Here is a 112,080-nt window from a genome sequence, read left to right as displayed (position 1 = left end):
GCGGCCCGCCGGTGACCTCCGTGCCGCGGACCGGGCCGCACCCCCAGCCTGGCGCCCCGCGCCCCCGCCCGGCAGAGTCGGACGGCCCGGGACGACCGGCCCTGCGCGGCGCATTCGCCTTCCGTGGCGCATTCGCCTTCCGTGGCGCATTCGCCTTCCGTGGCGCATTCGCCCTGCGTGGCGCATTCGCCCTGCGTGGCGTGCCCGTCCGGCGGCGTGGCGTGGTCAGGGTGCCCAGGCCGGGTCCGGGTCCGGCAACCCGGTCAGCCCCCGATTCCCCTGCCGGGATGACCCTGACCGTGCGGCCGGTGCCGATCCGGGTCACCCAACCGCTGGTAGGCACCGAGCCTTTCCGGCCGTACGGTGACGGCATGGCCGATTTTCGCGCCCTGCACCGGCCGGGCGATCCGCTGGTATTGCCGAATGCCTGGGACGTGGCCTCCGGGCTGGCCCTGGCCGCCGCCGGTTTCGCCGCGGTGGGCACCACCAGCCTCGGCGTCGCCGCCACCCACGGGCTGCCGGACGGGTTCGGCCGGACCCGGGCGGAGACGCTCGCCCTGGCCCGGCGGCTGGCCCGGCTGCCGGTGCCGCTCACCGTGGACGTCGAGGGCGGCTTCGGCGAGGGGCCGGACGGGGTCGCCGATCTCGCCGCCGAACTGGCCGAGGCCGGGGTGGCGGGCATCAACCTGGAGGACGGGCGTCCCGGCGGGACCCTGGCGCCGGCCGCGGTGCAGGCCGAGCTGATCGCCGCGGTCAAGGCCACGGTCCCGGACCTGTTCGTGAACGCGCGTACGGACACGCACTGGCTCACCGCCACCCCGCCGCCGCTGCACGTGACGCTGGCGCGGCTGGAGACGTACGTGGCCGCGGGCGCGGACGGGGTGTTCGTGCCGGGACTGCGGGACGCGGCGGCCGTGCGTACGGTGGCGGGAACGGTCGGGGTGCCGCTCAACGTGCTGGCGGCACCGGGGGTGACGGTCCCGCAGCTCGCCGCCCTGGGGGTGGCCCGGGTGAGCATGGGCTCCCTGCTGTTCCGGGCGGCGCTCGGCGCGGCCCTGACGACCGCCGCGGCCGTGGCGGCGGGGGAGCCGACACCGGAGAACGTCCCCACCTACGCCGACGTCGACGCCCTCTCGTCCGACGCCGCCCTTTCGTCCGACGCCGCCCGATACCCCCGCCGCGCCCCGCGCCCCGCCGCGCGCCCCCGCGCGCCGCCGCCGGGGAGCGTGCCGCAGGAAACGTGTCGCGGGGGTGCGCCGCCGGGTGCATGCGCGGGGAGCCCGTTGACGACGGCGATCTGGCGGGTGCGGGGCGCCGACCTAGACTGGGGTGCATGGCGAGCTGGTATGAGTCGCACATCGACCGCAAGATCCGTGAGGCACAGGAGCAGGGGCAGTTCGACGACCTGCCGGGCGCCGGGAAGCCGCTCAGCGACCACGGCCGGGAGTACGACGAGGACTGGTGGGTCAAGGACTGGCTGCGGCGTGAGGGTGCGACCGCCGGGGCGCTGCCGCCCACGCTCGCGCTGCGGCGGGAGGCCGAGGATCTGCGGGAGATGGTCGACCGGCGGACGTCGGAGGCCGATGTGCGCGCCTACGTGGCGGCGCTCAACGAGCAGTTGCGCAAGGCGCGGGCAGGGCTGCTCGACGGCCCGCCGGTGCTGCTCCCGCCGCTGGACCCGGACGCGGTCGTCCGCGGATGGCGCGAACGCCGCACCCCCTGACCCGCAGCGAGCCGGGCCGGCGGCGGGCTCACTGCGGCCGGGATCAGGCCTTCTCGGTCACCTTGAGCGGGTCTGCGGTGAGCTTGTCGCAGCGGACGAACGCCAGCTGGATCGACACGTCGGTGAACCACAGCTTCTTCAGGGTGAGCGGCGGCGGCTGTTCCGGGGTGAAGGTCACGGGGATCAGCCCGAACAGCTTGCCCTTGAACTTCGGGGTGTAGAAGCGGACGTTGCCCTCGGTGGTGAGGGCGTTGCTGTCGATGATCGTCCGGTGGCCGTTCTTCTCCGGGATGGTCAGCTTGAAGGGCTCCGTCACCGACTTGGTCATGCTGAACTTGAGCGCCTTCAGGGTGCCGGTCGCGGTCGGCAGGTCGATCACGCCGTCGTAGGTGGAGTTGTACATCGTCAGCTTCTTGCCCTCGAGGGTGCCGCCCTTGAGGGACACGGTGGGTACGTCGTCCGGGCCCGCCTCCTTGAAGACCCGGGGGCCGAGGCACGGGATGTCGTCCAGGCTCGGCGTCGCGGACGGGGACGCCGGGCCCGACGGGGTCGCGGTTCCGGGCGTGCCGCTGTCGCCGGGCTCCGGCTTGCCGGTCGGGCCGTCCTGCGGGCCGGAGCCGGGCGCGGTCGTGGCGGGCACGGACGGGGCAGGGCCGGGCGATTCCGGCGGGGTGGCGCTCGGGGAGGCGCTCGGCGTCTCGTCGTCGCCGATGCCGAGCAGGTCACCGACGCCGTCGACCAGGCCGTTCAGGCCGTCGACGATGGGGTTGCCGGATTTCCCGTCGCCCTCCTCGGCCTCGTCCGTCTTCGCCGGCGAGCTCTTGCCCGGTGAGGACGGCGAGGACGGCGAGGACGGAGGGGCGCTCTTGCGGGCCGCGGGCGGCGAGGTACGGGTGCGGGCCTTGGTCCTGGCCGCGGCGGCGGAGGCCGAGGCCGACGACTGGCGGGCGATCTCCCTCTTGGCGGCGGCGGCCGGGCGCGACGGCAGGCCTTCGGGGCACTGCTCCTCGGCGCGGGCGGGCGTGCGGCCGGCGGTGACCAGCGCGGCGCTCAGCACCAGCGGCACCAGCGTGATGACCAGCGCCTTGCGGTGCACCCCACCGGCCGGCGGCGAGGGCGGCTCGGCCGGCCCGGATCCCGACGCCCCAGGCCCGGCGGGACGAGGCCCACCGGCCCCGGACCCACCGGCCCCGGACCCACCGGCCCCGGACCCACCGGCCCCGGACCCACCGGCCCCGGCGCCCGAGCCCGGCCCGGGGCCCGGGCCGGGGCCTTGATCGTCCGCATGCGACCCGAATCCGGGCACGATGCCGGAGCGCAGCACCGCCGTGTCGTCCGGCGAAGGGCCTGCCAGGGACCGGGTGGCGGTGACGTCGGAGTCCGGCGGGGCGCCGTAGGGAAGCTCCGCCGGCTCCTCGGCCCCGGTGGAGGGCGGGGCCGGAGCTGGGGCGGCCGGCGCGGGCCGGGCCGGGGACCAGGCGAGCACCAGCGCGCCGCCGAAGATGCCGAGCACCATGCCGAGGCCGAAGCCGCCGAAGTTCAGGCCGATCAGCGAGTAGACCGCGGTGAGCAGGCCGAGGATGCCGTAGAAGAGCCGCTGGCCGGGCGTCACCCAGGTGAGGACGCCGCAGAGCAGGAGCAGCAGGGGCAGCAGGTAGGAGAGGAAGCCCTCCGGCCCGAAGTGGACCTGCAGGTCGCCGAGCGTCAGGTTGGCGCTGAGGAACAGCTCCAGCCCGGCGATGAGGAGCAGGAGCCCGCCCCAGAACGGCCGGGTGCGCCGCCAGTGGCGGAACCCGCCGCCGGTCGACGTACTTGGTGTTGCCACGTACTCCTCCAGTCAGGTGGTGCTGGGCCCCCGGCATAGGTGAGGCCCGCGGATGGTGCACTCCGCGGGCCTCGGATGGTGCGTCAGTAGCACTCCGCCGGCTTGCCGCCGCTCGGGTCGAAGTTGACCTTCAGGTTGAGCCCGTTGAGCGTGAACGTTCCCGCCGTGGTGGAGACGGCGGTCTGGCGCAGGCCGGTGATGGTGACGTGCTTGGCCTCCTGGCCGAACATGCCCTCCGCGCCCTTCGCGTCCTTGCCGCCCAGGCCCAGGGTGGAGGCGTCCTGACCGATGTTGATGTCGGTGAACTCGGCGTCGCCGCTGAGCTCGCTGACACCGATCAGCAGGTTGGTGGCCGCCGCCGGCTTGGCGTCGTCCCGCCCGGCCCGGATGGTGAGGCTGATGGGCAGGCCAGGAGTCTTCACCGACTGGCACAGGTTGTACAGCTTCGCCGACGTGATCCCGGACATGGCGACCGGGATCTTCGTCCCGTCCTTCTTCTCGACGAAGCTGCCGTACTGGGCGAACCCGGTGCCGTCGAGCTTGTCGGCCGAGATCTTGAACGTCTGGCCGGAGACGGCGAACGAGGCGGCGAACGCCCCGTTGGCCATTCCGAAGACCAAGGCACCGGCTGCCGCGGCGGGCACCACCGCCGCTACGGCGAAACGGCGCCAGTTGGTGCGACCGTATGCCGGATCGCCTTGCGCATCCTTCACGGATCCTCCTCGTACGTAATGGGGAACGGCCCGGCCGCACCGCCCCGCGGCACGCAGCGGAAATGAGACCCGTCGATGCGGCCGTCTTAACGTGCGGGAAATGTTGCCTCCACCGGGTGGCCGGTACAAGGGGCGCGGCTACCGGCCGGTAACGTCACCGAAACTCCATTGACTACGCACCGTGACGGGTTGGGGGGTCCGCATCCCGGAGATGCCTCCGTACCGGACACATCGGTCGACGTGCATCCTTGTGATCGTCACCACACGTACACAAGGGAGGCAGGTTACGGATAGGTAACAACTTTCAGGAAGCTCTCAGGTCTGTGCACGGCGCGTGCGCGCAGGCCCCGTTCAGATCGGTCCTTCAGGTGCCGAAATACCTCACGTCGGGTACGCGCGAGGGAGGGGCCACCACCGGTGAGCGGAGACGAACGCGCACGTCTCGCCGCGCTGCACGAGTACCGCCTGCTCGACGCGCCCGCCGACGACGAGCTCGAGGCGGTCGTCCGGGTGGCCGCGACGGTGGCCGGAGTGCCCACCGCCACGCTGAACCTGATCGACGAGCACCGGCAGTGCCAGCTCACCACCACCGGCTTCGAGGGCGGCGACTCGGACCGGGCCGACTCGATGTGCGCCGTACGGTTCGAGTCCGGCGAGTTCGTCCACGTCCCCGACGCCAGCCGCGACCCGGTCTACGCGGCGAACCCCTGGGTCACCGGGCTCCTCGCCGACGTGCGCTTCTACGCCTCCGCGCCGCTGGTCACGCCCCAGGGCCACGCACTCGGCACCCTGTGCGTCTTCGACTCCGTGCCGCGACGGCTCGACGACGGGCAGATCGCCCGCCTGTGCGACCTCGCCCGGGTGATCCTCGCGCTGTTCGAGCGGCGCCGCCAGGCGCGGGAGAACGCCCGGCTGCTGGCCGAGGCGGAGGAGCGGCGGCAGTTCACCGACGCGGTCCTGGAGACGATCGACGTGGCGGTGGTGGCGGCGGACGCCACCGGGCACCTCAGCCTCTTCAACGGCGCCGGCCGGGAGTGGCACGGCCTGGACGCCGACCCCGCCGTCGACCCGGGCGACCTGGCGGCCCGCTACCGGCTGTTCCGGCCGGACGGCACCACCCCGCTCCCGGCCGGCGAGGTGCCGCTGCTGCGCGCCCTGCACGGCGGCGCCGTCCGGGACGCCGAGATGATCATCAGGCCGGTCGGCGCGGAGCCCCGGCAGGTGGTGGCGAACGGGCGCGCGCTCACCGCCCCGGACGGCACCCGGCTCGGCGCGGTCGTCGCGATGACCGACGTGACCGCCGACCGGGCGCAGCGCCGGGCCCTGGAACGGGCACACGCCGACCTCGCCGCCACCATCGCGGAGCTGAAGCGCTCGAACGCCGATCTGGAGCAGTTCGCCGGGGTGGTCAGCCACGATCTGGCCGCCCCGCTCGCGGTGGTCAACGGCTACCTCGAGCTGATCGCCGACGAGTACGGCGACGTCCTGGACGAGCAGGCGGGCAAGTGGATCACCGCCGCGATCCGGGCGGTGGCCCGGATGCGGGACCTGATCCGGTCGCTGCTGGAGGACGCCGCCGTGCCGGGCGGTGGAGCCTGACATGGGCATGAGGCGCCGCGTCAACGCCGGCTTCCTGATCCTGGTGACGCTCTTCGTCGCGGTGGTCGTGACCCAGATCGTGGTCGACGACCGGCTGCGCGTGCAGCACGCCGCCCGGACCGAGCGGCTGGAACGCGCCCGCGACGCCAACATCGCCGTGCTCCAGCACCTGACCGATGCGGAGACCGGTGTCCGCGGCTTCCAGCTCACCGGCCGGCGGGCCTTCCTCGATCCGTACGACCAGGGCCGGGTGCGCGCCCTGGCGGCGTTCGACGAGGCCGAGGCGAACACCGCGGACCCGGGCGTACGGGACCTGCTGGCGCAGGAGCGGTCCGCGGCCCGGGAGTGGCTGACCGCGTACGCGACGCCCGTCCTGGCCGGCGGGGCGGATCCCGGCACGGCCCGCGGCAAGGAGCTGTTCGACCGGCTGAGGGGCGCCAACGCCGCCGTGGACGACGCGATCGGGGCGCAGCAGGAGGCGTACGCGGCCACCGCCCGCCGCCAGGCCGGACTGGCCCAGGCGGCCTTCGCCGGTCTCGGCGCCGTGCTGCTGGGCGTGGCGATCGCGCTCGGCGCCTGGGGCCGCCGGTTCCTGCTCGCCCCGCTGGAGCACATCCGGGTCACGCTGGACCGGCTCGCCGGCGGGGACCTCTCCGCCCGGGCCGTACCGTCGGGGCCGGCGGAGATGCGCGCCGTCATCGGGACGCTGAACCGGCTCGCCGCCGAGACCGAACGGCTGCTCGCCGCGGACCGGGCCCGGCTGGTACGCACGGAGCTGCGCCAGGCCGCCGGGGTCGAGCTGCGCGCCGGCCCGGCCGGGATCCACCGGGTGGTACGCCTGCTCGGCGAGGCCCTCGGCGCCGAAGCGGTGCACGGACGCGTCTGCACCGAACCCGGCACGACCCTCGGCGGGAGCTGGCCCGAGGACGCCGCGCCCCTGCCCCCGGCGGTGGTGGCGGAGATCCTCGGCGGCGAGCCGGGCACCGTCCTGGCCCTGACCGGGACCGCGGGCGCGCTGGCCGTGCCGCTCGGCGGGGACGCGGACTGCCCGCCGGGGCTGCTCTGCGTCCTGCCCCGCGACGGCCGGGAGTGGACCGGCGACGACCGGCGCCTGCTGGCCACCGTCGCCCGCGAGATCGAGCACTCCGTCGGCCAGCACCGCCTGCGCCACCGCCAGGAGCGGCTCATCACCGAGATGCGGGTGCTCGACGAGCGCAAGGACGCGTTCGTCGCCACCGTCACCCACGAACTGCGCACGCCGCTGACCAGCATCCTCGGCTACACGGAGATGCTGACCGAGGGCGACGGCGGCGACCTGACGGCGATCCAGCGCCGCGGCCTGACCGCGATCCAGCGCAACGCGCACCGCCTCCAGGACACGATCGCGGACCTGATGGTGCTCGACGGCACGCACCGTCCCGGGGCCGGCCAGGGGCCGGTCGACCTGGCCACCCTGGCCCGGTCGGTGCAGGCGGAGGTGGCGCCGGAGGCGGGGGCGCGGGGCGTCGGGCTGACCGGCGAGCTGCATCCGGCCGAGGTGGTCGGCGACGCCCGCCGGCTCGAACGGGTCCTGCGCAACCTGCTCGACAACGCGGTCAAGTTCACGGGTACGGGCGGCCACGTGACCTGCCGGGTGCACGCCGACGACGACGCGGCCGTGGTGGCGGTGAGCGACACCGGCATCGGGATCCCGGAGGCGGACCTGCCGGGGCTGTTCACGCCGTTCCACCGGGGCGCCAACGCGATGGACCGGGCCGTGCAGGGCACCGGCCTCGGGCTGGCCATCGTGCGCACGATCGTCACCGAGCACGGCGGCACGGTCGGCGTCGAATCGAAGCTGGACCGGGGGACGACCTTCACCGTACGGCTGCCGCTGCGCGCCTGACGCCGCCCGCTACCCGGGCGCACCGCCGCCGGCAACCGTTCCGCAACCGTCGGCCCGGAACGTGGACCTCCCCCGATACGAGGAGTTCGTCCTGATGCGTATGCGCCGTTCCGCCGTCGCCGCCCTGCTGGCGGCGGGCATCGTGGTCCCCGCCGTCTCGACCGCCGCCGTCGCCTTCGCGCAGCCGCCGTCGCCGGGGGCCGCCGCGGCCAAGGCCGGGCACAAGCCGACCCAGAAGCCCACCCCCCGGCCCAGCAAGACCACCAAGGCCCCGAAGCCGGTCCGGTTCGCCGCCTCCGGCAAGGTCACCGCGGTCGACGTCGCGGCCGGCACCGTCACGGTGGCAGTCAAGGGCGGCACCAAGGACGTCCGGAAGCGCACCGTCACCGTGGTCGTCCCGGCCAAGGCCTCCGTGCGGGTCAACGGCCGTAAGGCGACCGTGGCCGCGCTGGGCGCCGGCTTCCGGATCGAGCTGATCGGGCGCCGTACCGGCACCGTGTACACCGCCGACGTGGTGCGCGCGACCGGCAGGAAGGTCGTCAAGCCCACGCCGAGCCCGTCCGTGACCCCGAGCCCGTCCGTCCCGCCGACCACGGAGCCCACGGACGACCCGACCGTCGAGCCGACGGACGAGCCCACGGACGACCCGACCGGCGACCCGACGGACGAGCCCACCGTCGAGCCGACGGACGAGCCGACCGCGTAGGCGTCAGCCCCTCAGGGCCTCGGTGGGCGGCAGCCGGCCCGCCCTGAGGGCCGGATAGAGGCCGGCCACCGCCCCGATCACCACGGACGAGACGACTCCGGCGGCGATCCCGGTGGCCGGCAGCACCAGCGGCCAGCCCTGGTAGCGGGCGTAGCCGACTGTGGCGGCGAGTCCCAGCGCCGCCCCGGCGATCCCGCCGAGGGCGGACAGCGCCACCGCCTCGGTGAGGAACTGCAGCAGGATCTGGCGGCGGCGGGCGCCGAGGGCGCGGCGCAGGCCGATCTCCCGCCGGCGCTCGAGCACCGAGATGATCATCGTGTTCGCCACGCCGACGCCGCCGACCAGCAGCGACACTGCGCCCAGCCCGATCAGCAGGCCGCTGAAGGTGTTCTTCGCGGCCAGCTGCGCGGTGAGCGCGTCCGACGGGCGGCTCACGGTGACGGCGCCCGGGTCCTGCGGGTTGACCGTACGCGCGAGCACCTCGCGGACGGCCCCGACGGATTCGGTGACCGAGCGCGAGTAGAGCCGGGTCGGATGCCCGTCGAAGCCGAGGCGCTCCCGGGCGGTCTCCCAGCCGACCAGGGCCGACATGTCGATCTCCGGCGCCAGCTCGAGCGGGGCGAGGATGCCGGTGACGGCGAACCACTGCCCGGCGATGAACACCTGCCGCCCCGGCCCGTCGATGCCGAGCAGCCGTGCCGCGGACGCGCCGAGCACCACGGCCGGGTAGCGCGCGGTGGCGTCGTTGAGCCAGGTGCCGGCGACCGGCCGGCCGCCGAGGGTGCCGAGCAGGTCGAGGCGGGCGGCCACGACCTGGATCCCCTTGCTCTCGCGCGGGTCCACCCGGTCGGTGCGCCGCACCGTCGCGCCGGGAACGCCCCCGGTCGCGGTGGCCGACCGGACCGGGCCGATCCGCTTGACCATGTCGACGGACCGGTCGGGCAGCGGCACGTTCTCGCCGAACAGGTTCTGCCCGGGCGCCACCGTCAGCAGGTTGGTGCCGAGGGCGGCGATCCGGTCCAGCAGCCGGGCCTGACTCGCGGCGCCGATGCCGAGCACGGCCACCATGGCGGCGATGCCGATGGCGATGCCCAGCGCGGAGAGCACGGCGCGCAGCGGTCTTCCGCGCAGCCCGAGCAGCCCCGCCCCGACCACGTCGGCCGTCCGCAGACGCGCCGTGCGGGGCAGCGGCGGGAGGGTGACAGGCCCGGTCATGCGGCGCTCACCGCCCGCCGGTTGTCAGCGTGGATCTCGCCGTCGAGGATCTCCACCCGCCGGTCGAACGAGCGGGCGATGCCGTGGTCGTGGGTGATCACGGTGATCGCGGTCCCCCCGGCGTGCAGCTCGTGCAGCAGCGCGATGACGGTGTCGCCGGAGCGCGAGTCGAGCGCGCCGGTCGGCTCGTCCGCGAGCACGATGGCCGGCCTGCTGACCAGCGCCCGGGCGATCGCGACGCGCTGGCGCTCACCCCCGGACAGCTCCTGCGGGCGGTGCCCGGCCCGGTGCGCCAGGCCGACGCGGTCCAGCGCCGCCGCCGCCTCGCGCAGCCGCCGCCTGCGGGGCAGGCCGTGGTAGAACAGGCCGTCGGCGACGTTCTGCGCGGCCGTCAGGTGCGCCGTGAGGTGGAACTGCTGGAAGACGAAGCCGATCCAGCTCGCCCGTACGGCCGACAGCTGCCGGTCGCCGAGCCGGGCGACGTCGTGACCGAGGATCCGCACGGTGCCCCGGGTGGGCCGGTCCAGGGTGCCCATCAGCTGCAGCAGGGTGGACTTGCCCGACCCGGACGGCCCGACGATCGCGGTCAGCTCGTCCGGCCTGATCCGCAGCGAGACCTCCCGCAGCGCGTGCACCCCGCCGGGATACTCCTTCGTGACCCGGTCCAGGTCGATCACCGCCTCGCTCATGTCGCCGGAACCGTCACCCTCGTCCCGGCGGCCAGGCCGTCGCCGCGGATCTCGACCTTGCCGTTGGCGAAGGCGCCGAGGGTGACCGCGACGATCCGCTTGACGCCGTCGCCGCCGACGACCTGGACCCCGAAGCCGCCCTCGCCGAGCGCGAGCAGCGCGTCGACCGGCACGGCGAGCACCCCCTTGTGGACCGCGCCGCGGAAGTCGACGGTGACCGGGGCGCCGTCCAGCGCGCCGGTGGCGGCCGGGTCGTCGAGGGCGACGGTGACCGGCAGGGTCGGCGTGCCGTCCTGGCCGTCCTTGCCGGGCGGTGCCGTGGCGGTGGTGCCGACCGCGGTGATCCGCCCGCGGGCGGTCCGGCCGTCGGGCAGCCCCACCGTCACCCTGCTGCCCTTGACCGCCAGCGCGGACCTCGCCGCGGGCAGGTCGACGGTGACCTGCTTCCTGGTGCCGGTCGCGGTGAGGATCTTCCCGCCCGCGCGGGTCCCGGTCTCGGCGCTGACCGCGGACACCCGGATGGCGCCGGGCAGCACGACGACGTCGCCCAGGGCCACCCGGCCGGTGCGCTCGCGGTGGTGCGCCTTCTGCCATTTGCGGACGGCCGCGGCGGTCGCGTCGGTGTAGGTGGTGTCGACGGTCAGGCCGTCGGCGTACCCGAGCTTGCGCAGGTTCTGCTCGAGGATCCGCACGTCCGGGCCGGCCGGGACGCCGGCGTGCAGCTCGCGCCAGAACGGGCGCCGGCCGTAGAACAGGGTGACCGGCTCGTTGTCGACGTCGTAGACGTGCTCGCCGCGGCCGATGGTGTCGCCGGCCTGCGGCAGCCAGGTGACGGTGCCGCTCCTGAGGGCGGACACCGACGCGGTGCCGGCGTAGCCGAGGGTGCCGTCGACCTGCTGGGTCTGCACGAGATCGGTCCTGGTCACCGGCACGGTCGGCTCCTGGGCGGCGGGTGCGGCCGGCCCGTCGCCGTGGCCCTGGCCGGTGACCAGCACGACGCCGGCGGCGACCCCGGCGGAGACGGTCGCCGCCACCGCCGTCCAGGCCCTGGTGCGGGTCCTCACCGGCCGCCCTCCATCGGGAACTTCTGCGAGCAGGTCTCCATCGCGGCCAGCATCTGCGGCGACGGCTTGGTCATCTCCAGCGGCTTGCCCGGCACCGGGTCCGCCCAGTCGATGCCCTCGTCGCGCATGCACTTGGCGAACTGGCGGTTGCGCTCCTGCTGCTTCGGGTCGTTCGGGTCGAAGCCGGTGCTGCCGCGCGTGCCGGAGTCGTACTGCTTGCACTTGTCCAGGGCCGCCTCGACCGCGGGACCCGGATCCGGCAGTGTGATCTCGCCCGAGCCGGGGGCCGGGTCCTTCACGTCGAGACCCTGCTCGCGCAGGCACTTCGTGAACTTGGCCGGGTCGCCGGCGCCGGGCGGTGCGCTCTCCGGGGCCCCGGCCGGCGCGGTTCCCCCGGCACCGGCCACCTGCTCCGGCCGTGCGGATTCGCCGCACCCGGACAGGACGCCCCCGGCCAGAGCCAGTCCCAGCGTCGCCGCCGCTATCCATCGCCGCATGGTGCACTCCTGACGTTCAGGTCGCCGGGCGGCGGACGCCGTCCGGCGACCGCAAGTTCTACGCAGGCCGGTGTTTCACGGGCGTTTCACCCGCGGCGGCGGTGCCGGTGTTATGCCGGTGAAACGGCGGCGGCGCTACCTTCGACGCCATGCGTGTGCTGGTGGTGGAGGATGAACGGACCCTGGCCCGGTACCTCGCCGAGGGGCTGCGGGGCCGGGCGATGTCGGTCGACGTCGCCCACGACGGCACGACGGCCCTGGACATGCTGACGAGCGACACGTACGACCTGGTCGTGCTGGACCGGGACCTGCCCGGCACGCCGGGCGACGAGGTGTGCCGGCAGCTCATCGCCGCCGGCGGGCGTACCCGGGTGCTGATGCTCACCGCGATGGCCGAGGTCGGCGAGCGGGTCACCGGGCTGCGGCTGGGCGCCGACGACTACCTCGGCAAGCCGTTCGACTTCGAGGAGCTGGTCGCCCGGCTGGACGCGCTCGGCCGGCGTTCGCAGCCGGCCGTGCCGCCGGTGCTGCGCTACGGCGACGTCGCCCTCGACTGGTCGCAGCGCCAGGCGTCCCGCGACGGCCGGCCGGTGGTCCTGTCCAACAAGGAGCTCGGGGTGCTCGCCGCGCTGATGACCGCGAACGGCGCGGTGGTCAGCGCCGAGGAGCTGCTGCGGGGCGTCTGGGACGAGCACGCCGACCCGTTCACCAACGCCGTACGGATGACCATGCACCGGCTGCGCGCGAAGCTGGGCGAACCGTGGGTCATCGAGACCCTGCCCGGCGCCGGTTACCGGATGGCGGGCCTGCCGTGCTGAGCCGGCTCACCCTGCGCTGGCGGTTCACGCTGCTGCACACCGGCGTGTTCCTCGTCGCCGGCGCGCTGGTCGTCACGATGGTCTACCTGCAGAACCGGATCGTGATCGCGCGGGTGACCACCCTGGACGCCGCCGACCTGCGGGGCGTGGGCGGTCCCACGTCGCCGGCCGCGGCGACGCCGTCCGCCACGCGGCTGCTGGACGCGATCTCCATCCGGCGCAACGACGCGATCGGCACGATCCTCACCCAGTGGATCGTCGCCCTGGCGGTGATGACCCTCATCGTCGGCGTCCTGGCCTGGTGGTTCACCGGGCGCGTGCTGAACCGGGTGCACGTGATCACCTCGCAGGCGCGCCGGATCTCCACCGACAACCTGCACGAGCGGATCGCCGTGGACGGCCCCGCCGACGAGCTCAAGGAGCTCTCGGACACCCTCGACGACCTGCTGTCGCGGCTCGGCGACGCGTTCAGCACCCAGGCGCGGTTCATCGCCAACGCCTCCCACGAGCTGCGGACGCCGCTGGCCGTGGCCCGCACCACGCTGCAGGTCGGGCTCGCCACCACCGACCCGGAGCGGGTCCGCCGGGTCCGCGACGAGCTGCTGCGCAACAACGACCGCTGCATCGCCCTGATCAACGGCCTGCTCACCCTCGCCCGCGGCGAACAGGGCGGCCGGGGGCACGAACCGGTCTCCCTCGACGGCGTGGTGACCGACGTCGTCCGGGAGGTGTCCGGGGCGTGCCCGGCCGACGGGCCCAAGGTGCTGGTGGACGCCGCCGAGCCGTGCACGGTCGAGGGTGACCCGGTGCTGCTCGCCCAGCTCGTGCGCAACCTCGTCGACAATGCCGTGCGGTACAACGTGCCCGGCGGCGAGGTGCTGGTGCGGCTGCGGTCCGGCGGCCACCTCACCGTCAGCAACACCGGCCCGGTGGTCGGCGAGCGGGACACCGAGCGGCTGTTCGAGCCGTTCCACCGCGGCGCCGGCCGGACCGCGCACACCGGCGGCGCGGGGCTGGGACTGTCGATCGTGCGGGCGGTGGCCGTCTCGCACGGCGGCCGGGCGGGTGCCCGGCCGCTCAGCGGCGGCGGGCTCGAGGTGGACGTCCACCTGCCCGCCACGTGACGGTCACCGCACCTCGAGGGCGCGGGCGCCCAGGAGCCGCGCCCACCAGGGGCGCGGCCCGGCCGAGCGCAACGGTGGCGCGCCGGTGCGCCGCAGGCTCACCCAGCCGCCCGGGCCCATCGTCACCGAGCCGATCATCGGCCGGCGGCGCAGCGCGGCCGCGGTCCCGAGGGCGGCCACGGACACCGCCACGGTGCCCAGGGCCGCCATGCCGAGCCGGGTGACGTCGACCACCGGGCGGTAGCGCACCCCGTCCGGCCGTACGACGAACGCGCCGATGGTCCGTTCGCCGCACCGCACCGGAACGACCTGCGGGAGGGTCGCCGGCCGTTCCGCCGTGGTCAGCATCGTCCGCTCCTACCGGGAGTCCGAGGTGGCGGCGCCGGCGCAGGCCGCGCGCCCGGCCTCGAGCCGGGCGACCGGCACCCGGAACGGCGAGCAGGAGACGTAGTCGAGGCCGGCCGCGTGGAAGTAGCGGACCGACGCCGGATCCCCGCCGTGCTCGCCGCAGACGCCCACGGTCAGGTCCGGCCGGGCCGCCCGTCCGCGCTCGACGGCCGTACGCACCAGCTCGCCGACCCCGCCCGCGTCGATCGTCTCGAACGGCGACGCCGCGAAGATGCCCAGCTCCAGGTAGCGTCCGAAGAACGCGCCCTCGACGTCGTCGCGGGAGAAGCCCCAGGTCATCTGCGTGAGGTCGTTGGTGCCGAAGGAGAAGAACTCGGCGGCGTGGGCGATCTCGCCGGCGGTCAGCGCCGCCCGCGGCACCTCGATCATCGTGCCGATCCGGATCGGGGGAGCGCCCGGCACCGCGTGCAGCACCGACTCGGCCTCCAGGCGTACCGTCTCGAGCTCCTGGACCGTCGCGACCAGCGGGACCATGATCTCCGGGCGGGGGTCGCCGCCGGCGGCCACCCGCTGGGCCGCCGCCTCGGCGACCGCGCGGACCTGCATCGCGAAGAGCCCGGGCACGACCAGGCCCAGCCGTACGCCGCGCAGCCCGAGCATCGGGTTCGCCTCGTGCATGCGCCGCACCGCGGTCAGCAGTTCGCCGTCGCGGCCGGGATCGGTGCCCAGCGCCTCGGCCCGGGCCACCCGCGCGGTGAGGTCCTCCAGCGGGGGCAGGAACTCGTGCAGCGGCGGGTCGATGAGCCGTACGGTGACCGGCATCCCGTCCATGGCCTCGAACAACGCGGTGAAGTCGGCGCGTTGCAGGGGCAGCAGCGCGGCCAGCGCGGCGTCGCGCCCGGTCTCGTCCTCGGCCAGGATCAGCCGCTCGACCAGCTCCCGGCGCTCGCCGAGGAACTGGTGCTCGGTGCGGCACAGCCCGACGCCGGTGGCGCCGAAGCGGCGGGCCCGCGCGGCGTCGGCGGCGGTGTCGGCGTTCGCGTGCACGCCCAGCCGGCGGGTCGCGTCGGCGTGCGCCATCAGCCGGTCCACGGCCGCGACCAGCGGGTCCGCGCCGGCGGCCAGATCGCCCTCGAAGTAGCGCACCACGGGCGAGGGCCGCACCGGGACCGCGCCCGGGTAGACCTTGCCGGTGCTGCCGTCGAGCGAGATGACGTCGCCGGCGTGCAGCACGGTGCCGTTCACGGTGACCGTGCCGGCCTCCGGGTCGATGGCCAGCTGCTCGGCGCCGCACACGCAGGTCTTGCCCATGCCGCGTGCGACGACCGCCGCGTGCGACGTCTTGCCGCCGCGGCTGGTCAGGATGCCCTGGGCGGCGATCATGCCGGGCAGGTCGTCCGGGTTGGTCTCGCGGCGGACCAGGATGACCGGGCCGTCCGCCGCCGCGGCGTGGGCCGAGTCGAAGACGATCGCGCCGACGGCCGCGCCGGGGGAGGCGGCGACGCCCGTGGTCAGCGGCGCGGGCGCGGCATCGCGGTCGAAGGCGGGGAACATCAGCTTGGCGAGCTGCTCGCCGGTGACCCGCTGCAGCGCCTCGTCCGGCGTGATCAGGCCTTCCTCGATCAGCTGCGCGGCGATGACGAAGGCGGCCGCGGCCGTACGCTTGCCGACCCGGGTCTGCAGCATCCACAGCTTGCCGCGCTCGATGGTGAACTCGATGTCGCACAGGTCGCGGTAGTGCTCCTCCAGCCGGGCCATGATGGCGGTCAGCTCGGTGAAGCTCGCCGGGTCCAGCTTCTCCAGCTCCGCCAGGCCGACGGTGTTGCGGATGCCGGCGACGACGTCCTCGCCCTGCGCGTTCTGCAGGTAGTCGCCGTACACGCCGGGCAGGCCGGTGGCCGGGTCGCGGGTGAAGGCCACACCGGTGCCCGAGTCGGGGCCGCGGTTGCCGAACACCATCGCCATGACGTTGACGGCCGTGCCGAGGTCGTGCGGGATGCGTTCCTGCCGGCGGTACAGCACCGCGCGGTCGGCGTTCCACGACGAGAAGACCGACCGGATCGCCAGGAACAGCTGCTCGTGCGGGGACTGCGGGAAGTCGCGTCCGGTGTGGACGTGGAAGACCTTCTTGTACGCCTCCACGAGATCCTGCAGATGCCCGGTGTCGAGCTCCGCGTCCGTGGCGACCTTCGCGTCCCGGCGGGCCAGCGTCAGCTCCGCCTCGAACAGCTCGCCGGGCACGTCGCACACCGTACGGCCGAACATCTGGATCAGCCGCCGGTAGGAGTCCCACGCGAACCGGTCGTCGCCGCTCTGCACCGCCAGCCCCAGCACGCTGACGTCGGTCAGCCCGATGTCGAGGATCGTCTCCATCATGCCGGGCATGGAGAACTTGCCGCCGGAGCGGACGGACAGCAGCAGCGGGTCGGCGGGGTCGCCGAGCCGCTTGCCGGTGGCGCCCTCGATCCGGGTGAGGTGCTGGTCCACCTCCTCGGACAGCCCGGCCGGGAAGTCGCCGGTACGCAGGTACGCCCGGCAGGCCTCGGTGGAGATGGTGAACCCGGGCGGCACGGGCAGACCCATCCGGGTCATCTCGGCGAGGTTGGCACCCTTGCCGCCGAGCAGGTCCTTCATGTCCTTGTCGCCGTCGACGAAGTCGTACACGTACGCAGGCATTCTCCCGCCCCGCTCTCTGAAGAGTTTCCGTCTCCTCGTTGGTACCGCCGCGGCGGTCCCGCCCTGTAGGGCCGGACGTCCCCTCGCGAGGTCACGGGTGTCCTGTGTCCCGGTGCCGGCGGGACCTGCGGCCCTGCCCGCCCGGGCGGGCGGGCGGCAGCGTCGGCGGTACAGGCACGCTGGAGGAGGCGTCATGAAGGCGCTCGTGTACGGCGGACCGGGCAAGCGGTCGTGGACCGAGGTCCCGGACCCGAAGATCATGGAAGCGACGGATGCGGTCATCCGCGTGGACGCCGTCACCATCTGCGGCACGGACCTGCACATCCTGCGGGGTGACGTGCCCGCGGTGGAGCCCGGCCGGGTGCTGGGCCACGAGGCGGTCGGCACCGTGGTGGAGACCGGCGACGCGGTCCGCGGCCTGGCCGCCGGCGACCGGGTACTGGCCTCGTGCATCTCGGCGTGCGGCACCTGCCGGTTCTGCCGCGAGGGCAGCTACGGGCAGTGCCTGGGCGGCGGCGGCTGGATCCTGGGCCACACCACCGACGGGGTGCAGGCGGAGTACGCCCGGATCCCGTTCGCCGGCCTGTCCACTCACAAGCTCCCGGCCGGGGTCCCCGACGAGACCGCGGTGCTGCTCGCGGACATCCTGCCGACCTCGTACGAGGTCGGCGTGCGCAACGGCAGGGTCAGCCCCGGCGACACGGTCGTCGTGGTGGGCGCCGGACCCATCGGGCTGGCGGCGATCCGCACGGCACAGCTGTTCTCGCCGGCGCACATCGTCGCGGTCGACAAGGCGGAGAGCCGGCTCACCGCGGCCCGCGAGTTCGGCGCCGACATCACCCTGCTGCCCGACCGGCTCGCCGCCGACGCGGTGCGCGCGGTGACCGGCGGCCTCGGCGCGGACGTCGTCATCGAGGCGGTCGGCCTGCCGGAGACGTTCGAGCTGTGCACCCGGCTGGTCCGGCCCGGCGGCCACGTCGCCAACGTCGGCGTCCACGGCGCGCCGGCCACGCTGCACCTCGAGGACCTGTGGATCCGCAACGTCACCATCACCACCGGCCTGGTCGACACGTCGTCGACACCGCGGCTGCTGGCCATGGTGGCCGCCGGGAAGCTCGGCGTGGGCGACATGGTCCGGCACCGCTTCGCTCTGGCGGACATCATGCGAGCGTACGACGTCTTCGAGACCCCCGAGCAGTCCGGAGCCCTGAAAGTGGTGATGACCCGATGAGAACCCTGACCGTGGTCGGCGGCCTGGCGGCGGTCGCCGTCGCGTACTCCCCGCCGGTGCGCCGCTGGTACCTGAACTGGGGTGCCACGCCGGACGAGGTGGACGCCGTGCTGCCCGGCGACGGGCTGCTGCCGGACGCGGGACTGCGTTCCACGCGGGCGGTCACGATCGACTCGCCGCCCGCGCACGTGTGGCCGTGGCTGGTGCAGATGGGCAGCGGGCGCGGGGGCGCGTACACGTACGACTGGATCGAGAACCTGTTCGGGCTCGACATGCACAGCGCGTACGAGATCCTCCCGCAGTTCCAGCACCTCGCCGTGGGTGACGTCCTGCCGCTCGGGCCGGACGGCCCGGGCATGCGGGTGGAGGTCTGCGAGCCGGAGCGCACCCTGGTCTTCCGCTCGGAGGACCGGCGCTGGGTGTGGGGCTTCCACCTGGCCCAGCGCTGGGGCGGCACCCGCCTGGTCAGCCGCAACCTCATCGCCGGGCCGGACGCCTCGCTCGCCCGGCGGCTCACCGGCCGGCTCGTGATGGAGCCCGGCAGCCTGATCATGGAACGGCGGATGCTGCTGGGCCTGCGCGCCCGCGCCGAGGCCTACCTGCCCGACCGGGCGCCGGTCTTCGCGTGAGCCACGGGGACCTCCGGCCGTACCGGTACGGCCGGAGGTCCCTGGCCGGGCCGCGGTGCCGGGAGCGAGGCTGGGGACATGACCGGATCTGGACCCGCAGCTCGTGTGATCATCGGCTTCGACGGCTCGCCCGCGGCGACCGCGGCGATCGACGCCGCGGCCCGGCTCTTCCCCGGCGCCCACGCCGCCGTCGTGCACCTGTGGACCCCGCCCTTCGCCAGCGAGAGCCTGCGCCGGCGCCTGTGGACCGGGACCGCCGGCATCGACCGCTACGTCGAGGAGGTCGAGCGCGAGGGCGCCCGGGAGGCCGAGCGGGTCGCCGGGATCGGGGTCACCCTGGCCCGCGCCGCCGGCTGGAGCGCGGACCCGATCGTCGAGCGCTCGTACGGCGGCGACGGCGTCCAGTTCGCCCAGCTCGCGGAGAAGCTCGACGCCCAGGTGGTGGTCGTGGGCTCGCGCGGCCTCGGCGGCACCCGGGCCGTGCTGGGCAGCGTCTCCGACATGGTCGTGCACTACTCCCGCCTGCCGGTGCTGGTCGTGCCGCACCCGTTGCTGGCCGCCGAGCACGCCGCGCTGGCCGCCGGCCCGCTGGTGGCCGGCTGGGACGGCTCACCCGGCGCCCGTGCCGCGCTGATCGCCGCCGGCCGGGTGTTCCCGGGCCGCGACGTCGAGCCGGTCACGGTGGAGGACGGCGCCGGGTACGGGCCCGAGGTCAGCGGCCGCGCGGTGACCGTGCTGCGCGCCGAGGGGCTGCTGCCGCGCTCGGGGCGGGCGGTGGCGAGTGCGTTGTGCGCGTACGCCCGCACCCGCAAGGCCGCCGCCGTGGTCGTCGGCTCCCGGGGCCGCTCGGCGGTCGCGGAGATCCTGCTCGGCTCGGTCGCGATGGCCGCCCTGCACCACGCGCACCGCCCGGTGCTCGTCGTCCCACCCGTCCCGCCGGTCGCGCGGTAACACAGGTTTCATCTGCAAGTCGCGCCGCGCGTACCCGCCGCCGCAGATACTGGGGGGAACCGGAGTATCCGCGGGGGAGAGGCCTCATTTCCGTGACCCAAGTCAGCCACGTCCGTGCCACGCCCACGGAGATCGAGTTCGAGCTGCTCGGCAACCTGGCCCGGGCCCGGGGCACCACCGTCGAGTCGGCCAGCGCGCAGGACCTCTACCAGGCGCTGGCGCTGACCGTACGGGACCACCTGATCGACCGCTACATCCGCACCACGAAGGCGCACTACGAGGCGAATCCCCGCTTCGTCTACTACCTGTCGGCGGAGTACATGCTCGGCCGCCAGCTCGGGCAGAACCTGCTGTACTCGGGCACGGCCGACGTCGCCCGCTCCGCGCTGGAGGCGCTCGGCGTCGACCCGGCCGAGGTCGCGGCGCTCGACGTCGAGCCGGGGCTGGGCAACGGCGGCCTGGGCCGGCTGGCGGCGTGCCTGCTGGACGCGCTCGCCACCAGCGACATCCCGGCCGTGGGCTACGGGATCCGCTACGACTTCGGCATCTTCAAGCAGGAGTTCCGCGGGGGCGCGCAGGCCGAGCGGCCCGACGACTGGGCGTACTACGGCAACCCGTGGGAGTTCCGGGCGCCCGACGACCAGCAGCACATCGGCTTCTACGGCAGCACCGAGCCGGCCGGCGGCAACCGGGCCGTCTGGACGCCCGGCGAGACCGTCCTCGGCGAGCCGAGCCACATGCTGGTTCCCGGGTACGGCACCGGGACCGTGAACATCATCCGGCTGTGGCGCGCCCGGTCCGCCCCGGAATCGTTCGACCTGTCCCAGTTCGGCGCCGGCCGCTACGGCGAGGCGGTGGAGGCCATGGTCCGCTCCGGCACGATCAGCGCGGTCCTGTACCCGGACGACAGCACGGAGCTGGGCCGGGAGCTGCGGCTCAAGCAGCAGTACTTCCTCGTCGCGTGCTCGCTGCGGGACATCATCCGGCGCTACCGGCTGCGCAACGACGGCTGGGATGCGTTCGCCGACAAGGTGGTGATCCAGCTCAACGACACGCACCCGGTCATCGCGATCCCGGAGCTGATGCGGATCCTGGTGGACGAGGAGGGCCTGGCGTGGGAGCAGGCCTGGTCGATCACCCGGCGGGTGTTCGCGTACACGTGTCACACGCTGTTGCCGGAGGCCCTGGAGACCTGGCCGGTCGGGCTGCTGCGGCGGCTCCTGCCCCGGCACCTGGAGATCATCTACCTGATCAACCACGTGTTCCTGCAGGAGGTCGCGGCCCTGTACCCGGGCGATGCGGACCGCCTGCGCCGGCTGTCGATCATCGAGGAGGGCGGGGAACAGCGGGTCCGGATGGCGCACCTGGCCGTCGTGGGCAGCTTCGCGGTCAACGGGGTCGCCGCCCTGCACTCGCGCCTGCTGACCGAGACCACCCTGCGCGCCTTCGCCGAGATGATGCCCCGGCAGTTCCACAACGTCACCAACGGCATCTCGCCCCGGCGCTTCCTGCTGGTCGCCAACCCGGGCCTGACCCGGCTGATCAGCGCCCGGCTCGGCGGCACCGACTGGCTGCGCGACCTCGACCGGCTCGCCGAGCTCGAGGCCGCGGCCGGCGACCCGGACTTCCGGGCCCGGTGGCGGGCGGTGAAGCGGCGCAACCGGCAGGACCTGGCCGCGCACGCGCTGAGCGAGGCCGGCGTGAGCCTCGACCCGGACGCCCTCTGCGACGTGATGATCAAGCGGTTCCACGAGTACAAGCGGCAGCTGCTGCGGGTGCTGCACGTCATCGTGCTGTACCACCGGATCAAGCGCGGCGACCTGACCGGCGTCGTGCGCCGCTCGGTCGTGTTCGGCGGCAAGGCGGCGCCGGGCTACCACGCCGCCAAGCGCGTCATGCTGCTCGCCAACACCGTCGCCGAGGTGGTCAACGCGGACCCGGACGTCGCGCCGTACCTGAAGGTGGCTTTCCTGCCGGACTACAACGTGACCCGGGCGGAGCTGATCATCCCGGCCGCGGACCTGTCCGAGCAGATCTCGCTGGCCGGCAAGGAGGCCTCCGGCACCAGCAACATGAAGCTCGCGCTCAACGGCGCGCTGACCATCGGCACGCTGGACGGCGCGAACGTCGAGATCCGCGACCGGGTCGGCGCGGACAACTTCTTCCTCTTCGGCATGGACGCGACCGAGGCGGCGGCGCTGCGGGCCGGGCCGTACAACCCGCGGACGTACTACGAGCTGGACGAGGAGCTGCGTGCCGCGATCGACGCGGTGGTCGGCGGGCCGTTCGCGTGCGAGGGCGCGGACCTGCTGGTGGGCGAGCTGCTGACCCGCGACGAGTACCTGACGCTGGCCGACTTCCGGGCGTACGTCGACTGCCAGGACCGGGTCGCCGAGGCCTGGCGGGACCAGGAGGAATGGACCCGCCGGTCGATCCGCAACGTCGCGCGCAGCGGGTTCTTCTCCTCCGACCGCACGGTCCAGGACTACTGCCGCGACATCTGGCGCGTGGAGCCGGTGCCGCCCGGCCGGGACTGAGCCCGGGACCCAGGGCCCGGCGGCCGCGGTCCGCCGGCCCTGTGCCGCCCGTCCTGCCTCCGGAAGACTGGAGAGGCGATCGGGTACGGGAGGTGAGCGGCATGATCCGGGAGGGACACGGCAGCGAACCGCGGGACATCGTCGTGGGCGTGGACGGCTCCCCGGCGTCGCACGAGGCGCTGCGCTGGGCGCTGGGACAGGCCCGGCTGACGGGTACGGGCATCCACGCCGTCACGGCCTGGGAGTTCCCGCCGGTGTGGGGGTGGGGAGTGCCCGCGGTGCCGTACCAGAACTTCGACGTGGCGGCGCAGGAGATCCTGGAGAAGGCGGTCGCCGAGGCGCTGGGCCCGGAACCCGGCGTGCCGGTACGCACCAGCGTGGTCTCCGGCCACCCCGCCCAGGTGCTGCTGGACGCGGCACGGGAGGCGGACCTGCTGGTCGTGGGCAGCCGCGGCCACGGCGCGTTCGCCGGCACGCTGCTCGGCTCGGTGAGCCAGCGCTGCGCCGCCCACTCGCACTGCCCGGTCGTCGTCGTCCGCTGACGCCGCCCGGCGGTCCGCGGCCGCCCGGGGGACCGGGCGGCCGCGCGCCGTGCTCAGCCCTTGACGCTGCCCGCGAGCAGGCCGCGGACGAAGTAGCGCTGGAGCAGCAGGAAGATCGTGACCGGCACGATGATGGAGACGAAGGCGCCCGCCGACAACAGGTGCCAGGCCGTGCCCCGGGTGCCGCTCAGGTTGGCCAGCGCCACCGTGATCGGGGCGACCTTGTCGCCGCCACCCGCGAAGGTGAGCGCGACCAGCAGGTCGTTCCACACCCAGAGGAACTGGAAGATGCCGAACGCGGCCAGGGCCGGGCGCAGCAGCGGCAGCAGCACCCGGAAGAAGATCGCCACGTGGCCGGCGCCGTCCACCCGGGCGGCCTCCAGCAGCGTCGCCGGCACCTCCCGCATGAAGTTGTGCAGCAGGTAGATCGCCAGCGGCAGGCCGAAGATCGAGTGCGACAGCCAGATCGTCCAGAACGTGTTCGCCAGGCCCGCGTCGACGTACAGGGTCAGCAGCGGGATCAGCGTGACCTGCAGCGGCACGATCTGCAGGGCGAAGATCACCAGGAACAGGATGTTGCGGCCGGGGAACTTGATCCACGCGAACGCGTACGCCGCGATCGTCGCCAGCGTGAGCGGGATGATCACCGAGGGGATCGTGATCACCAGCGAGTTGACGAAGTACGAGCCCAGCCCCGCGCCGCTCTCCGAGTCGAGCACGTCGCGGTAGTTGTCCATGGTGAGCGTCGGGTTGGAGAAGAACGTCCACCAGCCCGTCGTCTTGATCGCCCGCTCGGGGCGGAACGAGGAGACGAGCAGGCCGAAGGTCGGCAGCGTCCACAGCACCGCGATGAGGATCGCGGCGAGCGAGGCCCAGGGCGAGCTGAGCTTGCGTTTCGCGACGGCCGCGGCGGACTGCTCCCCGCGGTCCGCCGGGAGCGCCGTGGCCGCGGGCGGGGTGGTGGTGGTCATAGCGCCTCCGAACGGCGGAGCTGCCGGATGTTGTAGACGACGATCGGGATGACCAGCAGGAACAGCAGTACGGCGAGCGCCGCGCCGAGCCCCTGGTTGTCGCTGCGGAAGCTCTGGCTGTAGAACTCGTTGGCGATGACGCTGGTGTTGAACTGGCCGCCGGTCATGGTCCGCACGATGTCGAAGACCTTCAGCGTGCCGATGCCGATGGTGGTCAGCACCACGACCACCGCCGGGCGGATGGCCGGCAGCGTGACGAAGCGGAACATGCCCCACGGCGTGACGCCGTCGAGCCGGGCCGCCTCGACGATGTCGTCCGGGATCGCCTTGATGGCCGCCGAGAGCACGGTCATCGCGAAGCCGGCCTGGATCCAGATCATGACCACGATCAGCAGGAACGTGTTCAGCGGCGAGTCCACCAGCCACTGCTGGGGGCTGCCGCCGAGCCACACGAGGACCTGGTTGAGCAGGCCGATCTGCTTCACGTTGCCCTGGTCGGGCCGGTACTCGTAGACGAACTTCCAGATGATCGAGGCGCCCACGAACGAGATCGCCATGGGCAGGAAGATGAGCGCCTTGGCGGCCGACTCGAACTTCGACTTGTCGACCAGGATGGCGTAGAGCAGGCCGACCGCGGTGGCCACGAACGGCGTGACGACGACCCAGAAGACGGTGTTGCGCAGCACGGTGAGCTGGTCGCCGTCGGTGAAGATCGTCTTGTAGTTGTCCAGGCCGATGAAGGCGTTGCCGGCCGCGTCGAAGAACGACTGGTAGATGGTGCGCACGCCCGGGTACACGAGGCCGACGGCCAGCATGAGCAGCGTCGGGGTGAGATAGGCGTACGCCACCCAGCGGTCGGCGCGGCGGCCGCGGAACAGGGTGGCGAGGAAGAGCATGATGCCCACGACCGCGGCGAAGAGCAGGATCGCGGCGAGCATCAGCCCGATCTTCGCGGTGTTGGTCTCGGCGGTTAACACGCGACCCGTACCTCCTTGTAGGTGCAAGGGGGCCGGTCACCTCTCGGCGACCGGCCCCGGGAACGAGCTATCTCACTTGGGCCACGCGTTCTCGATGTTGTTGACGGTGGTCCTGGTGTCCTGACCGGTCACCCAGCTCGTCGCCTGCTTCCAGAACGCGTTCGAGCCGACGGCGGCCGGCATCTGGTCCGAGCCGTCGAACCGGAAGACCGTGTTCGGGTCCTTCAGGATCGTGGCGGCCAGCTTGTCGATCGGGTTGCTCAGGTTGTTCGGGTCGATGCCCTTGTTGGCGCTGACCCAGCCCTGCGACGCCTTGGCCTTGATGTTGGCCCAGGTGTCCGTGGACAGGTACGTCTGGAACGCCTTGACCTCGGGCCGGTCGGCGAACGCCACGTTGAACTCGCCGCCGCCGAGCACCGGCTTGCTGGCGGCGTCCTTGCCCGGCAGGTAGAACGCGAAGACGTCGCCGTCCTCGGCCACCTTGACGTCCTTCGGGAAGTTCGCCGCGTAGAAGCTCGCCTGGCGGTGCAGCGAGCAGGTGTTGCCGTCGACGATCGGCAGGCCCGCGTCCTGGAACGTGGTGGTGGCGATGCTCTTGACGTCGCCGAGGCCGCCGTTGACGTACTTGTCGTTCTTCAGGTACTCACCGACCGCGTCCAGGGCCGCCGTGGACTCGGGGCCGTTGAACGGGATCTCGTGGTTGACCCACTTGTCGTACGTCTCCGGCCCGGAGAGCCGGAGCATGAAGTCCTCCATCCAGTCGGTGATCGGCCAGCCCGTGGCCTCACCGCTGGAGATGCCGGCGCACCACGGCTTGCGGCCGCCGTCCGCGGCGATCTTGTCCGACAGCTCCTTGAGCTGGTCGAGCGTCGTCGGGACCTGGTAGCCCTTGTCCTTGAACTCGCTGGGCGAGTACCAGACCAGGGACTTCACGCTGGCACCGGACGGCGCGCCGTAGAACTTGCCGTCGACGGTCGCGTAGCCCTTCCAGTCCTTGCCCCAGAACTTGTCCACGTTCGCCGCGACCTCGGCCGGCGCCTCGACGGCCTTGCCGGTGGCGACGAGCTGCTTGAGCAGACCCGGCTGCGGCACGATCGCGAGGTCCGGCGGGTTGCCGGCCTTGGCGCGCACCAGGATCTGGGTCTCGAAGGCCTTGTCGCCCTCGTACTTGATGGAAACGCCGGTGCAGTCCTCGAAGGGCTTGTACGAGTCCTTGTAGGCCTTGTCCTCCGGCGTCACGATGCCGGTGTAGACCGAGACCGACTTGCCCTTCAGATCACCGAACGAGCTGAACTGCGCGCAGTCGATGGACGACGTGGCCGTGGAATCGTCGTCCGAGTCGTCACTGCCGCCGCAGGCGGCCAGACCGAACACCAGGCCCACGCCCAGCGTGCCCGCGAGCGCGCCGCGCAGCCGCGGACTCCTGGATTGACCGAACATACCTCTCCCTATGTCACATCACGCCGGGGCGTGACAACACCGTCACCGTCTCCGGTTCCCCCGGCTGTCAGTCAAGAACGGGCAGCCGGGTTTCGCAATGTTTCCGCTTGATCAACCGAGTAACGATTCGGCACCGGACCAGCGCCGTTCTTAATCGTTTAAGAAAGCTAAGAGTGCTCCTGCGCTGACCGAGCGGTGATTTCCAACGGCATCCGTCGATGCACAGACGTTTCCGGGCTCGCAAGAAATTTCAGGCCGCGCCGGCGCCGGGCTCGCGGTGCGGCGGTCCCGAGGTCCCGCCCGGCCGGGACGATCGGCCCTGACCGCCGGCCGGCCGCGCGCCTAGCGTTCGAGGTGAGGCACGAAGGAGGCCCGTGATGAAGAACTGGCACGTGGACGACGTCATGACCACCGCGGTCATCGCGGTCGCCCCCACCGCCCCCTACCGGGAGGTCGTGGATCTGCTCGTGAAGAACCGGCTGAGCGCCGTACCCGTCGTCGACGAGTTCCACCGGGTCGTGGGCGTGGTGTCCGAGGCGGACCTGCTCCGCAAGATCGAGTACGCCGGCGCCGAGGAACCCCGGCTCTTCGAGGGCCGGCGCCGCCGCGGCGAACGGGGCAAGGCCGCCGCGCAGACCGCCGCCGACCTGATGAGCAGCCCCGCCGTGACCGTCGTCGGCGGCACCGCCATCGCGGCCGCCGCCCGGCTGCTGGACCGCGAGGAGGTCAAGCGCCTGCCCGTGGTCGACGACCTGGGCCGGCTCATCGGCATCGTCTCCCGCGGCGACCTGCTCAAGGTCCACCTGCGCCCGGACGAGGACATCCGCGCGGACGTCGAGCAGGGCATCCTGAAGATCTACCTGCCCGACGACGTCGCCCGCGTCGAGGTCACCGTGACCGACGGCGTCGTGACCCTGCGCGGGCACGTCGACCGCTGGAGCTCCGCGGACATCGCGAGCCGGCTCGCCCGCCAGATCGCCGGCGTGGTCCGGGTCGTGGACGAACTGGCGTTCGACTTCGACGACCGCAACATCCTGGGCACCGGGCTCGCGTACGGCATCGCCTGAAGCCCCGGACGCGCATGACGGCCCCGACCGGCCGTCATGCGCGTCCGTCGTTCTCACGGCTGGGCCGCGGGCTCCACGCGGGCCTCCGCGCCGGGGAAGATCAGCGTGGTACGCCCGTCGTCCAGCCACCGCACCCGGTACGGCGGCCTGCCGTCCTCGTGCGCGAGCGCCGTGACGATCCCGACCCGGCGAGCGTCGCCGAGGTGCGTACCCTCCACGACGATCCGGTCCCCGATGTGCGCGATCATGGTGTCCTCCCTCAGGTGGGGTGTCCTCAGCATCGCGCCCGGTGGTCGCAGGCGGCAGGGCCGGTGGTCACGTCCACGCCGCGGGGCTGCCGGCGGCGGGCGGGGGGCCGGAGGTCCCGTCGGGGCCCGGCCGTCCGACTCTGCCTCCCGGCCCGCCCCGGGCCCAGGATCGGTGCACGGGGGTTGCCGTGGCCGCCGATCATCTGGAGAAGGTGGGCACCATGCTGTGGCTCATTCTCGTCATCCTCGCCGTGTTCACGCTGCTGACGGTGGCCGGGCCGGTGCTGGAGGACCTCATGGACCGGGTGTTCCCGCCGAGCGGGCACAGGGCCGGCCGTAGCCGGCACTGACCCCGGGGGTGAACCGTGGCACCGCTGACCGTCTTCGATCAACTCGCCCTGCATCCCTTCCTCGCCGATCTGCCGGCCGGATGGCTGCACCGGCTCGCCGTCGCGGGCCGGCCGGTGCTGCGGCACCCCGGCCACCGGCTGTTCCGGCAGGGCGCGGCGGCGAACCGCTTCTGGCTGCTCAGCTCCGGCGCCGTCGCGCTGGAGTTCCCGGTCCAGGGCCGGGGTGACATCACCATCGAGGTCGTCCGGGCGGGCGGCGTCGTGGGCTGGTCGTGGCTGCTGGAGCCGTACCGGTGGACGCTCGGCGCGGTGGTGGCCGAGGAGTGCCGGGCGGTGGAGTTCGATGCCGCCCGGGTGCGCGAGCTGATGGCCGCGGACACCGACCTGGGTCGCGAGCTCGGGCAGCGGTTCCTCGCGGTGATGGCGGACCGGCTCGGCGCGGCCCGGGTGCGGCTGGTCGAGCTGTACGCCTACCCGGAGGGCCCCCGATGACCGGCGCCCTGCTGGAACCCGTGCGCCGCAGCCCGTACGGCCTGGCGACGGTGGTGGCCGGCGTCGACGGCACGGCGACCGGCGAACTCGTGCTGGAACGGGCGATGATCGAGGCGGACCTGCGCGGCTGGCATCTGCGACTGCTGCACGTCCAGCCCGAGCAGGACGCGCCCGGACGCGACGAGGTCCGCGACCGCGGCGCGCGGCTGCTGGAGCGGATGACCGATCAGGCCCATGCCGCGTCGGCCGTGGTCGCGGTGACCAGCCGGCTGCTGGTCGGCCCGGTGGCCGAGCGGCTGCTGTCCGCGGCGGGCGCCGCCGACCTGCTCGTCGTGGGCGGCCGGCCCGACGCGGAGGCGGCCGGGCCGGGAGTCGCGGTGCGCGTCGCCGCCCGGCACGGCGGCCCGGTGCTGGTGGTCCGCCCGCCCGAGGGCCGGCCCGGTCCCGCCCGGTCCGGCGGCGGGTCCCGCAAGCCGGTGGTGCTCGGCGTCGTGGACGGCGCCGGGGACGCCGCCGCGGTGACCGAATTCGCGCTCGGCGAGGCGCGCCTGCGCGGATGCGACGCCGTCCAGCTGCACACCGGCGCCGCCCGCGGCGAGTGGGACGAGGCCGCCGGCGACGTGGTCGTCCGGCACCGGCTGCTGGCCGGGGACCCGGCCGAGGCGCTGGTCCGCGCGTCCGCCGGCGCCTGCGCGGTGGTGCTGGGCCGCCGGGGCCCGAGCGGCCGCGGCCGGCTGCTCGGACCGGTCGGCGACGCCCTGGTCCGGCACGCCGCCTGCCCGGTCTTCCTGGTGGGCTGACCCGCGCGGCGGTGCCGCCGCGCGCGGGCCGGGCGTTGTGCCATTCATCGATAGATGGTGATATGGCTCATGCGCGTCCGTGCTCTGGTCACCCTGGTCCTGCTGGTCTCGGCCGCCGTCGTCGTCCCGGCCGGACCGGCCTCGGCCGGCGTCGCGGGCGACTATCCGGAGTTCCCGTACGCCCCCACGGCCTACACCGAGCCGCACCGCGGCCAGGTGCACTTCAGCGCGGCCGGCGGCTGGATGAACGACGTCAACGCGCCGCTCTACGCCGACGGCGTCTACCACCTGTTCTTCCAGCACAACCCGCACGGGCTGCAGTGGGACACCATGCACTGGGGACACGCCGTCAGCACCGACCTCGTGCACTGGACCCAGCGGCCCGTAGCCCTCGAGCCCGGCGTGCATCCGGGGAACCTGTGGTCGGGCGGCGGCGTGGTGGACACCGCGAACACCTCCGGGCTGCGCACCGGGAGCCGCGCGCCGATCGTCGTGTTCACCGGCACCGACGGGGTCAGCGTGGCGTACAGCAACGACGGCGGGGACACCTTCCAGCCGTACGACCATGGGCGCAAGGTGATCACGATGCCGGCGGAGAGCCGGGACCCCAAGGTGTTCTGGCACGAGCCGACCCGGCGCTGGGTGATGGTGTTCTGGTCGGCCGGCGGCGGCAACGCGGCACACTTCTACACCTCGCCCGACCTGCTCACCTGGACCTTCGCCAGCCGGTACGCGGCGGACTGGCTCTTCGAGTGCCCCGACATGTTCCCGCTGCGCCTCGACGGCACCGGCCCCGAGAAGTGGATCCTCAGCGACGCGAGCGGCGAGTACGTGGTGGGCGCCTTCGACGGCACGACCTTCACCGCCGACCGGAGCGGCGCCGCGCCCCTGCGAATGGACGAGGGCGACAACCGGGTCGACGGCAGCTACTACGCCGCGCTGACCTTCAGCAACCTGCCGGGGCGCCGGACCGTGCAGATGGCGTGGATGCCCGGCAACCGTGGCAGCGTGTGGACCGGCAGCGCCACCTTCCCGGTCGAGCTGGGGCTGCGCACGTACGCGGGCGTGCCGCGGGTGACGCGTACGCCGGTCCCGGAGATCGCCGGGCTGCGTACGGCGGGGACGACCTGGACCGGCCGCACGCTGACCGCCGACCCGGCCACCGACCCGCTGCGGGGCGCCTCCGCGGACGCGTACGAGCTGACCGCCGAGTTCGACACGGCCGGCGCCACCGCGAGCCGCTTCGGGTTCCGCCTCGGCGTCCGCCCGGACGGCACCTCCACCCGCGACGTCACCTACGACCGGGCGGCCGGCACCCTCGACGGCGGCGTCCTGCCCCCGGTGGGCGGCCGGGTCCGGGTGCGCCTGATCGTCGACCGGGGGCAGGTGGAGACCTTCGGCAACGACGGGCGGCTGTCGGTCACCCGTACCGCCGATTTCGAGCCCGGGGCCTACGGCGTCCGCGCGTACGCCGAGGGCGGCAGCGTCAAGCTGACCTCGCTGACCCTGACGCCGCTGCGGCCGGCCTGGGGCACCGGCGAATCCACCCTGCGCGGCGACGTCGCCGGCCCCTGGCGGGCCGCCGGCGGCACCTGGACCGACACGGCCGACGGCAAGCGCGGCGAGGCGTCCGGCGACGGCTTCTACCTCGGTACGGGCACCGGCACCGACTTCACCTACGAGGCGGACGTGCGGCTGGACACCGCGGCCGCCGCGGGCCTCACCTTCCGGGGCAACTACACGCTCAACGTCGACGCGGCGGCGGGCGTGATGAAGCTGTGGCGCCCGGGAAGGGAGATCGCCACGGCGGCGGCGACCGTCGCCCGGGGCCGGTTCCACCACCTGCGCGTCGTGGCCCGCGGCAACCGGTTCCAGGGCTATCTCGACCACGCCCTCGCACCGGTGATCGACGCCACCGACGACACGTACGCCGCCGGCGCCTTCGGCCTGAACGTCTTCCAGGGCGCCGCCGTGCTGCAGAACGCCCGGATCGGTGCGCCCGGCTGGCGGCAGAACCTGGGCGGCCCGTGGACCCCGGTGGCCGGGGCGTGGACCGCGCCCGGCGACGGCCTGGCGGGCCGGCGTACCGGGGACGGTTTCTCGCTGTCGCCGCGCACGGGCGGCGACTTCACCTACGAGGCCGCCCTGCGGGTGGTCGCCGGCCGGGCCACGGGCCTGACCTTCCGCGCGACGCCCGGCGCGACGGGCCACTACACCGCCAACATCGACACCGACGGGTACGTGAAACTGTGGCGCCCGGGCCGCGACCTCGCCACCCACCCCACGGCCATCGTCCCGGGCCGCACCTACCACCTGCGGGTGGTGGCGGCCGGCAACCGCTTCGAGGTCTACCTCGACGGCGGTGCCACCCCGGTGATCACCGCGACGGACGACGCGTACGCGAACGGGCTCTTCGGGGTGAACGTCTTCGACGGCAGCGCCCTGATCCAGGACGTCACCGTTCGCTGACCCCCGCCCGCAGTGCCGCCCTGCGCTCCTGCCAGCGCAGCATCATGGCCCGGGTCTCGGCGCGGAGGAACAGGATGAGCTCCAGCGTCTCGGCCAGCCGCCCGGCCGCGGGGGAGCCGCCGAGCGCGGCGATGCCGGCCCGGAGATCGGCCTCGCCCCGGTCGAGGAACGGGTTGCCGGTGACCGTGGCCTCGTACCAGGAGCCGTCGACCACGTACGCGTGCCGCCGCGTCCCGGGCTCCCGCTCGACCCGGATGAGCCGTACCTGGACGAGATAGCGGACGGCGCCGGAGACGCCGCCGGTGCTGGCGCGCAGCGCGCGGGCCAGCTCGGCCGCGGTCATCCGCCCCTCGTCGCTGACCAGGAGGGTCGCGAAGACGCGGGCGGCCAGCCGGGGAAAGCCGGCGTCGGCCAGCGTGGAGGCGAACCGCTCGACGAACCGGCCGACCTCGTGCGCACCCACCGGATCTCGGGACGGACGGCGACCCGGCCACCTCCACCCGCACGGCGCCCTCGCACCGGATCATCGACCTGTCCGCCTCGCGGCTCATCCTTCCGGTGGGGCCGCCGCCCTGACCCGGCGCCCGGCGAGCCACCCCAGAGCGCCCACCGCGAACACCGCGAGCCCGGCGACGACCGACGCGGGTGGCAGGGTGGCGGCGAGCAGCAGGCAGCCCGCCACCCCGGCGAGCGGGACGATCCGGCGCGGTGCGCCCTCGTCAGGACGCAGGGTCAGGGCCGACACGTTGGCGATCGCGTAGTAGACGAGGACGCCGAACGAGGAGAAGCCGATCGCGCCGCGCAGGTCCGCCACCAGGACCAGGGCCGCCACCGCCACGCCCACCGCGACCTCCGCGCGGTGCGGCACGCCGTGGCCAGGGCTCACCGCGTCGAGCACCCCGGGCAGGTGCCGGCCGCGGGCCATGGCGAAGGTCGTCCGCGACACCCCCAGGATCAGGGCGAGCAGCGCGCCGAGGGCGGCCAGGGCGGCGCCCGCGCGGACCACCCCGGTCAGCCAGGACGCGCCCGCCGCGGTGACCGTGTCCGCCAGCGGCGCGGCCGAGGACGCGAGCCGGGCCGGTCCCAGGGTGCCGAGGACGGCGACCGCGACCAGGGCGTACAGGATCAGGGTGATGCCGAGGGCGACCGGGATCGCGCGCGGGATGGTGCGCTCCGGGTCGCGGACCTCCTCGCCCAGCGTGGCGATGCGCGCGTAGCCGGCGAAGGCGAAGAAGAGCAGCCCCGCGCCCTGCAGCACGCCCCACGCGTCGACCGGCGCGGTGCCGCCGCCGGGGTGGGTGCCGCCGGCCAGCCCGGCCACCACGACGGCCAGCAGCACGGCGAGCACCGCGCCGACGATCACCCGGGCGGCCACCGCCGACTTCTGCACGCCCGCCAGGTTGAGGCCGGTGAGCGCGGCCACCGCGAGCACGGCGAGCGGCTTCTCGTGCCCCGGTGCCACGTACGCGCCGAAGGTCAGGGCCATCGCCGCGCACGAGGCCGTCTTGCCGGCCACGAAGCCCCAGCCGGCCAGGAAGCCCCACAGGTCGCCGAGGCGCTCGCGGCCGTACACGTAGGTGCCGCCGGAGGACGGGTAGCGCGCGGCGAGCCGGGCCGACGACACCGCGTTGCAGTACGCGACCCCGCCCGCGACGGCCAGCGCGAGCGGCAGCCACGCGCCGGCGACCGCCGCGGCGGGGGCGAAGGCGGCGAACACTCCGGCGCCGATCATCGCGCTCAGCCCCACGGTCACCGCGTCGGTCGTGCCCAGCCGTCGGGTCAGCCCGGACGTCATCGCGCCACTCCTCGCCTCGATCGCCTGCGGCACCGTGACCGTACCCGGTACTTCCGGCCCTGGCGGTCCCGGAGGAGCCGGCGCGACAGTCGGGGCATGAGCGCGAACACCGTGGTGCACCGGCTGCTCGGATCGCCGCTGGCGCCGCTGCTCGGCCGCAGCCTGACCGTGCTGCGCTACCGGGCGCGCAGCGGCGCCACGATCTCCCTGCCGGTCCAGTACGCCCGCGCCGGCGACACCCTGGTGGTGCTCGCCGGCGACGCGGGCCGCAAGACGTGGTGGCGGCACTTCACCGCACCGGCGCCGGTGGAGGTCCTGCTCGGCGGCGACTGGCTCGCCGCCACCGGCCGGCTCGATCCGTCCGCCGGGGACGTCTACCGGCGGGCGTTCCCCCGCCGGGCCGTGCCGCCCGCGCCCCGGTTCGTCCGCATCGACCTGCGATGACCCTCGCCGGCCCGGCCCCGGCCGCGGTGGACCCCGGGCAGCCCGTCGACGTGCTCTTCCGCGACCTGCGGACCGGGCCGGACGGGCTGGGGTCGCGGGAGGCCGCCCGCCGGCTCGGCGTGTACGGCCCCAACGAGCTGACCCGCCGCCAGGGCCGCCGCTGGCCCCGCGAGCTGCTGGCCCAGTTCACCCAGCCGCTGGCGCTGCTGCTGATGCTCGCCGCGGCGCTGGCGTGGATCGGTGGCACCCGGGCGCTCGCCGTCGCCGTGGTCGCGGTGATCCTGCTCAACGCCGCGTTCGCCTTCGCCCAGGAGATGCAGGCCGAGCGGGCCGTCGAGGCGCTCGCCGCCTTCCTGCCGGCCGGGGCGCGGGTGCTGCGCGACGGCCGGCCCGCCGAGCTCCCCGCCCGCGAGCTGGTGCCCGGGGACGTGGTCCTGATCGCCGAGGGGGACCGGATCAGCGCCGACGCCCGGCTGATCCGCGGCGAGGTGTCGGTCGACCTGTCGGCCCTCGACGGCGAGTCGGTGCCGGTGTCGCGCCACCCCGTCGCCGGGGTGGTCGCCGGGTCCCCGCTGGAGGCTCCGGAGCTCGTCTTCAGCGGCACGGTCTGCACGGCGGGGGAGGCGTACGGCGTCGTCACCGGGACCGGGATGCGGACCGAGATCGGGCGGATCGCCGCCCTGTCGCAGCGGGACCGGGCGGAGCCGAGCCCGCTGGAGACGCAGGTGCGCCGGCTCACCTGGCTCATCGCCGTCGTGGCGGTGGCCGCCGGCGCCGCGTTCCTGCCGATCGGCGTGGTGGCCGGGCTCGGCTGGGCGGCCGCGATCAGCTTCGCCATCGGCCTCATCGTCGCGAACGTGCCCGAGGGGCTGCTGCCGACCATCACGCTGGCGCTCGCCGCGGGCGTACGGGAACTGGCCCGCCGCGGCGCCGTGGTGAAGCGGCTGTCGGCCGTTGAGACGCTCGGCTCGACCACCGTCATCTGCACCGACAAGACCGGCACGCTCACCGGGAACCGGATGCGGGTGACCCGGCTGTGGACGCCGGGCGGCGAACGGGACCCGGCCGATCCCCGGGCCCGCGAGCTGGCGGCGGCCGGCGCGTACTGCACGACCGCCCGCCCGGCCCTCGGCGGGACCGCGGGGGCGGGCGACCCCACCGAACTGGCCCTGCTGGAACTCGCCGCCGGCCTGGGCGTGGCGGTGCCGGCGGAGGAGCGCGACCGTGGCCGGCGCGCCCTGTACGGCTTCGACGGCCACCTCAAGCGCATGAGCACCCTCGACGACACCCCGGACGGCGTACGGGTGCACACCAAGGGCGCGGCGGAGAGCGTGCTGCCGTGCTGCACCACCGTGGCGCGGGCGGACGGGCGCACCGGCCCGCTCGAGCCGGGCACCGCCGCGGACGTCCGCGCCGCCGTCGACCGGTACGCGGCCGCGGGCCTGCGCGTCCTCGCCGTCGCCGCCCGCCCGGCCGGGACCGGCGCACCGGGCGACCGCGCCGCCGCGGAGGCCGGGCTGACCCTGCTGGGGCTGGTCGCGATGGCGGACCCGCCCCGCCCGGCCGTCCCCGCCGCGGTCGCCGCCGCCCACCGCGCGGGCATCCGGATCCACGTCATCACCGGCGACTACGGCCCCACCGCCGCCGCGATCGCCCGCGCGGCCGGCATCGGCGGCGACCCGCCCCGGGTGGTGCCCGGCGACCGGCTCGACGCCATGGGCGACGCCGAGCTCGACGCGCTGCTCGCCGGGCCGGGGGAGCTCGTGTTCGCGCGCTCGTCGCCGGAGGCCAAGCTGCGCATCTGCGAGGCGCTGCGGGCGGCCGGGCACGTGGTGGCGATGACCGGCGACGGCGTCAACGACGCCCCGGCCCTGCGGCACGCCGACATCGGCGTGGCGATGGGCCGCTCCGGCACCGACGTGGCCCGGGAGGCGGCGACGATGGTGCTGACCGACGACGACTTCGCCACCATCGTGCGGGCGGTCGACGCGGGCCGGCGGGTGTTCAGCAACGTGCGCAAGTTCGTGCTCTACATCCTGGCGCACGCCGTGCCGGAGGTCGTGCCGTTCCTGATCTTCGCGCTGTCCGGCGGCGCGGTGCCGCTGCCGCTGACCGTGCTGCAGATCCTCGCCATCGACCTGGGCACCGAGACCCTGCCGGCGCTCGCGCTGGGCCGGGAGCCGGCCGAGCCCGGCCTGATGGACCGGCCGCCGCGGGCGCGGGGCTCCGGCGTGATCGACCGGGGGCTGCTGGTGCGGGCGTGGGCCGTGCTCGGGACCGTGTCGGCGGCGCTGGTGCTGGCCGGCTTCTTCTGGACGCTCTGGCGTGCCGGCTGGCGGCCCGGCGCCGCCACCGGGCCCGGGAGCCCGCTGCACGAGGCGTACCGCACGGCGACGACGATGACGTTCGCCGGCATCGTGGCCTGCCAGATCGGCACCGCGCTGGCCGCCCGCACCGAGTACGCCGCCCTGCGCACGATCGGCGTGTTCAGCAACCGTCCGCTGCTCGGCGGCATCGCCTTCGAACTTGTGTTCGCCGCGGCGCTGTGCTACCTGCCGCCGCTGCAGCAGGTGTTCGGCACGACCGCCCTCGGAGCTGCCGAATTGGCGTTCCTGCTGCCGTTCCCGCTCATAGTCTGGGGCGCGGACGAGGCGTACCGGTGGTCCCGCCGCAGAAGGGGACCTGATCCGGGACCCGTCGGGACTTTCGGCCCTGAGTCGGCGCCCTTCTGATCGAAAAAACTGGGCGCGTACCCGTGGAAAGGACTCACCCGTGGACGCCCTGGACCTTGCCCGATGGCAGTTCGGCATCACCACCGTGTACCACTTCATCTTCGTGCCGATCACCATCGGAATGTCCGCGCTGGTGGCCGGGCTGCAGACCGCCTGGGTACGCACCGGCAAGGAGCAGTACCTGCGGGCCACGAAGTTCTGGGGCAAGCTGTTCCTGATCAATTTCGCCATGGGCGTGGTGACCGGCATCGTGCAGGAGTTCCAGTTCGGCATGAACTGGAGCGACTACTCGCGCTTCGTCGGTGACATCTTCGGCGCCCCGCTGGCGATCGAGGGGCTGCTGGCGTTCTTCCTCGAGTCGACGTTCCTCGGCCTGTGGATCTTCGGCTGGGACCGGCTGCCGAAGAGGCTGCACCTCGCCACGATCTGGCTCGCGGCGATCGGGACGCTGCTGTCGGCGTACTTCATCCTCGCGGCGAACTCGTGGATGCAGCATCCGGTCGGCTACCAGGTCAACCCGGAGTCCGGCCGCGCCGAGCTGCACAGCATCTGGGCGGTGCTGACGAACTCCACCACGCTGGTCACCTTCCCGCACACCATCACGGCGTGTTTCCTGACCGCCGGCGCGGTGCTGCTCGCGGTCAGCGCCTGGCACCTGCGCAAGCGTAACCAGGAGGCGGTGTTCCGGCCCAGCCTCAAGCTCGGTGCTTGGGTGGTCCTGATCGCCGGCGTGGGCGTGCTCATCACCGGCGACCTGCAGGCCCGGATCATGACCGAGCAGCAGCCGATGAAGATGGCCGCCGCCGAGGCGCTCTACGACACCGACAAGCCGGCCAGCTTCTCGCTGTTCACCATCGGCTCCCTGGACGGGCGCGAGGAGGTCGCCAGCGTGCGGATCCCGTCGCTGCTGTCGTTCATGGCCACCGGCAGCCCGGACGGCGAGGTGGAGGGCATCAACAACCTCCAGCAGGAGTACGCCCAGAAGTACGGCCTCGGCGACTACACCCCGTACGTGCCGGTCACCTACTGGTCGTTCCGCCTCATGATCGGGTTCGGCGGGCTGGCCATGCTGATCGCGCTCGTGGCCCTCTGGACGACCCGGCGCGGGCGGGTGCCGGCCAACCGCTGGCTGTGGATCGCCGCCATCTCCACCGTGGCGATGCCGCTGCTCGCCAACTCGTTCGGCTGGATCTTCACCGAGATGGGCCGGCAGCCGTGGACCGTCTTCGGGGTCTTCAAGACCTCCGAGAGCGTGTCGCCGTCGGTCGGCGCCGGCGAGGTGGCCACCTCCCTCATCGTGCTGACCCTGCTCTACGGGGTCCTGGCCGTCATCGAGGTGGGCCTGTTCCTCAAGTACGCCAGGGCCGGCGCGCCGGAGATCGAGCCGCCGGCCGGCGATTCCGACGACGCCGACCGCCCGCTCGCCTTCGCCTACTGAGCCGACCGAGAGAGAACGATCATGGAACTCACCACCGTCTGGTTCGGCCTCATCGCCGTGCTGTGGGCCGGCTACTTCCTGCTCGAGGGCTTCGACTTCGGCGTCGGCATCCTGCTGCCCGTGCTCGGCCGCGACGACCGCGAGCGCCGCCTCGTGATCAACACCATCGGCCCGGTCTGGGACGGCAACGAGGTGTGGCTGCTGGTCGCCGGCGGCGCCACCTTCGCCGCCTTCCCCGAGTGGTACGCCACCCTGTTCTCCGGCTTCTACCTGCCCCTGCTGATCATCCTCGTGGCCCTGATCCTGCGCGGCGTCGCGTTCGAGTACCGCGGCAAGCGCGACGACGCCACCTGGAAGCGCCGGTGGGACCTGTGCATCATCGGCGGCAGCCTCGTCCCGGCCCTGCTGTGGGGCGTGGCCTTCGGCAACATCGTCCGCGGGGTACGCCTGGACGCCGATCACGAGTACGTCGGCGGCTTCTTCGACCTGCTCAACCCGTACGCGCTGCTCGGCGGGCTGACCACGCTGACCCTGTTCACCCTGCACGGCGCGGTGTTCCTGGCGCTCAAGACCGACGGCGACATGCGGCGCCGGGCCGGCGAGCTGGCGGCGCGGCTGGCCGTACCGGTGATCGCGGTGGCGGGCGCGTTCCTGCTGTGGACCGCGATCGCGCACCACGACGTGGCCGGCTGGATCCTCTCCGCCGCCGCCGCGCTCGCCCTGGTGGGTGGCGCGCTGGCCACCCGCGTGCGCCGGGAGGGCTGGGCGTTCCTCGCCACCGGCGCGACCATCGTGCTGGCGGTCTTCGCGCTGTTCGTCACGCTCTTCCCGAACGTGATGCCGTCGACGATCGCCGACGCGAACAGCCTCACCACCACCAACGCCGCGTCGACCGCGTACACCCTGAAGGTGATGACCTGGGTGGCCGTCGCGTTCACGCCGATCGTGCTGGCGTACCAGGGCTGGACGTACTGGGTGTTCCGCAAGCGCCTCACCGTCGAGCACATCCCCGCGGCCCCCGTCCCGGTGAGCCCCGCCCCGGCCGGTGCCGCCGAGCGGGCCACCCCGTGAAGCCTCTCGACCCGCGCCTGCTGAGGTACGCCCGCTCCACCCGGGCGTACCTCGCGGTCACCGTGGTGCTGGGCGTGACCCTGGCCGCGCTCGTCGTGGCCCAGGCGACGCTGCTGGCGAACGGCATCACGGCGGTGTTCCTGCACGGCGCGGGCGCCGCGGACCTGATGCCCACGCTGGCCTGGCTGGCCGTGGTCGTGGCCGGACGGGCGTTCGTCGGCTGGGCGCAGGAGGTGGCCGCGGCGCGGTCCGCCGCCGGGGTCAAGTCCGAGCTGCGGCGCCGGATCCTGGACCGGCTGGCCGCCCTCGGCCCGGGGCAGCAGGGCCGCACCGGCGCGGTCGTCACGCTCGTCACCCGGGGGCTCGACGCGCTCGACGCCTACTTCGCCCGCTACCTGCCGCAGCTGGTGCTGGCCGCGCTCGTCCCCGCGATCGTGCTCGCCCGGCTGCTGCCCGCGGACCTCGTCGCCACCGCCACGATCGTGCTCACGCTGCCGCTCATCCCGGTCTTCATGGCCCTGGTCGGCCTGCACACCGAGGCCGCGAACCGCCGCCAGTTCACGCTGCTGTCCCGGCTCTCGCACCACTTCCTCGACGTCGTCGCCGGGCTGCCCACCCTCAAGCTCTTCGGCCGGGCCCGCGCCCAGGCCGGCACCATCCGCCGGATCAGCGCCGAGCAGCGCCGGCTGACCATGCGCACGCTGCGGACCGCCTTCCTGTCCTCGCTGGTCCTGGAGCTGCTGGCCACTCTCTCCGTGGCGCTCGTCGCGGTCGGCATCGGCCTGCGGCTGGTCTCCGGGCACCTCGACCTCGCCACCGCCCTGCTGGTGCTGATCCTCGCGCCGGAGGCGTACCTGCCGCTGCGCCAGGTCGGCGCCAACTACCACGCCAGCGCCGAGGGGCTCGCCGCCGCCGAGGAGGCCTTCGCGCTGCTCGAGACGCCGCTGCCGGCGGCCGGCACCGGGTCCGCACCCCACGGCACGATCGCCTTCGAGGACGTCGTGGTGCGCTACCGCGACGCGGACGCGCTGCGCCTCGACGCCCTGATCCAGCCCGGGGAGGTCGTGGCCCTCACCGGCCCGAGCGGCTGCGGCAAGTCGACCGCGCTGCACGTGCTGCTCGGCTTCGTCGCGCCGTCCTCGGGCCGGGTGACCGTCGGCGGGGTCCCGCTCTCCGGCGTGGATCCCGCGGCCTGGCGGCAGCGGATCGCCTGGGTGCCGCAGCGGCCCTGGCTGTTCGCCGGCACGATCCGCGAGAACATCGCGCTGGGCGCCCCCGGCGACGTGGTCGAGGCCGCCCGGCTGGCCGGCGCCGACTCGTTCATCCCCGACTACGACCTGCCCCTCGGCGACGACGGCGCGGGCCTGTCCGCCGGGCAGCGCCAGCGCATCGCCCTGGCCCGGGCGTTCCACCGCGACGCCCCGATCGTGGTGCTCGACGAGCCGACCGCGAACCTCGACGCGGACACGGCAGCCGGCGTGATGGCCGCGATCCGGCGGCTGGCCTCCGGCCGTACCGTCATCATGGCCGCGCACCGCCCCGAGCTGATCGCCCTCGCCGACCGCGAGATCTGCCTGGCGCCGGTGCCGGCATGAACGTCCTCGCCGTGCTGCGGCCGGCCGCCGGGCGGCTGCTGCTGGCCGTGCTCGCCGGTGCCGGGGCCGCCGGTGCCGCGGTCGGGCTGATGGCCACCTCGGCCTGGCTGATCTCGCGGGCCGCCCTGCACCCGCCGGTACTGCACCTGATGGTCGCCATCGTCACGGTGCGCGCCTTCGGCATCAGCCGCGGCGTGCTGCGCTACCTGGAACGCCTGATCGGGCACGACGCCGCGTTCCGCATCCTCGGGGCGCTGCGGGTGCGGCTCTACTCGCGCCTGGAGAGGCTGGCCCCCGCCGGGCTCGCCGACTTCCGCCGCGCCGACCTCGTCCAACGGCTGGTCACCGACGTCGACGCGGTGCTCGACCTGGTCACCCGGGTGCTGCTGCCGTATGCGGTCGCCACCGTCGTCGGGCTGGGCGCGGTCCTGCTGGTCGGCTCGATGCTGCCGGTCGCCGGGATCACGCTGGCCGTCGCGCTGCTGGTGGTGGCGGTGGGCGTACCCGTGGTGCAGTCCCGGGCCGCCCGGCGCGCCGACGGGCGGCTCGCCCCGCTGCGCGGCGAGCTGGCCACCGCCACCGTCGACCTGCTGCACGGGCTGCCCGACCTGACCGCCTTCGGCGCCGTCGACCGGCAGCTCGCCCGCATCGCCGGGGCCGACGCCGGACTGCGCCGGGCCGGGGAACGCTCGGCGCTGGCGACCGGCCTGTCCGCCGCGGTGACCGCGCTGAGCACCGGGCTCTGCCTGATCGCCGGCCTCGCCGCCGGCGCCGTCGCGGTCCGCGCCGGCACCCTCTCCGGCGAACTCCTCGCCGTCGTGGTGCTGACCCCGCTGGCCGTCTTCGAGATCGCCGGGACCCTGCCCGCCGCGGCCCAGCACTTCGCCGCGGCCCGCGCCGCCCTGCGCCGGCTGGGTGAGGTGCTCGCGGCGCCCGTACCCGTGCCGGAGGTCGCCGATCCGGAGCCCGTGCCGGACGGCCCGGGCACGCTGACGCTGGCGCACGTCACCGCCGGGTGGGCGCCGGGCCGCACCGCCGTCCGGGACTTCTCGATGACCCTGCCCGCGGGCAGCCGCACCGCGCTGGTCGGGCCGAGCGGCTCCGGCAAGTCGACCATCGCGGCGCTGCTGGTGCGCTTCCTCGACCCGGCCGCCGGCCGCGTCACGCTGGACGGCACCGACCTGCGCCGGCTCGACCCGGCCGCGATCCGGCGGATCGTCACCTACCTGCCGGAGGACGCGTACCTGTTCGACACGACGATCGCCGAGAACCTGCGGATCGGCCGCCGCGACGCCACCGACGACGAGCTGCGGGCCGCCCTGGCCCGCGCCCGGCTGCTCGACTGGGCCGCCACGCTCCCGAAGGGCCTGGACACCCTGGTCGGCGAGCACGGCGTGGCCCTCTCCGGCGGCCAGCGCCGCCGGCTGGCCCTGGCGAGGGCGCTGCTCACCGAGGCCCGGGTGCTGATCCTCGACGAGCCGACCGAACACCTCGACGACGAGACGGCCCACGCCCTGACCACCGACCTGCTCTCGGCGGCGGAGGACCGGACGGTCCTGCTGATCACCCACCGCACCGACGACCTCGGCGCCGTGGACCGGATCGTCACCCTCACGCAAAACCCGGCGGCGGCGCCGGTGGCCGTACCGTCGGCCTGATCAGCCCACCTCGAACCAGGAAGACGACCGAACACCTGCGTTTCCCCGGCAACCGATCATCGGCGCGCCGTCAGGGCGTCGATGTAGAGCGCCTGATACCGGTCGAGGTAGGGCGCAATCGGCTCGGCGCAGTCCAGGTTCATCCCGAAGATCCGATGGTAGATCTCGATGTCCTCCCGGCCGCGGGACAGCAGGCCGGTGTTGTAGACGTCGATGAGGATCACGTCCCGGTCGAACAGGGTGAAGCCGTGCAGGGCAGGGATGGTCATCGGCCGGCCGTCGGGTATGACGGTCAGGCTGACGTTCTCGTGGCCGGTCGCGATTTCGCGCAGGTGATGGATCTGGGCGAGCATTTCCACCGGCGGGCACGGCGCGTTCTTCAGGACGCTTTCCATGATCACGAAGGAGAACGTCTTCGACCGGTCCGCGATCACCTGCTGACGCTGGACCCGGGCCGACACGGCGGCGAGCACCGCCGCCTCGGTCAACCGTTCCGCCGGGATCCGAGCGAGAGACTGGAAGAGGCGCAGGACGGCCTTCGCGTACGGAGATATCTGCAGCAGCCCGGGCAGAACGGTCGGCTGGAAGTCGAGGATCGTCTGTGCCCGGGCCTCCCATTCGGCGACGCTGACCTGCCTGTCGGCCAGGGAGTCCGAGGTGGGACGCCATTCGGTGATCCGGTCGTGGAGCCGCTGAGCCTGCCGGATCAGCTCCTGCGTCTGCCGATCGTCCGCCCCGACCACCCGGGCGATCTTGTGGATGTCGCCGAGGTCGGGCGACCCGATCCCGCGTTCTATCCGGGAGACGGTCGACTGGCTCAGCCCGACCGCCGCGGCGACCTCTCGGCCCGACATCCTGCGGGCCTTCCTCAGTCGTCTCAGGGTGACCCCGATGGGCTCGTCGTCGCCGGCCCGGGCCGGCTCGGCCGGGGAAGGACCCGGTGCCTTCACCGTCGTGGCCCTCCCTCCGGCTCGTCGTCGCTCTCGTTGTCAGGTCAGGCTGGTCATGGCTTCGACGAGGAGTTCGATCGGGACTCGGACCAGGCTTTCCCCCTCAGGAACGTCCACACCCTCCTGGCCGCGGGGCACGTCGTAGCCCTGGATGACCAGGGTGCCGGAGTCGGCGTCCAGGTAGACGGTCGGGCAGGAGCTCGCGGAGCACTGGTTGGCGATAGGGCGCAGACGCGGCCCCGGCCCGCTGATGAGCGCGCTCACCGCCGCGGCGCTGACCGCCACCGCGCTGGTGCTGCCCGTCGTCCCCGTTGACAACTCCGACATCTGAGTCTCTCCTCTGCATGAATCCTGGATCGGCGTGGAGGACGGTAACCTGTGTCACACTTCGGGCGCTGGGAACCCCGCGAATTCCTCGAACGGGTGCGTACTGGTAATGCCAGGTGGCAGCGTGCCACGTGTCAGACTAGCGCTTTGACCAGCGCGGATGTGCTGATCCTTTGCCGGATTGTGAACGCGGCGTGCATGAGTCAGATTCACTGACTCATGCTGAGGCCATCCTCCTCCCTGACAATGGCACCTGGCGGTAGAGATGACCGAGCAATCCGGCAAGACCCCGACCGTGTCGTCCCCGTCCTCGCGGTGGGCGTGGCTGTTGCTCATGGTGCTGACGGCCGGCGTCGTCAGCGGGGTGGCCGGCCTGCTCTCCCGCGCCGGGGGCAGCAACGTGCCCGGTGCCGTGCTGACCGGGGGTGCGGCCTTCGCCGGGACGGTCGGCCTGCTCCTCGGCGTCGCGCACTGGGCCAAGGAGTAGGGCGGTCATTGACGCGACGAGCGGTCCCGGTACGTCCAGGTCGCGCCGCCCAGCGCGGAGCCGCGCTGCTGCGGGACCGTGCCGTCCGGGCGGACGGGTGCCGGGGCGGTGCGGGGTGCCGGATGGGCCGCCGCGGCCGGGCTGCCGGCCTCCAGGAGGGCGGCCAGATACGCGGCCGCGGCCCGGTCCTCGTCGGTCGGGGCGGCCATCAGGGCGAACACCAGGCCGAGGACGCCGAACACCACCGTCAGGCCGATCGGGATGAGCAGGGTGGTGGCCTTCGCGCCGGACGGTACGCCGACCGGTGGCCCGGCGTGGACGGTCATCGCCGCCATGCCGGTGAAGTGCATGCCGTTCACCGCGATGCCCATGATCAGCGCGGCTCCGAAGATCACGAGCGGCTTCTGTACGGTCACCGTCAGCCAGAGGGCCACGGTGGCGGCCACCACGGCGATGACCACGGAGGCGATCACCCTCGTGCGGCCGTACGAGATCTCGCCGTTGAGGCGCATGGCGTACATGCCCATGTAGTGCATCGCCGCGACGCCGAGGCCGGCCAGCAGGCCGCCCGCGACGATCCGCAGGGCCCGGGCCCGTTCGCCGCCGAAGACGATCAGCATTCCGGCGCCGACGGCCGCGATGGCCAGCACGGCGCTCGCCGCGGTCAGGGCGGCGTCGTAGCGGATCGGGGTGCCGGACACGCCGAAGCCGAGCATCGCGACGAAGTGCATGGTCCAGATGCCGGTCCCGCCGATGGCGACGGCCGACAGGGTCAGCCACCACCTCCGGCCGCGCCCGGTGTGCGCCGAGCGCAGGCGCACCGCGCAGATGAGGCCGAGCAGCGAACCGAGGACGGAGAGGGTGTAGCTGACGGCCGGCGTGACCCATCCGTGCTCGAAGTGATGGATCTCCATGTGCTGTCCCCCCAGGTCGGCGTACGGATGCATCGTGCCTGCTCAGCGACGTTCCCGCCGGGGACGGAAGGGACGGGCGCCGGAGATCGGCCCGTTAGGCGGAGGCGGGGCGGCCGTCCGAAGGAGCCGGCGAGGGGCGGCCGGGCCGATGATCGTGTCCCACCAGATGACGGGACGGCACGCACCCCTGGGGGCGATACGACCGTCTTCGGGTATTCTTTTGCGCCAGGCCGAGGGGCGCTGCGACGGGGTGCAAACCCGCCACGCTCGGACTGGAACCACACACCGACCAAGGGCGCCTCCGAGAAACCCGCGGAGGTGGTCACTGTGTCAACTGCGACGACAGAGTCACGTGCGACGACGGAGCTGCGCCGGCTGATGGCCGAGCGTGTCCTGGTGCTCGACGGCGCCTGGGGCACGATGCTGCAGGGCGCCAAGCTGACGCCCGCGGACTACCGGGGCGAGCTCATCGCCGCGGACCACCCCAAGGACGTCACCGGCGACCCCGACCTGCTGAACCTCACCCGGCCCGACGTCATCCTCGACGTCCACCGGCAGTATCTCGCCGCCGGCGCCGACATCACCACCACCAACACCTTCACCGCGACCAGCATCGCGCAGGCCGACTACGGCCTCGAGTCGCTGGTACGCGACATGAACCTGCGCGGCGCCCAGCTCGCCCGGCAGGCCGCCGACGAACTCGGCGGCAAGTTCGTGGCCGGGTCGGTGGGCCCGCTCAACGTGACCCTCTCGCTCTCCCCGCGGGTCGAGGACCCGGCCTACCGTACGACCAGCTTCGACAGGGTGAAGGCGGCGTACGCGGAGCAGATCTCGGTGCTGGCCGAGGGCGGCGTGGACCTGCTGCTCGTCGAGACGATCTTCGACACCCTCAACGCCAAGGCCGCGATCGCCGCCGCCCGCGAGGTCGCGCCGCAGCTGCCGCTCTGGATCTCGGTGACGATCGTCGACCTGTCCGGGCGCACCCTGTCCGGCCAGACCGTCGAGGCGTTCTGGCGCTCGATCGAGCGCGCCGAGCCGCTGGTGGTCGGCGTGAACTGCTCGCTGGGCGCGGCCGAGATGCGCCCGCACGTCGCCGAACTGGCCCGCCTCGCCGGCACGTACGTCGCCTGCCACCCCAACGCCGGGCTGCCCAACGCCTTCGGCGGCTACGACGAGACCCCGCCGCAGACCGCGGCGCTGGTCGGCGAGTTCGCCGGCGAGGGCATGGTGAACATCGTCGGCGGCTGCTGCGGCACCAGCCCCGCCCACATCGCCGCGATCGCCGGGGCGGTCCGCGGCAGCACCCCGCGTGCGGTCCCCGCGCCGGCGCCCACCACCCGGTTCAGCGGCCTTGAACCGTTCGCGATCGGCCCGGACACCGGCTTCGTCATGATCGGCGAGCGCACCAACGTCACCGGCTCGGCGAAGTTCCGCCGGCTGGTCGAGGCCGACGACTACCAGGCCGCCGTCGACGTGGCCCTCGAGCAGGTCCGCGGCGGCGCCAACCTGCTCGACGTGAACATGGACGCCGACCTGCTCGACAGCGAGCGGGCGATGACCACCTTCCTCAACCTCATCGCGACCGAGCCCGAGGTGGCCCGCATCCCGGTGATGATCGACAGCTCCAAGTGGAGCGTCCTCGAGGCCGGCCTCAAGTGCGTGCAGGGCAAGGGCGTGGTCAACTCGATCAGCCTGAAGGAGGGCGAGGAGCCCTTCCTGGCCCAGGCGCGCAAGGTCCGGGACTACGGTGCCGGCGTGGTCGTCATGGCCTTCGACGAGCAGGGCCAGGCCGACACCACCGAGCGCAAGGTGGCCATCTGCGGGCGGGCGTACGACCTGCTGGTGCAGCAGGCCGGCTTCGCGCCCGAGGACATCATCTTCGACCCCAACGTGCTGGCCGTGGCCACCGGCATCGCCGAGCACAACGGGTACGCCAAGGCCTTCATCGACGCGCTGCCGCTGATCAAGGAGCGCTGCCCGGGGGCCAGGACGAGCGGCGGCATCTCCAACCTGTCCTTCGCGTTCCGCGGCAACGACGTGGTCCGCGAGGCCATGCACTCGGCGTTCCTGTTCCACGCCGTACGCGCCGGGCTGGACATGGGCATCGTCAACGCCGGTCAGCTCGCCGTCTACCAGGACATCCCGGCCGAGCTGCTGGAGCTGGTCGAGGACGTCATCTTCGACCGCCGCGAGGACGCCACCGACCGGCTGGTCACCTTCGCCTCCACGGTCACCGGCTCGGGCACCAAGCGCACGGTCGACCTGTCGTGGCGCGAGGCCCCGGTCTCGGAGCGCCTCCAGCACGCGCTGATCCACGGCATCGTCGACTTCGTCGAGCAGGACACCGAGGAGGCCCGGCAGCTGCTCGACCGCCCCCTCGACGTCATCGAGGGCCCGCTGATGGACGGCATGAAGGTCGTCGGCGACCTCTTCGGCTCCGGCAAGATGTTCCTGCCCCAGGTGGTCAAGAGCGCCCGCGTGATGAAGCGCTCGGTGGCGTACCTGGAGCCCTTCATGGAGAAGGAGAAGGCCTCGAGCCGCGGCCAGGGCAAGGTCGTGCTCGCCACGGTCAAGGGCGACGTGCACGACATCGGCAAGAACATCGTCGGCGTCGTGCTGGGCTGCAACAACTACGAGGTGATCGACCTCGGGGTGATGGTGCCGGCGGCGAAGATCCTGGACACCGCGATCGCCGAGGACGCGGACGCCGTGGGGCTCTCCGGCCTGATTACCCCGTCGCTGGACGAGATGGTCGCGGTCGGCGCCGAGATGCAGCGCCGCGGGATGAGCCTGCCGCTGCTCATCGGCGGCGCGACCACGTCGCGGCAGCACACGGCGGTGCGGATCGCTCCCGCGTACGCGGGCCCGACCGTGCACGTGCTGGACGCCTCCCGGGTCGTCGGCGTGGTGTCCGACCTGCTCGACCCCGGCCGCGCCCGGACGCTGGACACCGCCAACCGCGCCGAGCAGGAACGGCTGCGCGAGCAGCACGCCAACCGGCACAGCCAGCCGATGCTGTCCGTCGCTCAGGCCCGCGCCAACCGCGAGGTGGTCGACTTCGCCGACCTGCCGGTGCCGGCGTTCACGGGCGTACGCACGGTGGAGCCGGACCTCGCCACCCTGCGCGAGATGATCGACTGGCAGTTCCTGTTCCTGGCGTGGGAGCTCAAGGGCAAGTTCCCGGCGATCCTCGACCAGCCGGTCGCCCGCGAGCTCTACGACGACGCCAACGCCATGCTCGACAAGATCATCGCGGACGGCTCGTTCCGGGCCCGGGGCGCGTACGCGTTCTGGCCGGCCCACGCCGAGGGCGACGACATCGTCCTGGCCAACGGCGTCCGCTTCCCGATGCTGCGCCAGCAGACGCAGAAGCCGGACGGCCGGGCCAACCGCAGCCTCGCCGACTACATCGCCCCCGAGGGCGACCACCTCGGCGGCTTCGCCGTCGCCATCCACGGCGCCGAGGAACTGGCCGCGCGCTACGAGGCCGAGCACGACGACTACCGGTCGATCATGGTCAAGGCGCTCGCCGACCGCCTCGCCGAGGCCTTCGCCGAGCACCTGCACCTACAGGTCCGCCGCGAGTGGTTCGAGCCGGACGCCGACCCCGACCTCGCCGACCTGCACGCCGAGCGGTTCCGCGGCATCCGCCCGGCGCTCGGCTACCCGGCCAGCCCCGACCACAGCGAGAAGAAGGACCTCTTCGACCTGCTGGGCGCCCGGGAGCTGGGCATCGACCTCACCGAGTCGTACGCGATGACCCCGGCGGCGGCGGTCAGCGGCCTGATCTTCGCGCACCCGCAGTCGCGCTACTTCACCGTCGGCCGGCTCGGCAGGGACCAGATCGAGGACTACGCGGCGCGGCGTGGCATGCCGGTCGAGGAGGTCGAGCGCTGGCTGCGCCCCAACCTCGCCTACGAGCCGTCGTAGGGGTCCGGCCCCACCATCGCTGTCGACGCCGGATTCCCCGGCGTCAGAACCGGAAGCGGCCGACGAGCGACTGCAGGTCCTGCGAGACCTGCGCGAGGTCGTCGGCCGCACCGCGGATCGCCGCCACCTCGGCGTTGGTGGTCTCCGCCGTGGCGGCGACGGCGGTCACATCGGCGCTGATGCCCGTGGAACCGGTGGCGACGTCGCCGATGTTGCGGCTCATCTCCCCGGTGGTGGCGGTCTGCTCCTCGATGGCCGACGCGATGGTGGTCTGCAGGGTGTTGATCCGGTCGATCACCTCGCTGATCCGGCCGATGGCCTGGACCGCCTCGGCCGTGTCGGCCTGGATCGCGCCGATCCGGGCGTCGATGTCGGAGGTGGCCCGGGCCGTCTCCGACGCCAGCTCCTTGACCTCCCCGGCCACCACGGCGAAGCCCTTGCCCTGCTCGCCGGCGCGGGCGGCCTCGATCGTCGCGTTCAGGGCCAGCAGGTTCGTCTGCTCGGCGATGGTGCTGATGACCTTGGCGATCTCGCCGATCTGGTGGCTGGAGTCGCCCAGCTTGCCGACGGTGCCGGTGACGGCGGCGGAGATGCCGGCCGCGTCCGCCGCGACCCGGGCGGCCTCGCCGGCGCTGCGGGCGATCTCGCCGATCGAGGCACCCATCTCCTCGGCGCCGGCGGCGACCGTGTGCACGCTCGCCGAGATCTGCTCGGCCGCGCTGCTGGCGTCGGCGGCCCGCCGGCTCGTCTCGTCGGCCGAGGCGGACAGGTCCCCGGAGACCGCGGTGAGCTGCTGAGACTTGTCGGCCAGCAGGTGCGAGCGCTCGTCGACCGATCTCATCGCGTCGGCGATGCCGGCCACGAACCGGTTGAACGAGCGCGACACCGCGGTGAGCTCGTCCCGGCCGGTCTCGGCCAGCCGCACCCGCAGGTCGCCCTCGCCCTCGGCGATGTCGACGAGCCGCAGCTGGAGGGCGCGCAGCGGGCCGGAGACGCTGCGCGACACGACCCAGGCGACGAGGATCGACAGCAGCAGCCCGGCGATCCCCGCCACGATCACCGTCCGCTGCCCGGTCCGCGCCGACGCCGCGGCCGACGCGGCGGTGTCCATGCCCCGGTCGCTGACCGTGGCGGCGAGGTCGCTGGCGGCGGTCGCGGCCTTCCCGAACGCGTCGAGCGACTCGCCGGAGGCCAGCTCGTTGCCGGCCTTCACCGACGCGGGCGTGCCGCTGCGGTACGCCGCCACGATCCGCTGGTCGATCTCCAGGAAGGTCGCGAACGACCTGGTCGCCTGCTCCAGCAGCGCCCGCTCGCCGGGGGTCAGCGTCTCGTTGCCGATCCCGGCGTATCCGGCGCGCAGCGCGGCGGCCGAGTCGAGGAACTGCTTGCGCTGCCCCTCGGTGTCGGACAGCGCGCCCGCCACGCCGCGGTTGAAGTCGAAGGCGTACCCGGTCTGCCACCCGGCGACGTCGGCGGTGCGGAACTTCGCCTCCATCACCTGCCCGGTGAGCCGCATCGCCTCGCGCGCGTCCTCGCTCGCCCGGTGCTGGGCCTGGAACCCGGTCGCCGCGATCACGACCAGGACCGCCGCGACCACCACCCCCAGCCCGGCGAGCAGCACGACCCGGGTGGCGATCCGCCACCGCCGCATTGTTTCGATCACATTTCCGACCCTAACCAGGCCGCGGCCTGGTTCAGGCTTGATCGACACAAAGCGTGCGGCCCGCCGGCGGGCTCCGCCGGCGCCTCAGCTCCGGCGGCGGCGCGCCAGGAAGAAGCCGCCGGCGGCCACGATCAGCACCGCGGCCACCACCCAGATCCACCACGTGCTGCCGCTGTCGTCCGACGCGTCGGAGACCGGTTCCGCCGCCAGGGTCGGCGGGACGCTGCTCGCCGCGGGTGCCGGGGGCACGGACGAGGCCGTAGCGGTGGCGGTGGGCGTGGCCGACGTCGCGGTGGGCTTCGGGCCCGGCTTCAGGGTGATCAGCGGCGCCGGGTTCTCCGGCTCCTCCGCGCCCTCCTTCTGGATCTCGATCCAGCGGGCGACCTTGCCGTCGCCGTACGTCTCCAGGGTCTTGAAGGACAGCCGCGTCACGCCGTCCGGAAGCTTCGCGATCTTGACCTTCCACTCGGCGTCGGTGCCGACCTTGAGCGCCTTGCCGCCCACGGTGAAGCCGTCCGCCGTCCGCGCGAAGGTCCATCCCGCCGGCGCCTTCACCAGCGTCACCGCGTCCGGGGCGATCCCCTCGGGCAGCACGACGCGCTCGCTCCTGATGCCGGCCGCGTCGTTCTCCGCCTCGCCGGAGAAGGTGAGCGTCACGTCGCTCGCCCCGGCCTGATTCTTGTCGGCGCTGACCTCGACGTGCGCGGCGGCGGGACCACCCACCGCGAGCACCCCGAGCACCGCGAGAACACTGACCGTTGCCGACCGGACTCCGTTACGCACGCCTTACCACCTTCGCCGAGAGGGACTGCCGCGCCCATAGTCGTCCGGCGGGCCGGAAAAGTTCCCGCCGCCTCCCACCGCTTAAGGTCGTCCCTGTGAGACCACTACTCGCCGTCGACGCACCCAGCCTGTATTTCCGGGCGTTCCACGGCATTCCCGAGTCCGCCGCCCGTACGGACGCCGGCGAGCCGGTGAACGCGATCCGGGGCTTCCTGGACATGATCGCCCAGCTGATCCGCACCCGGCGCCCGGGGCGCGTGGTGTGCGCGCTGGACGCGGACTGGCGCCCGGCGTGGCGGGTCGCGCTCGTGCCGTCGTACAAGAAGCACCGGGTCGCCCACGGCGACGTGGAAGAGGTGCCCGCCGCGCTGGAGAAGCAGGTCCCGGTCCTGCTGCAGGTGCTCGAGGCGGTGGGGATCCCGGCCTTCGGCGTCAAGGGCTACGAGGCCGACGACGTGCTGGGCACCCTCGCCGCGACCCAGCCGGCCCCGGTCGAGGTGGTCTCCGGCGATCGCGACCTGTTCCAGCTCGTCGACGACCACCGCGGCACCCGGCTGCTCTACTGCGGCCGGGGCGTGGCCAAGCTCGAGGACAGCGACGACGCGGCGGTCCAGGCCAAGTACGGCGTCCCCGCCCGGTGGTACGCGGACTTCGCGGCGATGCGCGGCGACCCCAGCGACGGCCTGCCCGGCGTGCCCGGGGTGGGGGAGAAGACGGCGGCCCGGCTGATCGCCCGGTACGGCGGCATCGAGCAGATCGTGGCCGCCCTCGACGACCCGGACTCGGGCTTCGCGCCGGGCGTGCGCACCAAGCTCGCCGCCGCCAAGGACTACCTGGCCGCGGCGCTGCCGGTGTGCAAGGTGGCGCTGGACGTACCGTTGCCGGATTTTGATCCTGAACTGCCCCGCGCGCCGCGCGACGGGGACGCGCTGCTCGCCCTCGCCGAGCGGTGGAATCTGGCGGGCTCGGCCCGCCGCCTGGTCGACGCGCTGGCCGCCGCCTGACCGTCCCGCTGTCCCCGGCGCTGGCCGCCGCCTGACCGTTTTCGGGCGGTGTGCCGAGTTGGCGTGGCGGGGCTGACGGTCACCCTAACGGCCGTTAAGCTCAACGGTGTGACGGTCGAGCGGATCCTTCCCACCGAAGAGGCGTACGAGTTGCTGGGGCTCACCCGGGAGATCGCGGAGGGCGAATTGGCGCCCCGCGCCGCCCGGTACGAGCAGGAGGGCGAGTTCCCCCGGGACGTGCTGCGCACCATCGGGCGCGCCGGGCTGCTCGGCCTGCCCTACCCGGAGGCGGACGGTGGGGCGGGCCAGCCGTACGAGGTGTACCTCCAGGTCCTCGAGACGCTGGCGTCCTCGTGGCTCGCCATCGCCGAGGCGGTCAGCGTGCACACCCTCGCCTGCTTCCCGGTCGCCGCGTACGGCACCGAGCGGCAGCGCAAGTCCCTGCCCGACATGCTCGGCGGCGAGCTGCTGGGGGCGTACTGCCTGTCCGAGCCGCAGGGCGGGAGCGACGCGGCCGCCCTGACCACCCGCGCGGTCCGCGACGGCGACGGGTACGTGGTGACCGGCACCAAGGCCTGGATCACCCACGGCGGCCAGGCGGACTTCTACAACGTGTTCTGCCGCACCGGCGGCCCCGGGGCGGCCGGCATCTCCTGCCTGCTCGCCGACGCCGACACGCCCGGTCTGCTGCCCCAGGCGCCGGAACGCACCATGGGCCTGCGCGCCTCCCCGCCCGCCCAGATCGTCCTCGACGACGCCCGCATCCCGGCCGACCGCCTCGTCGGCGAGGAGGGCCAGGGCTTCCGGATCGCCCTCGAGGCCCTGGACACCGGCCGCCTCGGCATCGCGGCGTGCGCGGTCGGACTCGCCCAGGCGGCGCTGGACCACGCCTGCGCGTACGCGAAGGAACGCACCCAGTTCGGCAAGCCGATCGCCGCCTTCCAGGGCGTGGGCTTCATGCTGGCCGACATGGCGACGCAGATCGCGGCGGCCCGGGCGCTGACCCTGGCCGCGGGGCGCCTCAAGGACGCGGGCCGGCCGTTCTCCACGGAGGCGGCGAAGGCCAAACTCTTCGCGACCGACGTGGCGATGAAGGTGACGACGGACGCGGTGCAGGTGCTGGGCGGGGCGGGGTACGTGAGTGACCACCCGGTCGAGCGCTGGTTCCGCGAGGCGAAGGTGCTGCAGATCGTCGAGGGCACCAACCAGATCCAGCGACTGGTGATCTCCCGCGCCCTGACCCGCGACTGACCGGGCCGAGCCGCCCGCGGGCCGTTCGTGGCGCGCGTGCTTCGACCGGTATCTTGTCGCGGTGGAAGAGATCGACCGGGCGATCGTGGGCGCCCTCACCGCGGACGGCCGGCTGTCCTACACCGACCTCGCCGAACGCGTCGGCCTGAGCGTGTCGGCCGTGCACCAGCGCGTCCGCCGCCTCGAGCAGCGCGGCGTGATCAACGGCTACACGGCCAAGGTCTCCTACGAGGCCCTCGAGCTGCCCCTGACGGCCTTCGTGGCGATCCGCCCGTTCGACCCGTCGCAACCCGACGACGCGCCCGAGCGGCTCGCGCACCTCGCCGAGATCGACTCCTGCTACTCGGTGGCGGGGGAGGACTTCTACATGCTCCTGGTCCGGGTGGCCAGCCCGGCGGACCTGGAACGCCTTCTCCAGGAGATCCGTACGGCCGCCAACGTCACCACCCGCACGACGGTGGTGCTGAGCACCCCGTACGAGAACCGCCCGCCCCGCATCACCCCAGAGAACTAGCCTCCTAGGACGCCGTACAGGGTGTGGCCGTCCCGCGACCTGGGATTCATTCGCGGCCGGCCACCTCGACCGTCCCTGGTCCGCCTGGCCGACCGCGGCCTGCTGGAGGCCATCTGGGAGCCCGATCCGCCGCAGGGACGCCCGCCACTTGTACCGCCTGACGGCCGCCGGCCTGAAGCCGGCCGATCAAGTCGCCCCCCGGGAGCTGACATCCTAGGATGCCGCACGCGGCGTGCGCTCCGTCACGGAGAACGCGGCTCCGTCCCGTCCGCTGCGGGAAGTGTGTGCCTTCGCGCACCCGGTGCGACCTGGGAAAACTGACGGAAATCCGGCTGGCGGCGTGATTGTGCGGGACCCGCGGCGGATCTAGCCTGGGGGCATGGAGAAGCGGGAACCGGCGGCCAGGAGCCGCGAGGACTACCGGCACCTTCCGCCGCGGGTCACTCCCGACGAGATGATCCCGGTCGTTCCGGTGGTGCACACCGTCGACGATCCGACGAACGGTGACAAGAACCAGTGGGAGATCCGCCACGGCTGGGCGGGCTGAGCTCAGGCCGGTAGGGACGTGCGCGCGCACTGCGTGACGTACGGAAGCTCGAGGATCTTCCGTCCCGCCAGGTCGGGGTGGGTCTCGGTGAGCCCGCGCACCCGGTCGAGCAGCCGTGCCCGTTCGCCGGGCGGCAGCAGGATGGCGTAGCTGCGGGACGACACGAGGTCGAGGAGCCGGTCGGGGCTCAGCGGCTGCGTCCAGCGGAATTGCCGGTGCTCGACCGGCCCGAACGGCGGCCCGATGTCGGTGGAGCGGCGCCCCTCCGGGGATCGCAGGATTTCGCCGAGGCGGCGGACCCAGCCGGTGGTCTCGTCGCGGAGGTTCCAGATCAGGCCGAGGCGTCCGCCGGGGGAGAGGACCCGGGCGGCTTCGGGTACGGCGTGAGCCACGTCCACCCAGTGCCACGCCTGGGCGCACAGCACCGCGTCGACGCTCCGGTCGGGGAGTGGGAGGTTCTCGGCGGTGCCCACGTGCGCCGGCACGTCCGGCAGCACCCGCCGCAGCTCCGCGAGCATGCCCTCGGACGGGTCGACGGCGGTGACCGGCAGTCCGCGGGCGGCGATGCGCCGGGTCAGTTTGCCGGTGCCGGCGCCCAGGTCGAGCACGCGGGGTTCGCCCGGCGGCAGCAGCCAGTCCAGGGCCTCGTCCGGGTATTCGGGCCGGCCGCGCTCGTAGGCGGTGGCGGCGGCCCCGAAGGAAGCGGCATGGTCGCTCATCCCGTCATTCTTCCCGACCATATATCTCAGGATCCTAGGATGCCTTACACGCGGTGCGCCCGCTCACGGTGGATTACCCGGGAGTTTCAAGAACGAGCCCTTCGGGCACTGATCTCACCGACAAGAACAAAAACAAGTTCGAGTCGATGAGAGGTTGACGATGAGCTTCACGGACAAGGTCAAGAACAAGGCCGAAGAGCTGACCGGCAAGGCGAAGCAGGGCATCGGCGACGCCACGGACAACGAGCGGCTCATCGCGGAGGGCCAGGCGCAGGAGACGTCCGCGCACGCGAAGCAGGCCGGCGAGCACGTGAAGGACGCCGGCAAGGACGTGCGTGACGCGTTCAGCTGAGCCGACAAGCTGAGAAGGGCCCCGGGAGATCACTCCCGGGGCCCTTCTGTGTCACTCGGCGATCTGTTTGCGCCACCAGTCCTGGCCGGACTCGGGCAGCGTGTCGATCGGGTCGTAGTACGCGTAGAGCTTGTTCAGCGCCTCGGCGTCGTCGTGCTCGAGCGACGTGCGGTAGTTCTTGGTCCAGTACGAGATGCCGTGCTCGCGGTCGTAGTCGGCGACCATGTGCACCCAGCGCTTGCCGACGAACGGGACGTCGCAGACGATGCGCGGGGTCGCGTAGCCGGGGAGGTAGCCCATCATGTCGTGCTGGAGTTGCTGGGCGTACCAGACCGGGACGCGCCAGTGCTCGGCGTTGGGGATCATGTCGCACATGTAGAAGTAGTACGGCAGGATCCCGGCCTCGCCCTGCAGGCCGAAGCAGAGGTCGAGCAGGTCGGGCGTGGTGGCGTTGACGCCGCGCATGAGCACGCCCTGGTTGCGGACGTCGCGGACGCCGACCTCGAGCAGCATGCGGGCGGCGCGGGCGACGAGCGGGGTCAGCGAGTTCACGTGGTTGACGTGGGTGTGCACGGCCAGGTTGACGCCGCGGCGTTCGGCGGTGATGGCGACGCGGTTGAGGCCCTCGACGACGTCGCCCTGGAGCCAGTGCTGGGGCAGGCCCATGAGGGCCTTGGTGGCGAGCCGGATGTCGCGGACGGTGGGGACCGAGAGCAGGCCCATCAGGTACGTCTCGAGCTGCTTCCAGGGCACGTTGGCGACGTCGCCGCCGGAGACGACCACGTCGCGGACGCCGGGGTGGGCCTTGAGGTAGGCGAGGTGGGCGTCGTAGCGGTCGACGGGCTTGAGGGTGAGTTTGAGCTTGTCGACGGTGGGGGTGCTGTTGCCGACGAGGTCCATGCGGGTGCAGTGGCCGCAGTACTGGGGGCAGGTGCTGAGCAGCTCGGCGAGGACCTTGGTCGGGTAGCGGTGGGTGAGGCCCTCGGCGACCCACATGTCGTGCTCGTGGAGGCTGTCGCGGCTGGCGTGGGGGTGTGACGGCCAGTCGAGGTGGCGGTCGGTGGCGACGGGGAGCATGTAGCGCCGGACGGGGTCGGCGTAGAACGACTCCGTGTCGGGGGTGCGGTCGGGCACCATGGTGTTGAGCATCTGGGGCGGGATCAGCATGGACATGGTGGCGAGGCGCTGCATGTCGGTCTCGAGGTCGGCGTAGAAGGCCTCGTCGAGCAGGTCGCCCATGACGGTGCGGAGTTGTTTGACGTTCTTGACGCAGTTGACGCGCTGCCACTGGGCGGATTCCCACTGGGCGGTGGTGACGGTGCGCCAGCCGGGGAAGCGGGTCCAGTCGGGTTCGGTGAGGGGGCGGCGCCGGTATTCGTACGGCTGGCCGGCGGTGGTGTCCGGGGCGGTGGCCGGCTGCGTCAACGGAGCCTCCTGGGTTGGGATCGTGATCGTGATCGACGATACTGGAGATTCTTCGGTCTAGTAACTCTCGGCCCGGAGGATTTACGGTGTAGCGACGATCGGGCAGCTTCTTCTGAGGGATGGTGGGCATGGCGTTCGCGGTGGGGCTGTCTCGGGTGGTGGAGCCGGCGGGGGTGCTGCCGCAGGCGGCGTGGAAGCTGGACGCGCGCCCGGAGATCGGCGCGGACGAGGTGCGCATCCGGGTGGAGCGGCTGAATCTGGACGCGGCGAGTTTCCGGCAGCTGTCGGCGAAGCACGGTGGTGACGGTGCGGCGGTGCGCGCGGAGGTCCTGGGCATCGTGGCTTCGCGCGGCAAGATGCACAATCCGGTGACCGGTTCGGGCGGGATGCTGATCGGGGTCGTGGACGAGGTGGGCCCGGAGTCGCCGTTGCCGGTGAAGGCCGGTGACCGGGTGGCGACGCTGGTGTCGCTGACGCTGACGCCGTTGGTGATCACGGATGGGCTGGCGGGCTGGGACGGCCTCGGCGAGCAGGTGCCGGCGTCGGGTCACGCGATTCTGTTCGGCCGGTCGGTGGTGGCGGTGCTGCCGGAGGATCTGGCGCCGGAGCTGGCGCTGGCGGTGTTCGACGTGTGCGGGGCGCCGGCGCTGACGGACCGGGTGGTGCGGGGGTACGCGGGGCCGGGCGCGCCGGTGTCGGTGGCGGTGCTGGGTGGTGCCGGTAAGAGCGGGTCGCTGGCGTTGACGGCGGCGCGGCTGGCGGGTGCCCGTACGGTCGGGGTGGTGGTGTCGGACGCGGAGCGGGAGTCGCTGTCGGGGGCCGGCCTTGCCGATCACGTCGCGGTGGCCGATGCGCGGGATCCGGTGGCGGTGTCGGCGGCGGTGGTGGCGGCGCTGGGCGGGCCGGCGACGGTGACGGTGGTGTGCGTGGATGTGCCGGGGTGCGAGCACGGGGCGATCCTGTCGACGGCGGCGGGCGGCACGGTGATCTTCTTCTCGATGGCGACGAGTTTCCCGGCGGCGGCGCTGGGGGCGGAGGGCCTGGCGGCGGACGTGACGATGCTGGTCGGCAACGGGTACGTGCCGGGGCATGCGGAGTTCGCGCTCGATGTGGTGCGGCGCACTCCTGCGGTCCGGGCGTTGTTCGAGGCGCGGATTTCGGCACACTGACGGTCATGACTTCCCATACGGTGCTCTATTCCCACGGCCGGTTCTATTCGGCGGCGGATCCGCGGGCGACGGCGATGCTGGTGCGTGACGGCCGGATCGCGTGGCTGGGTGCGTCGGCGGAGGCGCCGGCGGCCGACGTGGTGGTGGATCTCGGCGGTGCGCTGGTGACGCCGGCGTTCGTGGACGCGCACGTGCACGCCACGGATACCGGGCTGGCGGCGGACGGGCTGGATCTGTCCGGGGTGCGGTCGGCGCCGGAGCTGCTGGCGGCGGTGGCGGCGTTCGCGGGCACGCGGGGGCCGGACGCGGTGGTGCACGGGCACGGGTGGGACGAGTCGACGTGGGCGGATCAGGTGCCGCCGGACGCGGCTGAGCTGGAGCGGGTGGCCGGCGGGCGGCGGGTGTACCTGTCGCAGGCGTCGGTGCATTCGGCGCTGGTGTCGTCGTCGTTGCTGGCGGCGTGCCCGGGCATCGAGGCGGTGCCGGGGTACGACGCGTCGGGCTGGGTGCGCGAGCAGGCGCATCATGCGGTGCGGGCGGTGGCGCTGGGGTCGCTGACGCCGGCGCAGCGGGCGGCGGCGCAGCGTTCGGCGTTGCGGCTGGCGGCGTCGCGCGGGGTGGCGGCGGTGCACGAGTGCGCGGGTCCGGGTACGTCCAGTGAGCAGGATTTCGCGTCGGTGCTGGCGTTGTCGGGTCAGGGCCTGCCGCGGGTGTTCGGCTACTGGGGTGAGCTGGGCGGGGCGTTGCGGGCGAGGGAGCTGGGCGCGGTGGGTGCGGCCGGTGATCTGTACGCGGACGGGGCGCTGGGCTCGCGCACGGCGTCGGTGCGCAGTGCGTACGCCGACGGTGACGGTTGTGGTGAGGCGTTCGTGTCGGCGGAGCAGGCGGGGGAGCACCTGCTGGAGTGTGTCGAGGCGGGGGTGCAGGGCGGCTTCCACGCGATCGGTGACGCGGCGATCGAGGCGGTGCTGGAGGGTTTCGCCCGGGCGGCGAAGGTGATCGGGGTGGATCGGCTGCGGGCGGGCCGGCATCGCATCGAGCACGTGGAGCTGGCGGACAAGGCGATGATCGCCCGGCTGGTGGAGTTCGGTGTGGTGGCGAGCGTGCAGCCGGTGTTCGACGCGTTGTGGGGTGGCCCGGACCGGATGTACGCGCAGCGGCTGGGGGTGGAGCGGGCGCTGGCGTCGAATCCGATCGGGGCGATGTACGCGACGGGGGTGACGCTGGCGTTCGGTTCGGATTCGCCGGTGACGCCGCTGGATCCGTGGGCGGCGGTGGTGGCCGCGGCGGCGCCGCGCAATCCGGTGTTCCGGATGAGTGTGCGGGCGGCGTTCGGTGCGTCGACGCGGGGTGGCTGGCGGGCGGTGGGTGTGGACGACGCGGGGGTGCTGGCGCCGGGGGCGCAGGCGACGTTCGCGGTGTGGGAGACGCCCGGGGGTGTGGAGGGCGGGCTGCCGGCGCTGTTGCCGGGGGTCGAGGGTGAGGTGCCGGCGCGGCCGGTGTGCCGCCGGACGGTGTTGTCCGGCGAGACCATCTACGAGGAGTGACGTTGGGCAAGTTGGGTCTGGACCCTGAGGTGGTGCGGCGGGCGAGGGAGCTCGCCGTGCGGGCGGGGCAGCCGGTCGTGGATCTGGCGCGGTCGCACACGACCGTGTCGGTGGAGCGGGCGGTGCTGCGCCTGGCGGGGGTGCGGGGTGCGGACTCCGACGGCATTCCGTGGGTGAACCGGCTGGTGGATGCGGTGCGCGCGGATGTGGGGCTGGGGCACGGGGTGGCGGTGCCGGTGTTCCATGCCCTGGCCGCGGAGGGCCTGGCCGATGTGACGGTGCTGGCGCAGAAGGCGGCGGCGGGGGCGGTGCGTTTCGGCGTACCGGAGAAGAAGGGTGAGGTGACGGCGGCGCGGCGGGCGGCGCGGCGGGCGGCCAATGCGGGTCTGAAGGTGGTGGACCGGCGGCGCGCGGAGCGGGAGCGGCTGATCAGGCGGTGGGGTGATGCGCCGCGGCGGCCGTGGATCTATCTGATCGTGGCGACGGGGGACATCTACGAGGACATCCCGCAGGCGCAGGCGGCGGCGCGGGCGGGCGCGGACGTGATCGCGGTGATCCGGTCGACGGGGCAGTCGTTGCTGGACTACGTGCCGGAGGGTGCGACCCGGGAGGGTTTCGCGGGTACGTACGCGACGCAGGAGAACTTCCGGCTGATGCGGGCGGCGCTGGACGAGACGTCGCGGGAGCTGGGCCGGTATGTGCGGCTGACGAATTACGCGTCGGGGTTGTGCATGCCGGAGATCGCGGCGCTGGCGGGCCTGGAGCGGCTCGACATGATGTTGAACGATTCGATGTACGGGATCCTGTTCCGCGACATCAATCCGATCCGGACGTTCGTGGATCAGCGGTTCTCGCGGCAGGTGCACGCGCGGGCGGGGATCATCATCAACACCGGTGAGGACAACTACCTGACGACGGCGGACGCGGTCGAGGCGGCGCACACGGTGACGGTGTCGCAGTTGCTGAACGAGTTCTTCGCGCACGAGGCGGGGCTGGCGGACTGGCAGCTGGGCCTGGGGCACGCGTTCGAGATCAATCCCGAGGTGCCGGAGTCGTTCCGGCTGGAGCTGGCGCACGCGTTGCTGGCGCGGGAGTTGTTCCCGGACGCGCCGCTGAAGTGGATGCCGCCGACGAAGCACATGACCGGTGACGTGTTCCGGGGCAACCTGCTGGACGGGTTCTTCAACCTGGTGGGTGCGCTGACCGGGCAGGGGATTTTGCTGGTGGGGATGATGACGGAGGCGGTGGTGACGCCGTGGCTGTCGGACCGCGACATCGCGCTGCAGAACGTGCGGTACGTGCTGAGCGGGGCGGGGAACCTGCACGAGGATTTCGTGCCGGCGCCGGGCGGGTTCATCCAGGGGCGGGCGCACGAGGTGCTCGGTGAGGCGGTGGGCCTGCTGGAGCGGGTCGTCGAGGACGGGTTGCTGAACGCGATCGCGGACGGCACGTTCGGGATCATGAAGCGGCCCGCGGACCGGGGCAAGGGTCTGGACGGGGTGGCGCGGCACGAGCCCGGTTACTACAACCCGGTGACGGAGGCTCTGGAGTCATGACGATCGTGCGGCCCTACGGGGACACGACCGGTGACGGCATGGTGCAGGTGTCGTTCACGTTGCCGCTGGTGCACGACAAGCGTGCCGAGGGTGCGGCGGTGCAGCTGGCGAACAAGATGGGGCTGGACCCGGCGATGCTGGTGCACGCCAAGCCGATGGGCGAGGGGTTCACGTTCTTCGTCGTGTACGGCAGGGTGAACCACCTGGTCGACACGGACGAGGTGCAGGTGGTGGAGCGGGATTTCCCGCTGCTGAGCGCCAAGGAGATCAACGCGGTCATCAAGCGCAAGCTGCGGCGGCGGCTCACCGTCGTGGGGGCGTGCATCGGTACGGACGCGCACACGGTCGGCATCGACGCGATCCTGAACCTCAAGGGCATCGCCGGCGAGAAGGGCCTGGAGTCGTACCGGGAGCTGGCGGTGACGAACATGGGCGCGCAGGTGTCGGTGCCGGAGCTGGTGGAGACGGCGCGGGCGCAGAAGGCGGACGCGGTGCTGGTGTCGCAGGTGGTGACGCAGCGCGACGCGCATCTGCTGAACACGCGGGCGATGTCGGCGGCGTTCCGGGAGGCGATGCCGGCGGGCAGGCGGCCGTTGCTGATCGTGGGCGGGCCGCGGTTCGACGAGTTGATGGCCGCGGACCTCGGCGTCGACCGGATCTTCTCCCGGGGTACGACGCCCCGGGAGGTCGCCTCCTATCTCGTCCACGCGCTCGTAGGGAGCCCATCATGATCACTGTCACGCACCGCCGCTACGTGCCGTACTCGCACGCGCATTACGCGGGGAATCTGGTCGACGGGGCGTACTCGCTGGGGTTGTTCGGGGACGTGGCCACGGAGGTGTGCATCCGGCTGGACGGCGACGAGGGCCTGTTCGCCTCCTACGACGACGTGCAGTTCAAGGCGCCGGTGCAGGCCGGCGACGTGCTCGAGGTGACCGCGACGGTGGTGAAGATGGGCACCCGCTCGCGGAAGATCGCGTTCACGTCGACGGTGGTGTGCCGGGGCACGGGCGGTTCGGCGGCTTCCGTTCTGGACGCGCCGATCGTGGCGGTGACCGCGACGGGCACGGTTGTCGTCCCCGCGAAGGCATGAGCGCGGCCGTCTGCGTCGACGTCGGGTCCACGTACACGAAGGCCCTGCGGGTGGAGCTCGGCGACGGGCGGGTGACGGGCCGCGCGGAGGTCCCCACGACGTCGGATGCGGAGGTGCTGACCGGTCTCGACGAGGCGGTCGCGGCGGCCGGCGGCGGTGATCACCTGTACGTGTGCTCGTCGGCGGGCGGCGGCCTGCGGCTGGCGGTGGTCGGGTACGAGGCGCTGGTCACGGCCGAGGCGGGGCACCGGGTGGGCCTGTCGGCGGGGGCGCAGGTGGTGCACGTGGCGGCGGGCCCGCTGGACGGGCGGGCGGTGGCGGCGCTGCGGGCGGCGCGTCCGGATGTGATCCTGCTGGTCGGCGGCACCGACGGCGGTGACGAGGCGACGGTGCGGCACAACGCGGGCCGGTTGGCGACGTCGCGGCTGCGGGTGCCGGTGGTGGTCGCGGGGAACGCGGCGGCGGCCCCGGACGTCGCGCGGGTGCTGACCGATCGGGGGGTGCCGGTGACCGTGGCCGGAAATGTGCTGCCGCGCATCGGGGTGCTGGATCCGGGTCCGGCGCGCGCGGCGATCCGGGAGGTGTTCCTGCGGCACGTGATCGGCGGCAAGCGGCTGTCGAGGGGCGGGCGGTTCGCGTCGCTGGTGCGGTGCGCGACCCCGGACGCGGTGCTGGCGGGGGTGTCGCTGCTGGCCGACGAGTCCGCGGCGGGGGTGCTGGTGGTGGACGTGGGCGGGGCGACGACGGACGTGTACTCGGCGCTGGTGCCGGACGCGGAGCTGTCGCACGGCCCGCAGCGTGACGTGGCGGGCACGTTGTGGCGGTCCCGCACCGTCGAGGGTGACCTGGGTGTGGGGGTCGGCGCGCCGGGGGTGGTGGCGGCGGCCGCCGCGGAGAAGCTGCCGGTGCCGGACATCACGGGCGGGCGGCCGTACGACGCGGCGACGGACCGGGACCTGGCGGCGTCGGCGGCGATGATCGCGCTGCGGCGCCACGCCCGGGGGCATTCGCCGGGGCCGGGGTTGCCGCGGACGGGCGGGCGCGATCTGCGCGACGTGCGGCTCGTGGTCGGCTCCGGCGGGGTGCTGCGCCACGGCGGCGGGCCGGCGGTTCTCGACGCCGTTCTCGGTGACACCGCGGGAGGCTGGGCGGCGCCGCGGACGGTGCGCCGGGTGGTCGACACCGCGTATGTGCTGGCCGCGGCGGGTATGCTCGCCGAAGATCATCCGCGGGCGGCGGCGGCGCTGGTGAACAGCCTGGCCCTGTCCTGAGACCTCGGCCTCGGCTTCCGGCGTTCCTCGGCCTCGGCTTGCGGCGGACCTTGGCCTCGGCTTGCGGCGGACCTTGGCCTCGGCTTGCGGCGGACCTTGGCCTCGGCTTGCGGCGAGACACGCCGAGGAACGCGACACGCCCGGGTACGGGTGACCCGGTTGACAAGGCGCCGGGGGTGCGACGTACCGTCGACGGGTCCTTTTCCGGGTAGCGGTTGTTGTTCGCTTCGTTCCTTCGCCCACTGGCCACGCGGCAAGACCCGAACCTCACGCGTACGCCAGGTCCAGGGGGTGGGGGTCGGCGGGGCGGCGCGGACCTGCCGCGTCTTTCCGGTGCGGGTCGGGGGTGGAACGGGCCAGTAGACAACGGCGTGACGCGGGCAGCCAGCCCGTGGCGGGTCGGTCCGAAGGTCCCGCTACATCGTTCCGGCGCACCGGCCCGGAAGAAGATCTCTGGGAGCAATCGGGGCGTGGTCTGCGGGCCGCGCCCCGATTCCCTTTCCTTTCCCGCCCGCCGTGCCCGCTGCCCGGGCGCGACGGTTCCGTGATCCCTGGCAGGTAGCCTTCCGCGGGTGGATCTGATGACGGTTCAGCCGACACCCGCGCCGGCGGGCGCCGCGGCCCCGGGCCCGGCCGGCGTCCGGCCGCTGCCCCGGTGGGTGTCCGTCGTGCTCGCGCTGATCTCGGGCGCGGGCCTGCTGCTGTCGTTCCCCCCGTACGGGCTGTGGTGGCTGGCGCCGGTCTGCGTGGCGCTGCTGGCCGCGGCGACGCACCGGCGGCGGCTGCGCGGCGGGTTCGGCGTCGGCCTGATCGCCGGGCTGGTGCTGTTCGTGCCGCTGCTCGACTGGACCCGCATCGCCGCGGGCTGGCTGCCGTGGATGCTGCTGTCCTTCGCGCAGGCCGGCTACCTGGCGCTGCTGGGCATTGCCGCGGCCTGGCTGTCGCCGCTGACCGACCGGTTCCGGGCGGCGTGGCCGCTGCTCACCGGGCTGCTGTGGGTGACGCAGGAGGCGCTGCGCGACCGGGCGCCGTTCGGCGGGTTCCCGTGGGGGCGGCTCGCGTTCGCCCAGGACGACGCGCCGGCGCTGCGGCTGGCCGTGGCCGGCGGGGCGCCGCTGGTGACGTTCGCGGTCGCCGCGGCCGGAGGCGCGCTGGTCGCGCTGGCCTGGCGCAGCTGGCGGCCGCGCACGTGGTTGCCGGCCGCCGGGTTCGCGGTGGTACTGGCCGCCCTGGTCGCCGGCCCGGCGTTCGTGCCGACGGCCCGGCCCGCACCGGCCACCACCACCGTCGCCGTCGTGCAGGGCAACGTGCCGCGCCTCGGCCTGGACTTCAACGCGCAGCGCGCCGCGGTGCTGCTCAACCACGTGCGGGCCACCGAGAGGCTGGCCGAGGACGTACGCGCGGGCCGCAAGCCGCAGCCGCAGCTGGTCATCTGGCCGGAGAACTCCAGCGACATCGACCCGCTGCGCAACCAGGACGCCGCCCAGCAGATCGCCGCGGCGGCGAGCGCCATCGGCGTACCGATCCTGGTCGGGACCGTCCTGCGCGGCGACGTGCCCGGCGAGATCCGCAACGCCGGCATCCTGTGGATGCCGGTGACCGGACCGGACCTCGACCAGGTGTACGTGAAGCGGCACCCCGTACCGTTCGCGGAGTACATGCCGTTGCGCCCGATCGCGCGGCTCGTGTCCGACAAGGTCGACCTCGTGCAGAACATGGTCGCCGGTGACCACCCGGGGGTGGTGCGCACCCCCGCGGCGACCGTCGGCGACGTCATCTGCTTCGAGGTCGCGTACGACGGGATCGTGCGCGACACTGTCACCGGCGGGGCGCAGATCCTCGCCGTGCAGACGAACAACGCCACGTTCAACGAGGCCGAGGCACGCCAGCAACTCGCGATGGTACGGCTGCGCGCCGTCGAGCACGGCCGCGACGCGCTCATGGTGTCCACCGTCGGGGTGTCCGCTTTCGCCGGTACCGACGGGCGGGTCCACGGGGCGACCGGCTTCAATGTGGACGCTGTGGTCCTGCATGACATGCACGTCGGGGGACCGCGTACGCTGGCCACTCGTCTGGGACATTGGCCGGAGGTCGCGGCGGTCGCGCTGGCCCTGCTCGCCCTGGCCGCGGCGGCACCGCTGCGACGCAGGCGGCGGGGCGGCGACGACAGCGCCGCAGAGCGAACGACGGAGGAACGGTGAGCGACGCGAACCCGACGGCAGCGGGCTCGGAGGGATACCCGGGGGTCGGCCGCGTGCTCGTGGTCATCCCCACCTACAACGAGGCGGACAACGTACGGCTGATCACCGACCGGGTCCGCCGCGCCGTCCCGTCCGTGGACATCCTCGTCGCCGACGACAACTCGCCCGACGGCACCGGCGCCATCGCCGACGAGATCTCCGCCGCCGACGACCACGTCTTCGTGCTGCACCGCGCCGGCAAGGAAGGCCTCGGCGCCGCGTACGTGGCCGGCTTCGCGTGGGCCAAGGACAAGGGCTACGACGCGGTCGTGGAGATGGACGCGGACGGCTCGCACGCCCCGGAGGAGCTGCCGAAGCTGCTCGACGCGCTGCGCGACACCGACGCCGTGCTCGGCACCCGCTACATCCCCGGCGGCAGCGTGCACAACTGGCCGATCCACCGGCTGCTGCTCTCGCGCGGCGGCAACATCTACATCCGCATGGCGCTGGGCATGCCGTTCAAGGACGCCACCGGCGGCTACCGGGCGTACCGGATGCCGGTCCTCGACGCGATCGACGTGTCGACCGTGGCGTCGCAGGGCTACTCGTTCCAGGTGGAGCTGGCCTGGCGCACGTACAAGCGCGGTTTCCGGATGGCTGAGGTGCCGATCACGTTCACCGAGCGCGAACACGGCGTCAGCAAGATGAGCGGCAACATCTTCAAGGAACAGCTGCTCAGGGTCACTGTGTGGGGGGCGACGGCCCGCAAGGAGGCCCTGCTGAACAGGCTCGGCCGCAAGCCGAAGCAGCCCTCGACCTGGCCGTGACCGCGCACGCCCGTGTCATGCTGGACGAGTCTCCTGCGGGAGAGTGTCCTTCGGGAGGGTGAGGGGAATGCGTCGAGGCCTGGCTCTGCTACCGGTGGGGCTGCTGCTGCTCGCGGTCGCCGAGATCGCCGCGTTCGTCGCGGTCGCGCACGCGCTCGGCGCCGGCTGGGCGGTCCTGCTCATCGCGGTGTCCAGCATCGCCGGCCTGGCCCTGCTGCGCCGCGAAGGCATCCGGGGCTGGCGGGCCTTCCGCACCGCCGCCGAGGCGGGACGCCCCCCGGGCAGCCAGGTGAGCAACTCGCTGGTCGGCCTGCTCGGCGCGCTGCTGCTCGCGGTCCCCGGCTTCGTGTCGGCGCTGGCGGGCCTGCTGCTGGTCGTCCCGCCGGGCCGCACCCTGGCCCGCCACGGCGTGGAACGCTTCACCGAACGCCGCGTCTCGTCAGCGGTGGCCGGCGACCTGTTCGGCCCCAGATACGTCCGCGTACGCCAATCCGACCCGGTCGACGAACCACCCACGGCGACCCGCACCCCCGCCGGCGAGGTCCCGCCGGGCCCGATCGTCACGGGCGAGGTCGTCGAGGGCGAGATCGTCCGCTGACCCGCGCCGGCCGCCCCCGCGCGACCGAATGTGATCGTGCTGGGCGGCGCCCGTGGCCCGGTGCGGGGCGCTGACTCCGGCCACCCTCGGCGGCCGGGTGGCGCGCTTCGGCGGAGAGGCGCCCGGACCGAGCGGAGCGAGTTCCTCCCTGCGGAGACCCGGAACCCGCCGGGGGCCGGGGAAGGCGGCGATCGGCGCTCGCTCGGACTCGCGGTGACCTTGCCTACGTGGCCTACGTGCCGCTTTACGGTCGGCGTCGCCGGCGCCGGCGGGCTGGTGTGCGGAAGCCGCGGGGCCCCGAGGCTCCGCGGCTTCCGGTGGTGTCGCAGGGTGCGCACAGCAGATCGCCGTCCCGCCCTCGTCGGCGGAACGGCGATGATCGGTGCTGTGCCGGTCAGCGACCGCGGCGGGTGCGGACCTCCTGGAGCCGTTCGTTGAGGATGTCCTCCAGCTCCGAGATCGAGCGCCGCTCCAGCAGCATGTCCCAGTGGGTACGCGGCGGCTTCGCCTTCTTCTGCTCCGGCTCGTTGCCGTCGACCAGTCGCGCGACGCTGCCGTCGAACTTGCACTCCCAGGTGATCGGCACCTCGGCGTCGACGGCGAACGGCACCTCGAACTGGTGACCCTTCACGCACAGGTATTCGCGGGTCTGCCGGGGCGCCAGTTCCGTGTTGCGGTCCGACTCGTAGCTGACTGCGCCAAGTCGGCTGCCGCGCAGCATGCGTTCGCCCATGATCGGCTTTCCCCTCGCTCGTGGTGCTACTTGCGTTGGTATAACGAAAGGGGCGGTCGCGGGATTCCTGGGCGACCGCCGTGTGTCGACGGTGTTAACGCTCCGAGCGTAACCGGCAGTGTCCCCTATCGGCCGACTCAGCCCTGTCCTGAAGTGGACCTTGGTCCACTTTACGGGATATTGCGCGATCTACGGATAGTGCGATGTCGGTCACTCGGTCGGATAGCACCAGCCCCACCCGGCCCGGCACCCCACCCACCAGTCTGCCCGAGCCCCGCCACGCCGCAACCCGAGCCCCGCCGCCCGTTGGCAGGCCCGCACAGGCCTCGGCGATCACAGGGGCCAGCCAGCCATGCCCAAGCCCGCCCATCCAGATCCGCGCACGCCTCCGCGATCACGCGACCCACCCCGCCGCGAGCCACCGGCCACCGCGAGCCACCCTCCGCCGTAATCCACCCTCCGCCGTGACCCACCGGCCACCGCGACCCACCCCGCTGCCGCGCAGCCCACTCGCTGCCACACGGCGCCTCGCCGGCGCGCCGCCGCGCTCCGCGCGGGACAGCGCAGGCACGACCGCGGGCCCAGCCCCGACACCGAGCCGGCCACCCTCGCAACCCGCAACCAGCCCGTCGTCCGCGGGGGCCTCACGCGACGCTCCGGGCGACGAATTGCTTCGCGGTCCCGTCCACGTCGGGGCGGAAGAGTTCGGGGCAAAAGACGTCGGGCAAAGGAGCCGGGCCGGGCGTGGCGCCCCCGATCCTCCGCGCAGGCCCGGTTGCCCCGTCCTCACCACCGGATCGGCTCGGCGGCACACCCTCACCACCATCCGCTCGGCGGTGCGTCCTCATCACCTGATCCGCTCGGCGGCACACCCTCGCTACCTGATCCGCTCGGCGGCGCGTCCACGCTGCCGGAGACCCAGCCGCCGGTGGCCGTGTGAAGGTCCCGGGCAGTCGCGGGCACGGCCAGCGTGCTCACCGACGGGTTCGGCAGGTCGGCGGGCGGTGTCATCGGCCGGCCCCCAGCGACGCCAGCGCCGAGGCCAGGTCGCTGACCTGGGCCGACAGCTGCGCCACCCGTTCGTGGGCGGCGTCGCCCTCCGCGCGGGCCGCTTCCGCTCGCCGGCGCAGGTGCTCGGCGTCGCGTTCCGCCGCCTCGCGCACGGCCGCCAGCTCCGCGGTCACCCGGGCCAGCGCGGCCCGGTCGCGTTCGGCGTCCGCGCGGGCCTCCTCGACGGTACGCCGCAGCGCCGCCGACTCCTGAACCGTGCGGGCGAGCTCGGCGACGGCCTGCTCGCCGGCTGCGGCCGCGGCGTCGCGCTGGGCCCGGGCCTCGTCCCGGGCCGCGACGGCCGCATCCCGCTGCGCGCGGGCCTCGTCCCGCTCACGGTGGGCCGCGTTGCGCTCCCGAGCGGCCGCGTCACTGGCGGCCACGGCGGCGTCGCGGGTGGCCAGCGCCTCGTCGCGTTCGGCTCGGGTTGCCGCCGCGCCGGCCAGGGCTCGGTCGAGGTCGCGGGCGGTGGTCGCGGCCTCGTGGCGGGCTTCGGTGAGCTCACGACGTACGGAATCGGACTCACGGCGGGCCTCGTCGAGCTGGCGCCGGACCGCGTCGCGATCCGCTTCGGCCTGGACCCGCAGGGCCGCCGCCGCGGTCGCTGTGGCCTGCGCCTCGTCGCGGGACGCCGTGGCCTGGCGCGCGTCGGCGGACGCGGACTCCGCCAGCCGGTGCGCGGCCTGGGCGGCGTGCAGGGCGTCGTCGCGTTCCGCGCGGGCGGCCGCGGCCTCCTGCACCGCCACCGCCGTGGCCTCGGCGGCCCGGTCGGCGTCGCGGCGTGCGTCGTCGCGCTCGGTGTGGGCGGCCGCGATCTGCCGGGACGTCTCCGCGCGAACCTCGGCGATCCGCCGCTCGACCCCGGCCGGCGACATCTCGGCGTGCAGGGCCTCGCTCAGCGTGCCGACGAGCTGGTCCAGCCGGTCGACGACCTCCCACGTGCGGGCCACCTGCCCGGCCAGCCCCGGCGACGCCCGGTGCCGCATCCGCACGTTGCGCGAGGCCCGCTGGCACTCCCCGTCGTTGTCGCGGCAGTAGCGGAACGGCCGCCCCGCCGAGGCACGCTGCGGCACCGAGCGTCCGCAGTGCGCGCACGGGCGCGTCTCGGGCACCGGTTCGGAACCCGGCGTCTCGTCGGGGATCGTCACGGTCAGCACCGTCTGCTTCGGCACGGGCCGCGGCGTCGGGGAAAGGTCGTCGTCTGCCATCGGGGACCGAGCCTATCGCCGGGGTACGACAACATCGGGGAACCGGCGCTCTTCGGCGTACGATGTCGAGTCGCCCGCCGACCTGATGGCCGGCCACGACGGCGCCGGAATCCGCGGCCCCGGACGTAGCGTGGGCGAGGCGACGGCCGGCCGGGCGAGCAAGGTGACCGGTGCACCGCGCTCCGCGCGGGAAAGCGAAGCGTTACTGGCCGGCGCCGCGGACGGTGATGGCTGGGGCGCCTACGACACCCCGGACACCGCGGAGACGTTCGCGGGGAGGGCAACGGTGCGGCGCTGGTCACGGCCGAGGCGGGGCATCGGTGATCGCGGTCCCCCCCCCCCCCCCCCCCCCCTGCGCGCAGCCGGCCCTGGTCGCAGAGGGGGCACGGGAGGTGCTGGACTGAGCCGCGTGGGTGGCTGAGCCGCGTGGGTGGCTACGGGGCGGCGGGGAAGTGCAGGTGCCAGCGGCCCGCGCGGTGGGTCAGGCGGGTCAGCGACAGCGGGGCCACCTCCAGGCTCCACACCGACTCGTCCGGCAGGCGCAGGGCGTGGGTCAGCGCCGCCCGTACGACGATCGGGTGCGCGACCGCGACGACCCGCTGGCGGGCCATCGCGTCCAGCCAGGCTCCGGCCCGTTCCCGGACCCGCGCCAGCGACTCGCCGCCGTGCGGGGCCGCTCGGGGGTCGGTCAGCCACTGCTGGAGCCCCTTGGGGTCGGCGACCGTCACCTCGTCGAGGCCCAGACCGTCCCAGCGGCCGAAGTCCGGGTCCGCCAGGGCCGGCTCGGTGATCGCCGAATGGCCCAGCGCCTGCGCGGTCTCGCGTGCGGCCCGCGACGGCGCGCACACCCACAGGTCGCCGCGCCCCGGCGGGGACATGGCGAGGGCGGCCCGCCGGCCACCCTCGTCCAGATCCTCGTCCCCGCCGAACCGCGCACCCCGCAGGGCCGCGGTGGGCGCGCTGGCGAGCAGCCGCAGACCGGTCACACCGCTACGGACTCCGACGGCTCCCGCGGCACGGCCGGGCGAACCGGGCCGAGCCTCGACAGCAGTGCCGTGAACGCCAGCCCGAGCACCGTCCACATCGTCACCTGGGTGCCGAGCGAGCTGAGCCGGAAATTCCACAGCAGGCTGGGCGGGAACGTGGACGGCACCTCGTCGATGTTGGGCAGCAGGACATACCCGACGACCACGACGACGAGGAAGGCGCCGAGGCCGGCGCAGGCGCGTACCCACTCCGGGGCGCCGACGCGCGGCGAGCGCGACGCGAGCACCGCGGCCCAGACCGCGACCAGGCCGATGACCACGACCGAGAGGTAACTGATCGTGCGCTGGTCGATCGTGGCCGGATCGCCGACCGCGGGCGGGTTCGGCGGGTACTTCACGAACGGGACGAGCACCAGCCCGAGCAGCGCCGCGCCGGCCAGACCCAGCGCGGCCCGGGAGTCGTGCGCCGTGCGCAAACGCCGGCGCAGCAACGCGTACGCCGTGGCGAGCAGCCCGCCCATGGCGACGCCGTACAGGGCCGTGGCCAGGAACAGGCCGCCCTTCTGGCCGTTGCGTGACACCAGGGCGTCCTCGCCGTGGTGGTCGTCCGCCGTCGCGCTGTCCTGCGCGTGACCCGCTGCCGCCGGTGCCGCGGCCTCGGCGTGGGACGCGGCCTCCTCGATCGCGATCGCCGCTTCCACCTTCGGCTCGCCGAACGTGTACGCGAAAGCGCCCGCGAGCAGGCCCGCGATGAGACCCGCCAGCAGCCCCCGCAGCAGGAGAGCGCCGTAGCCCGGCGCCGTGCCCGCCGGCGTCAGTGACACGGGACGCCGAGCAGGTGACGGCCGTCGTGCATCAGCTCGTGCAGGAACATGCCGCTGCGCGAGACGGCGCCCTGGTCGAACGCGACCAGGTAGGCGAGCAGGAGCAGGGCGACGACGACGCCGGTCGCCGTCCACAGCATGCGGGGGGAGACGGTGGCCGGGCTGAGCGGGCGAACCGCCTGGACCTTGGGCATAACGGATCAGACCTCCTTGCGGGATGACGCGTCCCGATCGACAGGCCTGCGACGCGTGAGCGTCCTGACTCACGGACCCCGCAGGATCCGTTCACAGTGGCGCGACCGCACCGGACTCTCACCGGTTTCCCTCACGACGCCGCAGATGGTCCTCACAACCTAGCGGCGGGCCGCCGAGGCGGTCAATCGCGTCGCTGCTCACACCGATTCTGACGATCCGCTGACCATCCGGCCGCGGGTCCCCGCCGCACCCGCCGCCTCGGTAGCATCCAAGCCGATCGGGGGTACGCATGAAGAAGAGCAGGGCGGCGGGAGCCGTCGCCGTGGTGGTCGCGATGCTGCTTCCGGCCGCGCCGGCGCAGGCCAAGGCGTACGTGTGTCCCGAGCAGCCCGGCGTCGCCAAGGTCAGCGACGCCCAGCCGTACGAGGACCAGCTGTTCGCGCCGGAACGGCTCGCCCCGTTCGCGACCGGTGCCGGGGTGCGCGTCGCCGTCATCGACTCCGGGGTGGACGCCACACACCCGCAGCTGCGCGGGCAGGTCGCCGCCGGCCGGGACTTCCTGCACGGCAATGCCGACGGCCGCCAGGACTGCGTCGGGCACGGCACCGCGGTGGCCAGCATCATCGCGGCCGCCCCGAGGCAGTCGGCCGGCCTGCGCGGGCTCGCTCCCGGCGCGACGGTCGTGCCGGTGCGCGTCAGCGAGCAGGTCGACACCGACCGCGGGTCCGCGCCGAGCGGGCCGGCCAGCCCCGCCAAGTTCGCCCAGGCCATCGACTGGGCGGCCGACCCCGCCCGCGGCGACGCCGACGTCATCAACATGTCGCTGGTGATGACGGACAAGAGCGAGGCGGTCCGCGCCGCCGTGGCCCGCGCCGTCGACCGGGGCGTGGTGGTCGTCGCGGCGGCCGGCAACCACGGCGCCCCCGACGAGGGCAACCCGACGCCGTATCCCGCGGCCTTCCCCGGAGTGATCGGGGTCGGCGCCATCAACGCCGACGGCGTCCGCGGCGACTTCTCCCAGCACGGCGAGTACGTCGACGTGATGGCACCCGGCGTGGGCGTGACGATCGCCGCCCGCCGCTCGGGCCACACCTCCGGCCAGGGCACCAGCTACGCCACCCCGTTCGTCTCCGCGACGGCCGCGCTGGTCAGGCAGCGGTTCCCGTCGCTGACGCCGGCCCAGGTCGCCCGCCGCATCCTCGCCACCGCCGACCCGGCCCCCGGCGGCGCCCGCAGCGACGAGTACGGCTTCGGCATCCTCAACCCGTACCGGGCGCTGACCGAGACGCTCGGCCCGGAAACCCCGCCGGCCGTCGCCCCCGTGGTCGTCCACACCGAGGACCCGGCGGCGGTGGCCCTCGCGGACCGCCGTGCCCGCGCCCGGGACATGTCCATGCTGGTGGCGGCGATCGGCGCGGGCACCGTGGTCCTGGTGATCCTGCTCGCCGCGGCGATCCGCCACGGCCGCCGGCGCGGCTGGCGCCCGGGAACCCCGCTCGAAACCACCGACCCCTGACGGAGCCCGATGGTCACCCCCTGAGAAGTGACCCCTGACGAAGCCGAACCGCCACCCGCGAGTACCGACGCCTGACGGAGCCGAACCGCCACCCACGAGAACCGACGCCTGACGGAGCCGAGCTGCCACCCGCGAGCGGAGCCGAACCGCCGAGCAGGACCGTCGGGGGCCGGGTCTCGCCGGCCGGCCACGGTGTGCGGGCGTCGCGGGTACGGTCGGCGCCGCCCCGCCACAAGACGGAAAGGAACGCCGCGACGACGAAGGAGAACGCCGTGTACGCCAGGTTCGCCTCGCACGCCACCGCCGCCCGACGACGGGTCTCGGCGCCGGCGTGGCGGGGTTGCCGGAGTCGCGGTCACAGAACGGAGGCAGTCAGGCCGTGCGAGAAGAGGATGCACATGACCGAGGACGGCTCCGCACTCGTCGCGTTCCGGGCTGAGGCCGACGCGCTCGTCGGCGCCCTCGGTGAGCTGGCGCCCGCGGCGTGGGACCGGGCCACCCGGTGCGCTCCCTGGCGGGTCCGCGACGTGGTGGGTCACGTCATCACCGTGCTGGCACGCGTACCTGACATGATCGCCGCGCCGGAGCCGCCGCGGGCGGACACGACGGCCACCGGTTACTACCGTCGCGACCACCGGTTCAGCGGCACGGCCAACACCGCCCGGGTCGACGCGGCACGCGGCCGCGCGGCCGGCCTCGACGGTGCCGCGATCGTGCGGCAGTTGGCGGAGACGGCGACGGCCGTGGTCACCAGTTGCGGTCCGGAAGGCGACGGCCGGATCGTGCGGACCCGGCACGGCGACGCCATGCTGTTGACGGACTTCCTTTCCACCCGCGTGGTCGAGGTGGCCGTCCACGGTCTCGACGTCGCCGACGCGCTGGAGCAGCGGCCATGGCTGACCGCGGCGGCGGCGCGCCATCTGCAGCAGTTGCTGTTCGGCGCTGACTGGCAGGCGGCCGTCAGCGCGCTCGGGTGGGATCCGGTGACGCTGCTGCGCAAGACCGGCGGCCGGGCGCCGGTAACGCCGGACGAGGCGGCCGACCTGGCGAGGCTGGGACTACGCCCCCTCACCCTCGGCTGAGTAGCCAGCAACCACCCGGCCGGCAACCACGCGGCCGGGTGGCTGCCAGCCGACGGCCACCCGGTCGGTGGCACCGCGAACGTCTCCGCGGTGTCCCGGGTGTCGTAGGCGCCCATCGCGGTGGTGCGGAACACGGCCGACGGTTAGTGGCAGGGCCTGGATGTGGCGGCCCGGGCGGGTCGCGGACTAGCGAGCGTCGCCCAGCACCGGCAGGAGGCCGGTCAAGGTGTCCACTGTGTACGTCGCGGTCACGCCGGGTGGCAGCGGGCGGGCGTCCCGGCGTACGAAAGCGGTGTCGATTCCCAGGTTGTTCGCCCCGGCGAGGTCGGCGGCCGGGGAGTCACCGATGTGCAGGACGTCGCCCGCGGCCAGGCCGAGCAGGCGCAGCGCCATCCGGAACGGTTCCGGGCGCGGCTTGTATGCGCGGGCGTCCTCGCTGGTCACCACGGCGGCGGCCGTAATGCCGTGGCCGTGCAGCACCGGCTCCAGGCGGTCCCGGTCGGCGTCGGAGACGAGGCAGACCGGCAGCCCGGCCGCCGCCAGGAACGGCAGGCTGTCGGGATACGGCGCGGGAAGGCCGGCGGGATAGCGGGGAGGGCCGGCGTGAGTGCCGAAGTGGGCCGCGGTCTCGGCGAGGCTGGCGGCGTCGAGGTCGTCGAGGCGGCGGAAGTCCGGGCCGTGGGCGCTGCCGGCCATCGCCCAGATGCGCGCGGACCAGTACCGGGCGACGTCGTCCGGGTCGGCCCCGGAGCGGGCGGCGATCCCGGCGGCGGCCTCGGTCGCCCACGTCTCGTCGTCGTGCACGAGGGTGCCGTAGACGTCCAGCAGCACGGCCCTATACATGCCCGGCAGAGTAGGCGACCGAGTCGCGCAGCGCCGCCGTGCACGCCGCGACCATCGGATGGCTCGCCGCTCCCCGCCGGCAGGCGATCCGGGTCCGCCTGCGGTGCGGCAGTGCTGTCAGGCGTACGCCCGGCGGTGCGTCCGCGACGGCGAGCTCGGGCACCAGGGAAACCCCCTGACCGGCCGCGACCAGTGCCAGCACCGTCGCGAAGTCGTCGGCCGTGTGCCGGGTGCGCGGTGTGAATCCCGCCGCGCGGCACACCTGGATCGTGGCCGTGTGGCACAGCGTCCCGGGTGTCGCGGTGATCCAGGCCGAGTCGTCCGCCGCCGGGAGGCCGGTGGTGCCGGACCGCGCGGGTACGGCCAGGTACACCGTCTCCTCCAGCAGCGGCGTCGTGTCCACGTCCGCGTCGGGTGCCGCCGGTGCGACGTCGTAGTCCTGCACGAGGCCCACGTCGAGCTGCCGTTCCCGCAGGGCACGCGGCACCGCGACCGGGTCGAGCTCGGTCACGCGCAGTTCCAGGGCCGGGTGCTCGCGGCCCAGCGACACGAGGGCGCGGGGCAGCAGCGTCCGTACCGCCGTGGGGAACGCGCCGATCCGCAGCGGTCCGGAGAGCCGGTCCGACGCCGAGGCCAGCGCCGCCGTCGCCTGTTCGAGGGCGGCCAGGACCGTCGCGGCGTGGGTGACCAGCACCCGGTTGGCCGCGGTGAACGTGACCCGCCGGCCGGTGCGCTCGAGCAGCGGCACCCCTGCCTCGCGTTCCAGCGCGGACAGTTGCTGCGACACCGCCGACGGCGTGTACGCGTTCACCCGCGCCACCGCCGCGATCGTGCCGAGCAGGTCGAGGTCACACAGCAGCCGCAGCCGGCGCACGTCGAGCATCAGCTGAGCTTACGCACCACCGTACAAATGTGAACTGGACCTGATGGTGGGCGCGGGGGAGGGTCGGGGCATGACTTTCTCCGGTGTGTTCGTGCCGCTCGTCACCCCGTTCGCGGTGGACGGGACGGTCGCTCTCGACGCGCTCGAACGGCTCGCCCACGAGGTGCTCGACGACGGCGCGCGCGGGCTGGTCGCGCTGGGGACCACCGGCGAGCCGGGTTCGCTCACCGGGAGTGAGCGGCGCCGGGTCACCGAGGTCGTCGCCCGGGTGTGCCGTGAGCGGGGCGCGCCGCTGATCGCGGGCGGGCCCGTACCGGACGGCGCGGCGGCCGAGCTGGTGCTGGTGCCACCGTTCGTGCGGCCCGGCGAGGAGGGCGTCGTCGCCTACTTCCGCGCGTACGCCCGGCGCAGCCCGGTGCCCTTGATCGTCTACCACGTGCCGTACCGCAGCGGTCAGACGCTGAGCGCCACGGCGCTGCGCCGGATCGCGGCGCTGGACGGCGTCGCCGGGGTGAAGCTGGCCACCGGCGCCATCGACGCCGACACCGTGGCGCTGCTGGCCGGCCCGCCCGGCGGCCACGCGATCCTCGGCGGCGACGACGCGTTCGTGTCGCCGCTGCTCGCGCTGGGTGCGCACGGCGGCATCCTGGCCTCGGCGCACCTGCACACCGCCCGGTTCGCCGAGCTCGCCGGCGCCTGGCGCGACGGCGACCCGGCCCGCGCCCGCGCGCTCGGCAACCGGCTCGTGCCGCTGTCGCTCGCGCTGTTCGCGCAGCCCAACCCGACGGTGATCAAGGCCGTGCTGCACGCGCACGGCCGCATTCCGACCCCGGACGTACGCCTGCCGCTGCTGAACGCCGGTCCCGCCGCCGTGCGTGCCGCACTCGATGAGTGGGAAGCCGTCCAAAGGGGTTGCGGGCCGGTACCCGTGACGGCAGGGTCGTCGTGTGCGGATGCAGGAGATCGTGATCGCGGATGACGCAGCGGGCCCGTACGGGATGACTGTCGGCCCGGACCGGGCGCTGTGGGTGACCTTCACGCACAGCGGTGAGATCGCCCGGGTCGACGCGCGCGGCGACGTCGAGATCTTCGATCTGGGGGCACCGGCCGCCCAGCCCGCGCTCATCACGACCGGGCCGGACAGCGCGCTCTGGTTCACGCGTACGCAGGACGGCCGGATCGGACGCCTCAGCCTCGGCGGGCGGCTGAGCGAGTTCGCCCTACCGGACCCCGGGTCGGGCCCGTACGGGATCGCCGCCGGCTCCGACGGCGCGCTCTGGTTCACCCAGCTCAACGCCGACCGGATCGGGCGGATCACGCTCGACGGCGACGTCACCGAATTCCCGCTGCCCGTCGCGAAGGCGTTCCCGTCCGCGCTCACCGCCGGCCCGGACGGCGCGCTGTGGTTCGCGCTCAACCAGGCCAACGCCATCGGCCGGATCACCACCGACGGCGAGGTCCGCATCTTCGACCTGCCCACGCCGGGTGCCGCACCGGTCGGGATCACCAGCGACGGCGAGGCGATCTGGTTCGCCGAGATCGGCGCCGGCCAGATCGGCCGGATCACGACCGACGGCACGGTCGACGAGTTCCCGCTCGCCGACCGCGCCGCCCGGCCGCACGCCGTCACCGCCGCCGGGCCGGGCGACGTGTACTTCACCGAGTGGGCCACCAACCGGATCGGTCACATCGACGGCGACGGCACGGTCAGCGGATGGAATCTGCTGACGCCGCGCGGCGAACCGCACGGCATCGCGGTCACCCCGGACGGGACGGTGTGGGCGGCCCTGGAGATCGGCCGGGTCGCCCGGCTGAGCTGACGCTCACTCGTAGCAGTCCTGGTGGTCGTGCTCGAGCGCCATCCGGGCGACCTTGTTGTCGCGTACGTCGAACCGGTAGTGGACACCCGGGTGCCCGTCCTCCTTCCCGCCGAACACCGTCCCGGTGCCGGTGAACTCCTCGCCCTCCAGGTGGGCGGAGAAGTCCGGGTAGGCCCTCGTCAGCCGGGCGAAGGTGCTGCCGACCCGGATGCCCTCGGGCGTGGCGGCATCGCCGTACGCGGGGATCAGGATCAGGCCCTTGCCCGAGGAGAAGATGACGTCCTCGGTGCCGCGGGCCGCGCCCTTCATCGGTGCCGTGCCGCAGCCGGGCCGTACCGGTGCGGAGATCCGGCCGGTCGCGTTCGCGGCCTTGACGGTCATCCCGATCCTCAGCCCGTCCCAGCCGGTCGGCCCGAACACCGGAGTCTCCGGCGTACGGGAACGGGTGGTCTGCGTCGCCGGCGGCGTCGATGACGGCGGTGTCGCCGACGGCGTACGGACGGGGGCCGGGGCCGAGGGAGTGGGGGAGACGAGCCCGGCCGGTTCGGCCCGGCCGTTCACCCGTTCCGGCCCGCCGGCGCAGCCCGGAAGCAGGGCGATGGCGGCCGTCGCCGCGAAAATCATGATCGTGCGTCGCATCGTGCAACCCTTCTCGCAGTCGGTTCATGAGGTGCGATGCGCGCGGCGGCGGACCAGTTCTCCACCTCGGATCACGGACTGGTAACGGCGGTGCGGTGCACACAGGTCAGCATCGGCAAGGGTGAACCCGCCGGCGGCGGTCTCCGGCCGGTTCGCCAGGAACGCCCGGATGCGGCCGAACGACGACGAGTGCTCCACGGGCCTCACCCTAGGCGGCGAGCTGCTCCCGCACCGTCCGCGGTTCCCGGCCGAGAAGCTTGCCGAGCAGCGGATCGACACCGGCGAAGTCCCCGCGCCGCGCCGCCTGGTAGAAGCCGAGCGTGAAGCGCGCAAGCGGCTCCGGCGTGCTCTGGGCCGCCAGCCACTCCTCGTCGCCCACGACCTCCAGCGTGATCGTGCGGCCGGTGACCTCGGACGCGATCCGGGCGAGGACACCGAACGTCGGCGCCTCGCCCGCGGTGAGCGTCACCGGACCGTCGTACCCGCCGCCGGACGCGACGATGAGCGCGGCGGCCTCGGCGGCGTCGTCCCGCGCCGTCCACGACACCGGCCCGTCCCCCGGCACCGTGATGACACCGGTCTCCCGCCACGGCCCCGCCAGCCAGTCGATGCTGTGCAGGTAGAAACCGTTGCGCAGCGCCGTCCAGGCGACCCCCGACCCGGCGAGCAGCCGCTCGGTCGCGGCATGGTCCCGGCCCGGCTTGAAGGGCGAGGCCGGATCGGCGTTCTGATGACTCGTGTAGAGGATCCGCCCGACGCCGGCGGTGACGGCCGCATCGATCGCCGCCCGGTGCAGGCTCACCGCGTCGGCACCCGGATCGTTCGACGACACGAGCAACAGCTGATCGGCGCCGGCGAACGCGTCCGGCAGGGAGCGGGGGTCGGCGTAGTCGCCGTGGCGCACGGCGACCCCGAGCTCGGCGAAATGCTGCGCCTTACTGACGTCGCGCGCCACGACGGCGAGGTCAGTGGCGGGCACGAGCCCGAGCAGATGACCGACGGTAGCGCCGTTGAGCGCGCCGGTGGCCCCGGTAATAACGATCATGACGTGCTCCCCCAGGTGTTAGAACCCGATCGCGAACGCCGAGCACCGCTGCCGCCGAGCCGGCAGCGATCCAGCCGCGCGCGCCGCCTGCGTTAATTACTGGATTGCTATTAACGGCAATCCAGTAATCCAAAAATGGTACAAAACGTCGCTACACCATAATGACAGTTATGGTGTAGCAGCGTGCGAAAGTCGGAGGCCCCTGGCCAGACTGGACTCAGCGCGCAGGGCTACCTGCGGCAGATCGAGCTGCTCGCTCTCGACGTGGTTCCCGCAGCCCGGGACGAGGGCTGGCAGCGGTCGGCTCTGCTGATGGCCGAGCACCGCGGCATCGAGGCGCTCGGCAAGGCAGGCATGACGAGACCACCCTGACGGCGATCGTCGACACCACCCTGGCGGGGCTGCCGCGCGCCGATTGACATTATGCAGGCGGCTGCCTGCATAATGCGTCATGGACGACGTGTTCCGGGCGCTCGCCGATCCGACCCGCCGGCAGTTGCTCGACAGCCTGCGCCACGAGGACGGCCAGACCCTGAGCCGGCTCTGCGCGCGGCTGGCCATGACCCGGCAGTCCGCCACCCAGCACCTGGGCGTGCTCCAGGACGCCAACCTGGTCAGCGTCGTCCGCCACGGCCGCGAGAAGTGGCACTACCTCAACCCTGTCCCCATCCGTGAGTTGCAGCAGCGATGGATCGCCCCGTTCGAGGAGCCGCGGCTGGGCGTCCTCGACGAGATCCGGCGAAACGCAGAGGAGCCGCACATGAGCACCCCCAAGCCCACCTACGTGTACGTGACCTACATCCACGCCACCCCGGAACGGGTCTGGGAGGCGCTGACCGACGCCGACCTGACCGGTGCGTACTGGGGACACCGCAACGTTTCCGACTGGAGGCCCGGATCCCGCTGGGAGCATCGGCGCACCGACGGTTCCGGCATCGCCGACGCCGGCGGGGTGGTGATTGAGGTCGACCCGCCGCGGCGCCTGGTCATGACGTTCGGCGAGGTGGACGCCGCGGCCGGGCCCGACGCCTCCACGGTCACGTTCCTCATCGAGCCCTACGGCGACATCGTCCGGCTGACCGTCACGCACGTGAACCTGGCGTCCGACGAGGACGTCGAGGCCGTCTCGGCGGGGTGGCCCGCGGTGATGGCGAACCTCAAGTCCCTGCTGGAGACCGGCAGCGTGCTGCCACAGGCACCGTGGGAGATGCACGCCGGGCTACGCGCCGGGAAGTAGGTCCGCGATCAGGGCTCCGGCCAGCCCTGCCGTACGGTCCTCGTCGATGTCGAGGGCGAGCACGACGAACCCGCCGGCGCCGGGGATGCGGACGAGTTGCGCGCTCAGCCCGGCCCACAGGCCGCCGTGCCGGTAGACCCGGGTGCCCGCGTACGTCCGGACGTCGATCCCCCAGGCGTAGTCGCCGAGTTCCCCCGGCGACTGGACGAGTGCCGCGACGCCCAGCTCGTCGCGGGACATCGCGTCGTTCCAGCGCAGCAGGTCCGGGGCGGTCGACCACATTCCGCCGTCGCCGAGCGACAACGGCGCCGGGTACCCCGCGCCGGTCGGTGCGGCGCCCGGGGGATGGGGTTGCGGGCCGGGCCAGAAGCGGGTGGCGGGCATCCCGAGCGGCTCGAACACCTGCTCCCGTGCGAAGTCGGGGAGGGGCCGGCCCGCGGCGCGTTCGACGACGGCGGCCAGGCACACGTACCCGGAATTGCAGTATCGGAAGGTGGTGCCGGGTGCGGTCATGAGCCGGTCGGTGCGGCTGAGTGCCTGGATGATGCCGGCGGAGGTGCGGTCGAGCCCGGCCGCGTGCAGTTCGTCGAATTCGACGCCCTCGGGCAGCCCGCTGGTGTGGTGGATCAGGTGCCGCACCCGGATGCCGTCGGCCCAGGCCGGCAGCTCGGGCATCCACTCACCCAGGGCCGACTCGGCGTCCAGCCGGCCCCGGGTGACGAGCAGCGCCGCGCAGGCGGCCGTGACCTGCTTGGACAGCGACGCGGTGTAGAGAACCGTGTCGGCCGGGATTCCCTGGGCCACGATGACCGGCGGATCGGTGCCCCGCCGTAGCCCGGCCACGACGGCGTCGCCGGTGCCGTAGCCGGCCTGGGCGACGAGGGCGGCGATCCGATCGTGCGGGTCCATGCCCGCTTTGTACCGACCGGCGCCGCCTCCGGCAACCGATTACCGGCCGTTCACGCGGCCCCCTGGTCCGTTTCGTGCAGGCACTGGGTCCAGACGATCATCCGGACGGTGGTGTCCGTCGTGCGGGCCAGGGCGACGGTGTGGCCGTCCAGAAGATCGATCTTGAGGTCGGCGGGTCCGGCCCAGGGGCCCTTGACCCACGGGTCGTCGCCGGTCCTCGGGGTGAGACCGGCAGCCTTCCAGTGCCCGGTCAGGCGGGCGTACGTGGCCTTCTCCTCGGCGGCGGCGATCGGCAGGCGGTAGGTGCCCTGCATCCGGTAGAGCTCGTCGTCCGGGAAGTCGCTGATCTGGCCCGGGCAGGTGAGGCGCTCCTCCTCGGGGGCGTCCAGGGGGATCCGGGCGATCGCGGCGACCCGGTCGGCGTGCTCGCGCACCCGCTGCTGCGCGGTGGCCGGCGGGAGGTCCGGGGTGGGGTCGCCGCCGCCGCCCGCGTCCGGGCCCGAGCATCCTCCCGCTCCCGCGAGCAGAGCTCCCGCGAGGACCATCCGCCTGATCACGGCGCGCACTGTAGACCGCCGGCGCAATACGGGCCGCGAGCGAGGCGGGGGGTCTCACGCTCCGTGGGGGCGCACGATGACCTTCACCGAGCCGGGTACGTCGCGGGCCGCGGTCAGGGCGTGGCGGGCGTCGGCGAGGTCGTAGTGGCCGGTGACCAGGGCGTCGAGGTTCACCCGGCCGGAGGCGGCCAGGGCGATCGCGGCGGGCCAGGTGCCGGCGTACCGGAAGGTGCCGGTGACCGTGAGTTCCCGCTGCTGGATGACCGACACGGGCAGGGGGATGTCGGCGGCGCCCATGCCGATCAGCACGGCGCGTCCGGCGCGGTCCAGGGCCCGGATGCCGCCCGCCGCGGCCACCGCGGCGCCCGAGCATTCGAGCAGGACCGTCGGGGGCCGGGTCTCGCCGGCCGGCCACGGTTCGCGGGCGTCGCGGGTACGGTCGGCGCCCAGCGTACGGGCGACAGCCAGCCTGTCGGGGTTGATGTCCTGCACGGTGACGTCGGTGGCGCCGAAGGCCCGGGCGGTCTGCAGCGCCAAGAGCCCGACGGGGCCGGCGCCGGTGACGAGCACCCGGTCACCCGGCCCGACCCGCGCCTTGCGGCAGGCCCAGACGGCGACGGACAGCGGTTCCAGCAGCGCGGCCGCGTCGTCGCTGAGCTCGTCCGGTACGGGATGGGCGAACGCCTCGTGCACGGTGACGTACTCGGCGAACGCCCCGTCGATCGGCGGGGTGGCGAAGAAGCGCATGCCGGGGCAGAGGTTGTACCGCCCGGCGAGGCACTGTTCGCAGGTGAAGTCCGGCACGCCCGGTTCGATCGACACGCGCCGGCCGGGGCGCAGGGCGGTCACGCCCTCGCCGACGGCCTCGACGACGCCGGCGGCCTCGTGGCCGAGCACGAGCGGGGATTCCACCACGAAGTCGCCGATGCGGCCGTGGTCGAAGTAGTGGGTGTCCGAGCCGCACACCCCGACCGCGGACACGCGGATCAGGACGTGCCCGGCGGGCGGTTGCGGGGCGGGGCGCTCGGTGACGACGAGTTCGCCGGGTTCACGCAGCAGGGCGACACGCATGGGGGTTCCTCCGTGGACGGATCGGGGGCCGGGGTCATTCGCCGGTGACGGCGCCCAGGGACAGCCCGGTGACGAGGTGGCGGCGTACGGCCAGGCCGGCGACCAGCATGGGCACCGCGACGACCACGCCCAGGGCGCAGAGCAGCCCCCAGTCGATGCCGCTCTGGGTGACCAGCGCCCCGGCGGCCTGCGGCAGCGTGGCGGTGTCGGGGCCGCTGAGCGCCGACGAGAAGGCGTAGTCGTTCCAGCTGAACACCATGCAGAGCACGGCCGTGGTGACCACGCCGGGGCGGGCCATCGGCAGCGAGACGGTCAGGAAGCGCCGCCATTTGGTGCAGCCGTCGAGCAGCGCCGCCTCCTCGACCGAGGCGGGTACGCGCCCGAAGAAGGCCGACATCAGCCAGACGGCGAACGGCAGGTTGAAGCTGAGGTGGGCCAGGACCAGGCCGGGGATGGTGTCGACCAGCCCGGCGGAGCGGAACATGACGAACAGCGGGACGATCACGGCGGCGATGGGTGCCATCCGGGTGGACAGCACCCAGAACGCCACGTCGGTGCGGTACCGCGACACCCAGTGGGCCAGGCCGTAGCCCGCCATGCAGCCGAGGGTCACGGCGATGACGGTCGAGACGCCGGTGACGAGCAGGCTGTTGAGCAGGAACGTGCCGGCCCGGTTGCCGCCGAGGAACAGGTTGCGGAAGTTGTCCAGGGTGGGCGCGAAGCTCAGCGTCACGTCGCTGGTGCGGATCGCGGTGCCGGGCTTGAACGCGGTGATGAGCATCCAGAGCAGCGGCACCGCCGCCCACAGGGCCAGGAGCAGGGCCAGCGCGGGTACGAGCACGCGCGTCGCCGGGCGGGACCCGGAGTGCCGGGCGGTGGTCGTCACGCGTCACCTCCTTGGGTCGGGCCGGCGGTGCGCTCGCCGAAGAACCGCAGGAACAGGCGGGCGAGGACGATGGAGAACGCCAGCATGGTCAGGCCCAGCACCGCGGCCTTGCCGAGCTGGTTGTTGAAGCGGAACGCGTACTCGTACAGCTTCAGCGGGATGATCTTGGTGGCGTCGGCCGGGCCGCCGTTCGTGGTGGCGGTGACGATGTCGAAGTAGCGGATCGCGTCCATCGACCGCACGAGCAGCGCCACCAGGATGATCGGGCGCATCTGCGGCAGCGTGATGCTGACGAGCGTGCGGAAGTAGCCGGCACCGTCGACGGTCGCGGCCTCCAGCGTCGACGGCGGCACCGAGGAGAGCCCGGCGAGCAGGATCAGCGCGACCAGCGGGGTCCACTGCCAGACGTCGATCGAGGCGACGACCGGCAGCGCGGTCGCCGGCGACGCGAGCAGGTCCGCGTCCAGGCCGGCGGCCTGCAGGAGCTGGGCGTACAGGCCGATGGTGGAGTCGAGCATGAACCGGCCCAGGAGCCCGACCATGACCGGGGCGAGGAACATCGGCAGCAGCACGATGGACAGCACGAGCGAGCGTCCGCGCAGCAGCCGGTGCAGCACGAGCGCCGCGCCGAGCCCGAGCAGCATCTCGAGCGCGACGATGGAGACGAAGTAGATCAGCGACCGCCACCAGGAGGCCCAGACGGCGGGGTCGCCGAGCACCGCCGTCCAGTTGTCGAGCCCGGTGAAGGTGAGCGAGACACCGCCGAGGGTGCGGACCTTGGCGAAGCTCATCGCGACGAGGATGACGAACGGAATCCAGGACAGGACGCTGAGCAGGGTCAGCGCCGGGGCCATCATCGCGAACTCGAACGTCTTGAGGCCGCGCGGCGGGCGGCGGCGCCGGGTGCGCCGCGGCCGCCGGTCCGCCGGGGACGGCGCGACGGCCGTCGCCGGCGGTGCCTTCGAGATGCCGACGCTCACTGCATCGCCTTCTGCATCTGCTGCTGGATGGCGGCCATGGTCGCGGCCGGGTCGGCGTTCTGGGTGAGCATCTTGGACAGCTCGGTGAAGATGATGGTGTCGAGCTCGACCCACTGGGAGACCTTGGGGCGCAGGCCGATGTTCTCCGGCTGCCAGGCCTTGAGCACGGTCTGCGCGGTGCGGATGTTCGGGAACTTCGACGGGCTGCGGCCCTCCTCGGCCTTGACCTCGGGCAGCCCGTAGACCGACGTACGGGTGGGCGTGCCGCCGCCGACCTTGGAGCCCAGGCTCATCAGCTGGGTCTGCGGCGAGGTGGCCCAGTTGACGAACAGCCACGCCGCGCCGAGCTCGTCGCCCTTCGCGTTGGCGTTGATGCCGATGCCGGTGCCGCCGAAGATGTGCGCGCGGCGCGACGGGCCCTTGGGCAGCAGGGCGTACCCGACCTTGCCGGGGAAGGCCTTCTCCTCGCCGGCGGCGAACTCGTGCCAGTTGGGGCACATCGCGATCTCGCCGGCGACGAACGCGTCGGCGAGGCCGGTCCAGTCCCAGGTGGTCGACGACGGGTGCGCGGCGGAGAGCAGCTCGCGGTAGAAGGTCGCCGCGGCGACGCCGGCGGCCGAGCCGACGGTCACGGCGCCGGGGTCGTCGGAGCCCCGGAGGCCGAGGCTCTGACCCTTCTCGAAGTAGTCGCCGCCGAACGCCCACAGCACGTTGGAGAAGTCGCATTGCAGGGAGTCGTGCTGCTTGGCCTGCGCGCCGATGCCGTACTTGACGTCCTTCCGCGCGTTCTGGTTGAACCACCGGGCGACCGCGAGGTACTGCTGCCAGGTCATGGCGTCCGAGGGGGTCGGGTCGAAGCCGAGGTCGGCGCGGGCGCGGTCGCCGTACTTCTCGAACAGGTCCCGGCGGTAGTGCATGATCATCGTCGGTGCGTCGTACGGCAGCGCGAAGACCTTCTTGTCGTCGATGAACGTCCCGGTCGCCTGCAACTGGGTGCTGATGAAGTCGTCCAGGCCGCCCTCGACGCCGGGGTAGTTGCCGCTGTCGAGCAGCGGGCGCAGGTCGGCCAGCCCGTCGGCCATGGGCGCGAGGATCTGGTACGGGTCCGCGTAGATGACGTGGTTCTGCGCCGTACCCGAGGAGAAGTCGAGTTTGCACTTCTCCACGACCTTGTCCAGCTCCATCTGCTGGACCTTGACCGTGATGCCGGTCAGCTGCTCGAACGGGGCGAGGTTGGCCGCGATGGCCGCCGAGGGCGACGTGTTCTCCGAGATGAAGTTGATCGTGGTGCCGGTGAACTGCTTCCAGGGGTCGCCGCCGCCCGCGGAGCCCTTGGGAGTGTCGGTCCCGCCGCCGGAGGAGCACCCCGGCAGGGCGAGGGCCGCGGCGATCGAGGCCCCGCCCCAGAGAAGCTGCCGGCGGCTGAAAGCATCAGTCGAGAACGCCATTCCGCATCACCTGTCTGGTAGTCATGCTGGTTACCGCGAAGTTAAATGAGCGTTGCCCGACGAACTAGTGCCTCAGATCACACCTTCTTGTACTTATATGCACGAGTGGCGTGGACCCCGGAGGATCGATGTCCCTGCACACCCCCGCCCATCCGCACGCCGAACGCGCCCGGCGGCTGGTCCGGCAGAACGCGACGCGCGAGATCATCCCGGCCGTACCGGATCAGACCGGCCGCTGGCTGATGCACGGCTACCCGGACCCGGTCGCGCGCTGGAACCACCACCCCGAGCTGGAGGTCCACCTGCTGCAGTACGGCTCCGGCTGGTACATCGTCGGCGACCGGATCGGCCGCTACTCGCCGGGCCAGCTCGTGCTGGTCGGCTCGAACCTGCCGCACAACTGGATCAGCGACGCCGGGCCGGGGGAGCACATCGCCGACCGCGACGTCGTGTTCCAGTTCCATCCCCAGTGGGTCCGCGACGCCCAGGCGCTGATCCCCGAGCTGGCCACGCTCGAGCCGCTGCTGGCCCGCTCCGCGCGCGGCATCGAGTACACCGGCGCGGCGGCGGCGCGGGCCACCGAGGCGCTGCTCGCGGTCGGCCGCTGCTCGGGCCTGGAACGGCTGCACCACATCACCGCCCTGCTGCACAGCCTCGCCGACGCCCCGCCGCACGAGTGCGAGCTGCTGGCCAGCCCCGGGATCGCGCCACCCAGCGACGGCGAGGCGGCGCGGATCGTGGACATCGCGATGCGGGAGGTCTTCACCAACCTCCACGGCACGGTCCGGCTCACCGCGATCGCCGCCCGGGTCGGGATGTCGCAGTCCGGCTTCTCCCGCTACTTCGCGCGGGCCACCGGCCAGTCCTTCAGCGACACCCTGCGCAAGTTGCGGCTGGCCAAGGCGCGGCAGCTGCTCGAGTTCACCGACGACCCGATCACCGAGGTGGCCCGGTCCAGCGGCTACAGCAACCTGTCGAACTTCAACCGTCAGTTCCGCTCCGAACACGGCCTGACGCCGAGCGAGTACCGTGGGCAGCGCGGCCGGAGCGGGCCGATGAGGGGCTGAGGTGAAGCGTAGGATCCGCGATGTGTCTCGTCCGCGCCGCGCGGCCGGGTGGGTCCTGACCGGGCTGGCCGCCCTCGTCGTCTTCCTCGCCCTGGTGGTGCCCGATCAGGTGCTGCGCCTGCCGGCCGGCTCGTCGCCGTGGGCGACGCTCGTCCGCGTACCCCTGGAAGCGCTGGTCGCCGCCGCGATCCTGCTGGTGCTGCCGCCGCGGGCCCGGACCGTCACCGCGACGGTGCTCGGCGCCGTGCTCGGGGTGCTGACCGTCCTGAAGATCATCGACATGGGGTTCCAGGCGGCGCTGTCCCGGCCGTTCGACCCGGTCCTCGACTGGCCGCTGCTCGCCGACGGCTACCGCTACGTCAAGGGGTCCTCCGGCTCCGCCGCCGCGTTCGGCGCGGTCGCCGGGGCGGTGCTGCTCGCGGTGAGTGTGCCGGCCGGCATGCTGTTCGCCGTACGGCGGCTCGCCGCGGTCGCGTCCCGGCACCGGGACGCGGCGCGCGCCACCACCGGGGTCGCGGCCGTCGCCTGGCTGGTCCTGGCCGTGCTGGGCGCCTCCCTGGTCCCCGGCGTGTACGTGGCCTCCGACAGCGCCGCCCTGCTCGCCCGCGACAACGTGCTCAAGGTCCCCGCCGCCGTGCGGGACCGGCACGAGTTCGTCGCCCAGGAGGCCGCCGACGCGTTCCGCGACGCCCCGCCGGCCTCGCTGCTGGCCGGGCTGCGCGGCAAGGACGTGATCTTCGCGTTCGTGGAGAGCTACGGCCGCTCGGCGATCGAGGACCCGGTGCTGAACAAGCGGATCACCGCGATGCTCGCCGACGGCACCCGGCAGCTGGACGCGGCCGGCTACGGCTCCCGCAGCGGCTTCCTGACCTCCCCGACCGCGGGCGGCGGCAGCTGGCTGGCCCACGCGACGTTCCAGTCCGGGGTGTGGATCGACAACGAGCAGCGCTACCGCAAGCTCGTCTCCGGCGACCGGCTCACCCTGACCAGCGCGTTCCACCGCACCCAGGCGTGGACGACCGTCGGCGTCGAGCCCGGCGTCACGTACGCGTGGCCCGAGGCGCAGTTCTACGGCTACGAGAAGGTGTACGACTCCCACACCCTCGGCTACCACGGCCCGATCTTCGGCTGGGGTCCCGTCCCCGACCAGTTCACCCTCAAGGCGTTCACCGACCAGGAGTACGCCCGCCCCGGCCGCGCCCCGATCATGGCCGAGATCACCCTGGTGTCCAGCCACATGCCGTGGGCGCCGATCCCGCAGGCGGTCGGCTGGGACGAGCTCGGCGACGGCTCGATGTACCAGGCGCAGTGGCAGCGCGGCCCGTTCGCCGAGGAGGTGTGGAAGGACCCCGCCCGGGTGCGCGCCAACTACGCCGACTCGGTGGTCTACTCGATCGGCACGCTGCTGTCCTGGATCCGCACGTACGGCGACGACAACCTGGTGATGGTCCTGCTCGGCGACCACCAGCCGCCCCCGATCATCGTCGGCGACAGGGCGAGCCGCGACGTGCCGGTGACCGTCATCGCCCACGACCCGGCGGTCCTGGACCGGATCACCTCCTGGGGCTGGAATTCCGGTCTGAAGCCCGGCCCGGGCGCCCCGGTGTGGCCGATGGACCGGTTCCGCGACCGGTTCCTGACCGCTTTCGGCCCGGCCGCCGCCACGCCCGGCGGTAAATGAGATGTCCGGCGCGGGCCGGGCCTCTACCGTCGCGGCATGAGCTCACGCACGATCCGGGTCACCGTCCGCGGCGCGTTCGACGCCCTCACCGACGCGCAGCGCGCCGGCCTGCTCGCCGACGCCGACCGCCACGACGTCGCCTACGCGGCTTTCACGGCCGAGGGGTCGCTGACCTACGACATCGCGGCCAGGCCGTTCTTCACCTTCCGGTACGCCGGGACGGTCGACGACGAGCGCGACATCCCGGCGGTCACGGCCCGCGCGGAGGCGGCGGCGGTGGCCTGGCTGACGGCACGCGGCTACGCGTACAAGAACCTCACGTCCCAGGCGGTCGACCTGTCGCAGACCCCGCTGGGCAAGCGGGGCCGCCGCGAAGCCTCCCGTCAACCATAGGTTGACGGGAGCGCCACCGTCAACCTATGGTTGACGACATGACGCAGCTGACGCCGCCTGTGCGGCTTGACGAGCTTATTCACGCCATCACCACGAACCGGCCCGATGCGCCGCTCGAGCGGCTGTCCGACGCCGTGCTGCTCGCCGATCATCTGGGGGAGCTCGCCGACCATCTCATCGGGCACTTCGTCGACCAGGCCCGGCGCTCCGGCGCCTCCTGGACCGACATCGGCCAGAGCATGGGCGTGTCGAAGCAGGCCGCACAGAAGCGGTTCGTGCCCAAGAGCGACCTCGACCCGTCGCAGGGTTTCAGCCGGTTCGGCGAGAACGCGCGCAGCACCGTCGTGGGCTCCATGAACGCCGCGAAGGCCACCGGGCATCCCGAGATCCACCCCGAGCACCTGCTGCTGGGGATGCTCGACGTGCCCGGCGCCGGGGCGCACGCGGCGATCGGGGACCTGGGCCGGGCCCGGGACGCCGCGATGGCCGCGCTGCCCGCGGCGCCCGGGGGGACGCTGCCGGAGCTGATCCCGTACGACGCGCGGTCACGCAAGGTGCTCGAGCTCACCTTCCGGGAGGCGCTGCGCCTGGGCGACGACACCGTGCGGACCGGGCACATCCTGCTGGCCATGCTGGAGGAGGCCCAGGGCGGCGGGGTGCTCGGCGGGCTCGGGCTGGACAAGGCGGGCGTCGAGGCGGCCCTGGGTCACTCCGCCAGGTAGGACTCGATCGCCTCGACCACCAGGGCGTGGTCGTCGGCCTGCGGCAGCCCCGACACGGTCACGACCCCGACCACACCCACCCCGTCCACGCGTACGGGGAAAGCGCCGCCGTGGGCCGCGTAGTCGGCCGGGTCCACGCCGAACGTCGCGTCCAGCGTGTCGCCCTTCGCCGCGAGCCGCCGCCCCACCAGGTACGACGACGCGGCGAAGCGTTCCACCACCCGCACCTTGCGCACGATCCAGCTGTCGTTGTCCGCGGTGCTGCCCGGCAGCGCCGCGTGGAACAGCTGCTGGGTGCCGCGCCGGATGTCGATGGCCACCGGCAGGTCCCGGCCGGTGGCCAGGTCCACGAGCAGGCTGCCCAGGTGCCACGCGTCCGCGTTGTCGAAGCGCGGGAACAGCAGCCGCCGCTCCTGCTCCTCGAGCCGGGCGATGAGGTCGTCGTCGGTCATGCGCCCATTCTGCGGCACGGCTCAGGCGCGGAACTGATCTATCCCCAGCTTCACGATCAGGGCGAGCACGACCACCAGCAGCACCACGCGGACGAAGCCGGAGCCGCGGCGCAGCGCCATCCGGGCACCGAGCACCGCCCCGCCGATGTTGCACACCGCCATCGCCGCGCCCAGCTGCCAGTGCACGTGCCCGGTGGCGCCGAACACCGCGAGCGCGCCCAGGTTCGTACCCGTGTTCACGATCTTCGCCATGGCCGAGCCGTGCACGAAGTCCGCGCCCACGACGGTGGTGAACGCCAGCACCAGGAACGTGCCGGTACCGGGGCCGATCAGCCCGTCGTACGCCGCGATCAGCCCGCCGGCGACCGCGATCACCGCCACCGTGCGCGCCGGGGTGCGCTTGAGCGGGTCCGCCACCAGGCCCATCGCCGGGCGCAGCGTCACGAACAGCGCCACCGCCACCAGCACGCCGAGCACCACCGGCCGGTACGCCGCCGCCGGCACCACCCCGGCCAGCAGCGCACCCAGCCCGGAGACCACCACCGCCAGCCCCGCCGCCGGCCCGGCCACCCGCCAGTCCAGCTTCGTGCGCCGCGCGTACGTGAAAGCCGCCGTGCTCGTGCCCGCCACCGCGGCCAGCTTGTTGGTGCCCAGCGCGGTGGCCAGCGGCAGCCCCGGCGCGGCGATCAGCAACGCCGGGAGCAGCAGCAGGCCACCGCCGCCGACCACCGCGTCGACCCAGCCCGCCGCCGTCGCCGCACCCAGCAGAGTAACGACCGAGAACGCATCCACGCCTGACAGAATGGACTACCGGCCCCGGCGCCTCCGCAGCCAGATCCCCGCCGTCCCGATCAGCAGGAACACCGACGCCGCACAGCACACCGCTTTGAACACAGCACCTCCCCGCGTACCTCGATAAGGTCTTGTCCCGTGCGCCTGGCCACCTTCAACCTGCTGCACGGCAGGTCCCTCTCCGACGGCAACGTACACGCCGAGCGGGTGGCGACCGCCGTCGCCGACCTCGACGCCGACGTCCTCGGCCTGCAGGAGGTCGACCGCGCCCAGCCCCGCAGCGGCCACCTCGACCTCACCGCCATCGCCGCGGAGGCCCTCGGCGCCCCCGCCCACCGCTTCGCCGCGGCCGTCGCCGGCACCCCCGGCGAGACCTGGCGGCCCTGGCGCTCCGAGGCCGACAACGTCCATCCGCTGTACGGGATCGCCCTGGTCAGCCGCTACCCGGTGGCGCGCTGGCAGATCACCCCGCTGCCGGCGGCGCCCGTACGCTCGCCGGTCTGGATCCCCGGCCCCGACGGCGGCCTGCTGATGCTCAAGGACGAGCCGCGGGTGCTGATCGCCGCCGTCATCGACGCGCCGGGCGGGCCGATGACGGTCGCCACCACCCACCTGTCGTTCGTGCCGGGCTGGAACCTGCGCCAGCTGCGGGCCGCCGTCCGGGCCCTGCGCGCCCTGCCCGCGCCGAGGGTGCTGCTCGGCGACCTGAACCTGCCCGCCGGCCCGGTGCGCGCCTTCACCGGCTGGCGCAGCCTCGCGCGGCGGCCGACGTACCCGAGCCCGGCGCCGCGCGCCCAGCTCGACCACATCCTCGCCGACCCGCGTGGCGGCGCCCGCCTCGGCCCGGTCGTGCAGGTCCGCACCCCGGCCGTCGCCGTCTCCGACCACCGCCCGCTCGTGGTGCACCTCGACCCCGCTCAGGCCGGCCGCTCGTAGACGATCTCCAGGCCGTCCTCCTCGTCCCACTGCTCGCCGATCTTCTCGAAGCCGAAGCCGGCGATGGTGGCGAGCGAGGCCGTGTTGTCCGGACGGATGCTGGCCCGCACCGCCTTGACCCGCGGGTCGGCCTCGGCGCGCCGGATCAGCTCGCCGAGCATCGCCTTGGCGAAACCCCGTCTCCGGTACGCCGGATCGACCGAGTAACCGACCTCGACGCGGCCCTCGGCGTCCGGTGGGGCGTGGAAGCCGCCGTGCCCGACGAGGTGGCCGCCGGCGAACGCCGCGCGGGCCACCCAGTCCTCGGACGCGGGGTCCTGCTCGATCTGGCGTACCCGGATCTCCCACAGCCACTTCTCGCTGCGCAGCCACTCGGTCAGGGGAGCGCCGGCGAGCTCGCCGGCGCGGGCCACGTCGCCGTCGATCAGGGCCCGCATGGCGGCCACCGGGAGTCGCACGAAGGTGATCACGTCCCGATCCTAGTGTGGCGCCGGGCACACATAGGTTGCGCACAACTCAATTGCGCACTAGCGTTCTCGGCATGGAAGAGAGCACCGGCCTCGAGCAGATGATCTGCTTCGAGCTCTACGCAGCCTCACGGGCCATGACCGGCCTCTACCGGCCCGCTCTCGACGCCCTCGGCATCACTTACCCGCAATACGCCGCCCTACGCGTCATCTGGCACCGCGGCCGCATCACCGTCCGCGACCTCGGCGCCGCCCTGCGCCTCGACAGCGGCACCCTCTCGCCCCTGCTCAAACGCCTCGAACACCAGGGCCTCATCCGCCGCGAACGCGGCACCCACGACGAACGCGTCGTCTGGATCAGCCCCACCGACGCCGGCACCGACCTCGAACACCGCGTCGCCGACCTGCCCGAACGGCTGGCCTGCGCCCTCGACCTCAGCGCCGAGGAGTTCCAGACCCTGCAACACCTGCTCGGCCGCATCCGCGGCGCGGCAACCCGCACCATCTGACAGGAGAACCCGATGCCTGCCATCTACACCGCCTCCGCCACCGCCACCGGCGACGGCCGCAGCGGACACAGCCGCTCCAGCGACGGCGTGCTCGACCTCGACCTCGCCGTCCCCAAGGAGATGGGCGGCCCCGGCGGCCACCTCACCAACCCCGAACAGCTCTTCGCCACCGGCTACGCCGCCTGCTTCCACGGCGCCCTCAAGACCGTGGCCCGCGGCCGGAAGATCACCCTCACCGACGTCGCCGTCACCGTCGACGTCGGCATCGGCCCCGACGACAAGGGCGGCTTCGGCCTCACCATCGCCATCGAGGCCGAACTCCCCAGCGTCGACGAGGCCACCGCCAGGGAGCTGCTCGACGCCGCCCACCAGGTCTGCCCGTACAGCAACGCCACCCGCGGCAACGTCGACGTCACCCTCACCCTCGCCTGAGAAACACCACCACCCCTCGATCGAAAGGAAGCGTCATGCCCTACGCCACCGTCAGCACCGGAGTCGACCTCTACTACGAGGACTTCGGCACCGGCGACCCCGTCGTCCTCATCCACGGCTGGCCGCTGTCCGGCCGCAGCTGGGAAGCCCAGATCCCGGCCCTCGTCGCCGACGGCAAGCGGGTCATCACGTACGACCGCCGCGGCTTCGGCAAGAGCAGCCAGCCCTGGACCGGCTACGACTACGACACCTTCGCCGCCGACCTCGACGCCCTGCTCACCCAGCTCGACCTCACCGGCGTCACCCTCGTCGGCTTCTCCATGGGCGGGGGAGAGGTGGCCCGCTACCTCGGCACCTACGGCAGCGCCCGGATCAGCAAGGCCGTCTTCGCCGGCGCCGTCCCGCCGTACCTCTACAAGAGCGACGACAACCCCGACGGCGCCCTCGACGACGCCACCATCAAGGCCTTCCAGGACGGCGTCATCGCCGACCGCATCGCCTTCGTCGACGGCTTCGCCCAGAACTTCTTCACCGCCGGCGGCACCCTCAAGGTGAGCGACAACCAGGTCCGCTACGCCCAGGAACTCGCCCACGTCGCCTCCGCCAAGGGCACCCTCGACTGCATCACCGCCTTCGGCCGCACCGACTTCCGCGGCGACCTCGCCAAGATCAGCATCCCCACCCTGGTCATCCACGGTGACAGCGACGCCATCGTCCCCATCGAGAACAGCGGCCGCCGCACCGCCGAGAGCATCCCCGGCGCCCAGCTCGTCGTCATCGAGAACGGGCCCCACGGCATCAACGCCTCCCACCCCACCGAGTTCAACGAGGCACTGCTCACCTTCCTCAACAGCTGACACACGTACGCCAAAAATGGCCGGTCACCCCGCACAGGGTGACCGGCCACCGGTGCAAGACCACCGAACCACCCTCCCAGCCCGCCACCATGCGCTACGAATAGGGACGGCACCAGGCGACCGAAGCACCGGATTGGCGGCCGACATGCTCGACATCGACACCGTCTCCAACCGGGTGTTCGAACAACTCCTCGACGCCGCCCCGGACGCGGTCGTCGGCACCAACGCCACCGGCCGGATCGTCTTCGTCAACACCCAGGCCGAACGACTCTTCGGCTACACCCGCGGCGAACTGCTCGGCGAACCCATCGAGGTCCTCGTCCCCGACGACCTCACCACCGCCCACCGCGGCCTGCGCCGCCGCTACGCCGACCACCCCGTGCACCGCGCCATGGGCAGCGGCCAGCCCCTGCGCGCCAAACGCAAGGACGGCACCGTCTTCCCCGCCGAGATCAGCCTCTCCGGCCTGCACACCGACACCGGCCTGATCGTCTCCGCCGCCGTACGCGACATCAGCGACCGCCTCGTCGCCGAGGCCGAACGCGCCCGCCTGCGCGAGGACGCCGACCGCGCCAAACTCCAGGAACAACTCCAGCGCACCCAGCGCATCGAAAGCCTCGGCCAACTCGCCGGGGGAGTCGCCCACGACTTCAACAACCTGCTCGCCGTCATCATCAACTACGCCGAGTTCATCAGCGACACCGCCACCTCCGACGGCCGCCCCGGCATCCCGGCCTGGACCGAGGTGCACCGCGACATCCAGCAGATCCTGCGCGCCGCCCGCCGCGGCGGCGACCTCACCCGCCAACTGCTCGCCTTCGCCCGCCAGGAAGTCACCCGCCCCCAGGTCCTCGAACTCACCCAGGTCGTCCGCGGCGTCGAGGACATGCTCCGCCGCTCCATCGGCGAACACATCACCCTCAACGTCCACCTCGCCGACTGCGGCCCCGTCCTCGCCGACCCCGGCCAGCTCGAACAGGTCCTGGTCAACCTCGCCGTCAACGCCCGCGACGCGATGCCCTCCGGCGGCACCCTCACCATCGAGACCGGCAGCGTCCTCGTCGACAGCGACTACCGCGTCCAGGGCCCGCCGGTCCCCGCCGGCGAATACGCCCGCCTGCGCGTCAGCGACACCGGCACCGGCATGCCCCGCGACGTCATCGACCGCGTCTTCGAACCCTTCTTCACCACCAAACCCCAGGGCCAGGGGACCGGCCTCGGCCTGGCCATGGTCTACGGCATCGTCACCGGCGCCGGCGGCACGGTCAACATCCACTCCGAGGAGGGCATGGGCACCACCATCAGCGTCCTGCTGCCCATCACCAACCGCCAGCCCACCACCGTCGCCGCGGGCCCACCCCCGACCGACGGCCTCGACGGCCACGGCAGGACGGTCCTGCTCGTCGAGGACGAACCCGCCCTGCGCCACATCTGCCGCCGGACCCTGACCACCAGCGGCTACCAGGTCCTCGCCCCGGACGACGTGACGGCGGCGATCGACCTCGCCCAGCACCACCCCGGCCGGATCGACCTCCTGCTCACCGACGTGGTCATGCCGACCATGCTCGGCACGGCCCTCGCCAAACAGGTCGCGGCCGTACGCCCCGACCTGCGCGTGCTGTACATGTCCGGCTACGCGACGCCGGTCCTGGCCAGCCACGGCACCCTCGACCCGACGATCACGCTGCTGGAGAAGCCGTTCACCCGGGCGGACCTGCTCGTCGCGATCCACCAGGCCCTCACCGCCCCCTGACCACGCCGTCCTCTCCCGCCCGGCTCCGCGCTTTCCCCGGCTCTGTGCTTTCCCGGCTCCCTGCTTTCGCCGGCGGCTCTCCGGCCGTGCCGCTCTCACTGCGACTGTCGCAGCGCGCGGTCCGTCAGGCCGCTCTCACTGCAGCCGACCCAGCGCGCGGTTCGTTCGGTTCGCGCGCACCGCCGCCCGCTGCTGCGCCGCCGTCACCTCGATGTAGCCCTGCGACGTCGTCAACGACGCGTGCCCCAGCAACCGCATGATCTCCGAAGCGTTCGCCCCGTCCTCGGCCAGCCGGGTCGCGAACGTATGCCGCAACGCGTGCAACTGCGCACCTCGCGGCACCCGATCCGACACCCCGGCCCGCCGGAAACACGACTGCACCAGATACTGCAGCCCGCCCCGCCGCAACGGCTCACCCCGCCGATCCACCAGCAGCGGATCATCCGGCCGCACCCGCCCGAACCGCAGCCGGCGGCTCTCCACGTACCGCTCCACGACGGCATCGAGCTCGGGCTCGATCGGCACCGCACGCGGCCGCCCACCCTTGCCCGCCACCTCGACCCGCCGCTCACCCGGCCGCCCCATCACGGACCCGGCCCGCAACGCCAGCAACTCCGACAGCCGCAACCCGGCACACAGGGCAAGCGCCAGCACGGCCACATCCCGCTCGGGCCACGGATCCCGCTGCCGCTCGTCGACCTGGTTCACGGCCGCGAGCAACTGCTCGGGCGTGTCCTCACCACGCAGCGGCTTAGGGGAGGGGGTCGCCATCCGAGGCTTACCGACCGCGGGCATCGGATTCCCGGCCACCACGCCGTCCACCACCAGGAACCCGAAGAACGAATTCCAGCTCGACCAGGCCCGATACACCGAGGCAGGAGCCCGCCCGGCCGCGAACCGCGCAAACGCCGACCGCAGGACACGGGGGGAGAGGTCACCCAGAGTGACATTCTCACCGATCAGCCGCAGCACAGCATGCAGGTCCCGCCGATAGGCGAGCAGCGTGTGCTCCGACGGCTTCCGAACGGCCCGCGCCCCGAGAAACTCCTCCACAAGCGCCTCGACCGGAATGTCTTGATTGTCCTGCATAAGGAATATTATGCAGGAAAGACCCATTCACCGACACCCCGAACCGTCCGCGATCCACGAGCATCCCGAATTCGACGCGACTTGGCGCACCAGCGATGCCGTCCCGCGTGCCGGCATCGGCTGCCAGGCCGAGCCCGTGGGGCCGAGGCAAAGAGCCGCAGCCAACGTGGGGCCACGGCCGCCGTGGCGTGGACGATCCGCCGGCGCGGGTACGCCAGGCGCGCTGGTCGAGCAGGAGCAACGAGTGCGGGTACCGCCGGCGCGGGTACGCTGGCGCGCCGGTCGAGCACGAGCAAGAGCACGGGTGCCGTGGCGTGGATCCGGCGGTGCGGGTGCGTGCCGAGGTATGCGGAGTTGGCGCGCCGACAGCAGCCTCAGTGCCGACAAATTCGACACTCCGGAGGACGCCGGCGGTTTCGACGTACCGTGGCATCGGCCGTAACCGGGTCCGCCGCACCGAACCTCACCGCTCACCACCCCGTTCCGCGCTCAGGTTGACATAATGTCAATTATCGACCATCTGAATTCTGCCGTTCGAGCCCGGAACGCCGGCCGCCTGCGGTATGGCCGTAGGGCCTCCCGGCGCCGAGTCGTCCACCGGCGGGCTGCAGCGCGCGGTGACGCCGACTCGGGCCGCCTGAGACGCGCGGGCCGAGCTGGCCCGTCTCGTCCGGACGCGGCCGGCCGGTCGAGGCGGCGGGTCATTGTGTGCGCCGGTCGAATCCCGAGGACCGGCGCACGTCGCTGGCCGGGGCGGAAGCCGTCTTCGAGGACGAGGTAGGGGCGCGGGTGGGTGCCGCCCCTCTCCCCCGCCGGGCTGGAGCTGCTGTCGGGGTTTCTGGGCAGGCTGCGGGAGGCCGCCCGCTGAGCGACGTCGGGGACGGACAGGGCAGGATCTCGGTCATGGCGGGAACCGTATCGGCGGGGTCTGACACTTTCGTGCGCTGGACGACGGGCTTCCTCGATGCGCCGTCCCGGGCGGCGGAGGAGTTCTGGCGGGACGTCACCGGGTCGGGGCTCTCGTCCCGGCGCGGGGCCGGTGGCGAGTTCGCCACGTTGCTTCCGGCCGGCGGTGACGCGTACCTGAGGGTGCAGGTGGTGGGTGACGGCCCGGCGCGGGCCCACCTGGATCTGCACGTGGAGCGGGTGGCGGCGCAGGCGCGCCGGGTGGTGGGGCTCGGTGCGGTGGTGGTGCACGAGGAGGGCGGGCTGGCGGTGCTGCGGTCGCCGGCGGGCCTGCTGTTCTGCCTGGTGTCGTGGCAGGGCGAGGTCGTGCGGCCGGTGCCGGCGGCGTGGCCGGGCGGGCGCAGCCTGGTCGATCAGTGGTGTCTGGACATTCCGGGTGCGGTGTTCGAGGCGGAGGCCGATTTCTGGGCGGCGGTGACGGGTTGGCCCCGGCGTCCGGCTTCCCGGCCCGAATTCGAGATTCTGGTACGCCCGGACGGCATGCCGTTGCGTCTTCTGCTGCAGCGGATCGGCGGCCCGGTGTCCGGCATGCATCCCGACGTGGCGGCCGACGACCGGGATGCAGAGGTCAGGCGCCATGTCGAGCTCGGTGCGGCGGTGGTGCGGACCGAGGCGGCGTGGACGACGCTGCGCGACCCGGCCGGCCGGTCGTACTGCGTGACGGATCGGGATCCGGTGACCGGCCGGCTGGGCTGACGAGGTTCTTGTCGGTGGGTACTGGTAGAACTGACGACGTTGGAACACACGTTCGAGGGAGGGTGACCGATGGCGGCAGCGCGAACCGGGGTGCGCGGGCTGAGCCCCGAGGAGTTGCGGGTGATCGGCGACGCGCTGGGTGCCGGGCGTAAGCCGCGCGTGATGTTCACGGAGTCGGCGGGGCAGATCGCCGGGCAGGTGGGTCAGGTGGTGGCGCTGACCGATCCGGCGGAGTCGGACGAGTGGGTGGTGGTGCGGTTCGGCCGCGACGAGCTGCCGTTCGCGCCCGGTGATCTGCAGGTGGCGCCGAAGGGCGCGGCCGCGCGCAAGGCGGCTCCCCCGCCGCCCGCGCCACCGCCCCGGCCGGAGCCGGAGTTTGTGATCGACAAGCCGATCGTCGCCGCGCGGGGTGGACGGGCGGGTTCCTCGGGTGGTTCTTCAGGTGGCCCTCCGGGCAGTTCGTCAGGTGGTTCTTCAGGTGGTTCTTCAGGTGGCCCGTCGGATGGTTCGGTGAGTGGTTCGGTCGGTGGTTCCTCGGGTGGGAGTGGTGCGGCGGTGGCGGTGGGGTCGGGTTCCGGCGGTGGGCGGTCCGGTGGTTCGCGGGCGGGCGGCGACGGGGGTTCCCCGGGCGGAGAGCAGGGTGTTGCGGCGGCGGGGCGCGGTGGCCCGGCGGTGGACGGCGGGGCTGGCGGGAACGGGGCGGGTGCGCCGGCTCCTGCTCCGGCTCCGCGGAAGGCGCCGGCCCGGGTGGCCAAGCCGAAACCGCCGCCGGGGTTGACGGTGACGCTGGCCTACACCGACGGCGAGTGGACGGTGGCGGCGAATCAGGGCGCGAAGGCGCTGGCGAAGCCCTACGTGATCCGGCCGGCGGAGGCCATGCGGATGGTGTCGCTGGTCGACGTGCCGGGGGTGCAGGAGGCGGTGGAGCAGATCCTGGCGGCGGAGCGCGCGGAGGCGGAGCAGCAGGCGGAACGGCTGCGGGCGGAGCTGGCGGAGATAGAGGCGCGGCTGCAGGAGTTACGCGACGCGGGCTGACGGCGGCGGGCGCGACGGACTGCGGCGCGGGGAGACTGCGACCCGGGCGCGGCGGCGCGGGAGACTGCAGCGTGACGGACTGCGGGAGACTGCAGCGTGACGGACTGCGACACGGGCGCGGCGGACTGCGGCGTGACGGCTGTGGCATGGGCGCGGCGCACGGCGGTGCGGGATGTGGGAGTTCGGCCGGCTCGGGGTTCGGGGGTGGGACACCGGGAAGGGCCGGGCGTGCGATCATGGCGGACTTATGGATGCGTCGTGGCGGGTGCCTCGGGTGTGGCGGGTGCTTCTGCGGTTCTCGCGGGTGCTGGTGCCGTTGATCTGCCGGTTGCGGATCTCCGGTGAGGTGCCGGCGGAGCTGCGGCGGGGGCCGTTGATTCTGGCTGCCAACCATGTGAGCCCGGTCGATCCGATCCTCATGACGGCGGCGTGCAGCATCGCGGGGGTGGCGCCGCGGTTCATGGCGACCGGCGGGCTGTTCGATGCGCCGATCGCGGGATGGGCGATGCGGGCTTCCGGGCACCTGCGGGTCGACCGGTACACCGCGCGGGCGGCCGAGGCGCTGCCGACGGCGGCGGAGGCGTTGAAGGCCGGGTCGGTGGTGCTGGTGTACCCGGAGGGCCGGATCGGGCTGGACCCGTGGATGTGGCCCGAGCGCGGCAAGACCGGGGTGGCGCGGATGGCGGCCATGTCGGGTGCGCCGGTGATCCCCGTGGCGCAGTGGGGTTCGCATGCGGTGCTGCCGTACGCGTCGCCGACGGACATCGTGCGGTCGGTGCTCAGGGCGATGTGGCGGCGGCCGGTGGTGCAGATCCGCTTCGGTGAGCCGGTGGACCTGTCCGGGCTCACCGGTACGGCGGGGGCGCAGGCCATGCGGGCGACCGACCGGATCGTGCAGGCGATCGCGGACACGCTGGTGCCGTTGCGCGAGGACGAGCCGGAGCTTCCCCACTTCGTGGACACCACGCGGCCGGCGGACATGTCCCGGGTCCGCAAACGGCCGCGGGTCCGCTGACCGTCGGCCGTCCCCGGCTGGGAACGCGACCTGGCCGCCGGCGTCGACCCGCTGACCGTCCGCCGGACGCGCGGCTGCTCGTCGAACACCTCGCCACCTCCGGCCCGCTGACCGTCCGGCCGCTCCGGCACGGCTGTCCCGCGCGAGGCGCGGCCGAGAGGGGTGGTCGGGGCGGATGGGTCGGCGGCGGGCACGCGAGCGACGCCCTCAGTCGGGCGGCGGCGAGAGCTGCCCGCTCAGCGCGTGGCTGATCGGGCGAGGAGGGCGTCGATCAGGATCGTCGCGTTGTGGTGGGCGGCGGCCAGGATGTCGTCGTCCGTGAAGGTGTCCGGGCCGGCCGCCTCGACGGCCGCGTTGATGCTGAGCAGGGCCATCCGCAGGTGCAGGACGTCCGCCGGGGCCGGATTCGGCAGGAGGGCGGCGAGGGCGTCGACCAGGGTGCTCAGCGTGGTGCCGATGCGGTTGCCGTCCTGGGCCAGGGTGCGCACGAGCAGCGGGTTCGCCGACAGGAAGCGGATGCCGTGGAGCTTGTCGCCCGAGAACGACTCCACCCACCGCAGGACCGCCGTCCTGACCAGGTCCACGGTCGGGGGCTGGGACCGGATCCAGTCGAGGAGCCGGTCCGCCTCGTCGCCGCGCTGGGCGAACAGGGAGCGGACGATCTCCTCCTTGCCGGCGAAGTGGCCGGCGGTCCCGCTCGCCGGCCGGGTCTGAAAGAGCCCCCGCGCAAGCTCGGCCGTGGCGCCGGAGCCGGCAGGGCGGACGCCTCATCGGCCGGTAGCGCCGCCGGAGTCGGCAGGGCGGAGGCGCGGCGATCGATACGGCCATCGCCGCCGGCGGCGGGCGGATTCTCCAGCCGCAGCCGCCGGCCGTCTCGGAGTGGGCTCAGTCGGGGGTGCGGCGCTGGCGGAGGTAGGCCAGGACCGCTTCGCGGGTGGTGCGGACGCCGAACAGGGCGCGCGCCTCCGCGATCCGGCGGTTGGCCGTTCGCAGGGACAGGAACTCCGCCGCCGCGGCCGCGGCGATCGTGTCGCCGGCGGCCAGGCGGTCCAGCAGGGCCCGCTGCTCCGGTACGAGCTCAGCCACCGCCTCCCCCGCCTCGACGGGCACCGCATTCGGCCCGCCCGCGCCCAGCTGCACCGTCCCCAACCGGCTCAGGTCGTCGATCAGGGCGCGGCCCATGGTGCTGTCCGCGTCGCACACCGCGACGATGCCCGCCCCGCGCGCCGCGGCGAGGACGGCGAGTTGCAGGGTGTCGCGGTCGGTGATGCGCCCGTGCAGGACCAGGCGTTCCGTGGTGACGTCCCACGCGGAGCCGGTCAGCGCGAAACCCTCGCGGACGACCCAGCCGTCCCGGGCGAGGCGCCGCACGACGGTGTCGGCCTCGGAACCGGAGGCGACGACGTGGCGGGGAGCGTCGGGCTGCCGCGTCACCGGCCCTCCTCATCCTCGTGCCGCCCGGAGAGCCCCGGCCGCCCGGAGAGCCCCGGCCGCCCGGCCGCGCCGGAAGAACCGGAGGCGCCGGAGGAATGGGGAAAGCCAGGAGATGCCGGAGAGCCGGACCCGCCGAGCGGGCCGTACCCCGCGGGGCCGTACGTCGGAGGGCCGGGCGGGCCGTCGGCGGCTTCCAGCTGGGTGAGGGCGAGCGCTGCTGCTTCCGTACGGGTGCGGGCTCCGAGTTTTCTCATCCCTGCCCTGATGTGCGTGTCGACCGTCTCCGCCGAGATGCCCAGTTGGCCCGCGATGCGCCGGGTCGGTTCGCCCGCCGCGACCAGGCGCAGGACGTCGGTCTCGCGGCGGGTGAGGTTGCTGCCGGAGCGGGGGCTGCGGGTGTCGCGGTGCACGTGGTGGCGGCGCAGGCCGCGGCGGGCCCGGCCGGCGAGGACGACCAGGCCGGCGTCGTCGGCGAGGTGTTCGGCCTGGAGCAGGGCGGTGACCGCGCGCTGCGGGTCGGTGTCGTGCAGGCCGGCGGCGAGCAGGCAGCGGATCTGTTCGCGGCGGGCGGTGCCGGTCCAGGCCTCGGCGGCGGCGGTGAAGCCGGTGCCGGTCGCCCAGGCGGTCAGCGTACGGCGGGCGGCGGCCGGCAGCCCGGCCGGGATCGGCGGCGCGGCGTCGTCGATGTCGAACGCCGACGCGTACGCCGAACGGGCCCCGGCGCCGGAGTCGTACGCGGCCCAGCGGGCGGTGATGTGGTGCAGGCCGGTGAGCAGCCCGGTGGTGGCGAGGTCGAGGGGCTGGGCGGCCCGGTCGGGTTGCCCGTCGAGCCATGCCGCTTCCCGGGCGACCCACGCGGTGGCGGGGTGGGTGTCGGGGGCCGCGAGCCGGCCCCGGGCGGCGGCGAGCAGGCCGGTGTCCGCCTCGACCAGGGCGGTCGCCGCGGTCGCGTACGCGCGGGCGTCCGCGGGCAGTGCCCGGTCGGCGAGGTCACCGCTGCGCCGCACCGCGTCATCGGCAGCGGCGCCCGGAAGCCCGGCAGCGCCGGGGAGGGCGGCGGCGGATCCCGGAAGATCGGCCGGGGCGTCCCGGAGGCGGGCGGCGGGGCCCGCAACGGCGGCGGTGGAGCCCAGGCCCTGCAGGACGTCGGCCCAGCCGGCGACCGCGAGGAAGCGGGTCTGCCAGCTGTATGCCAGGTCCGCCTCGCACGCCACCGCCGCCTTGCGGGCCGTGTCCGCCGCGTCGGCGAGGCGTCCGTCGGCGGCGAGGTGTTCGACGAGCAGCCACGCGCTCCAGCGGCCGGTCAGCGGGTCGACCCCGTCGGCGGCCGCGGCGGCCAGGTCGCGTTCCCAGCCGGGGACGCGGTGGGCGGCGCGGACGGCGGCGAGCGCGGCCGCCACGCCCGGCGACGGGGCCGGGTGACGGGCGGCGATCTTCTCCGCCGTGTCGAGGGCGCCGGCGGGATCGGTGGCCAGGTCGGCGAGGAGCAGGATGCGGTCGCGGGCCGCGACGACCGTGGCGCCGGCGGCGTCGGGAACCGGCAGCACCGCGGCGCGCGCGGCGGCCGGGTCGCCGGCCTGTAGCAACGCCTCTCCCCTCAGCACGTCGGCCTCGACACCGAGCGGCGCGCCGACCGCCGAGCGTTCGCCGGCCGAGGAGGCGCCGGATCGGGGGGTGCCGGCCGTGAGGACGCGGGCGGCGGCGTGCGGGCGTCCGACGGCGAGCAGCGCGTCGGCCGCCGCTATCCGTACCCGTGGCGCCGGGGCCGCGCCCGGCAGCGAGCAGGCGAACAGCAGCAGATCGGCCCGCTCACCCCCGGCGGTGCGGTCGGCCGCCGTCAGGGCCTTCCGGTACGCCTGCTGATCCTCCCCCGCGGCGGCGAGGTGCCGGGCGGCCTCGGCGTCGGGGGTGACGGTGGCCAGCGCCCGGTGCAGGTCGGCGCGGGCGTCCGCGTCGAGCAGCCCGGCCGCGGTCTCCGCGATGTACGCCGATACCGGCACGACCGAGTCCCCGTCGGCGCGGACGAGGCCGGCCCGGTGCAGGGCGTCGGCGCCGGCACCCAGCAGCGTGGGCGGCGCCGGGCGGCCGAGCAGGCCCAGCGCCGCCAGCGCCGTGCGGGCGGGGCGCGGCAGGTCGGCGAGGGCGGTGGCGATCGCGTACGCGACCTGGTCGACGTCGGTGTCGGGGGCGCCGCGGCCGGCGCCGGCCTGGCGGGCGAGGGCGGTCACGGCCAGGGGGTTGCCGCCGGCGCGCGCGACCACGGCGGCCAGGGTGGCGTCGTCGAGCTGCCCGGCGGTGCGGCGGGCCAGGTCCGCGGCGGCCTGCGGGTCGAGCGGGGCGATGTCGAGCCAGGCCGTCGCGGCGTCGCGCAGGGCGGTCACCGTGGCGTCGGGGAGCCGGTGCGGCGTGCGGAGCGCGGCTACCACCCGTACGCGGGCGGCAAGGTGCGGCAGGGCAGCGAGGGTGGCCGGATCGGCGTACTGGAGATCGTCGAGGACGAGCAACCCGGCGCGGACGCGGGAGCGGACCGCCTCGGCCAGCAGGGGGACGTCGTGGGCGGGGAGCCGGGCCTTGACCGCCCGGGACAGGGCGAGCGCGGGCACCGCCGCGAGCATGGCCAGCCCGCCGCCGGTGTGGGCGGGGCCGGTGACCGTCGCGGTGATGCGCCGCAGCAGCGTGGTGCGCCCGGCGCCCGGCGCTCCGGTGAGCACGACGAGGCCCGGGCGGCGCAGGTGCGCGGCGGCCAGCCCGGCCAGGTCCTGCTGTGACACGCACGCCCCCATCCCGCTGCGCCCCCTGCAGCGTCCCTTGGCACGAACACGGGATCCTGCCGCGACCCCTGGTCCGTAGTCTGTGCTGCGGCAGGCGATTCCGCCCTGCCCAGTGAAGGGAAGGGCAGCCACCTTGTCTGCGTCGACCGCCGCGGTCTGCACATTCTCGCCGAATGTGTGCTCGGCTGACGAGTCATGACCGTCGGCCCGCTGTCCGACCGGGTAGCCACTCTCTGTGACGAGATCGTGGCCGGGATCGGTCCGGAAGCCGCTGGCCAGGTGCAACAGGTCCGGGAGAGGCTCGCCGAGCCGCTACGCGTCGCTATCGCGGGACGATTGAAAGCCGGAAAGTCGACACTCGTCAACGCACTGATCGGGCGCCGGGTGGCGCCGACGGCCGTCGGCGAGTGCACGCGGGTGGTCACCCGGTTCCGGTACGGGCCGGCCGACCGGGTCGACGTGGTACGCCGCGACGGCACCCGCGCGAGCCTGCCGCTGGGCGAGGACGGGATGATCCCGCAGCGCCTGGGCGTACCGGCGGGGCGGGTCGCGTACGTGGACGTGACGCTGACCAGTGAGAAGCTGCGGGACCTGACGGTGGTCGACACGCCGGGCCTGGCGTCGACCGACACCCGCGTGTCGGCGCGCGCCCGGGCCGAGCTGGGCGAGCCGACCGCACCGTTCGACGCCGACATCGACGAGGACTCCGCGTCCGAGGTCGCCGCCGCCGAGGCGGTCGTGTACGTGTTCACCCAGGCGGTGCGCGCCGACGACGTCCGGGCCCTGGAGGCGTTCCGGGCGGCGTCGGCGCGGCTGGCCAGCAGCCCGATCAACGCGCTGGGGGTGTTCGGCAAGGTCGACACCCTGGTCGGCGGCGCGGCGGATCCGTGGCCGGTCGCCGGTCCCCTCGCCGAGCAGCAGGCCGCGCTTCTCGCTCGTACGGTGTCCGAGGTCGTGCCCGTCGTGGGGTTGCTCGCCGAGACCGGGGAGGCGGGGCGGCTCACCGCGGCCGACTGCACCGCCCTGAAGGAACTCGCTCGATTGCCGGCCGGCCAGTTGCAGGTGCTGCTCGCCTCCGTCGACCTGTTCCGGACCCGGCCCGCCCCGGTCAGCCCCGAGCGTCGCGAGCGGTTGCTGACCCTGCTCGACCTGTACGGCGTCGGCTTCGCCCTGGCCCAGCTCGGCGCCGAACCGCAGCTGGGCACCGGGGAACTGGTGCGGCGGCTGGTGGCGGCCTCCGGCTTCCCGCGGCTGCGGCACACGCTGGAGCAGACACTGCGCTGGCGCGCCGACGCGATCAAGGCGGGCTGGGCGTTGTCGCGCCTGGAACGCCTCGCCGGGCACACCGGCGACCGCGACGACCGGGAGACGCTGCGCGCCGCCACCGAACGGCTGCTGCGCGAGCCCGCCTACCACCGGCTGCGGCTGCTGGAGGTGGCGCAGCGCGTCGCTACCGGCAAGGTGGCGCTGCCGGTGGCCTGGGAACAGGAACTGACCCGGCTGGCGACCTCCGACGACGCCCGCTACGTGCTGCGCCTGCCCCGGGCGGACGCCGCCGAGCTGGCCGCCGCCGCGGTCGAGGCGGCGAACCGCTGGCGGGTGTACGCGGTCGCCGGCGCGGGTCCCGCCCAGTCGCGGGTGGCGCAGGTCGCGCACCGCGGCTTCCACCTGCTGGCCCAGGCCATCCGGCAGCAGGAGGCGCGGCGGTGAGCGGGTCCCGGGAGCTCGCGCAGAGCCTCGATGCCGCCGTGCGGGACGCCCTGGCCGCCGTCCGGGCCGCCGACGCCGACGCGGGCGCCGAGCTGGCCGAGCTGCGCCGGCGTCGGCTGACCCGGCCGTCCGTGGTGCTCGTCGGCGAGACGAAACGCGGCAAGAGTTCGCTGGTCAACGCCCTGCTCGGGGTGCCGGGCCTGTCCCCCGTCGACGCCGCGGTCGCCACCGCCGCGTACCTGCATTTCACCGCCGGGGCCACGGCCGGCGCCGCCGCGTACGTGCCCGGCCTCGCCGAACCGGTCGACCTCGACCTGAGCCTGCTCGGCGCGTGGGCCACCGGCCGCGGCGGCCCGGACGGCGGTCGCGCGCCGCGGCGCATCGAGATCACCCACCCGGCGCCGCTGTTGCAGTACGTCAGCCTGCTCGACACGCCCGGCGTCGGCGGCCTCGACCCGGCGCACACCGCCGTCGCGCTGGACGCCGTCGAGCGGGCCACCGCACTGCTGTTCGTCGCCGACGCGTCCGCGCCGCTGTCGCAGCCCGAGCTGGAGTTCCTGGTGTCGGCCAGCGAACGCGTCGACACGGTGGTGTTCGCGCTGACCAAGGTGGACGCGTACCCGGGCTGGCGGCGCATCGCCGAGGACAACCGGGCGCTGCTGCGGGCGCGGGCGCCGCGGTTCGCCGACGCGCCGTGGTTCCCGGTGTCGGCGCGGCTGGCGGAGCTGGCCCTGGCCGTACCGGCCGGGGAGCAGGCCGCGCTCGTCGACGCCTCGCACATCGCCGAGCTGCAGCACGCGCTGGTCGAGCTCGCCGGGCGCGGCCACCAGCTGCAGCTGGCGAACGTCCTGCGCTCGGCGCGCGGCGAGCTGGCCCGCCTGGAACAGGCCGCCCAGGCGCGGGTCCAGGCGGCGGAGGCGGATCCGGCCGAGACCGCCCGCGTACGCGCGGAGCGAAGCGCCCTGGCCGCCCGCAAGCGCACCGAGTCGCGGCAGTGGGCCCTGCTGCTGAGCACCGAGACGCAGCGTGCCCGGGTGGAGACCGTGGGCCTGCTGCGTACCCGCATCGCGGCGTTGCAGGCCGACGTGACGGCCCGCATCGAGCAGCTGCGCGGCGACGGCCTGGCGGCGCTGCCCGACCAGGTCGACACGGAGCTGGAAGCGGTGGCCGTACGCCTCTCCGACGACCTGCGGGCCACGTTCCGGCAGGTCGGCGAGCGGGTCCTGGCGCAGGTGTTCGACGACGAGGAGCTGGCCGGGGTGCTGGACCGGCTCAACGCCACCCTGCGCCACGCCCTCGCCGCCGGCCCGCCGCGCGACGGCTCCGGCGACAACCTGCTCATCGCCATGTCGGCGGGCGGCATCGCGTTCATGGCCGGCCGCGGCGCGATCTTCGGCGCGTCGGTGTTCGGCGTCGGCGGGGCTGTCGCCGGCGGGCTGCTGATCCCCGTCGCCGGGCTGGGGCTCGGCCTGGCCGCCGGCGGGTACGTGCTCTACCGCCGCCGGGTGCAGACCGACCGGCAGCAGGCCCGGGCCTGGCTGCGCGACGTGCTGAGCGAGGCCCGCGCGGCGCTGCAGGACGAGATCTCCTACCGCTTCACCGATCTTCAGTACGCCCTCAGCGTCGCCGTCGACGACGCGGTCGAACGCCGCCTGCGGGAGCTGGACGAGCACATCGCCGAGATCGACGCGGCCGCCGCCGAGGACGCCGCCGGGCGCGCGCGGCGCCGCTCCCGAGCCACGGCGGAGCTTCAGCAGCTGCGAGCCCAGCTCAGGAACGCCGACGAGGTCCTCGACCGGGCGCGGGCGCTGGCGCCCGTACCCGCATCCATCGGTCAGGAGAACGCATGAGCGACGAGTACGGCTGGCCGGACTTCCACGACCCCGGCGGCCACGACGACCCGGGTCACCACGACGACCCCGGCGCCGGCCACGAGGAGCCGCTGCCGGAGGCGGACCCGTTCCATCTCCAGGACGATCTGTTCGCCCACCACGACGATCTTCCCAGGGAACTCCCCGACGATCCCGGCCCCGGCGCCGACGACGACCCCGGCTGGGACGATCACGCCGAGCCGGGCACCGGGTACGACGACGTCGCGGTGCACGAGGTCGTCGACGTCACCGACGGGCACGGGATGGGCCCGATCGGCGCCGACCCCGACGCGGTCGAGGTGGCCGGCGACCCGGTCGGCCTGTTCCCGCCGGTCGTCGACGTGGGTCCGCTGCCCGAACCGGTCGACGGGTTCCCGTGGATCGACACCGGCAGCCTCGGCCTGACCGACCTGCACACCGCCGGGGCCGGGGCCGTCCCCGTCGACCCGCAGGAGCTGGCGGCGTACGCGGCCGAGGACCTGCCGCCGGGCGTCGACCCGTGGGCGGCGCTCGCCGGCTCCGAGGACCCGGCCACCGGCGCACTCGCCCGTTGGTGGAGCGAGCACGGCTGACATGATCTGCCACCATGACCGTCAGCACCCCGCGTGAACGCACCGGCTGGTACTTCTACGACTGGGCCAACTCGGCGTTCTCCACCACCGTCATCACGGTGTTCCTGGGCCCGTTCCTGACCTCGGTCACCGAGCAGGCCGCCGGGTGCGCGCTCGGCGCCGAGGAGTGCCACGGACGGGTGTATCCGCTGGGCATCGGCATCGCCGCGGGCTCGTACTTCCCGTACCTGGTGTCGCTGTCGGTCCTGCTCACCGTCTTCGTGCTGCCGGTGATGGGCGCGGTCGCCGACCGGGCCCCGCGCAAGAAGCCGCTGCTGGCGGGGGCCGCGTTCGTCGGCGCCGGCGCCACCGTGGCGATGGCGTTCGTGACCGGGGAACGCTACCTGCTCGGCGGGGCGTTGTTCATCGTCGCCAACGTCGCGTTCGGCGCGTCGGTCGTGGTCTACAACTCGTTCCTGCCGCGCCTGGCCGGCCCCGACGAACGCGACAAGGTGTCCAGCCGCGGGTGGGCGCTGGGCTACCTCGGCGGCGGTGTGCTGCTGCTGCTCAACCTGGTCGTGGTCACGGTCCTCAGCGTCGACGGCGACGACGCCCGTACGCTGGACCTGGCCCGCTGGTGCATCGTGTCGGCGGGCGTGTGGTGGGCGGCGTTCACCCTGATCCCGCTGCGCTGGCTGCGCGAGCACCCCACCGCGGTCACCGGCCCGCGCGGCAACGTGCTCACCGACGGGTTCCGGCAGCTCGGGCACACGTTGCGCAGCTTGAAGGCGTACCCACTGACGTTGTTCTTCCTGGTCGCCTACCTCGTCTACAACGACGGCATCCAGACCGTGATCGCCCTCGCCAGCCAGTTCGGCACCGAGGAACTGAACCTGGAACAGTCGACCCTGATCATCACGATCCTCATCGTGCAGTTCCTGGCGTTCGGCGGCGCGCTGCTGCTCGGCGCGCTGGCCGCCCGCATCGGCGCCCGCCGTACGGTGCTGATCGCCCTGGCCCTGTGGCTGGTGGTCATCCTGGTCGCGTTCTGGCTCCCGAAGGGCGAGCCGGTGCCGTTCATGCTGCTGGGTGTCGGCATCGGCCTGGTCATGGGCGGCAGCCAGGCGCTGAGCCGGTCGCTGTTCAGCCAGCTGATCCCGGAGGGCCGCGAGGGCGAGTACTACGGCTTCTACGAGATCAGCGACAAGGGCACCAGCTGGCTCGGCCCGCTCGCGTTCGGCCTGGTCTTCCAGCTGACGAACAGCTACCGCATCGGCATCGTGTCGCTCGTGGTCTTCTTCGTCGCGGGTGGCATCCTGCTGGCAATGGTCCCGATGCGCCGCGCCATCGTCGCAGCCGGCAACACTCCGCCGCGGCTCCTCTGACCCCGCTCCTCCTCCTGTATCCCTGCTCCTGACTCCTGACTCCTGACTCCTGACTCCTGACTCCTAGACGAGTAGTTCCGATATCCCGGTCAGTGGTCGTAGGCGATCAGTGACCGGGTGACGGGTGCGCCGGTCTTGTTGTTGTGCCAGATCGCTGC

The 112,080-nt window shown here is 73.5% G+C and carries 102 protein-coding genes, 3 pseudogenes and 2 riboswitches; of the genes and pseudogenes, 62 read left to right on the top strand and 43 right to left on the bottom strand.

Annotated features, from left to right (window positions below):
- Positions 1-287 precede the first annotated feature (287 nt).
- Positions 288-1,064: pseudogene (locus tag CLV70_RS00520) on the top strand (isocitrate lyase/PEP mutase family protein); the annotation flags it as partial.
- A 269-nt stretch (positions 1,065-1,333) separates the two neighbouring features.
- The gene (locus CLV70_RS00515) at positions 1,334-1,723 is read left to right on the top strand and encodes a DnaJ family domain-containing protein (RefSeq protein WP_106124314.1); all 390 of its coding nucleotides are present in this window, start codon (positions 1,334-1,336) and stop codon (positions 1,721-1,723) included.
- Positions 1,724-1,766: 43 nt separating this feature from the next.
- Here CLV70_RS00515 and CLV70_RS40255 read toward each other — a convergent pair whose 3' ends face one another.
- Both CLV70_RS40255 and CLV70_RS00505 read right to left on the bottom strand, forming a co-directional pair.
- Positions 1,767-3,548 carry a DUF6114 domain-containing protein gene (locus CLV70_RS40255; protein WP_211303591.1) on the bottom strand — a complete coding sequence of 594 codons (1,782 nt, stop codon included), beginning with the start codon at positions 3,546-3,548 and terminating at the stop codon, positions 1,767-1,769.
- An 83-nt stretch (positions 3,549-3,631) separates the two neighbouring features.
- On the bottom strand, positions 3,632-4,261 hold the full coding sequence (locus tag CLV70_RS00505) for a DUF6230 family protein (RefSeq protein WP_106124313.1): 630 nt from the start codon (positions 4,259-4,261) through the stop codon (positions 3,632-3,634).
- Positions 4,262-4,678: 417 nt separating this feature from the next.
- Here CLV70_RS00505 and CLV70_RS00500 point away from each other — a divergent pair, with 417 nt between their 5' ends.
- From CLV70_RS00500 to CLV70_RS41635, 3 genes are all read left to right on the top strand, one after another.
- On the top strand, positions 4,679-5,860 hold the full coding sequence (locus tag CLV70_RS00500) for a histidine kinase dimerization/phospho-acceptor domain-containing protein (RefSeq protein ID WP_106124312.1): 1,182 nt from the start codon (positions 4,679-4,681) through the stop codon (positions 5,858-5,860).
- Between the two features lies 1 nt (position 5,861).
- Positions 5,862-7,745, top strand: coding sequence for an ATP-binding protein (locus CLV70_RS00495; RefSeq protein ID WP_106124311.1), 1,884 nt, complete (start codon positions 5,862-5,864; stop codon positions 7,743-7,745).
- A 94-nt stretch (positions 7,746-7,839) separates the two neighbouring features.
- Positions 7,840-8,451, top strand: a complete 612-nt coding sequence (locus CLV70_RS41635; RefSeq protein ID WP_146163909.1) for a PT domain-containing protein — start codon at positions 7,840-7,842, stop codon at positions 8,449-8,451.
- Positions 8,452-8,454: 3 nt separating this feature from the next.
- Here the strand turns inward: CLV70_RS41635 and CLV70_RS00485 are convergent, their stop codons facing one another.
- The 4 genes from CLV70_RS00485 to CLV70_RS39520 are packed head-to-tail and all read right to left on the bottom strand — an operon-like array spanning position 8,455 to position 11,916.
- Entirely contained in the window at positions 8,455-9,666 is a 1,212-nt protein-coding gene (locus tag CLV70_RS00485; RefSeq protein ID WP_106124309.1) for an ABC transporter permease, read from the bottom strand.
- Positions 9,663-10,355: an ABC transporter ATP-binding protein gene (locus tag CLV70_RS00480; RefSeq protein ID WP_106124308.1), complete on the bottom strand. Its 693-nt coding sequence runs from the start codon at positions 10,353-10,355 to the stop codon at positions 9,663-9,665. Before CLV70_RS00480 ends, CLV70_RS00485 begins: the two co-directional genes overlap by 4 nt.
- Positions 10,352-11,419 (bottom strand): peptidoglycan-binding protein, encoded by a 1,068-nt coding sequence (locus tag CLV70_RS00475; RefSeq protein ID WP_158277667.1) that lies wholly within the window; start codon positions 11,417-11,419, stop codon positions 10,352-10,354. Before CLV70_RS00475 ends, CLV70_RS00480 begins: the two co-directional genes overlap by 4 nt.
- On the bottom strand, positions 11,416-11,916 hold the full coding sequence (locus CLV70_RS39520) for a hypothetical protein (protein ID WP_158277666.1): 501 nt from the start codon (positions 11,914-11,916) through the stop codon (positions 11,416-11,418). Before CLV70_RS39520 ends, CLV70_RS00475 begins: the two co-directional genes overlap by 4 nt.
- Before the next feature lie 149 nt (positions 11,917-12,065).
- Here CLV70_RS39520 and CLV70_RS00470 point away from each other — a divergent pair, with 149 nt between their 5' ends.
- Positions 12,066-12,734 (top strand): response regulator transcription factor, encoded by a 669-nt coding sequence (locus tag CLV70_RS00470; protein ID WP_106124306.1) that lies wholly within the window; start codon positions 12,066-12,068, stop codon positions 12,732-12,734.
- Entirely contained in the window at positions 12,728-13,858 is a 1,131-nt protein-coding gene (locus CLV70_RS00465) for a sensor histidine kinase (RefSeq protein WP_211303590.1), read from the top strand. The genes CLV70_RS00470 and CLV70_RS00465 overlap by 7 nt, the downstream gene beginning before the upstream one ends.
- Positions 13,859-13,861: 3 nt before the next feature.
- Here the strand turns inward: CLV70_RS00465 and CLV70_RS00460 are convergent, their stop codons facing one another.
- Both CLV70_RS00460 and ppdK read right to left on the bottom strand, forming a co-directional pair.
- Positions 13,862-14,206 carry a hypothetical protein gene (locus tag CLV70_RS00460; protein ID WP_106124305.1) on the bottom strand — a complete coding sequence of 115 codons (345 nt, stop codon included), beginning with the start codon at positions 14,204-14,206 and terminating at the stop codon, positions 13,862-13,864.
- Between the two features lie 9 nt (positions 14,207-14,215).
- Positions 14,216-16,882, bottom strand: coding sequence for a pyruvate, phosphate dikinase (gene ppdK, locus CLV70_RS00455; protein WP_106124304.1), 2,667 nt, complete (start codon positions 16,880-16,882; stop codon positions 14,216-14,218).
- Positions 16,883-17,075: 193 nt separating this feature from the next.
- On the opposite strand from ppdK, the gene CLV70_RS00450 reads away from it, so the two are divergent.
- The 5 genes from CLV70_RS00450 to CLV70_RS00430 all read left to right on the top strand — a co-directional run bounded on the left by CLV70_RS00450 (position 17,076) and on the right by CLV70_RS00430 (position 22,772).
- Positions 17,076-18,113, top strand: coding sequence for a zinc-dependent alcohol dehydrogenase family protein (locus CLV70_RS00450; RefSeq protein WP_106124303.1), 1,038 nt, complete (start codon positions 17,076-17,078; stop codon positions 18,111-18,113).
- Positions 18,110-18,742: a hypothetical protein gene (locus CLV70_RS00445; RefSeq protein WP_106124302.1), complete on the top strand. Its 633-nt coding sequence runs from the start codon at positions 18,110-18,112 to the stop codon at positions 18,740-18,742. Before CLV70_RS00450 ends, CLV70_RS00445 begins: the two co-directional genes overlap by 4 nt.
- A gap of 78 nt (positions 18,743-18,820) precedes the next feature.
- Positions 18,821-19,693, top strand: a complete 873-nt coding sequence (locus CLV70_RS00440) for a universal stress protein (RefSeq protein WP_106124301.1) — start codon at positions 18,821-18,823, stop codon at positions 19,691-19,693.
- Positions 19,694-19,785: 92 nt separating this feature from the next.
- The gene (locus CLV70_RS00435; RefSeq protein WP_245907936.1) at positions 19,786-22,230 is read left to right on the top strand and encodes a glycogen/starch/alpha-glucan phosphorylase; all 2,445 of its coding nucleotides are present in this window, start codon (positions 19,786-19,788) and stop codon (positions 22,228-22,230) included.
- A gap of 101 nt (positions 22,231-22,331) precedes the next feature.
- On the top strand, positions 22,332-22,772 hold the full coding sequence (locus CLV70_RS00430; RefSeq protein ID WP_106124958.1) for a universal stress protein: 441 nt from the start codon (positions 22,332-22,334) through the stop codon (positions 22,770-22,772).
- Between the two features lie 53 nt (positions 22,773-22,825).
- Here the strand turns inward: CLV70_RS00430 and CLV70_RS00425 are convergent, their stop codons facing one another.
- The 3 genes from CLV70_RS00425 to CLV70_RS00415 form a co-directional block, all read right to left on the bottom strand.
- Positions 22,826-23,743: a carbohydrate ABC transporter permease gene (locus tag CLV70_RS00425; RefSeq protein WP_106124300.1), complete on the bottom strand. Its 918-nt coding sequence runs from the start codon at positions 23,741-23,743 to the stop codon at positions 22,826-22,828.
- On the bottom strand, positions 23,740-24,681 hold the full coding sequence (locus CLV70_RS00420) for a carbohydrate ABC transporter permease (RefSeq protein ID WP_106124957.1): 942 nt from the start codon (positions 24,679-24,681) through the stop codon (positions 23,740-23,742). The genes CLV70_RS00425 and CLV70_RS00420 overlap by 4 nt, the downstream gene beginning before the upstream one ends.
- 111 nt (positions 24,682-24,792) lie before the next feature.
- On the bottom strand, positions 24,793-26,160 hold the full coding sequence (locus CLV70_RS00415; RefSeq protein WP_106124299.1) for an ABC transporter substrate-binding protein: 1,368 nt from the start codon (positions 26,158-26,160) through the stop codon (positions 24,793-24,795).
- Positions 26,161-26,537: 377 nt separating this feature from the next.
- Between CLV70_RS00415 and CLV70_RS00410 the strand changes: the two genes are divergently transcribed.
- Positions 26,538-27,227: a CBS domain-containing protein gene (locus CLV70_RS00410; protein ID WP_106124298.1), complete on the top strand. Its 690-nt coding sequence runs from the start codon at positions 26,538-26,540 to the stop codon at positions 27,225-27,227.
- 53 nt (positions 27,228-27,280) lie between these two features.
- On the opposite strand, the gene CLV70_RS00405 is transcribed toward CLV70_RS00410, so the two are convergent.
- Positions 27,281-27,475, bottom strand: a complete 195-nt coding sequence (locus CLV70_RS00405; RefSeq protein WP_106124297.1) for a DUF1918 domain-containing protein — start codon at positions 27,473-27,475, stop codon at positions 27,281-27,283.
- Between the two features lie 188 nt (positions 27,476-27,663).
- On the opposite strand from CLV70_RS00405, the gene CLV70_RS39515 reads away from it, so the two are divergent.
- From CLV70_RS39515 to CLV70_RS00390, 4 genes are all read left to right on the top strand, one after another.
- On the top strand, positions 27,664-27,825 hold the full coding sequence (locus CLV70_RS39515; RefSeq protein ID WP_158277665.1) for a hypothetical protein: 162 nt from the start codon (positions 27,664-27,666) through the stop codon (positions 27,823-27,825).
- Positions 27,826-27,840: 15 nt separating this feature from the next.
- A complete protein-coding gene (locus CLV70_RS00400) occupies positions 27,841-28,317 on the top strand; it encodes a Crp/Fnr family transcriptional regulator (protein WP_245907935.1) in 477 nt (158 codons plus the stop codon).
- Entirely contained in the window at positions 28,314-29,117 is an 804-nt protein-coding gene (locus CLV70_RS00395) for a universal stress protein (protein ID WP_106124296.1), read from the top strand. The genes CLV70_RS00400 and CLV70_RS00395 overlap by 4 nt, the downstream gene beginning before the upstream one ends.
- Before the next feature lie 69 nt (positions 29,118-29,186).
- On the top strand, positions 29,187-31,586 hold the full coding sequence (locus tag CLV70_RS00390) for a glycoside hydrolase family 32 protein (protein ID WP_106124295.1): 2,400 nt from the start codon (positions 29,187-29,189) through the stop codon (positions 31,584-31,586).
- On the opposite strand, the gene CLV70_RS00385 is transcribed toward CLV70_RS00390, so the two are convergent.
- Together CLV70_RS00385 and CLV70_RS00380 are read right to left on the bottom strand one after the other, a co-directional pair.
- Positions 31,573-32,049, bottom strand: a complete 477-nt coding sequence (locus CLV70_RS00385; RefSeq protein ID WP_106124294.1) for a GbsR/MarR family transcriptional regulator — start codon at positions 32,047-32,049, stop codon at positions 31,573-31,575. The two genes, CLV70_RS00390 and CLV70_RS00385, sit on opposite strands and share 14 nt — an antisense overlap.
- Positions 32,050-32,133: 84 nt before the next feature.
- The gene (locus tag CLV70_RS00380; protein WP_106124293.1) at positions 32,134-33,381 is read right to left on the bottom strand and encodes an APC family permease; all 1,248 of its coding nucleotides are present in this window, start codon (positions 33,379-33,381) and stop codon (positions 32,134-32,136) included.
- A gap of 96 nt (positions 33,382-33,477) precedes the next feature.
- Between CLV70_RS00380 and CLV70_RS00375 the strand changes: the two genes are divergently transcribed.
- Genes CLV70_RS00375 through cydC form a run of 6 tightly spaced genes read left to right on the top strand, consistent with a single transcriptional unit; the run spans position 33,478 to position 42,319 of the window.
- The gene (locus CLV70_RS00375; RefSeq protein ID WP_106124292.1) at positions 33,478-33,825 is read left to right on the top strand and encodes a PNPOx family protein; all 348 of its coding nucleotides are present in this window, start codon (positions 33,478-33,480) and stop codon (positions 33,823-33,825) included.
- Entirely contained in the window at positions 33,822-36,557 is a 2,736-nt protein-coding gene (locus tag CLV70_RS41630; RefSeq protein WP_106124291.1) for a cation-translocating P-type ATPase, read from the top strand. The genes CLV70_RS00375 and CLV70_RS41630 overlap by 4 nt, the downstream gene beginning before the upstream one ends.
- 40 nt (positions 36,558-36,597) lie before the next feature.
- Positions 36,598-37,995 carry a cytochrome ubiquinol oxidase subunit I gene (locus CLV70_RS00365; protein WP_106124290.1) on the top strand — a complete coding sequence of 466 codons (1,398 nt, stop codon included), beginning with the start codon at positions 36,598-36,600 and terminating at the stop codon, positions 37,993-37,995.
- A 21-nt stretch (positions 37,996-38,016) separates the two neighbouring features.
- Positions 38,017-39,066: a cytochrome d ubiquinol oxidase subunit II gene (cydB, locus tag CLV70_RS00360; protein ID WP_106124289.1), complete on the top strand. Its 1,050-nt coding sequence runs from the start codon at positions 38,017-38,019 to the stop codon at positions 39,064-39,066.
- Positions 39,063-40,661 (top strand): thiol reductant ABC exporter subunit CydD, encoded by a 1,599-nt coding sequence (gene cydD, locus CLV70_RS00355; protein ID WP_106124288.1) that lies wholly within the window; start codon positions 39,063-39,065, stop codon positions 40,659-40,661. Before cydB ends, cydD begins: the two co-directional genes overlap by 4 nt.
- Positions 40,658-42,319, top strand: coding sequence for a thiol reductant ABC exporter subunit CydC (gene cydC, locus CLV70_RS00350; protein ID WP_106124287.1), 1,662 nt, complete (start codon positions 40,658-40,660; stop codon positions 42,317-42,319). Before cydD ends, cydC begins: the two co-directional genes overlap by 4 nt.
- A gap of 56 nt (positions 42,320-42,375) precedes the next feature.
- Here cydC and CLV70_RS00345 read toward each other — a convergent pair whose 3' ends face one another.
- The gene (locus tag CLV70_RS00345; RefSeq protein WP_158277664.1) at positions 42,376-43,269 is read right to left on the bottom strand and encodes a helix-turn-helix domain-containing protein; all 894 of its coding nucleotides are present in this window, start codon (positions 43,267-43,269) and stop codon (positions 42,376-42,378) included.
- 39 nt (positions 43,270-43,308) lie between these two features.
- Entirely contained in the window at positions 43,309-43,596 is a 288-nt protein-coding gene (locus CLV70_RS00340) for a hypothetical protein (RefSeq protein WP_211303589.1), read from the bottom strand.
- A gap of 265 nt (positions 43,597-43,861) precedes the next feature.
- Here CLV70_RS00340 and CLV70_RS00335 point away from each other — a divergent pair, with 265 nt between their 5' ends.
- Positions 43,862-44,083 carry a hypothetical protein gene (locus CLV70_RS00335; protein ID WP_106124285.1) on the top strand — a complete coding sequence of 74 codons (222 nt, stop codon included), beginning with the start codon at positions 43,862-43,864 and terminating at the stop codon, positions 44,081-44,083.
- Between the two features lie 5 nt (positions 44,084-44,088).
- Here the strand turns inward: CLV70_RS00335 and CLV70_RS00330 are convergent, their stop codons facing one another.
- Positions 44,089-45,030, bottom strand: a complete 942-nt coding sequence (locus tag CLV70_RS00330) for an MHYT domain-containing protein (protein ID WP_245907934.1) — start codon at positions 45,028-45,030, stop codon at positions 44,089-44,091.
- Positions 45,031-45,223: 193 nt separating this feature from the next.
- Positions 45,224-45,305: riboswitch (S-adenosyl-L-homocysteine riboswitch) on the top strand.
- 19 nt (positions 45,306-45,324) lie between these two features.
- Here CLV70_RS00330 and metH point away from each other — a divergent pair.
- Entirely contained in the window at positions 45,325-48,927 is a 3,603-nt protein-coding gene (metH, locus tag CLV70_RS00325) for a methionine synthase (protein WP_281260420.1), read from the top strand.
- A gap of 43 nt (positions 48,928-48,970) precedes the next feature.
- Here metH and CLV70_RS00320 read toward each other — a convergent pair whose 3' ends face one another.
- Both CLV70_RS00320 and CLV70_RS00315 read right to left on the bottom strand, forming a co-directional pair.
- Positions 48,971-50,590, bottom strand: coding sequence for a methyl-accepting chemotaxis protein (locus CLV70_RS00320; protein ID WP_146163908.1), 1,620 nt, complete (start codon positions 50,588-50,590; stop codon positions 48,971-48,973).
- 84 nt (positions 50,591-50,674) lie between these two features.
- Complete coding sequence (locus CLV70_RS00315) at positions 50,675-51,373, bottom strand: DUF1775 domain-containing protein (protein ID WP_106124281.1); 699 nt, start codon at positions 51,371-51,373, stop codon at positions 50,675-50,677.
- Positions 51,374-51,468: 95 nt separating this feature from the next.
- On the opposite strand from CLV70_RS00315, the gene CLV70_RS00310 reads away from it, so the two are divergent.
- The 4 genes from CLV70_RS00310 to CLV70_RS39510 all read left to right on the top strand — a co-directional run bounded on the left by CLV70_RS00310 (position 51,469) and on the right by CLV70_RS39510 (position 54,689).
- Entirely contained in the window at positions 51,469-52,377 is a 909-nt protein-coding gene (locus CLV70_RS00310) for a 5'-3' exonuclease (protein ID WP_106124280.1), read from the top strand.
- A gap of 108 nt (positions 52,378-52,485) precedes the next feature.
- The gene (locus CLV70_RS00305) at positions 52,486-53,628 is read left to right on the top strand and encodes an acyl-CoA dehydrogenase family protein (RefSeq protein ID WP_106124279.1); all 1,143 of its coding nucleotides are present in this window, start codon (positions 52,486-52,488) and stop codon (positions 53,626-53,628) included.
- A 61-nt stretch (positions 53,629-53,689) separates the two neighbouring features.
- Complete coding sequence (locus tag CLV70_RS00300; RefSeq protein ID WP_106124278.1) at positions 53,690-54,142, top strand: Lrp/AsnC family transcriptional regulator; 453 nt, start codon at positions 53,690-53,692, stop codon at positions 54,140-54,142.
- A gap of 379 nt (positions 54,143-54,521) precedes the next feature.
- Complete coding sequence (locus tag CLV70_RS39510) at positions 54,522-54,689, top strand: hypothetical protein (protein WP_158277662.1); 168 nt, start codon at positions 54,522-54,524, stop codon at positions 54,687-54,689.
- A 2-nt stretch (positions 54,690-54,691) separates the two neighbouring features.
- On the opposite strand, the gene CLV70_RS00290 is transcribed toward CLV70_RS39510, so the two are convergent.
- Positions 54,692-55,408, bottom strand: coding sequence for a class I SAM-dependent methyltransferase (locus CLV70_RS00290; protein ID WP_106124277.1), 717 nt, complete (start codon positions 55,406-55,408; stop codon positions 54,692-54,694).
- A 160-nt stretch (positions 55,409-55,568) separates the two neighbouring features.
- Here CLV70_RS00290 and CLV70_RS00285 point away from each other — a divergent pair, with 160 nt between their 5' ends.
- Positions 55,569-55,760 (top strand): CsbD family protein, encoded by a 192-nt coding sequence (locus tag CLV70_RS00285; protein ID WP_106124276.1) that lies wholly within the window; start codon positions 55,569-55,571, stop codon positions 55,758-55,760.
- A 51-nt stretch (positions 55,761-55,811) separates the two neighbouring features.
- Here the strand turns inward: CLV70_RS00285 and CLV70_RS00280 are convergent, their stop codons facing one another.
- Positions 55,812-57,206 carry a KamA family radical SAM protein gene (locus tag CLV70_RS00280; RefSeq protein ID WP_106124275.1) on the bottom strand — a complete coding sequence of 465 codons (1,395 nt, stop codon included), beginning with the start codon at positions 57,204-57,206 and terminating at the stop codon, positions 55,812-55,814.
- A gap of 107 nt (positions 57,207-57,313) precedes the next feature.
- On the opposite strand from CLV70_RS00280, the gene kdd reads away from it, so the two are divergent.
- From kdd to CLV70_RS00235, 9 genes are all read left to right on the top strand, one after another.
- Positions 57,314-58,354 (top strand): L-erythro-3,5-diaminohexanoate dehydrogenase, encoded by a 1,041-nt coding sequence (kdd, locus tag CLV70_RS00275; protein ID WP_211303588.1) that lies wholly within the window; start codon positions 57,314-57,316, stop codon positions 58,352-58,354.
- Positions 58,355-58,359: 5 nt separating this feature from the next.
- The gene (locus tag CLV70_RS00270; protein ID WP_106124274.1) at positions 58,360-59,901 is read left to right on the top strand and encodes an amidohydrolase; all 1,542 of its coding nucleotides are present in this window, start codon (positions 58,360-58,362) and stop codon (positions 59,899-59,901) included.
- 2 nt (positions 59,902-59,903) lie between these two features.
- The gene (gene kamD, locus CLV70_RS00265) at positions 59,904-61,457 is read left to right on the top strand and encodes a lysine 5,6-aminomutase subunit alpha (RefSeq protein WP_106124273.1); all 1,554 of its coding nucleotides are present in this window, start codon (positions 59,904-59,906) and stop codon (positions 61,455-61,457) included.
- Positions 61,454-62,188: a lysine 5,6-aminomutase subunit beta gene (gene kamE, locus CLV70_RS00260; RefSeq protein WP_106124272.1), complete on the top strand. Its 735-nt coding sequence runs from the start codon at positions 61,454-61,456 to the stop codon at positions 62,186-62,188. Before kamD ends, kamE begins: the two co-directional genes overlap by 4 nt.
- Positions 62,185-62,550, top strand: a complete 366-nt coding sequence (gene kal, locus CLV70_RS00255; protein ID WP_106124271.1) for a 3-aminobutyryl-CoA ammonia lyase — start codon at positions 62,185-62,187, stop codon at positions 62,548-62,550. Before kamE ends, kal begins: the two co-directional genes overlap by 4 nt.
- Positions 62,547-63,821 carry a glutamate mutase L gene (locus CLV70_RS00250; RefSeq protein ID WP_106124270.1) on the top strand — a complete coding sequence of 425 codons (1,275 nt, stop codon included), beginning with the start codon at positions 62,547-62,549 and terminating at the stop codon, positions 63,819-63,821. Before kal ends, CLV70_RS00250 begins: the two co-directional genes overlap by 4 nt.
- Positions 63,822-64,402: 581 nt before the next feature.
- Positions 64,403-66,022, top strand: a complete 1,620-nt coding sequence (gene lnt, locus CLV70_RS00245; protein ID WP_106124269.1) for an apolipoprotein N-acyltransferase — start codon at positions 64,403-64,405, stop codon at positions 66,020-66,022.
- Positions 66,019-66,828 (top strand): polyprenol monophosphomannose synthase, encoded by an 810-nt coding sequence (locus tag CLV70_RS00240; RefSeq protein ID WP_106124268.1) that lies wholly within the window; start codon positions 66,019-66,021, stop codon positions 66,826-66,828. The genes lnt and CLV70_RS00240 overlap by 4 nt, the downstream gene beginning before the upstream one ends.
- Positions 66,829-66,895: 67 nt before the next feature.
- Positions 66,896-67,426, top strand: coding sequence for an FxsA family protein (locus CLV70_RS00235; protein ID WP_106124267.1), 531 nt, complete (start codon positions 66,896-66,898; stop codon positions 67,424-67,426).
- 394 nt (positions 67,427-67,820) lie between these two features.
- Here CLV70_RS00235 and CLV70_RS00225 read toward each other — a convergent pair whose 3' ends face one another.
- From CLV70_RS00225 to CLV70_RS00205, 5 genes are all read right to left on the bottom strand, one after another.
- Positions 67,821-68,159: an RNA polymerase-binding protein RbpA gene (locus CLV70_RS00225; protein ID WP_015622005.1), complete on the bottom strand. Its 339-nt coding sequence runs from the start codon at positions 68,157-68,159 to the stop codon at positions 67,821-67,823.
- Between the two features lie 1,007 nt (positions 68,160-69,166).
- On the bottom strand, positions 69,167-70,417 hold the full coding sequence (locus CLV70_RS00220; protein WP_245907932.1) for a coiled-coil domain-containing protein: 1,251 nt from the start codon (positions 70,415-70,417) through the stop codon (positions 69,167-69,169).
- Between the two features lie 434 nt (positions 70,418-70,851).
- The gene (locus tag CLV70_RS00215) at positions 70,852-71,403 is read right to left on the bottom strand and encodes a histidine phosphatase family protein (RefSeq protein ID WP_106124266.1); all 552 of its coding nucleotides are present in this window, start codon (positions 71,401-71,403) and stop codon (positions 70,852-70,854) included.
- Positions 71,400-72,227: a CbtA family protein gene (locus CLV70_RS00210; protein ID WP_106124265.1), complete on the bottom strand. Its 828-nt coding sequence runs from the start codon at positions 72,225-72,227 to the stop codon at positions 71,400-71,402. Before CLV70_RS00210 ends, CLV70_RS00215 begins: the two co-directional genes overlap by 4 nt.
- Positions 72,218-72,421, bottom strand: a complete 204-nt coding sequence (locus CLV70_RS00205; protein WP_106124264.1) for a CbtB domain-containing protein — start codon at positions 72,419-72,421, stop codon at positions 72,218-72,220. The genes CLV70_RS00210 and CLV70_RS00205 overlap by 10 nt, the downstream gene beginning before the upstream one ends.
- A gap of 7 nt (positions 72,422-72,428) precedes the next feature.
- Positions 72,429-72,579: riboswitch (adenosylcobalamin (AdoCbl) riboswitch) on the bottom strand.
- A 132-nt stretch (positions 72,580-72,711) separates the two neighbouring features.
- On the opposite strand from CLV70_RS00205, the gene mycP reads away from it, so the two are divergent.
- Together mycP and CLV70_RS00195 are read left to right on the top strand one after the other, a co-directional pair.
- Positions 72,712-73,938 (top strand): type VII secretion-associated serine protease mycosin, encoded by a 1,227-nt coding sequence (mycP, locus tag CLV70_RS00200; RefSeq protein WP_106124263.1) that lies wholly within the window; start codon positions 72,712-72,714, stop codon positions 73,936-73,938.
- Between the two features lie 398 nt (positions 73,939-74,336).
- A complete protein-coding gene (locus CLV70_RS00195; RefSeq protein ID WP_106124262.1) occupies positions 74,337-75,020 on the top strand; it encodes a maleylpyruvate isomerase N-terminal domain-containing protein in 684 nt (227 codons plus the stop codon).
- 186 nt (positions 75,021-75,206) lie between these two features.
- On the opposite strand, the gene CLV70_RS41625 is transcribed toward CLV70_RS00195, so the two are convergent.
- Positions 75,207-75,863, bottom strand: coding sequence for an HAD family hydrolase (locus CLV70_RS41625; RefSeq protein WP_106124261.1), 657 nt, complete (start codon positions 75,861-75,863; stop codon positions 75,207-75,209).
- On the bottom strand, positions 75,856-76,746 hold the full coding sequence (locus tag CLV70_RS00185; protein ID WP_106124260.1) for a LysR family transcriptional regulator: 891 nt from the start codon (positions 76,744-76,746) through the stop codon (positions 75,856-75,858). The genes CLV70_RS41625 and CLV70_RS00185 overlap by 8 nt, the downstream gene beginning before the upstream one ends.
- A 70-nt stretch (positions 76,747-76,816) precedes the next feature.
- On the opposite strand from CLV70_RS00185, the gene CLV70_RS00180 reads away from it, so the two are divergent.
- Together CLV70_RS00180 and CLV70_RS00175 are read left to right on the top strand one after the other, a co-directional pair.
- Positions 76,817-77,725 carry a dihydrodipicolinate synthase family protein gene (locus tag CLV70_RS00180; protein WP_106124259.1) on the top strand — a complete coding sequence of 303 codons (909 nt, stop codon included), beginning with the start codon at positions 76,817-76,819 and terminating at the stop codon, positions 77,723-77,725.
- Positions 77,712-78,566, top strand: coding sequence for a Vgb family protein (locus CLV70_RS00175; protein WP_245907931.1), 855 nt, complete (start codon positions 77,712-77,714; stop codon positions 78,564-78,566). The genes CLV70_RS00180 and CLV70_RS00175 overlap by 14 nt, the downstream gene beginning before the upstream one ends.
- A 3-nt stretch (positions 78,567-78,569) precedes the next feature.
- Here the strand turns inward: CLV70_RS00175 and CLV70_RS00170 are convergent, their stop codons facing one another.
- Both CLV70_RS00170 and CLV70_RS00165 read right to left on the bottom strand, forming a co-directional pair.
- Positions 78,570-79,205 (bottom strand): hypothetical protein, encoded by a 636-nt coding sequence (locus CLV70_RS00170; RefSeq protein WP_146163907.1) that lies wholly within the window; start codon positions 79,203-79,205, stop codon positions 78,570-78,572.
- 208 nt (positions 79,206-79,413) lie between these two features.
- Entirely contained in the window at positions 79,414-80,250 is an 837-nt protein-coding gene (locus tag CLV70_RS00165; RefSeq protein ID WP_106124256.1) for an NmrA family NAD(P)-binding protein, read from the bottom strand.
- Between the two features lie 183 nt (positions 80,251-80,433).
- On the opposite strand from CLV70_RS00165, the gene CLV70_RS00160 reads away from it, so the two are divergent.
- The gene (locus tag CLV70_RS00160; RefSeq protein ID WP_106124255.1) at positions 80,434-80,622 is read left to right on the top strand and encodes a hypothetical protein; all 189 of its coding nucleotides are present in this window, start codon (positions 80,434-80,436) and stop codon (positions 80,620-80,622) included.
- Positions 80,623-80,701: 79 nt separating this feature from the next.
- Complete coding sequence (locus tag CLV70_RS00155; RefSeq protein WP_106124254.1) at positions 80,702-81,487, top strand: ArsR/SmtB family transcription factor; 786 nt, start codon at positions 80,702-80,704, stop codon at positions 81,485-81,487.
- Here the strand turns inward: CLV70_RS00155 and CLV70_RS00150 are convergent.
- The 6 genes from CLV70_RS00150 to CLV70_RS00125 are packed head-to-tail and all read right to left on the bottom strand — an operon-like array spanning position 81,470 to position 87,338.
- Positions 81,470-82,396, bottom strand: a complete 927-nt coding sequence (locus tag CLV70_RS00150) for a serine hydrolase domain-containing protein (protein ID WP_106124253.1) — start codon at positions 82,394-82,396, stop codon at positions 81,470-81,472. The two genes, CLV70_RS00155 and CLV70_RS00150, sit on opposite strands and share 18 nt — an antisense overlap.
- Before the next feature lie 50 nt (positions 82,397-82,446).
- Complete coding sequence (locus tag CLV70_RS00145; RefSeq protein ID WP_146163906.1) at positions 82,447-82,953, bottom strand: hypothetical protein; 507 nt, start codon at positions 82,951-82,953, stop codon at positions 82,447-82,449.
- Between the two features lie 54 nt (positions 82,954-83,007).
- Complete coding sequence (locus tag CLV70_RS00140) at positions 83,008-84,024, bottom strand: NAD(P)-dependent alcohol dehydrogenase (protein ID WP_106124251.1); 1,017 nt, start codon at positions 84,022-84,024, stop codon at positions 83,008-83,010.
- A 34-nt stretch (positions 84,025-84,058) separates the two neighbouring features.
- Positions 84,059-84,910, bottom strand: coding sequence for a carbohydrate ABC transporter permease (locus CLV70_RS00135; RefSeq protein WP_211303586.1), 852 nt, complete (start codon positions 84,908-84,910; stop codon positions 84,059-84,061).
- Positions 84,907-85,890, bottom strand: coding sequence for a carbohydrate ABC transporter permease (locus CLV70_RS00130; RefSeq protein WP_211303585.1), 984 nt, complete (start codon positions 85,888-85,890; stop codon positions 84,907-84,909). Before CLV70_RS00130 ends, CLV70_RS00135 begins: the two co-directional genes overlap by 4 nt.
- Positions 85,887-87,338 (bottom strand): extracellular solute-binding protein, encoded by a 1,452-nt coding sequence (locus CLV70_RS00125; RefSeq protein WP_106124250.1) that lies wholly within the window; start codon positions 87,336-87,338, stop codon positions 85,887-85,889. Before CLV70_RS00125 ends, CLV70_RS00130 begins: the two co-directional genes overlap by 4 nt.
- A 128-nt stretch (positions 87,339-87,466) precedes the next feature.
- Here CLV70_RS00125 and CLV70_RS00120 point away from each other — a divergent pair, with 128 nt between their 5' ends.
- The 4 genes from CLV70_RS00120 to CLV70_RS00105 are packed head-to-tail and all read left to right on the top strand — an operon-like array spanning position 87,467 to position 91,201.
- On the top strand, positions 87,467-88,405 hold the full coding sequence (locus CLV70_RS00120) for a helix-turn-helix domain-containing protein (protein WP_106124249.1): 939 nt from the start codon (positions 87,467-87,469) through the stop codon (positions 88,403-88,405).
- A gap of 22 nt (positions 88,406-88,427) precedes the next feature.
- Complete coding sequence (locus tag CLV70_RS00115; protein WP_106124248.1) at positions 88,428-90,086, top strand: LTA synthase family protein; 1,659 nt, start codon at positions 88,428-88,430, stop codon at positions 90,084-90,086.
- A 36-nt stretch (positions 90,087-90,122) separates the two neighbouring features.
- Entirely contained in the window at positions 90,123-90,479 is a 357-nt protein-coding gene (locus CLV70_RS00110; protein WP_106124247.1) for a DUF6204 family protein, read from the top strand.
- Positions 90,480-90,517: 38 nt separating this feature from the next.
- A complete protein-coding gene (locus CLV70_RS00105) occupies positions 90,518-91,201 on the top strand; it encodes a Clp protease N-terminal domain-containing protein (RefSeq protein ID WP_106124246.1) in 684 nt (227 codons plus the stop codon).
- Here the strand turns inward: CLV70_RS00105 and CLV70_RS00100 are convergent.
- Both CLV70_RS00100 and CLV70_RS00095 read right to left on the bottom strand, forming a co-directional pair.
- On the bottom strand, positions 91,186-91,653 hold the full coding sequence (locus CLV70_RS00100) for a heme-degrading domain-containing protein (protein ID WP_106124245.1): 468 nt from the start codon (positions 91,651-91,653) through the stop codon (positions 91,186-91,188). The two genes, CLV70_RS00105 and CLV70_RS00100, sit on opposite strands and share 16 nt — an antisense overlap.
- A 21-nt stretch (positions 91,654-91,674) precedes the next feature.
- Positions 91,675-92,445, bottom strand: a complete 771-nt coding sequence (locus CLV70_RS00095; protein ID WP_106124244.1) for a sulfite exporter TauE/SafE family protein — start codon at positions 92,443-92,445, stop codon at positions 91,675-91,677.
- A 138-nt stretch (positions 92,446-92,583) separates the two neighbouring features.
- Between CLV70_RS00095 and CLV70_RS00090 the strand changes: the two genes are divergently transcribed.
- The gene (locus CLV70_RS00090; protein ID WP_106124243.1) at positions 92,584-93,381 is read left to right on the top strand and encodes an endonuclease/exonuclease/phosphatase family protein; all 798 of its coding nucleotides are present in this window, start codon (positions 92,584-92,586) and stop codon (positions 93,379-93,381) included.
- On the opposite strand, the gene CLV70_RS00085 is transcribed toward CLV70_RS00090, so the two are convergent.
- Positions 93,363-93,851 carry a GNAT family N-acetyltransferase gene (locus CLV70_RS00085; RefSeq protein WP_245907930.1) on the bottom strand — a complete coding sequence of 163 codons (489 nt, stop codon included), beginning with the start codon at positions 93,849-93,851 and terminating at the stop codon, positions 93,363-93,365. The two genes, CLV70_RS00090 and CLV70_RS00085, sit on opposite strands and share 19 nt — an antisense overlap.
- Positions 93,852-93,922: 71 nt before the next feature.
- Between CLV70_RS00085 and CLV70_RS00080 the strand changes: the two genes are divergently transcribed.
- The 4 genes from CLV70_RS00080 (at position 93,923) to CLV70_RS00065 (ending at position 97,399) form a co-directional block, all read left to right on the top strand.
- Complete coding sequence (locus tag CLV70_RS00080; protein ID WP_170148555.1) at positions 93,923-94,357, top strand: MarR family winged helix-turn-helix transcriptional regulator; 435 nt, start codon at positions 93,923-93,925, stop codon at positions 94,355-94,357.
- A 12-nt stretch (positions 94,358-94,369) separates the two neighbouring features.
- A complete protein-coding gene (locus tag CLV70_RS00075; protein WP_106124242.1) occupies positions 94,370-94,789 on the top strand; it encodes an organic hydroperoxide resistance protein in 420 nt (139 codons plus the stop codon).
- Between the two features lie 35 nt (positions 94,790-94,824).
- Positions 94,825-95,646 carry an alpha/beta fold hydrolase gene (locus CLV70_RS00070; RefSeq protein WP_106124241.1) on the top strand — a complete coding sequence of 274 codons (822 nt, stop codon included), beginning with the start codon at positions 94,825-94,827 and terminating at the stop codon, positions 95,644-95,646.
- 145 nt (positions 95,647-95,791) lie between these two features.
- Complete coding sequence (locus tag CLV70_RS00065) at positions 95,792-97,399, top strand: ATP-binding protein (RefSeq protein WP_106124948.1); 1,608 nt, start codon at positions 95,792-95,794, stop codon at positions 97,397-97,399.
- 135 nt (positions 97,400-97,534) lie between these two features.
- Here the strand turns inward: CLV70_RS00065 and CLV70_RS00060 are convergent, their stop codons facing one another.
- Entirely contained in the window at positions 97,535-98,488 is a 954-nt protein-coding gene (locus CLV70_RS00060; RefSeq protein WP_106124947.1) for a tyrosine-type recombinase/integrase, read from the bottom strand.
- A 903-nt stretch (positions 98,489-99,391) separates the two neighbouring features.
- Between CLV70_RS00060 and CLV70_RS00055 the strand changes: the two genes are divergently transcribed.
- From CLV70_RS00055 to CLV70_RS00040, 4 genes and pseudogenes are all read left to right on the top strand, one after another.
- The gene (locus CLV70_RS00055; RefSeq protein ID WP_106124240.1) at positions 99,392-100,150 is read left to right on the top strand and encodes a VOC family protein; all 759 of its coding nucleotides are present in this window, start codon (positions 99,392-99,394) and stop codon (positions 100,148-100,150) included.
- Positions 100,151-100,219: 69 nt separating this feature from the next.
- A pseudogene (locus tag CLV70_RS00050) lies at positions 100,220-100,543 on the top strand (hypothetical protein); the annotation flags it as partial.
- 324 nt (positions 100,544-100,867) lie between these two features.
- A pseudogene (locus tag CLV70_RS41940) lies at positions 100,868-101,185 on the top strand (hypothetical protein); the annotation flags it as partial.
- Positions 101,186-101,432: 247 nt separating this feature from the next.
- Positions 101,433-102,200: a lysophospholipid acyltransferase family protein gene (locus CLV70_RS00040; protein WP_106124239.1), complete on the top strand. Its 768-nt coding sequence runs from the start codon at positions 101,433-101,435 to the stop codon at positions 102,198-102,200.
- A 236-nt stretch (positions 102,201-102,436) separates the two neighbouring features.
- Here the strand turns inward: CLV70_RS00040 and CLV70_RS00035 are convergent, their stop codons facing one another.
- From CLV70_RS00035 to CLV70_RS00025, 3 genes are all read right to left on the bottom strand, one after another.
- Entirely contained in the window at positions 102,437-102,784 is a 348-nt protein-coding gene (locus tag CLV70_RS00035; protein WP_106124238.1) for a hypothetical protein, read from the bottom strand.
- 301 nt (positions 102,785-103,085) lie between these two features.
- On the bottom strand, positions 103,086-103,634 hold the full coding sequence (locus CLV70_RS00030) for a LuxR family transcriptional regulator (protein ID WP_106124237.1): 549 nt from the start codon (positions 103,632-103,634) through the stop codon (positions 103,086-103,088).
- Positions 103,631-106,405, bottom strand: coding sequence for a LuxR C-terminal-related transcriptional regulator (locus CLV70_RS00025; RefSeq protein ID WP_245907929.1), 2,775 nt, complete (start codon positions 106,403-106,405; stop codon positions 103,631-103,633). Before CLV70_RS00025 ends, CLV70_RS00030 begins: the two co-directional genes overlap by 4 nt.
- 195 nt (positions 106,406-106,600) lie before the next feature.
- On the opposite strand from CLV70_RS00025, the gene CLV70_RS00020 reads away from it, so the two are divergent.
- From CLV70_RS00020 to CLV70_RS00005, 4 genes are read left to right on the top strand one after another with little or no spacing between them, the layout of a single operon-like run.
- Positions 106,601-108,115, top strand: coding sequence for a dynamin family protein (locus CLV70_RS00020; protein ID WP_106124235.1), 1,515 nt, complete (start codon positions 106,601-106,603; stop codon positions 108,113-108,115).
- Complete coding sequence (locus tag CLV70_RS00015; protein WP_106124234.1) at positions 108,112-109,965, top strand: dynamin family protein; 1,854 nt, start codon at positions 108,112-108,114, stop codon at positions 109,963-109,965. Before CLV70_RS00020 ends, CLV70_RS00015 begins: the two co-directional genes overlap by 4 nt.
- Complete coding sequence (locus CLV70_RS00010; protein WP_106124233.1) at positions 109,962-110,558, top strand: hypothetical protein; 597 nt, start codon at positions 109,962-109,964, stop codon at positions 110,556-110,558. Before CLV70_RS00015 ends, CLV70_RS00010 begins: the two co-directional genes overlap by 4 nt.
- A 14-nt stretch (positions 110,559-110,572) precedes the next feature.
- Positions 110,573-111,922: an MFS transporter gene (locus CLV70_RS00005; RefSeq protein WP_106124232.1), complete on the top strand. Its 1,350-nt coding sequence runs from the start codon at positions 110,573-110,575 to the stop codon at positions 111,920-111,922.
- Positions 111,923-112,080: the final 158 nt, after the last annotated feature.

The organism is Pseudosporangium ferrugineum (assembly GCF_003002065.1).
GTDB classification, from domain to species: domain Bacteria; phylum Actinomycetota; class Actinomycetes; order Mycobacteriales; family Micromonosporaceae; genus Actinoplanes; species Actinoplanes ferrugineus_A.
The sequence above is the reverse complement of the archived record's forward strand: the minus strand, read 5'-3'. Positions and strand labels throughout refer to the sequence as shown.

Coding starts and splice junctions, on each gene's coding strand:
- CLV70_RS00515 (WP_106124314.1), top strand. CDS start 1,334: ATGGCGAGCTGGTATGAGTCGCACATCGACCGCAAGATCCGTGAGGCA.
- CLV70_RS00495 (WP_106124311.1), top strand. CDS start 5,862: ATGGGCATGAGGCGCCGCGTCAACGCCGGCTTCCTGATCCTGGTGACG.
- CLV70_RS41635 (WP_146163909.1), top strand. CDS start 7,840: ATGCGTATGCGCCGTTCCGCCGTCGCCGCCCTGCTGGCGGCGGGCATC.
- CLV70_RS00485 (WP_106124309.1), bottom strand. CDS start 9,666: ATGACCGGGCCTGTCACCCTCCCGCCGCTGCCCCGCACGGCGCGTCTG.
- CLV70_RS00480 (WP_106124308.1), bottom strand. CDS start 10,355: ATGAGCGAGGCGGTGATCGACCTGGACCGGGTCACGAAGGAGTATCCC.
- CLV70_RS39520 (WP_158277666.1), bottom strand. CDS start 11,916: ATGCGGCGATGGATAGCGGCGGCGACGCTGGGACTGGCTCTGGCCGGG.
- CLV70_RS00470 (WP_106124306.1), top strand. CDS start 12,066: ATGCGTGTGCTGGTGGTGGAGGATGAACGGACCCTGGCCCGGTACCTC.
- CLV70_RS00460 (WP_106124305.1), bottom strand. CDS start 14,206: ATGCTGACCACGGCGGAACGGCCGGCGACCCTCCCGCAGGTCGTTCCG.
- ppdK (WP_106124304.1), bottom strand. CDS start 16,882: ATGCCTGCGTACGTGTACGACTTCGTCGACGGCGACAAGGACATGAAG.
- CLV70_RS00450 (WP_106124303.1), top strand. CDS start 17,076: ATGAAGGCGCTCGTGTACGGCGGACCGGGCAAGCGGTCGTGGACCGAG.
- CLV70_RS00445 (WP_106124302.1), top strand. CDS start 18,110: ATGAGAACCCTGACCGTGGTCGGCGGCCTGGCGGCGGTCGCCGTCGCG.
- CLV70_RS00440 (WP_106124301.1), top strand. CDS start 18,821: ATGACCGGATCTGGACCCGCAGCTCGTGTGATCATCGGCTTCGACGGC.
- CLV70_RS00430 (WP_106124958.1), top strand. CDS start 22,332: ATGATCCGGGAGGGACACGGCAGCGAACCGCGGGACATCGTCGTGGGC.
- CLV70_RS00425 (WP_106124300.1), bottom strand. CDS start 23,743: ATGACCACCACCACCCCGCCCGCGGCCACGGCGCTCCCGGCGGACCGC.
- CLV70_RS00420 (WP_106124957.1), bottom strand. CDS start 24,681: ATGCTCGCCGCGATCCTGCTCTTCGCCGCGGTCGTGGGCATCATGCTC.
- CLV70_RS00415 (WP_106124299.1), bottom strand. CDS start 26,160: ATGTTCGGTCAATCCAGGAGTCCGCGGCTGCGCGGCGCGCTCGCGGGC.
- CLV70_RS00410 (WP_106124298.1), top strand. CDS start 26,538: ATGAAGAACTGGCACGTGGACGACGTCATGACCACCGCGGTCATCGCG.
- CLV70_RS00405 (WP_106124297.1), bottom strand. CDS start 27,475: ATGATCGCGCACATCGGGGACCGGATCGTCGTGGAGGGTACGCACCTC.
- CLV70_RS00395 (WP_106124296.1), top strand. CDS start 28,314: ATGACCGGCGCCCTGCTGGAACCCGTGCGCCGCAGCCCGTACGGCCTG.
- CLV70_RS00390 (WP_106124295.1), top strand. CDS start 29,187: ATGCGCGTCCGTGCTCTGGTCACCCTGGTCCTGCTGGTCTCGGCCGCC.
- CLV70_RS00380 (WP_106124293.1), bottom strand. CDS start 33,381: ATGACGTCCGGGCTGACCCGACGGCTGGGCACGACCGACGCGGTGACC.
- CLV70_RS00375 (WP_106124292.1), top strand. CDS start 33,478: ATGAGCGCGAACACCGTGGTGCACCGGCTGCTCGGATCGCCGCTGGCG.
- CLV70_RS41630 (WP_106124291.1), top strand. CDS start 33,822: ATGACCCTCGCCGGCCCGGCCCCGGCCGCGGTGGACCCCGGGCAGCCC.
- cydB (WP_106124289.1), top strand. CDS start 38,017: ATGGAACTCACCACCGTCTGGTTCGGCCTCATCGCCGTGCTGTGGGCC.
- cydC (WP_106124287.1), top strand. CDS start 40,658: ATGAACGTCCTCGCCGTGCTGCGGCCGGCCGCCGGGCGGCTGCTGCTG.
- CLV70_RS00340 (WP_211303589.1), bottom strand. CDS start 43,596: ATGTCGGAGTTGTCAACGGGGACGACGGGCAGCACCAGCGCGGTGGCG.
- CLV70_RS00335 (WP_106124285.1), top strand. CDS start 43,862: ATGACCGAGCAATCCGGCAAGACCCCGACCGTGTCGTCCCCGTCCTCG.
- CLV70_RS00330 (WP_245907934.1), bottom strand. CDS start 45,030: ATGCATCCGTACGCCGACCTGGGGGGACAGCACATGGAGATCCATCAC.
- CLV70_RS39510 (WP_158277662.1), top strand. CDS start 54,522: ATGGAGAAGCGGGAACCGGCGGCCAGGAGCCGCGAGGACTACCGGCAC.
- CLV70_RS00290 (WP_106124277.1), bottom strand. CDS start 55,408: ATGAGCGACCATGCCGCTTCCTTCGGGGCCGCCGCCACCGCCTACGAG.
- CLV70_RS00285 (WP_106124276.1), top strand. CDS start 55,569: ATGAGCTTCACGGACAAGGTCAAGAACAAGGCCGAAGAGCTGACCGGC.
- kdd (WP_211303588.1), top strand. CDS start 57,314: ATGGCGTTCGCGGTGGGGCTGTCTCGGGTGGTGGAGCCGGCGGGGGTG.
- CLV70_RS00270 (WP_106124274.1), top strand. CDS start 58,360: ATGACTTCCCATACGGTGCTCTATTCCCACGGCCGGTTCTATTCGGCG.
- kamE (WP_106124272.1), top strand. CDS start 61,454: ATGACGATCGTGCGGCCCTACGGGGACACGACCGGTGACGGCATGGTG.
- kal (WP_106124271.1), top strand. CDS start 62,185: ATGATCACTGTCACGCACCGCCGCTACGTGCCGTACTCGCACGCGCAT.
- CLV70_RS00250 (WP_106124270.1), top strand. CDS start 62,547: ATGAGCGCGGCCGTCTGCGTCGACGTCGGGTCCACGTACACGAAGGCC.
- lnt (WP_106124269.1), top strand. CDS start 64,403: ATGACGGTTCAGCCGACACCCGCGCCGGCGGGCGCCGCGGCCCCGGGC.
- CLV70_RS00235 (WP_106124267.1), top strand. CDS start 66,896: ATGCGTCGAGGCCTGGCTCTGCTACCGGTGGGGCTGCTGCTGCTCGCG.
- CLV70_RS00225 (WP_015622005.1), bottom strand. CDS start 68,159: ATGGGCGAACGCATGCTGCGCGGCAGCCGACTTGGCGCAGTCAGCTAC.
- CLV70_RS00220 (WP_245907932.1), bottom strand. CDS start 70,417: ATGGCAGACGACGACCTTTCCCCGACGCCGCGGCCCGTGCCGAAGCAG.
- CLV70_RS00205 (WP_106124264.1), bottom strand. CDS start 72,421: ATGCCCAAGGTCCAGGCGGTTCGCCCGCTCAGCCCGGCCACCGTCTCC.
- mycP (WP_106124263.1), top strand. CDS start 72,712: ATGAAGAAGAGCAGGGCGGCGGGAGCCGTCGCCGTGGTGGTCGCGATG.
- CLV70_RS00195 (WP_106124262.1), top strand. CDS start 74,337: ATGACCGAGGACGGCTCCGCACTCGTCGCGTTCCGGGCTGAGGCCGAC.
- CLV70_RS41625 (WP_106124261.1), bottom strand. CDS start 75,863: ATGTATAGGGCCGTGCTGCTGGACGTCTACGGCACCCTCGTGCACGAC.
- CLV70_RS00185 (WP_106124260.1), bottom strand. CDS start 76,746: ATGCTCGACGTGCGCCGGCTGCGGCTGCTGTGTGACCTCGACCTGCTC.
- CLV70_RS00180 (WP_106124259.1), top strand. CDS start 76,817: ATGACTTTCTCCGGTGTGTTCGTGCCGCTCGTCACCCCGTTCGCGGTG.
- CLV70_RS00170 (WP_146163907.1), bottom strand. CDS start 79,205: ATGCGACGCACGATCATGATTTTCGCGGCGACGGCCGCCATCGCCCTG.
- CLV70_RS00165 (WP_106124256.1), bottom strand. CDS start 80,250: ATGATCGTTATTACCGGGGCCACCGGCGCGCTCAACGGCGCTACCGTC.
- CLV70_RS00155 (WP_106124254.1), top strand. CDS start 80,702: ATGGACGACGTGTTCCGGGCGCTCGCCGATCCGACCCGCCGGCAGTTG.
- CLV70_RS00150 (WP_106124253.1), bottom strand. CDS start 82,396: ATGGACCCGCACGATCGGATCGCCGCCCTCGTCGCCCAGGCCGGCTAC.
- CLV70_RS00140 (WP_106124251.1), bottom strand. CDS start 84,024: ATGCGTGTCGCCCTGCTGCGTGAACCCGGCGAACTCGTCGTCACCGAG.
- CLV70_RS00125 (WP_106124250.1), bottom strand. CDS start 87,338: ATGGCGTTCTCGACTGATGCTTTCAGCCGCCGGCAGCTTCTCTGGGGC.
- CLV70_RS00120 (WP_106124249.1), top strand. CDS start 87,467: ATGTCCCTGCACACCCCCGCCCATCCGCACGCCGAACGCGCCCGGCGG.
- CLV70_RS00110 (WP_106124247.1), top strand. CDS start 90,123: ATGAGCTCACGCACGATCCGGGTCACCGTCCGCGGCGCGTTCGACGCC.
- CLV70_RS00105 (WP_106124246.1), top strand. CDS start 90,518: ATGACGCAGCTGACGCCGCCTGTGCGGCTTGACGAGCTTATTCACGCC.
- CLV70_RS00100 (WP_106124245.1), bottom strand. CDS start 91,653: ATGACCGACGACGACCTCATCGCCCGGCTCGAGGAGCAGGAGCGGCGG.
- CLV70_RS00080 (WP_170148555.1), top strand. CDS start 93,923: ATGGAAGAGAGCACCGGCCTCGAGCAGATGATCTGCTTCGAGCTCTAC.
- CLV70_RS00075 (WP_106124242.1), top strand. CDS start 94,370: ATGCCTGCCATCTACACCGCCTCCGCCACCGCCACCGGCGACGGCCGC.
- CLV70_RS00070 (WP_106124241.1), top strand. CDS start 94,825: ATGCCCTACGCCACCGTCAGCACCGGAGTCGACCTCTACTACGAGGAC.
- CLV70_RS00065 (WP_106124948.1), top strand. CDS start 95,792: ATGCTCGACATCGACACCGTCTCCAACCGGGTGTTCGAACAACTCCTC.
- CLV70_RS00060 (WP_106124947.1), bottom strand. CDS start 98,488: ATGCAGGACAATCAAGACATTCCGGTCGAGGCGCTTGTGGAGGAGTTT.
- CLV70_RS00055 (WP_106124240.1), top strand. CDS start 99,392: ATGGCGGGAACCGTATCGGCGGGGTCTGACACTTTCGTGCGCTGGACG.
- CLV70_RS00040 (WP_106124239.1), top strand. CDS start 101,433: ATGGATGCGTCGTGGCGGGTGCCTCGGGTGTGGCGGGTGCTTCTGCGG.
- CLV70_RS00020 (WP_106124235.1), top strand. CDS start 106,601: ATGACCGTCGGCCCGCTGTCCGACCGGGTAGCCACTCTCTGTGACGAG.
- CLV70_RS00010 (WP_106124233.1), top strand. CDS start 109,962: ATGAGCGACGAGTACGGCTGGCCGGACTTCCACGACCCCGGCGGCCAC.
- CLV70_RS00005 (WP_106124232.1), top strand. CDS start 110,573: ATGACCGTCAGCACCCCGCGTGAACGCACCGGCTGGTACTTCTACGAC.